Below are 113,734 nucleotides of genomic sequence, written 5' to 3'. Positions count from 1 at the left end.
GGGGAGGACCCGCCGCGCGGCCCGCACGCCGACTACGAGGTCATGTACCTGCTGCCGGACGCCACCGAGGCCGCGGCGACCCGGTTGCGCGGCGAACTGCAGACCTTCGGCGACTCCGTCGTGGTCGTCGCCGCCGCCGATCCCGACCCCGTCGCGGTGTGGTCGGTGCACACCCACACCACCGAACCCGGCCGGGCGATCCAGGCCGGGCTCGCGCACGGCAAGCTGCGCAGCATCGCCGTGAACGTGCTGCAGGAGACCGGCCACACCGAGACCCCGTTGCAGGCCCTGCTGGACGCGCCGCGCGCGATCGTCGCGCTGGTCTCCGGCGACGGTGCCGCCGAGCTGTTCGCGAGCGCCGGCGCCGAGGTGATCCGCTGCGATCGCGGGATGACCCACGCCGAGCTGCTGGCCGCCCTGCACCGGTTCGAGGGCCGCGAGGTGCTGCTCATGCCGAACGGCGCGCTCCCGACGCCGGAACTGCTCGCGGTCGCCGCGCGCTCGCGCGAGTCGGGAGTGCTCGTGACCCTACTGCCGACTTCGTCGATGGTGCAGGCCATCGCCGCCCTCTCCGTGCACGAGCCGAACGGGCACGCCGCCGACGACACCTACTCCATGGCCGAGGCCGCGGCGGGCGCGCGCTGCGGGTCCGTCGTCGCGGTCACCGAGGACGCGCTGACGATCCTCGGGCCCTGCGGTCCCGGCGACTACCTCGGGATGGTCGGTGGCGAGGTGGTGGTCCTCGAGGAGGACCAGTACTCCGCCGGCGAGGCGCTGGCGGAGCTGCTGCTCGCGACCGGCGGCGATCTGGTGACAGTGCTGATGGGGGAGGCCGCCGACGGCGACTTCCCCGACCGGGTCAGCGCCGCACTGCGCCCGGACCGGCCCGAGGTCGAGGTCGTCGGCTACACCGGCGGGCAGAGCGCCAGCGTGATGGAGATCGGCGTCGAATGAGTTCCGCGCGCACGCTGACGCTGCAGACGCCGCTGGCCGAGGCGCTCGACCCCGAGATCGCCGAGGCGGCGACCGCCGAGCTGGGCCTGTTCACCGTCGGTGATCTGCTGCGGCACTTCCCCTTCCGCTACGAGGGCGGAGCCGTCGAGGACGACGGTACGCGGCGCTCCGAACCCCGGATCGGCGACGACGTGGTGGTCATCGGCACCGTCACCGCGATCACCCCGCCCCGGGCGCACCACCGCGGCAAGAAGATGTTCAAGGTGCAGGTGGTCAACAAGGTCCGGGCCTACGACGTGACCTTCTTCAACTACCTGCCCAAGCCGATCCAGCAGGACCGGCAGCTGCTGTTGATCGGGCGGCTGGGGGAGTTCAACGGCAAGCTGCAGCTCACCCACCCCGAGTGGCTCGTCCTGCCGGACACTTCGATCACGTCGGCGGAGGCGCTCGCCGCCAACGAGGCCGGCTCGACCAAGGCGGGTTCCAAGCGGCTCAAGTTCGCCGACCTGAGCCTGCTGATGCAGCCCACCGTCCCGATCTACCACGGCACCAAGAACATGCCGACGTGGCTGATCCTCTCGCTCGTGGACAGCGTGCTGCAGCGCCTCGCTCCGGTGCCGGAGTCCCTGCCCGCCGACTTCGTCGCGGCGCACGCACTGATGAGCCTCGACGACGCCGTGCGCGCCGCGCACAAGCCCGACGGTCGCGCCCAGGCCGACGGGGCCCGCCGGCGCCTCGCCTTCGACGAGGCCGTGGCGATCGAGAGCGCCCTCGCGCGCCGTGCGCATGACGTCGGCATCGTCGGGGCGCCGCCGCTGCACGCCCCCGACGGTCCGCTGCAGGCCGGGCTCCGGGAGCGGCTTCCGTTCGCGCTCACCGCGGGCCAGGAGGAGGTGCTCGCGGAGATCGTGGGCGACATGGCCCGCGACCACCCGATGACCCGTCTGCTGCAGGGCGAGGTCGGCTCGGGTAAGACCCTCGTCGCGCTGCTGGCGATGCTGGCCGCGGTCGACGCGGGGCACCAGGCCGTGCTGCTCGCCCCGACGGAGGTGCTGGCGACCCAGCACCTGCTGTCGATCACCTCGATGCTCGGCGACCTGGCGCAGGCGGGACAGCTGGGCGCGGCCGAGGCGGCGACGACGGTGACCCTGCTGACGGGTTCGATGACGGTCAAGCAGCGGCGGGCGGCGCTGTTGCGCATCGTGACCGGTGAGGCCGGCATCGTGATCGGCACCCACGCGCTGCTGGAGGACACGGTCGAGTTCTTCCGGCTGGGCCTGGTCGTGGTCGACGAGCAGCACCGGTTCGGCGTCGAGCAGCGCGACCGATTGCGGCGCAAGGGGACCGGTGAGAGCACCGACGACGAATCCATGCCGCACCTGTTGGTGATGACGGCGACGCCGATCCCGCGGACCGTCGCCCTCGCGCAGTTCGGCGACATGACGACCTCCGTGCTGCGGGAGCTCCCGCGCGGCCGCCAGCCGATCCAGACCTCCGTGGTCCCCGAGGATCGTGAGGCCTGGGTGGCGCGGGCGTGGGCGCGCGTCGACGAGGAGGTGCGCGCCGGCCGGCAGGTCTACGTGGTGTGCCCCCGGATCGGCGACGACGCCACGGGTGAGCAGGCCAAGGCCGGCTTCACCGACGAGGACTACGACTTCGACAAGCCCGCTGCGGCCCCGAAGGCCGCGACGCGCACCGCCTCCCGGGATGAGCCCGAGGAGGAGAACGCGAAGCCGAAGACCGTCTCCGCCATCGAGATGTACGACGAGCTGGCCGCCGGCCCGCTCGGCGAGCACCGGATCGCGCTCCTGCACGGGCGCCTGCCCGCCGAGGAGAAGTCCGAGATCATGGCGACCTTCGCCGCCGGCGAGATCGACATCCTGGTGGCCACCACCGTGATCGAGGTCGGCGTGGACGTGGCGAACGCGACCACGATGGTGGTGCGCGACGCCGACCGCTTCGGCATCAGCCAGCTGCATCAGCTGCGCGGCCGCGTCGGTCGTGGCGGCCTCCCCGGCCTCTGCCTGCTCATCACCGCGAGCGGATCGGAGCGCACTCTCGGACGGTTGAACGCGGTGGCCGACACGGTCGACGGCTTCGCGCTCGCCCAGCTCGATCTCGAGTACCGCGGTTTCGGCGACATCCTGGGCGTCGACCAGTCGGGCCTGGCCCGGCGCCTGAGCTTCCTGGACCTCGCGCACGACGGTGACGTGCTGGCCGCCGCCCGCGACCTCGCCTACGGGATCGTCGGCGAGGACCCGGAGCTGGAGCGCCATCCCGCGCTGCGCGCGATGAACGAGGTCGTCCTCGGCGGCGACCGCGGCGACTACCTCGACAAGGCGTAAGCGCCTCAGCGCGAGGCGACCACAGCGGCGAGCTGCCGTCCCCAGAACTCGACGACCTGCTCGCGGCGGGCGGCGTCGTCGGAGAGCAGGTCCGCGAGGCCGAGGCCGCGGGCGAGATCGAGCGTCGCCTGCACGGCGCGACGGGCCTCGTCGTCGTCCCGGTCCACCCCCAGCAGGCGCATCGCGAGCGCGAACACCTCACGGGAGTGCTTGTTCTCGAAAGGCAGCATCCGCTCGCGCAGCGCGTCGTCGCTCGCGGCGGCGGTCCACACGTGCAGCGCCGCCTTGAACAGGTCGTCCGTGTAGTACTCGACGATCAGGCGAGCCACCGCGTACGGGCGGTCGGGGCCCTCGGGCACCGCCGCACCGGCCTGGGCCACCTGGGCGAGACGCTGCTCGCCCATGTACTCCAGTGCGGCACTGATCAAGTCCTCCCGGGTGGGGAAGTGGTGCTGCGCGGCGCCGCGCGAGACCCCCGCCTGCCGCGCCACACTGCCCACCGTGGTGGCGGTCCAGCCGCGCGCCGCGAGCGAGGCGATGGTGGTCTCCAGCAGGCGCTGCCGGGTCTCCCGGCTACGGGACTGCTGGGGTGCGCGGATGGGCGGGCGGAGGGGAGTCATCGGATGCAGCCTATTCCGCCGATACCGGTTCGGCCCAGCTCGGCGCGCGCTTCTGCAGGAACGCCGTGATCCCCTCGACGGACTCGGCGGAGCCGAACAGGCGCGCGGACTGCTCGCCGAGCGCGTCGGCCCGCTCGTCGAAGGAACGCAGGATGTCGTGCCAGAGGATCTGTTTCGTTTCCCGGAGCCCCTGCGGGCTGCACAGCTGCAGCTCGGCGAGCTGCTCCGCGACGGCCGCCGCGGGATCCGCCACGGCCGCGGTGATGAGGCCGTACCCGGCCGCCTCCGCGGCGTCGAACTTCCGCCCCGTCAGGAGCAGGGTGGAGGCGACGCGGGAGGGCAGGTGCGGCAGCAGCACCAGCGAGACCATCGCCGGCGCCACCCCGATCCGCGTCTCCGTGACAGCGAACGACGCGGCGGGACCGGCGAAGACGAAGTCGCAGGAGCCGATCAGGCCGAAGCCGCCGGCCCGGACGTGGCCGTCGACCTGGGCGATCACCGGCTTGGGGCACTCGATGATCCCGCGCATCGCGCCGATCATCGCGAGCGTGCGCGACTTCGGGTCCGAGCCGGCACCGTTCGCCGCGGCCTCCTTGAGATCCGCACCGGCGCAGAACGTCGTGCCGGTGTGCGTGAGCACCACCGCGCGCGCCGCGTCGTCGGCCGCGGCCCGCTCCAGGCCGGCGCTGAGGTCGGCGAGGAGCCGCTGCGAGATGGCGTTGCGGTTGTGCGGGCTGTCGATGGTGAGGAAGGTAGCACCGCTCCGCGTCTCGTACCGGACCAGGGGATCGTCGGTCATCGCGTCCCTCCTAGTAGCTCTTGGGCAGGCCGAGCGTGTGCTCGGAGATGAAGTTGAGCACCATCTCGCGGCTGACCGGCGCGATGCGGAACAGGCGCGAGGCGACGAGCATCTGCGCCAGGCCGTACTCGGTGGTCAGGCCGTTGCCGCCGAGCGAATGGATCGCGCGGTCGACGGCCTTCGCCCCGGCCTCGCCGCCGGCGAACTTCGCCATGTTCGCGGCCTCGGCGGCGGCGAACTCCTGACCGGCGTCGTAGAGCGTGGCGGCCTTCTGCAGCATCAGCTTCGCCAGCTCCGTCTCCACCTTGAGCTCGGCCAGCGGGTGGGCGATCGCCTGGTGCGCACCGATCGGGACCTTGAAGACGGTGCGCTGCTTGGCGTAGTCCACCGCGCGGTCGATCGCGTACCGGGCCGAGCCCACGGAACCCGCTGCGGCCATGATGCGTTCGGGGTTGAGCCCGGCGAAGAGCTGCGCGATGGCCGCGTCCGGCTCGCCGACGAGCGCCTCGGCGGGCAGCCGCACGTCGTCGAAGAACAGCGTCCACTGCGACTCCGGGAGGCCGACCTCCATGGGGATCTTCGTCTTCTGCAGGCCGGGGGAATCGGTGGGCATGAGGAACAGCGCGGGACGCAGCTTGCCGGTCTTGGCGTCCTCGCTGCGCGAGACCACGAGGATCACGTCGGCGAGCTCGATGCCGGAGATGAAGGTCTTCTGGCCCGAGATGATCCAGTCGTCACCGTCCCGGCGAGCGGTGGTGGTGATCCGGTGGCTGTTGCTGCCGGCGTCGGGCTCGGTGATCGCGAAGGCGGCGATGGTCTCGCCCGAGGCGATACCGGGCAGCCAGCGCTGCTTCTGCTCCTCGGTGCCGAACTTGGAGATGATGGTGCCGTTGATCGCCGGGGAGACCACCAGCATGAGCAGCGACGAGCCGACCGCGGCGAGCTCCTCGCCGACGATGCCCAGCTCGTACATGCCGGCACCGCCGCCGCCGTACTCCTCGGCGATGTTCACGCCGACCAGGCCGAGATCGCCCGCCGCCTTCCACAGCTCGGTGGGTCCCTCGCCCGATGCGATCTTCTCGCGCATGTACTCGGGGCCGAACTTGCGACCCAGTTCCGAGACCGTGGCGCGGAGCGCCTGGCGCTCCTCGGACTCGATGACGTCCAGCGAGATGGGTCCTGTGCTCATGTCCTGCTACTCCGTATCTTCCAGCACGGCGACGACGGCGCCGGCATCGATGTTCTGACCGACCGCGACGGGGATCGAGGCGATGACCCCGTCCGCCGGGGCCGAAATGGCGTGCTCCATCTTCATGGCCTCCATCCACAGCACCGGCTGGCCGGCGGTGACGGAATCGCCCTCGGCGGCGCCGATCCGGGTGATCACGCCGGGCATGGGGGCGAGCAGGGAACCCGCCGCCGCGGCGGCATCGGCGGACGGCAGCCGGTTCACCAGCGTCAGCGTCGCCGCGCCCCGCGCGGTCTCCACCTCCACCACCGTCTGGTCGCCGGGGTAGGCGGTCACGGCGAAGGTGCGCCGGACCCCGTCCCGCTCGACGGCCACGCTCGCTCGCTCGCCGTCGTCGAGGACGGAGGCGACGCCGGCACCGTCGGCGGTGAACTCCCGCTCGTCGGCGGTGCGGAACTCGGGCGCGAGCGTGCGTGCGCCGATGTTGCGCCAGCCCGGGGCGACGTGCGGCAGCGGGCTCGCCGCGGCGCCCCGTCGATCCAGCACGGCGCCGGCGGCCGACGCGGCCTCCGCCAGCTCGTCCTCGCCCAGCAGGGGCGCGGCGAGACGCTCGAGCCGCTCGCCGGTCAGGAAGTCGGTCGCGAAATCGCCGGCCTTGAAATCGGCATCGGCGAGGACGCGCACCAGCAGGTCGCGGTTGGTGGTCAGGCCGTGGATCACGGCCTTGCGCAGCGCGGCCTCCGTGATCGCGAGCGCCTGCGCACGGGTCGGGGCGAAGCCGATCACCTTGGCCAGCATCGGATCGTAGAAGACCTCGACCACGCTGTCGCGGCGCGCCAGCGCGCTGTCGAGGCGGATGCCGGGGCGGTCCGGACCCGAGAACTCGCTGACCACACCGGGCACCTCGAAGCGGTGCACGGTGCCGGCGGCGGGCCGCCAGTCGTTGGCGGGGTCCTCGGCGTAGAGGCGGGCCTCGATCGCCCACCCGCGGGTCGCGGGCGGCTCGGCGGAGGGGAGGGGCAGGCCGGCGGCCACGTCGAACTGCAGCCCGACCAGATCGAGGCCCGTGGTGGCCTCGGTGACGGGGTGCTCCACCTGCAGGCGGGTGTTGACCTCGAGGAAGAAGAACTCGCCCTCGTCGGTCGCGAGGAACTCGACGGTGCCGGCCCCGGTGTAGCCGATCGCCTTCGCGGCGTTGGCAGCCGCCTCGTACAGCGCCATCCGCATGGCGGGATGCCGCTCCACGAGCGGCGACGGAGCCTCCTCGAGCACCTTCTGGTGGCGCCGCTGGATCGAGCACTCGCGCTCGCCCACGGCCCAGACCGTGCCGTGCGCGTCCGCCATCACCTGGACCTCGATGTGGCGGCCGCGCTCGAGGTAGCGCTCGCAGAAGACGGTGCCGTCGCCGAAAGCCGACTTCGCCTCGCGCTCGGCGGCGTCGAGGTTGTCCTGGAGCTCGGCGCGGGTGCGCACCACGCGCATGCCGCGGCCGCCGCCGCCCGCCGACGCCTTCACCAGTACGGGGAAGTCCTTGTCGGAGACCTGGTCGGGCGTGAGGTTGGTGAGCATCGGGACGCCGGCGTCCGCGAGGCGTGCCTTCGCCGCCACCTTCGAGCCCATCGCGGTGATGGCCTCGGGGGAGGGTCCGATCCAGATCAGGCCGGCGGCCTGCACCGCGGCCGCGAAGTCTGCGTTCTCGGAGAGGAAGCCGTAGCCGGGGTGGATCGCCTGCGCACCGGTGGCCTTCGCCGCGGCGATGATCTTCTCGGCCTGCAGGTAGGTGTCCGCGGGGGACTCGCCGGGCAGCCGGACGGCCTCGTCGGCCTCGGCGACGTGCGGCGCGTTCGCGTCCGGATCGGAGTAGACGGCCACGGCGCGCAGGCCGCGGGCGTGGGCCGCCGCGATGACGCGGCGGGCGATCTCGCCGCGGTTGGCGACGAGGACGGAATCGAATGTCGTCATGCTTTCCTCACATCCGGAAGACGCCGAAGGCGTCGGTGCCGTGGACGGGGCCGTTGTGGATGGCGGAGAGCGCCATGCCGAGGACCGTGCGGGTGTCGCGGGGATCGATGATGCCGTCGTCGTAGAGCATCCCGGACATGAAGGCGGGCAACGACTCCTTGTCGATCTGGGTCTCGATGGCGGTGCGCATGCCGTCGACGAACGCCGGGTCCATGGCCTGCCCCCGCGAGGCGGCGGAGGCCGCGGCGACCTCGGTGACCACGTCGGCGAGCTGCTTGGCCCCCATGACGGCCGAGCGGGCGCTGGGCCAGGAGAACAGGAAGCGCGGGTTGAAGGCGCGACCCGCCATGCCGTAGTGCCCGGCGCCGTACGAAGCACCGGCGATGAGCGAGAGGTGCGGCACCTCCGAGTTGGAGACCGCGTTGATCATCATCGAGCCGTGCTTGATCATGCCGCCGCGCTCGTACTCGGCGCCCACCATGTAGCCGGTGGTGTTGTGGATGAACAGCAGAGGCGTGTCGTAGCGGTTCGCGAGCTGGATGAACTGCGTGGCCTTCTGCGCCTCCTCGGAGAACAGGACGCCGCGGGCGTTGGCGAGGATGCCGATGGGGTAGCCGTGCAGGTTCGCCCAGCCGGTGGTCAGCGAACCGCCGTAGAGGGGCTTGAACTCGTCGTAATCGGAGTCGTCCACGATGTGGGCGATGATCTCGCGCGGGTCGAACGGGATCTTCAGATCGTCGGGCACGATGTCGAGCAGGCCCTCCGCGTCGTAGCGCGGGGGCTTGACCAGGCTCGACGGCGCCGCGCCCTGCTTGTGCCAGTTGAGCCGCTTGACGATCGAGCGCGCGATGCGCGCCGCATCGAGCTCGTCGTTGGCCATGTAGTCGCCCAGACCCGAGGTGCGCGAGTGCATCTCGGCGCCGCCGAGCGTCTCGTCGTCGGAGATCTCGCCCGTCGCGGCCTTCACCAGGGGCGGTCCCGCGAGGAAGACCTTGGAGCGCTCCTTGATCATCACCACGTGATCGCTCATGCCGGGGATGTACGCGCCGCCGGCGGTGGAGTTGCCGTAGACGACGGAGATGGTGGGGATGCCGGCCTTGGACAGCTGCGTGAGGTTGCGGAACATCGCGCCGCCGGGGACGAAGACCTCCTTCTGCGTGGGGAGGTCGGCGCCGCCGGACTCGACCAGGGACAGCACCGGGAGCCGGTTCTCCTTGGCGATGTCGTTCAGGCGCAGCGACTTGCGCAGCGTCCACGGGTTGGAGGTTCCGCCCTTGACGGTGGGATCGTTGGCGACCACCATCACCTCGACGCCCTCGACCACGCCGATGCCGCCGACGAGGGACGCGCCGACCTGGAAGTCGCTGCCCCAGGCGGCGAGCGGCATCAGCTCCAAGAACGGGGAGGCGGGATCGAGCACACTGTCGATCCGCTCGCGGGCGGTCAGCTTGCCCCGCCCGCGGTGCCGCTCGACGTACTTCTCGCCGCCGCCCGCGAGGGCCTTGTCGAACTCGGTGGTGAGGTCGGCGAGCTTGCCGAGCATGGCCTCGCGATACGCGCCGGAGTCGGGCGCTGGTGTGCTGCGGAGCACCGTCATGAAGGGAGTCCTTTGCCTTGGTGGGGGAACTGCCGGGGAGCTGGAGCGGGAATCACTTGTAGCCGAGTCGGTTCGCCGCGAGGGTGGTGAGGATCTGGGACGTGCCGCCGCCGATGCCGAGGATGCGGACGTCGCGGTAGTGCCGCGAGACCTCGTACTCGGACATGTAGCCGTGGCCGCCGAAGAGCTGCACCGCCTCGTTGGCGACCCACTCGCCGCACTCGACGGCGGTGTTCTTGGCGAAGCATGCCTGCGGTACCAGCTCCGCGGCCGCACCGGGGCCGCCGGACGCGAGCGCCTCCGAGTACTGATCGGCGACGTGCCGGCTGTAGACGCGGGCCACCTCGATGCGCCGCCGCATCTCGGTCACCGTGTTCTGCACCGCCTGCCGCTTGATCAGCGGCTTGCCGAAGGTCTCGCGCTGGCGGACCCAGTCGAGCGTGAGGTCGAGGCAGCGCTGCGCGTGCGAGTAGGCCTGCACCGCGAGAGCCAGCCGCTCGGTGACGAAGGCGGCGCCGATCAGCAGGAAGCCACTGCCCTCGGGGCCGATGAGGTTCTCCGCGGGGACGCGGACGTCGGTGAAGGAGAGCTCCGCGGTGTCGGAGGCGTGCCAGCCCATCTTCTTGAGCGGAGCGCTGACCTCGAAACCGTCGAGGCCCTTCTCGATCACCAGCAGGCTGATGCCGCTCGCGCCCTCGCCGCCGGTACGCACGGCGGTGACCACCCAGTCGGCGCGCACGCCCGAGGTGATGAAGGTCTTGGCGCCGTTGACGATGTAGTGGTCTCCGTCCTTGCGGGCGGTCGTCGTCAGATGGCCCACGTCGGAGCCGCCGTTCGGCTCGGTGATGGCCAGGGAGCTGATCTTCTCGCCGGCGAGGACGGGCGCGACCCACCGGGACTTCTGCTCGTCGGTGCCCGCGAGGATGATGTGCGGCACCGAGATCCCGCAGGTGAACAGGGAGGCGAACAGGCCGCCGGAGCCGCCGGCCTCGTGCATCGCCTCGCACACGATGAGGGCGTCGCGGGGGTCGCCGTCGCCGCCGCCCACCGACTCGGGGAAGGAGACGCCGAGCAGGCCGAGTTCGCCGGCCTTCTTGTGGAGCTCGCGCGGCAGGAGGCCCTCGGCCTCCCAGTCGTCGAGGTGCGGCAGGATCTCGCGCTCGGTGAACGCGGTCACGGTCTTGCGCAGGGCGAGCCGCTCCTCGGACTCCCACAGGTCGGTCATGCGATCTCCTTGGTCGTGTGGCCGGCGGGCAGCAGGCCGACGGGCAGGTCGACGTAGCGGCCGCGGAGCCATTCGCCGACCCCCTTGGCCTGCGGGTCGAACCGGTAGCCGTGCGCGACGCCCTTGCCGAGCAGGTCCTCGATGACGAAGTTGAGGGCCTTGAGGTTGGGCAGCTCGTACCGGCGGACGGGGAGTTCCGCAGCCTCCGGAAGGAGTTCGCGCAGAGCCTGTTCGGTCAGATTACTGCGGAGCCACTCGTAGGCCTCGTCGGACTCCGCCCACACGCCCACGTTCGCGCTGCCGCCCTTGTCGCCGCTGCGGGCGCCGAAGACGGTGCCGAGCGGCACCCGGGCGGTCGCGGTGGTGGCCGGCGACGGCGCGGTGCCCGGCTGCGACGGGTCGGCCGGGAGCTCCTGGACCACCAGCGGCGGCGCGATCTCCACGACGGTCCCGTCGGGACGGTGCGCCCGGTGCGGCACGTCCTCGTTGGGCACGTACACCGCCTGGTAGACGCCGTAGGGCCCGCCGCTCGACGGGGGCGCCATCGGCGAGGCGCCGGGGTAGGTCGCGAGCGCGAGTTCGACCGCCGCGGAACTGAAGGCGCGGCCGACCCGGTTCGGATCGGTGTCCCACGCCACGGCTGTCAGGGTGGCCGACGCGGCCGCCTCGGTGGGGGCGTCGGGGTGATCCGTGCGGGCGAGGCGGAACTGCAGGCCCGACGGTGCCGGATCGAGCGCCGCGCGCAGCTGCGCCTCGAGCAGCGCCGCCTTGCGCTCGACGTCGATTCCGGTGAGCAGGAAGGCGATCTCGTTGCGGAAGCCGCCGAGCGTGGTGGTGGCGACCTTGGTCGTGGCGGACGGCGCCTCGCCGCGCACGCCCGTGACGGTGACGCGATCGTCGCCGTCCTGGGCCAGCGTCATGGAGTCCAGGCGCAGGGTGACATCGGGATTGGCGTACCGCTGACCGGTGACCTCGTAGAGCAACTGCGCGGTGACGGTGCCCACCTCGACCACGCCGCCGCTGCCCGGCTGCTTGGTGATGGCGAAGGAACCGTCGTCGGCGATCTCGGCGATGGGGAAGCCGGGGTGCAGCAGTCGCTCGATCGGGTGGCGGTCGAAGAAGGCGTAGTTGCCGCCGGTGGCCTGGGTGCCGCACTCGATGATGTGGCCCGCCGCGACGGCGCCGGCGAGCGCGTCGAAGTCGGTGCGCTGCCACCCGAACTCGGCGATGGCGGGGCCGAGGATCACGGAGGCGTCGGTGACGCGGCCCGTGATGACGATGTCGGCGCCCGCGGTCAGGCACTCGGCGATGCCGAAGGCGCCCAGGTAGGCGTTGGCGGTCACGGCGTTCGGCACGCCGAGCTCCGCGGACCGGGCGATGAGATCGTCACCGTCGACCCAGCCGACCGTGAGATGACGGGCGGACTCGTCTGCGTTCTCGATGGCCTTCTCGACGGCGGCGGCGAGGCCGCCCGGGTTGAGGCCGCCGGCGTTGACGACGACCTTGGTGCCGCGCTCGGCGAGGAGGCCCAGGTGCGGCGTGAGGTGCCGCAGGAAGGTCTTGGCGTAGCCGAGGTCGGCGTCCTTGAGCCGGTCGCGCCCGAGGATGAGCATGGTGAGCTCGGCGAGGTAGTCGCCGGTGATGTAGTCGACGCGGGGGCCGGCGAGCATCTCGCCCAGGGCGGCCGCGCGGTCGCCGTAGAAGCCCGAGACGTTGGCGATGCTGATGGTGCGGGTCATGCTGTTCCCTCCTGCGGGGCGCGGCCGGTGCCGGGGGCGCCGGCGAAGCACTGCGCGATGGTCAGCCAGTGAGCGGCGTCGGCGCCGGTGGCGACGAGATCGGTGTCGGCCACGTTGACGCGCTGGGTCGCGAGGCGGCAGAAGTCCTCGAGCGAGCCCGTCACGCGCTGTGCGGCGTCGCCGGGGCCGAAGCTGACCTCGGAGCCGTCGGCGGCGACCAGGAAGACGTCGAAGGGCTCGGCGGGCGGCGTCTGGCCGTTGATCGTGTAGGCGAAGTCGCGGGTCTTGTAGGCGATCTTGGCGACGTGGGGCAGCGCCTCGGGGGCGTCCAGCTCGACGCCCGCCGCGTCGGCGATGTCGAGGCCGTGCGCCCAGGTCTCCATGAGCCGGGCGTTCGCCATGGTGGCCGGCCGCATGGGCGGGCCGAACCAGGGCAGCTGGGTGCCGGGGTCGGCCTCGCGCAGGGCGATCGCGAGCGCGGCGCGAGCGCGGTCCCAGCGCGCGCGGAGGTCGGGGTCGGCTGCGAGCTCGGCCGCCCCGGCGTCGACGAAGCCCATCGGGTCGGCCATCGCGTCCTGCAGGATCGCGGTGAAGCCGTCGGGGTCGGTGGCGGCGACGAGGGAGACCTCGTCGGTCCAGGCGAGGTGGGCTACCTGGTGGGCGACGGTCCAGCCCTCGGCGGGGGTGGGGACCGACCAGTCGGTGAGGGAGTCGGCGATCGCGGCGACCGCGGCCGAGGTGGACTCGAGCGCATCGAACACGGGGGCTGAAGTGGGCACGCGCACACTCTGTCAGCCCGGACCGAAAAAAACAAGCAGCAATGCTTGTTTACTGGGTGCGGCGCGGTACAGAGCAGCGACGGCGGGCGGAGCGAAGCTCAGGGGCAGCTCTGCGCGGCCCGGTCGATCACCGCCGCGGAGGCCCGGTCGACGGACAGGCCGTACTCGCGGGCGACGAAGGAGAACTGCCGGGCGTACTGGCAGTGGAAGCGCTCGTTCGAGGGCATCCACCGGCCCGGGGGAGAGTCGCGCTTGTTCTCGTTCGCCGGACCGTCGACAGCGACCAGGTTGCGCGGATCGTTGGCGAAGGTGGCGCGCTTGGCGTCGTCCCACGACCACGCGCCCATGTCCCAGGCGTAGGCCAGCGCGATGACGTGGTCGATCTGCACCTTCGCGGAGGTCTTCGCGCCGCGCTGGAAGCGGATGGTGGCGCCGCCGTACGGGTCGACCAGCACGCCTGTCGCGACCGCGGTGGGGCAGCCGGACGTGCGCACGTAGGTCTTGTCCTCGAGGTCCCGGTCGAGCACGTCGTTGCGGGTTATCTATACCCACACTCTGCAGGTGAGGGACGTGTGTTACGAGGGTTAGCTGCTATTGTGGCTCACATCTATCTTTTAGTAGCGAGTGACGGCGGGCGGTAGGCGGAGGGAGGGGGGTGATGCGGTGGAAGGTTGAGCAGGCACGGCACCGGGCGGGATGGTCGACGTGGTTGGTGGTGGACGACGAGCAGTTCGATCCGCATCCGGAGGCGATGCGATTTGCTGTCTCGATGGAGGGGGCTGAGAAGTCGCCGAACACGATCCGTACCTACATGTTGGCGGTCGCAGCGTTCCTGACGTGGGCGGCGGCCGATGGGGTGCGATGGCAGAGTGTCAACGTGCTTGATCTGGTTCGGTTTAAGCGGCACCTTCAGGTCGTTCCGAGCGCGAGGACAGGGAGGCCGCGGGCTCCCCGAACAGTGAGTGTGATGTTGACGGCGGTCACAGAGTTCCTCCGCTTTTGCGCAGCAAACGGTCACATCGACGCCGCTATCGCTGACCGACTCGTCGAGAAACGCTGGATCCAGCAGAGTCGCGCCCTGGGGCGCGGAGAGGGAGGGCAGTTCCACCGGACGCGGATTAACGCGCTGCGGGTCAAGGTCGCTGAGCGACCGCCGGAAGTTTTCAGCGACGAGCAGGTGCTGGCGATGCGTGAGTACGCGAAGACTGCCCGGGATCGGTTCTTGCTGCGTGTTCTGCACGAAGGTGGCCCTCGCATCGGTGAAACCCTAGGACTCCTCAGTGAGGACATTCACCTCTTGCCCAACTCTCGTGCGCTCGGATGTGCCGTGTCTGGACCGCACTTCCACGTCAGACGGCGAACCGATAATCGGAACTACGCGATCGCGAAGTCGAAGACCCCTCGCCACGTGCCGGTCGCGGACAGCTTCGTCAGCGACTACCGCGACTACCAGCATGAACGGTTTACCTTGTTGGGAGATCGACAGGGCAGGTTTCTGTTCGTCAACTATCGAGGAGCTGAGGCAGGCGGGCCGATGACGTACTCGAACGCCTACCAGATAGTCAGTGGGCTTGGACGCAAATGTGGGTTCAGGGCGACGCCACACATGTTTCGGCACTCGGCGGCAACGGAGTGGATCGCTGCTGGCAGTGAGATCGACGTTGTTCAGAACCTTCTCGGACATGCGACCTCGGAGTCGACCAGTATCTATATTCACGCCAGCGATGCACGGACCCGTGCGGCGGTCGCGGCCGTCCATGCGGCGCGCCAGCAGGGGGCGCGATGACCGTCATTGCGTTCGACCCGCCCGAGAAGGCGGTTCCCGCTGCCACACATCAGAGTTGGGACGAGTTCGTCGCAGCAGCTCTCGACCAGCAGCCATGGCGTCCCGACGAATGGGACCCTGACAGTTTCTCGTTCGTCGGATCGCTCGAATCCGCGCAAACAGGGATCTCCATCTGCCTGCGCGATGGATGTGAGGTAGTCGTCGACGGCGACACCCAATTATGTACTGGCTGCCGAAAAGCAAAAGGCAAGCTCCCCCCTGGAGCGACGCTACCTCCGCGAAGGCTGCACGGTCGGCGCAGCACCGATCCGGGAGCTGCGGGCCGGTTCACGCTGGCCGCGCTAACACCAGCCCTTCGAAACGAGATCCTGTACGGCCTGCAGGACCGTGACCGGCAACAAATCGCGATCAGGCCAATGCATGTGCGGTGCTTGGTCAGTCGCCTTCCTGCGGCCGCGACAACTCTCCTTGATCAAGATGACACGCACTACACCGGGATGCCGCGAGCGGTACTGAGGTCGTTGCAACAGGCGTTGCGCCGCCTTGAACTTCGCCACAGGGGCGAGGATGGCACCGAAGGCGATATCTGGGACTGTGCCCTTGTTGGATTGGTCTCGCACCGCGACCGAAGCTATGTCGCCGTCACCGGCAGTCTTGACTTCACCGTAGTCCGGCAACAGTGGCTTAGGGATCTCACCCGCGACGTGCTCAGGTCCCTGCGGCCGAACGTCGCCGAGTGTCAGCGGTACATTCAAGCTGCAGAGCTCGCGAGCGTTGCGCTGACGGGGCGACGCAACGGCAACGCCCCAGAAAGCCTCAATGCCGGAGACATGGCGGAGATATGCCGCACCATCGCGGCGGCGGTCAATCCGAAGACCGACCGCCCATACTCCGCCACCCACAGCCAGGCGATCATCGGTTGGTGGCGCCGATTGACTGAGCACGCTCGCAGTAGCGGGCTTATGGACCATATTCCAGGAACGTTCGCGGTCCGCCCGGAGCACACGCCCCGCCGCCCGAGCGCCGCTGAGGACGATCTTGGACGGGCCATCCCAGAGGAGTGGACCGCCTACCTCGACGGGCAACTGCATCTACTCGGCACAACCTCCTCTTTCACGCCCAAGGGGTGGGATCTCGACGATGTCCGACAGATGTACAAGGTGTTCTACCAAGTGCTGCGCGATACCGGCCGACGACCAAGCGAGATCGCCAGGCTCAGTGACAACCCAATTGAGTACATCCGCGACCAGCCCTCTCTGATCTACGACAACACCAAAGCTGGCCGGCACAAGCGCCGTCTGCCCATCGACACCTCGACGGCCGACGTAATCGAGGCATGGCGCCAACGTCTGTGGACGCTCTATTTGCCGACAGCATGCGTCGGCTACCTATTTCCCGCCCTGGGAGGCCGGAACAAGGAACGGCGCGAACACATGAACTCCAGCCAGTTCCGCAAGATCTTCAACGCCTGGGCTGAGATCATCCCCCCTCCTCAGGGGTTCTCGGAACCCGCAGCGTCATTCCGGGCAGAGGACCTTGAACTATATGGCTTCCGGCACGCATACGCGCAACGGCACGCAGACAACGGCACTCCAGTCGACGTTCTCCGGGATCTGATGGATCATCGGGAAGTCAGCACCACGATGGGCTACTACCAGGTCACGCTTACCCGGAAGCAGAAAGCGGTGGCGCTGGTCTCGAAAATGGCCGTCGACCGAACAGGTACGGCCGCGCCGTTTGCTGGCGAGCTATCCTATGAGCGGGCAAGCGTGGCAACGGCGTACGGCAACTGCACCGAGCCGAGCAACGTCAAAGCGGGAGGTCAGAGCTGCCCCATCCGGTTCCAGTGTAGTGGCTGCAGCTTCTACCGATCAGACCCCTCCTACCTTGCAGCGATCGAACAACAAGTAGCGCAGCTACGCGCGGACCGAGCTATCGCCCTAACTGTCGACGCGGCCGGCTGGGTGACCGACAACCTCGACGCTCAGATCAAGTCCTACGAGCAAATCGCCGACACGATGCGTAAGCAACTCGCAGCGCTCCCCGAGTCGGAGAAGACAGCCATCGAATCAGCCTGCACAGATCTCCGAAAGGCCCGCCAAGCAGCAATCATCCCCATAGGAAGCCTGCGACGGAGGCTCGATGAAGACATCGTCTGACGCACGAACGCAACACTTAGTCGCAGCACGCCGTGCCGCCGCGGCGGGAAAACAGACCGCCACGTTGGACAAAATCGACGAAATGGTGACCCACGGCGAACAAGTAAGCTTCACGAGCGTCCACCGCGCCGCGCGTGTATCAACCTGGTTTGTCTACAATAACCCCACTGTACGGCTGGCAATCGAAACAGCCATTCAATCGCAATCCAACCAAAATCTTGACAAGGACGGCGGCTCGAACGACACGGTCGATGATCGCACCGCTCAAGGTCTACGCACTGAACTGGCGAATGCGAGAGGTGAAATCCGTGATCTGCGTGGCGAACGTGATCGCCTTCGCCGTCGTGTGCAGCGAAACCTCGGGGACCAGCTCGATGCAACAAGCGCACAAGACCTTGCCAAGGAACTTTGCCGCATTGAAGACGAGAACACCCGTCTTCGGAAAGAACTGCACGCCGCCACCGCAGAAATCGCCATCGTCAAGCGCGAACGTGACGTTGCGATCGCCGACCGAGACGGTGCGCAACTTGCTCTGCGTCAAATGATAAGAAAGGTCCCAAATTAAGCATCGAGATCCAGAGCTTCCACTAAACGATGCTTGGTTGCGATCTCAGTGATCGGTTCCGCTATTAGGTGGGTGCAGTTAGCCGCGCGCAACGGATTGACACAAACGCATGAAGCGTATGTGTGCCGCCATTCCTATGGTCCAACAATCCTGAGCGCTATATGGCGCCTTCTGTGGGAAGCCGCGGCAAGTCGTCACGTTGAACAACACGCCGTTCTATCGACCAGCGGCCCGCTTCGAATACCAGGTAGTCCGTGCACGTGCACAAGAATTCTACAGCCGACGGTCCACCTTGGGGTGTACGGACTACTACAGCATAGCTATCAGCCCGTAGTCTGGTGGTGTCGCCATCTACGTAGCACAGTTCCAGGTTCGTCAAGCAATGTCGTCGACGGTCGCCAGAGTCCCGTAGTTTATTCGCGGCGTCGCGAGCCTCGGTGGCGATGTTGCACCGCCCTTCCTGAGTATCCGGACGTGCGTTCGTCGTGAAGGTCGCGGAATCAGTAAAGTCGGCGGTCCAATCAGTGACGCGACCTTCATCCATAGCCCGCATATGACGGCTGTACAGCTGGGCGACATCTGTGTGAACCTGCGCAGAGATTGAGGTCATCGCGGGCCTCGCGCGCTGAATATTGTCACGCTGCCGCGTACCTCAAGCACGTGGCTAGTGAAATGTTCGTCAAGTGCCGAATGTAACGAATCGACGGTGTCGAGTTCGTTATGGAATGCGCCCATCTTCTGGTACAAGGCGTTGAATGCGCGCGATAGCGGTGTTGCTGATGCGCCGCCAGTTACGACTGTGCTACCAAAAAGCACTCCCTGGGGCTTCAGCAAAGGCTTGATATTGGCAAATACATCTGCCCGGCCTCCCGGTGTCTGTGGAAGGCAGTGCAGTACGTAGTTGAGGCCGATCGAGTCGAACGGTGCGTTTGGAACGTCTTCCAAACTATCGAGTAGATCCGCTCGTGCGACTGACGGGGAGTAGCGGGCAAGACGCTGTTGAACGAATGTTAAAGGATCCGGATTAAGGTCAACGAGTGTGAGTTCTGGATTCATCGACGGAAAGGTGCAGTGGTCGAGATAGTAGCCCGAACCTGGACCGATATCAAGGTGGCGGTCGGTGACGTGCGAATTGTATAAATCGATCAGCCGGCTCGGGGCACACCTCCACAGGAGGTGATTCGCCGCTTGCACCGTCACAAGATCGTAGCCATTTAAGCGTTTGGTTCGATAGAAGGCTTGACCGTGATCGTTGGCTTCCATGGCGCTCATATTGCTCGCTTTCGAGTTTGTCGCTTTAGTAGATTCCGAGTCCGCCGCATACGTTTAACGCTTGTGCGGTCACCGAGGCCGCAGACGGACTTGCGAGATAAGTGACCATTGACGCGACTTCTTCTGGAGAACTATATCGTCCGAGGGGAATCTTCGACTCGAACTCTTGCATGATTTTCTCCTCCGAGACGCCACGCATCTGGGCATACGACTCGCGAATCTCTACCGCCATTGGAGTTTCGACGTATCCGGGACACACGGCATTGACGGTGAGGCCGGTGGGGGCAACTTCTTTGGCAAGCGCCTTCGTGAAGCCAATGACTCCGGCCTTCGCGGCCGAATAAGGGGTTCCAAAAGGGACGCCTTGTTTACCGCCTGTCGAGGCAATATTGATAATACGTCCTGTGGACCTACGGATGCTTGGTGATGCAATTAGAACCGCGCGAGTTACCCAGAATACGCTGTTCAGGTCAGTCTCGATTACATCGAGCCACAAGTCGTCGGTAATCGTGGCGATGGGGCCGCCGCCGCCGCGTCCAGCGTTGTTGACCAGAATGTCGATGGGTCCGTGCTCAGCGACGACCGCGGAGACCAGGGTCTGTACCGCTGCTCGGTCACGAACGTCGTTGACGTACCCGCCGATACCAGGCATCCCGTCAACGACCCGATCGAGCTTGTCCTGCCTACGCCCAGTGACGACGACCCGGAATCCAGCATCGCGAAGCTGCTGGGCGCAAGAATACCCGATGCCACTTGTTCCACCTGTAACCAGAGCTAGCGCCCCCACAGTTCCTCCCGACCTACGATGATTGCTTGCGCGTTCACGTTGGTCACCTCCCGTCCAGGCTGAATCGAGGTCCAATAGTGAATGATCTCGATCGGTCTTCGAGTTGATCTTGAACTGTGGGCTTCAAGATCGTAAGGGTGAATCGACGAGTGGTTGTAACAGGGCTCTCGGTTTTGGGGCTCATCCCAATCGGGGGTGTAGGAGTTGGGGTCTGAAGCCGCCGGTCTCGAGCAGGCTTCGGGCGATGTAGTTGGTCAGGTTGCGGAACCCGAGTGCGGAGCCGCGCAGGTGTTCGAGCCGTCCGTTGAGCGCCTCGGTCGGCCCGTTGCTGGTGCCGGGTCGTTCGAAGTAGGCGAGCACGTCAGCGGCTCGCTTCTTCAGGGTCCGGCTCAGGGTGGTGAGCTCGGTGAGCACCTTGGGGACGCCGGCGCTGAGGTCGGTGATCAGCTTCTCCATGAGCTCGCGGCCACGTTGCCGGTCCTCGTGGCGATAGGCGGCGATCATGCGCTGGTAGACACCCCAGGTCGCCTCGACCTCGACGTGAGCGTCATCAACGAACAGCGCGCGTAGCCTGTCGCTCTGCTTGTCGGTGAGCAGGTCCGCGCCGGTGTGCAGCGTGCGCCGCGACTTGTAGAGCGGGTCGTCCCTGAACCCACGGTGCCCGTGGATCGCGAGTTGGACCCGGCGCCGGCACCTGTCGAGGGCGTCACCGGCCAGGCGCACGACGTGGAAGGGATCCATCACCGTGACCGCGTCCGGGATCTCCTCCGCAGCGGCGGTCTTGAACCCGGTGAAGCCGTCCATCGCGACCACCTCGACCGCGTCACGGAAGGCGTCGTCGCGGTCGGCGAGCCAGGTCTTGAACGCCGCCTTCGACCGGCCCTCGACCATGTCCAGCAGCCTTGCTGGGCCGGCGCCATCGCGGACCGGGGTGAGGTCGATGATCACGGTGACATACTTGTCGCCACGCCTGGTGTGGCGCCAGACGTGCTCATCGACGCCAATGACCTTCACGCCCTCGAACCGCGTGGGGTCGTTGATCAGCAGCCGCTTGCCTTCAGCCAGGACCGCGTTGTTGGCGGTGTCCCACGCGACCCCGAGTCCCTCGGCGACACGGGCGACGGTGAGGTGTGCGACCACGATCCCTTCCAGCGCCCACCGCAGCCCGGTGCGCGAGAGCTTCGCGCGTGGCTCCGCAGCGGCGCTGGTGTCTTGGCGCCACACGTGTCCGCAGTCGGCACAGCGGTAGCGGCGCACTACAACTTCCAGCACGGTCGGTCGCCAGCCCAGCGGCTCGTGGGCCAACCGCCGGATCACGGTGTCACGAGCAGCGCCTTCGCTGCCGCACCGTCGGCACCACTGATCTGGTTCCACCACGCGGCACGCTAGGACCGCACGATCCGGTTCAAGTCGTTGTCCGGTCACGCTCAGACCGAGGCCGTCGAGTCGAGCGAAGGCGGTGAGGTCAGGGCGGCCGAAGCCGGCCGGCGGGGTTGTGTCGGTCACGTCGAGGTCTTTCGGATGGATGGCGTAGGAACCTCCGTCGTCGGGAGACCTCGACGTCTATCTGCGGACCGACGCGCCCGGCCGACCTACACCGGCATCTGAGAAGACCCCTGAAACGTCTTCGACGAAGACGGGACCGGCGAGGAGGAGGGCGCGGTGAGCTAAAAGAATGGAGCTTGCTCGGCTTCGACGCCGCCGCAAGCTCCGGTGAAACGGTCGGTACTAGTCGGTCGTCGTCGGTCACCACCGGATGGCGGCGTCCCCCACGCTCGGCGTTCGCGCAGGTCAGCGGCTCGTTCGCCCAGTGGGCGCATCAGGCGATAGACGCAAAGCCGACGTGATTAGGTCGTCGGTTCGATTCCGACAGGCGGCTCCGGCGAACAGCCCCTGACCTGCGGAAACGTAGGGCAGGGGCGGTTCGGTTCTGATGGTCGCGCGATGCGCTGGCCTCACGGCTCTGCCCGACACCCGACGTCGCTCTCCTCTGCGACGGACCCCTCGCCGGATGAACGCTCGGACATCCTGTCCGTGTGCCGATAGGCCTCGCACCGCTCGGCAACGCAGCGTGGCGCTGCGTCGCGACCTGGCGACGGCTCGGCGGGGCGCGATCGTCTCGTGCGTTGGCGGACTACGGAAGCTTGGACGCGAGGACGTCGGCCGCCAGGATCTCGGGTGCTGCGCCGAGGAGGTGCTGGTTGGCCATCAGGGCTGCGACGATGGCGCCGTTGGCGTGGGCGTCGCGAGCGGCCTCGTCGGGGAATGCATCGAAGATCCAGAAGGTGTCGGCGTGGGTCCTGACCGCGAACCAGACAATCGTTCCTACTTCTTCGTTGGCGAGCGCGACAGCGCCGGCGAGCAGATCGGCGAGCGCGTCGTGCTGTCCATCGGCCGCGACGATCTTGGCGACGAAGGCATACGGAAGTGATGCGGGTGTGGACATGAGGGGTTCTCCTAGGTGTCGAGGTTTCTTGGTGAAGCGAGTTCAGCGTATGACGAGCAAGGGCATGTGAGAAGTGGCGTATACGGCAGTATTGCTATTGTTGGCGCCATGCGTATCGGACTGATCGCGATCGACGGCTGCTTCGGTTCGGCTGTCGCGTCGATCATCGACATCGTGCGGGTGGCCGACGGAGCCCGCAGCGATGTCGACCCGCGGATCGACGCGATCGAACTCGCCATCCTCGGACCGAAACGGCGAGTGACCACGACGGCATCGATGACCCTGTCGGTGGACCACCCGCTGTCGGAGTCCGGAGAGTTCGACGTGGTCGTCGTCCCTGCGCTTGGAACCCTCACGGCCGCCGCGACCCACGACGCCCTCCAGAGCCGAGATGCTCGTTCGGTCATCGCCTCGCTCGGGCGCCTCGACGAGGCGACCACCCGGATCGCCGCGGCGTGCACCGGCGTGTTCGCTGTCGCCGAGACTGGACGGATGCATCATCGGCGGGCGACGACCAGTTGGTTCCTGGGGCCGGAGTTCCTGAAGCGCTATCCGACCGTCGCCCTCGATCTCGACACCATGGTCGTGGTCGACGGGAACCTCGTCACCGCCGGCGCCGCGTTCGCCCACATCGACCTCGCGCTCTCACTCGTGCGATCGATCAGCCCCGACCTGGCCCAACATGTCGCCAAGCTCCTCATCATAGACGAGCGTCCGTCGCAGGCGGCCTTCGTCGCCTACGAACATCTCCGGCACGAGGACCCGATCGTCGTCGAGTTCGAACGCTTCGTGCGCGCCCGCCTGGACGAACCGTTCAACGTCGCCTTCGTCGCGCAGTCGCTCGGCACCAGCCGGCGCACCCTCGAACGACGAGTCCGTGCGGCGCTCAACCTCACTCCGCTCGGCTTCGTCCAACGGCTTCGCATCGAACGAGCTCGGCACCTCTCAGCAACCACGGACCTCACCTCCGCCGAGATCGCGCTACGGGTCGGCTACGCGAACGCCGAGACTCTGCGCTCCCTCCTGCGCAGGGAGCGACGCCGTTCCTGACCTATCGCCATGCCTGTAGCCAGTGTCCTAGCGCTCGGTTGGAACCACCTCTCAGCACGTCGCGTCGACGCTCCTGCGTCGCCCCTGGACGACCCACTCGACACGCCCGCAGCACAGGCCGTGTGACGTGCCCCAGCTTCCCGGACGGTCGGGGTTGGGTGGCTGTGATGTCGCTGCGTTCTCGTCGAGGGGGTCAGCAGACCCGATCAGGGTCGATTGGGATGAGCCGCGAAGGCGGTGAGGTCAGGGCGGCCGAAGCCGGCCGGCGGGGTTGTGTCGGTCACGTCGAGGTCTTTCGGATGGATGGCGTAGGAACCTCCATCGTCGGGAGACCTCGACGTCTATCTGCGGACCGACGCGCCCGACCGACCTACACCCTCATCTGGGAAGAGCCGGTTTTGGCACCCGGGTCAGCCGATACCGAACCATTTTGGTCAATGATTACGGCTGGACGCACCGCGATCCGCCGGATAACCGCGTTCGACCCGACCCAGTTCCGTTCTCAGGTGGGCGGCGAGATCGACTTCGACCCGCTAAGCATGGGGCTGACGCACCGCGAGGCGCGCCGGATGGACCGAGCGTCAATGCTTGCCGTGGTATGTGCTCGTCGCGCACTGGCACAGTCGGGTATCGAAGATAGCGTAGACCGGGCGCGCGTCGGCGTCACTGTCGGCAACGCGGTGGGGTCCGCGACCAGCGTTGAGAATGAGTACGTGGTCCTGTCCGATGACGGCACGGATTGGCTCGTTGACGAGCGTTACGCTTCTGCGCATCTGTTTGACTACTTCACACCAGGGTCGATCGCGCGCGAAGTCGCGCAGGTCGTCTCGGCGGAAGGGCCCGTCCGGGTGGTGTCGGCGGGGTGTACTTCGGGCATCGACTCGATCGGACAAGCAGCCCGCCTCATAGGAGACGGCTCCGCGGATGTGATGGTAGCGGGTGCAACGGATGCGCCTATAACCCCGATCGCAGTTGCGTGCTTCGACGCGATCCGCGCTACAACTCCCAACAACGATGATCCCGCCGGAGCCGCCAGACCGTTCGATGCCCGCCGAAATGGATTTGCGATCGCCGAGGGTGCAGCCATGCTCATCCTCGAAGAATACGAGCACGCCCGCCGGCGAGGAGCTGTGGTTCTCGGTGAAGTTGGTGGTTACGCCTCCACGTGTAACGCCCACCATATGACTGGACTGACGGCGGATGGCTTCGAGATGACTCTGGCGATCAACAAAGCGCTCTCAGCAGCCCACGCGGCGAGCACCGAAATTGACTACGTCAATGCACACGGTTCGGGGACCAAACAGAACGACATCCACGAGACCGCTGCGATCAAACGGAGCTTAGGCTCTCACGCGATGCGGGTGCCGGTCAGCTCGATCAAGTCGATGGTGGGCCATTCGCTGGGCGCGATCGGATCGATCGAGATCGCAACCTGCCTACTGGCCATGCGCGACTCACTGGTACCGCCAACCGCTAACCTCCACGAACCTGACCCCCTGTGCGATCTTGACTACGTTCCGTTGGTCGCTCGTGAAGCGTCCTTGAACACTGTTCTGTCCGTCGGTAGCGGTTTCGGCGGATTCCAAAGCGCCATGGTCTTGAAGAAGGTCCCGTCATGACCGATCGACGTTGTGTCGTGACGGGCCTGGACGTCGCAGCTGCCACCGGGCTCGGTTTGAGTCAGTACTGGCAACGAACAGTCTCAGGCGCGTCGGGGATCGAAGTAATTCCCGAGTACGACTCGCGCTATTCGGCCGCTTTGGCAGGACGGATCTCTGTGTTTAACCCCGCTGACTTCCTCTCTGGCCGCCTTATCAAACAGACCGACAGAGTTACCCAGTTGGCGCTGGTCAGCGCAGAACGTGCTCTCGCCGATGCGCAAGTCGACCTCGCTAGCCACGACCCGTTCGAATGCTCTGTTATTACGTCGAACGCGACTGGAGGGTTCGAATTCTCCCACAGAGAAATGCAGCGGCTGTGGACCGAAGGCCGAGAGAGCGTAAGCGTGTATCAATGCTTCGCATGGTTCTATGCGGTAAATACCGGGCAGATATCTATCCGCCACGGCATGAAGGGACCGAGCGCCGTACTGGTGGCTGAGCAAGCAGGAGGCCTGGACGCAGTCGGACACGCCTTACGCACCATCGAGGCGGGGGAGTGTTCCCTGGCTGTCACAGGTGGCATGGAGTCGTCATTTGACCCGTGGGGTTGGGTATCGCATCTTGCCAGCGGATCTATTGCGGCCACGCGCGCAGCTGATCAGGGCTATTGTCCGTTCGCGCCAGGAAACGACACATATGTACCCGGTGAGGGTGGCGCCATGCTTGTCGTCGAGAGTAACCCCGATACAGGTCGAAAGAAGTACGGCACCATCAGCGGGTACGCATCGGGTTTCAACCCCCGTGATGATCACAGCTATACCCGGCCGCTGGCGCGGACCATCATGGCAGCACTCGAAGATGCACGCGTCACTCCTGATGATGTAGATGTCGTCTTCGCCGACGCAGGAGGCGTGCGATCTGCCGATGAGGCTGAAGCTGAAGTGCTCGGCGAACTATTTGGCCCCAGGAGCATTCCCGTGACGGCACCGAAATCGGGCACCGGAAGAATCATGGCAGGTGCTGGACCTCTCGATATTGCCACGGCTCTGCTGGCGCTGGGCCACAACATCATCCCCCCGACTCCGAACGTGACTGTGACCGATCTTCCGATTGATCTCGTTGTTGGACAGCCGAGGACTGGGCCGCTGGAGACCGCCTTAGTGATTGCCCGAGGCCACGGGGGATTCATCTCGGCGGTAGTCGTCCAAAAATGATGTACAAATTTCCACCCCCACGAAAGGTGCAAAATGTTGAATTCCGATGATCTACGCAAGGCCATGATCGCCAGCGCGGGCGAGGATGAGTCGGTCGTTCTCGATGGCGAATTTGAGAAGACCGAATTCGCCGACCTAGGATTCGACTCCCTAGCGTTGATGGAAACCTCCTCGCAGCTCAAACGCGAGCACGGTATCGTGATTCCGGACGAAACGTTGTGGGACTTCACGACGCCGGAGGAGCTACTGCGCTGGGTCAACGACAACACAGCACCGTGACAGCCAACCCTGACTCGACCAGCGCGAGCAGCAACCGCCGGCGAACAGTATTTCTCTTCCCGGGCCAAGGGGCGCAGCAGCCACGAATGGCCGCAGACCTGTACGGAATCAACGAAACGTTCACCACCGTGATGGATCAGGCGTTCGACATCCTCGACGACCCCGCTCTCCGGAAAGTGTGGCTCCAGCACAATCCCGGGCCGCTCTTCCACGACATCACCCGTGCCCAGCCACTGCTGCTGTCGGTAAACTGCGCGTTGGCTTCTACCCTGATTGAGGCTGGTGTTCACCCCGATGGGCTGCTGGGACACAGTGTCGGAGAGATATCTGCCGCCGTCGTTGCTGGCGTACTTGACTTCGGAGACGCGTTAGCATTAATCGCGAGCTTCGTTCGTCAATACCAGCACGCACCAGCCGGTGGAATGCTTGCCGTGGCGGGAAGCGAGGAGGAGATAGAAGAGCGGATCGCGGGAATCGATCACGTCTCCGTGGGGGTGGTCAACGGACCGCGTCAGGTACTGGTTTGTGGCAGCACAAGCGGGCTGCGCGAAGTACGACGCCGACTAATGCGTGATGGCGTGACATGCGCAGATGTAAACGCGCTCCAACCGTTTCACAGCGATTTGATGAATGATATTCTGGAAACAGTGGAGCGACCGCAGTGGGACACGGAAATGCACAACTTTGTACGCCGGCCAGGGTGCCAACTGTATTCGGGCTACCTTGGATCCCGCGTTCCCGACGACCATACGTTCGATCCCAACTACTGGCTGGAGCAACCCGCACGCCAAGTGCGGTTCGGTCCCGCCCTGCGCGCCGCGCTTGCCGACGGTCCTTGCACCTTGATTGAGTGCGGGCCCGGTCGGTCTCTGACTGCGCTCGCTCGCCGCCTACCACCTGTGGCATCTGGTGAAAGTACCTGCATTGCAGTGATTCCCGGTAGGCGGTCCGATGACGACAACGACACACTGGACGCCGCGCTTGCTCGATTGTGCGGTCACGAAGGGGTAATCCAGACTGAGAGGACAGGACGATGACCAGAGCGACCGATTTGCGTTCACTCAAGCGCCGGATCAGGGGCCCTGTGGTCACGCCGGCGGACCGCACTTACGACAGGGCACGCAGGGTGTGGAACGGCATGATCGACCGCCACCCGGTGGCGATCGCGCAGGTGACTGGTCCCGAAGACATCAGAGCAGCCATCGCATGGGCTCAGATAGAGGAGTTGCCCGTCGCTGTTCGGTGCGGTGGTCACTCGATGGCCGGGCACTCGACAGTTGAAGGTGGACTTGTTCTTGATCTCCACAGGATGGCAGCGGTAACCGTCGATCCGGATTCTCGTACAGCCATAGCCGAGGGTGGCTGCCTTCTTGGAGCGTTCGACACAGCAACGCAAGCTCATATGCTGGCAGCGCCGGCGGGGGTTGTGTCCCACACCGGCCTGGGCGGGCTGGTGCTCGGCGGTGGCTTCGGCTGGTTGAGTAGAATGTACGGTTTGTCAATCGACAATCTGAACTCAGCGCAGGTGGTGTTGGCGTCAGGAGACGTCGTTCGAGCCAGCGCCGACGAGAACAGTGAACTTTTCTGGGGGTTGCGCGGTGGTGGCGGAAACTTCGGTGTGGTAACAGAATTCGACTTCTCTTTGCACCGCGTCGGACCAATACGCTTCTTCTCTGGGTACTTCTCGCTGGACGACGCCAAGCATGTCCTGACGACATGGCGGGACTATATGCCGACAGCACCCGACGAGTTGACCTGGGTATTCTACCTGCGTCTGGCTCCGCCGCTGCCTGAACTGCCCCAACATATGTGGGGCACCCCCGTGCTATGTGCGATGGCTTGCTGGGTCGGAAATCCGGCCGACGGCGAGAACGCAATCAGAGATATCACCGCAGTGGCAACCTGCTATGGTGTCACGAAAGCAACCATGCCCTACCGTGCTGTGCAAGCTTACGCATTCCCTGGAGCGGTCGTGCCGGAGCGAATTTGCACAAAGAGCGGATACGCGGCGGCGCTTCCTGATGCTCTGATCGATCGGGCCCTGCTATATGGAAGTCGGATAACTTCGCCGTTTTCTCAGCTCGAGCTACTGTACCTCGGCGGAGCCGTCGAACGAGTCCCTTCGGAAGCCACGGCATATCACAACCGGAATTTACCATTCGTCGTGAGCTTTGCCGCAGCATGGAACGATCCGACGCTCGACGAAGCGAACGTTATCTGGGCGCGCTCTGGATACGAAGACTTGAAGCCATTCCTTGCTGGGGGATACGTCAATTTCATGAATCCAGATGAAGATGGACGGACCGCGGACTCGTATGGGCGCACCAAGTACGGTCGACTTCAGGCTCTTAAGAGGCAATATGATCCAGGAAACTTCTTTCGGCTGAATCCGAATATCTTGCCCGCTGACGACGCTGGCGAATTCATGCCACGATGAACCTCAGTCGGCGTCCCACCTGGCGAACGGATTCACCTTTCTGACTACTACCGATCAGTGGCGTTCCGCTTGCGGCTAGTCGCGGAACGCATAACCAGCTGAGATCGACGAACATACATGCCAGGGTTAACCGGCCGCCAGATCGAGCGAAACATATGGATACCCGCGGATTTACGAGAGGAACCCAATGGGATTGACTATCGATCCATCCAATCGAGTCACGATCGGACAAGTCGCCGACGCTGCCCGCAACGGCGATCACGTTGCTATTGATGAGCGAGCATGGGCGCGAATCGACGCATCCCGAGCCTTGCTCGACGGATTCGTCGATGACGGCCGCATCATATATGGGGTGACAACCAGTGTCGGAGGTTTCGCAGACCGATTCGTTCCCGCTTCGGACGCTCAACAACTCCAGGAAAACCTCATTCAGGCTGTTGCGACCAATGTCGGTAGCTATCTTGACGAGAAGACCACGCGAGCGATCATGATTAGTCGCCTCGTATCCCTATCGCTAGGCAATTCTGCAATTAGGCCTGAGAATCTGCGAATCTATCTCGCCATTCTCAACGCGGGAATCGTGCCGTGCATCCCTGAAAAGGGTTCCCTGGGAACTAGCGGTGACCTCGGGCCGTTGGCTTACGTCGCAATGGTGAGTACTGGCAAATGGAAGGCGTACCACAATGGTGAAATAGTCAGCGGCGCCGAAGCTCTCCAGCGAGCTGGAATTGAATCAGCGAACCTAAGCTACAAGGAGGGTTTGGCCATGATCAATGGCACCTCCGGGATGGTTGGCATCGCCGTGTTGACCTACAGTAGTGCTCGCGCACTGGTAGACATCTATCACGCTATCACTGCGCTCTCGGTCGAAGGCCTAGCAGGAATCGTCGACCCATTTCGTCCAGAGGTACACAGGGTCAAACCTCATCGCGGGCAATTGGCTTCGGCGAATACCATCTTTAAGGGGCTCCATGACTCCAAGATGGCACGCTCGGAAAGCGATATCGAAGCAGAGCTCGCTGTGCGCCGCGCCGGTCGCTCCCATACTGTGCCAGCCGGCACCGAAAAGTTGGCAATCGAAGATGCCTATTCTATCCGCTGCACACCGCAGATTCTTGGCCCCGTACTGGACAGCCTCGACTGGATCGAAACAACGATCGAAAACGAACTGAATTCGACCAGCGATAATCCGATTGTTCTTCCTGACATCGGACGAGCCTTCCACAACGGACACTTCCACGGGCAGTACATCTCGATGGCCATGGACCATCTTGCCATCGCACTGACGACTGTCACCAATCTCGCGAACCGACGAGTCGACAGGTTCCTTGATCAGTCCAACAGTAACGGCCTGCCGGCGTTCCTGTGCCAGGAGAACCCGGGTCTTCGTCTCGGGCTGATGGGCGGACAATTCATGACCGCATCAGTGACCGCAGAAAACCGTGCACTAACCGTGCCAATGTCCATACAATCACTGTCCACCACCGCAGACTTTCAAGATATCGTCTCCTTCGGTTTCGTGGCCGCTCGTCGTGCGCGTGAGATTCTCCGAAATACTGTGTACGTCGTCGCGTTCGAGTTGATGTGCGCTTGTCAAGCCGTGGACATTCGAGGCGGTGCAGCCGGTTTGAGTTCGTGGACTAGAGTGCTCTATGAGAAGGTACGTGAAATCGTTCCGTATCTCGACCAAGATGTGACGATTACCGACTATCTCGAAGCGCTTGCAGAATTCTTGCTAGGAGACGAGGTGTCGACGCTACTTACAGTGCCTTCGGGTGGCGATGTGGATGCCTGAATCCACAGAGATTCTTGGTCTCGTCGAGCGGTGGCGACAAGCCGAACTGTCTGGTGACGACGCCGACTTGGCTGCGGTGTTGGCTTCTGACTTCGTCGGTGTTGGTCCGATGGGATGGCTCCGGACCAAGGACGAGTGGGTCGAGAAATACCGGTCAGGTGTGGTATCGAACGACCGTTTCGATCTCGTGGGCCTCATTGTGGTTTCGTTGAGTTCGACTTCGGCCATTGTGGTGGCAGATCAGGCGCAAGCTGGGAGGAACGGAGCCGTCTCAACGGACGGCAGATTTCGATTCTCATTGACTGTGGGGACGGACAATCTCATACATTCGATTCACGTGACTCGGATTGTGGAGCCGAAGTGAGTTTCTCGCGCAGTATGTGCCGCTGCACTTTACCTCCGGTGGATTTCGGCAAGGCGTCGATCAGCTCAAAATGATGGGGCACGTGATCGGCGGGCAGCCCCTGCGCGCACCACTTTCGCAGACTCGCGAGAAGTGACGGCTTCTCGTTGGGCGTGATCAGATCGCCGTTAACGACGACGAATGCCTTTATCCGATTCGATCCACGTGCCTCGACGCTGATTGCGGCACTTTCGTTGACCAGCGGGTGGGCGGCCAGACGGGCTTCGATGTGATTCGCAGAGATCCATAGACCGCTGATCTTGAGCATGTCGTCGACTCTGCCGAGGTACCAGTACAGTCCGTCGCTGTCGAGGCGAAAGCAGTCACCGGTGCGGAACCACTGCCCACAGAATGCACTGCGGGTGGCCTGCTGATTGTGCCAGTACCGGTCGAAGGTGCTTGGGCCGCGTACCCACAGTTCCTGTGGTTCGTCTTCACCATCATCGTCGTCCATCCTGCCGGGCCGTAGTTTGAGCTCGTATCCCGGGACTGGAACGCCCGCTGAGCCCGCCACAACGCCGCCGGGCCTGTTGCTGCAGTAGATATGGAGCATCTCGGTCGATCCCACCCCGTCGAGGATCTCGATGCCAGTCTTCCGCTGCCAGTGCTCCCAGACTGCGGGCGCCAGGGGCTCGGCGGCTGATACGCACCGGCGTAGTGAGGGCATCGAAAGCTCGTGGTCGCGGCGGACTACGGCGTTGTAAAGGGCAGGCACGGAGAACAAGACCGTCACGCCAAACTGGCCGATCGCCGCGCATAGTGCGGACGGCCCAGGCTTACCCCGAAGGTAGGTGACTGATGCTCCATGCCAGAGCGGGAACAACAGCCCACCACCTAACCCGTACGCGTGGAATAGTTTGGCTGTGGATAGGCAGCGATCGGTCGCCTTCATCCCGAGGACCTCGCCAGCGTAGTTCTCGCACGCTCCGGAGACGTCACGGTGAAGGTGCACGACAGCCTTCGGGTGACCTGTTGAACCCGAGCTGTACAGCCAGAAGGCTTGGTCCTCACTATGTGCCGGTTCGGGAGGGGCCTGCAGATGAATGTCCTGGCAGGTGGCGGCCGTGAGCTCTGTGCCTGTGAGCGCTTCACATGGGATGTCCAGTTCGGCGTTTTCGCTGATGAGCAATTTGGCATGACTATGTGCAATTGCTTGTGTGCTGAAATTCGCCCACGGATTGATCGGCACAGGGACCGCTCCCATCCGAACGGCACCGAGGAACGCGGCAACCAACTCGACGGAGTCGTCGAGTTCGATCACTACGCGGTCCTGTGCGCGGAGCCCCAAGGCGCGAAGGCGCCACGCAACGATCTTCACAAGCCTGAGCAATTGGCTGTAGGTCACAGGACCGTCATCGGTCCACACGGCGGGGCGATCGCCGTCGCCGCGTTGAACTACACGATCGACGATTGTGGATAGAGGTGCTGCATTGGAATCTCGTGAGGGCATGGCTCTAGTACCGGTGACGGCCTTCGAGATGCGGTCGAAGTTTCATCGAAGCACCCGAGCGCGTGTTGCCGGCATCAGCCGTGACGGCCGAGTTCGGCCGGCGGCGGGAGACGTGTAGGAACCTGATCGAAGAGTCGATCGAGGTGATACGCGACTACCTGAGCAGCATCTTCGTCTGTGTATTGGCCGACAAGAATGCCAGTCCCGAGCCCATTGACCAGTGCCGCCAGTCTGACGGCCTCGGTGTGAGCATCGCGACCAGCTGCGATCTCGTTCGTATCGACTGCGCGCTCGAACAAGCTGCTGAGCTCGCTCTCGATGCGGCTCACGCCACTGATGAACGGTTGTTCCGCGATCTGAGGGTTCGTCATTGCAAGGACTGCGTAGGACATACTCAGTTGGTGAAATGCCCGGCTCGATTCGTCCGTGGGAAGAGCCTCGGAAACGAACGCTTCAATCACCGCACGTGCTGGCAGCGGTTGCGGGATGTCGGCCAGCCGCTGAGCCCAACGTTCGTGACTGCAGCGCTCAAGATGCAGGAGGGCACCGGCCAGCAGCTGTTCCTTGTTGACGAAGTAGTACTGCACGAGCCTTAGCGAGACGCCGGCCTCAGCTGCTACCGACCGCATCGTGACTGCGTGCAGGCCGTTTCGAGTCGCGGTTCGGACCAGTGCGTCCGCGATCTGCGTGCGGCGCACAGTGTGGTCAGGCGTGCGCGGCACTGTTTGCTCCTGCATCGTTCAGGTTTGTGTGGTACACACGTATAGGGTACAAGCGTACAACCGCTACCGGCAGACGTGGCGGCTGCTTTCCGGGGGGTAACGCTGCGCAATCGAGTCGTTTCCGGGCATGCAGTTGCGTCCTGCATGGCGCAAACCGCATTTCCCTAACCTGGAGGTGGTGAGGTGCGCGACGCACGTACCTGTCATGTTGACCAGCCTCCATCGCCAAAGTGTTCGTCCTAAAGTGGAAGCGTACCGGGAGGTACATGCACGTGAAGGTCATTGAAGGTGGATTAACTGCGACGGAGCCTACCGGGTTGGCTGTACGACTGCTTGGGCCAGTGAAGTTGGGTTGGAGTGGCACCGAAGCATCGTTGTCTCCGAAGGTTCAGCAGGTGCTCGCAGTATTGGCGCTGCGCCCAGGTGCGTTGGTGATGCAGGAAACACTCATCGCAGAACTGTGGCCCGAAAGCCCGCCCCGCAGTGCAACAACAACCATGCAAACGTACGTATACCAGCTGCGTCAAGCGCTGGAGGCGTTGGATTACCGATGTGATGCGGCTGCCATTGTGAGGACAGAACCGCCGGGCTACTCGCTCGACCAGCACGCTCTCGACATCGACGTATTGCGTTTCCGTGAGCTCGTCGCTAAAGCCAGGTCGTTGCTGCACTGTTCCGCAGAAGATGCGTTGTCGACTGGGCGCCATGCGTTGCGGATGATCCGCGGTGCGCCCCTTGCAGGGGTAAAACACGGACAAATTCTCCGCGGCAGTGTTGCCAGACTGGAGGAAGAGATCGTGTCGACGTGCGAGCTCCTCACCGAGGCGCAGATGGAATTGGAGCGCTACAGCGAAGTAGTTATCGAGTTGTATGAGTTGTGTGCCAAATATCCTCTGCGCGAGTCGTTCTACTACCAGTTGATGACCGCGTGGCTATGACAGCTTGAAGAGGCCCCGGCTCGACGGCTAGACCTGGCCCCGTTTGCGACTCGCCGGTGGTGTTGCGACGGTTTGATCTGGCCCCACCTGATGGTTGCTCGTGAACATCGTTTCCGAGCCGAAGCAGGTGGTGGCCAATGATGGGATCGAAGGTGGAGCTGTTCGCGCAGATCCGGCGGGACGCCCGGGTCGAGGGCATGAGTATCCGGGCGTTGGCTCGCAAGCATGGCGTGCACCGGAGGACGGTGCGGCAGGCGTTGTCATCGGCGGAGCCGCCGCCGCGGAAGACGCCGGAGCGGTCGTCGCCGCGGTTGGACCGGTTCAAGGCGGCGATTGATGAGATGTTGCGGTCGGATCTGGATGCTCCGCGTAAGCAGCGGCACACCGCGACGCGGATCCGGGAACGCCTGGCGATCGAGCACGATGCGGTCGAGTTGTCGTATTCGACGGTGCGGGACTACGTGCGGGTCCGGCGGGCGCAGATCGAGGTGGAGGCCGGCCGCCGGACGGAGGTGTTCATCGCCCAGGACCACGCCCCGGGCGCGGAGGCGGAGGTCGACTTCGGCGAGGTCTGGGTGATCCTGGGCGGGGTGAAGACCAAGTGCCACATGTTCGTCTACCGGCTCTCGCACTCGGGCAAGGCCATTCACCGGGTCTATCCGACCGGCGGGCAGGAAGCGTTCCTCGAAGGGCACGTCGAGGCGTTCCGCGAGCTCGGCGGGGTCCCGACCCGGCATATCCGCTACGACAATCTCACCTCGGCGGTGGTCGCGGTCCTGCAGGGCGGAGACCGGCGGCGACAGGAGAACCCGCGGTGGACGTTGTTTCACTCGCACTACGGATTCGATCCGTTCTACTGCCAGCCCGGCATCGCCGGGGCGCACGAGAAGGGCGGCGTTGAAGGCGAGGTCGGATGGTTCCGCCGCAACCGGCTGACCCCAATGCCGCAGGTCGAGTCCCTCGATGAGCTCAACGAGCAGATCAAAGCCTGGGAGGACCGCGACGAGGGCCGCCGGATCGACGGACGACTGCGCACCATCGGCCAGGACTACGAGCACGACCGAGCAGCGCTCGCGCCGCTGCCGGTGGAGGATTTCGACCCGGGCCTGATCCTCACACCACGGGTCGATCGGTCGGCGATGATCACCGTTCGGATGGTGAAGTATTCGGTGCCGGCGCACCTGATCGGCCGCCGAGTCCGCGTCTCACTACAAGCCTCCCAGCTGCTGGTCTACGACGGCCGGACCCTGGTCGCGCGGCATCCACGGGTCGCCGGCCGCGGCACCGCGAAGATCGACCTCGACCACTACCTCGAGGTGCTCAAGTTCAAACCCGGTGCCCTGCCGGGATCAACGGCGTTGGCGCAGGCCCGCGCTGCCGGGGTGTTCACCGCCAGCCATGATGCGTTCTGGGCCGCCGCCCGACGAGTCAACGGCGACACCGACGGCACCAGCGAGCTGATCGACGTCCTGCTGCTGCACCGCAGCCTGCCCGCCGCGGCGGTGATCGCCGGCATCGATGCTGCATTGCGGGTCGGGGCGGTGAGCGCCGAGGTCGTCGCCGTTGAGGCTCGCCGCGCCGAAGCCCGCCTGCTCGCGCACGCCTCGGTCGCTGCCGACCAGACAGGTGGGGCCAACGCTGGCCGTCATCTCGATCGCCATGCCGAACGACGCGAGCAACGAGTTGTCAGCCTCACCCAACGACGGCTCGCAGACCCCGCGGCGGTGATCGCCGGCCTGCCACCCGACCGGCGACCGCTGCCCAGCGTTACGGCCTACGACCGCCTGCTCCCGCAGCACCGGCGACGCACTGCCTCCGACGCGCTACCTGCGTCGCTGGACCCACCACCGATTGAGTCGCTGGACCCACCACCGATTGAAAGGCCCACCCGGCTATGACCGCAACCGCCAATAAGAACCAGACGAATGCGCTGGCCCCGTCGTTGCGCCGCCGGGGCGGCCTCACCGAAGAAGCCGCCCTCGCCGCCGTTGACCAGGCCTGCCGGCGCCTACGCCTGCCGACAGTGCGGTCGATGATCGACCAGCACCTCACCGCCGCCGCCAAGCAGCAATTGTCCTACCAGGGGTTCCTCGCCGAACTCCTGCTCGCCGAAGTCGACGACCGGGACCGCCGCTCCACTGTTCGCCGCGTCAAAGCCGCGGGGTTCCCGCGGGAGAAGTGGCTGGCGGACTTCGACTTCGACGCCAACCCCGACATCGAACCCGCCACCATCCACCAGCTCGCCACCGGCGACTGGATCCGCCACGGACTGCCGCTCTGCCTCATCGGCGACTCCGGAACCGGCAAATCCCATCTGCTGATCGGATTGGGAACCGCTGCCGCCGAGCAAGGCTTTAGAGTCCGCTACACCCTCGCCACCAAACTAGTGAACGAGCTGGTCGAGGCCGCTGACGAGAAGCAGCTCGCGAAGACCATCAACCGCTACGGCCGCGTTGACCTGCTCATCATCGACGAGCTCGGCTACATGGAACTCGATCGCCGCGGCGCCGAACTGCTCTTCCAAGTCCTCACCGAACGCGAAGAGAAGAACAGCGTCGCGATCGCTTCCAACCAGTCCTTCTCCGGCTGGACAGACACCTTCACCGACCCACGACTCTGCGCCGCGATCGTCGACCGGCTCACCTACCGCGGCACCATCATCGAAACCGGCACTCACAGCTACCGCCTGGCTCACACCGAAGCAGCAGCTACCGCGGGCTAAGCGCGGCGTTCGTCCTTGACTACCGACAGATGCCGGCGCAAGGCCCGGTTCTGGTGAGTGACATAAACCACGGTCCACCGGGTCGTCAGGTTCGGCAGTGGCTCCCCGTCTTTAATCTTCACCCGGACCGATACCTGATCACCGAGCTGATCATCACGCGCGATCACGAACTCGGCATACGCACGCACCGACTCGCGATCCCAACCAGTCGGCGCAACCACACTGCGCACCCGCGGCCGCCCATCCACACCCCGGACTCTAGCGGCTCAGGGCCCCACTCAGGTGGGGCCGAATGAAACCGCCCTACCGGGGCCAGATCAACTTGACATAGCCAACCGCGCTGACCAGACTGGGCCGCCGTAGCGAGGCGCTTGAGGTGTACGGACGTTTGCTGATCGTCCTACGGGAAGAACTAGGGATCGATCCTTCGCAAGGGTTTCGACGTCTGCATATGCAGATCCTCAATGGCAGCGAACACGACCTTGAGGTTCCTGGCTGGCGGTTGGCCGAGTGAGTCCATCCGATCCGGACTGGCCGACATCGCTGCATCTCTTGTCAACCGCGGATTCGGGATCTTAACCACTGATTGGCGCCCATCATCCCAGGTTGGAAGGACCGGCACGTCAGATCTCGGATCTCGTCAGGGGTGAGCGAGCGGTCGTCTGAACCAGTAGTATGATACAAACGTATCAATCCGCGGTCCTACGGGGGTGAGTCCATGCAGCACGGTGTGGCAGCAACCGGACCTGAGCGCTCTGGCCGTGCGCCGACTGGCATCACGCTGGCGGTGGTCTGTGCCGCACAGTTCATGGTGGTACTAGACGTCTCGGTCGTGAACGTCGCGCTCCCCTCGATCAAGGACTCTCTTGGCTTTGGCGATGGCGATCTGCAGTGGGTTGTAAATGCGTACGTACTCACATTTGCTGGATTTCTACTTCTAGGCGGCAGGCTCGCCGACCTCGCCGGTCGACGGCGTACCTTCTTGGTGGGTCTTGCTATCTTCTCGCTGTCCAGTCTTGTCGGAGGTCTGGTTAGCTCGGCCGGGATGCTGGTAGTTGCTCGGGCGATTCAAGGCCTGGGAGCGGCGATTTTGGCACCTAGCACCCTGACGATACTGACCGCGTCTTTCCCAGAAGGCCCTCGCAGGACGCGTGCATTCGCTACCTGGACCGCCGTAGGCATAGCAGGTGGCACAGCGGGAAACTTGGTGGGAGGCGTTCTCACCGAGTATCTCTCGTGGCGATCTATCCTGTTGATCAATGTGCCGATCGGACTCGCTGCCGCATTGCTGGCCGTTCGAGTCATTGAAGCCGACAGACTGACTCGTCAGCGGCCACGAGTGGATGCCGGTGGGGCTGTGCTGGCAACTGCCGGTTTGGGGACCCTGGCGTACGGGATAACGCTCGCGGCCGACCGCGGATGGGGAGCGCGATCGACAGTGCTCACGGTCTCGGCCGGTGCGTTGTTAGTGATAGCTTTCATTGTTGTTGAGGCGCGATTCACGAACTCTCCATTGATTCCCCTGAAGATCTTCAAGAGTCGTTCGGTTTCGGTAGGTAATATAGCGATATTTCTAGCCGGCGCGTCCCTTAATCCTATGTGGTACTTCTTGACGCTTGCCATGCAGAACGCATTGGGCTACAGTCCTGTGCAAACTGGTCTGGCATTCTTGCCGCACACGGTTGTGGCAATTATTATTGGAGTTGGAGTAACTCCGTGGCTAATGGCACGAGTTGATGGACGAATTCTGATTGCCGGAGGTGCAGTGATTGCCGCTGGGGGCTTCTGGTGGCAGTCTCAGCTGTCGATCGAGAGCACCTATGTTTCGGGAATCCTGCTGCCTGCGATTCTCTTCAGTGTTGGAAGCGGTCTGCTTAATACTCCGATTACTGCGGCGGTCAACTCGGGTATTGCGCCTGACGAAGCCGGTGCAGCTTCGGGTGTGATGAATACGATGAAGCAAGTCGGAGGCGCCCTGGGGCTAGCGGTTCTAGTCACGTTTGCGGTTGCTGACGATAGTGATAAATCTGTGCTCCTTGCCGCATACAATCGTGCGTTTCTCGCTATAGCTGCGATCTTGATAATCACCGCGGCAGTGGCTTTAGCGCTCCCAGCGCGCAGAGACGCTAAGAGGTAGCTTCTACGAGTTCGATTGGAGAGAGAATGACAGAGCGTAAGCCGGCGAGCGTTTCCTTCGAGTCATGGGTTGAATCCCAGATTCAAGCAGCCCAGGATCGTGGCGAGTTCGATAACTTGACTGGTGCAGGGAAGCCTATTCCGCCGGACTCGGTCCTAGATGGAGAGAACTGGTGGGTGCGCAAGAAGATGGAGCGCGAAGGTCTGCGCTACCCGAACCTAGCCGACGATATTCGTCGACGAATCATTGAAGCTCGGAGCGAGGCGATCGCGGCTCCTAGCGCCGCTGCCGCCCGCGCGATTGTCAAACGTATGAACAGTGAAATCCACACTCATAGGATCTCGCCACCCCCAGGGCAGCCTCTGATCCTCCCGCTGATCGACATTGATGAGGTGCTTGGCGAACGCGCTCGTCGCAACGCCCGTACCACTGATTGAACGCAAGATCGGTGAAAGATCGCCGTCGCACCGAAGCGAGAACGCGAGCAGGCTCGGCGCTGCAGGGTCTCGCCACCGCCGGTGAACCGATGACCTTCGTGGTCGTGACGCGTGCGAGCGAAACGTCTCGACCCACCTCAACTACAACCACCTATCGGAGGGGCGTCGCGGTATCGCGGCGTGATGACGCTCCCATCTGAGATTCGATGCGGCTCAGTCGGCCCCCGCCAGGTGCGAGAGGTCTACTCGGCGGGTTCGAGGACGCGAGGATGGATCAGTTCGATCCGCGGTACGTGAATGTCGGCGCCGCCGAGAACCCGCACCCGCGGCCACTCTCCGTCAACCATCTTCAGGCCGGCCTGAGCAGGGGTGAGGTGGCCCTCAGTCGGAATTGAGCACGTCTCGCCCGCTCTGGCTTTGCATCCAGGGCAACTGGTCTTGAACTCAATGCTGATTCGAGACTCCTCGAGGTCACGCTTCTCCTTGTCGGTGGCGTGACGCCAGCATCCGAACCCGTCCTGGTGGCCGACTCCTGCCTGGTACAGCGGCCGCATCTGGCAAGGTTTCCCGTTGATATTCGGCCGAAGGCACCTCTTCTTGAGGCTGCGGTCGAGGTCGTCCTGCTTGGCCTTGATCACCTCGATGTTGAGAGCCATTTGCGTCAGGTAGTCGATGGTGTTGTCGCCGGCCGCTTCGTGCAGGGCAAGGACCTGGCGTGGGGACTGAGCGCCGGTCCAGCGCCGGCTATCCGAGCCGTACACGGCGACGGGACGCTTGCCTGCGACTATGCCGATCGCGACCTCGATGTATTGCTCCAGGCCGGAGTTCTCAGGGGTGTTGAAGACCCGCTCCGGGGAGATGGCGATGCCGTACTCGGCGTGAATCCGGGCGGCCTCGCGATTGAAGTCGTCGACGGCGATCTCCACCTGTCGCAATGCCGTGATCAGCGAGGTGTGATCACGGGCTGCAGGCTGGAGCTCCTGGGGGGATGTTCGGTTGCGTTTTGCTCTGCGAGACATTGGCACGAGCGTGCCAGTAACCGAACCGGTGATTGAGAGGGGGGCGCAGTTGGCACGCCGAGTCAGCGTGCGATCCGCGCGTGCGAATACCACTCTGCCTCTCCCCGATTCAAACCGCAGGCCAGGCGTCTTCGAGGGGGTGTTGAGCTGGTGCTCGGCGAGGTTGAGCGCTTCGATGAGCACGAGCCGAAGTGTCCGCCGCGAACCAGTTGAGGTGGACCGTAACTCGCACGTGCGAGTCTCATGGTGGCGGCGATGTACCCTGGAAGCCCCATTCGTCCAGCGAGGTCTTGGATGAAGACCTGCCGACCGGCGGTGCTGACGCTGCTAAGGAGTGCGCCAGCGGGCGCGGCTACGAGCTCATCACGAGCAGGCGCGGCTGCCCGCGAGCGTTCCGTTCTCAAGACCTTCGCGTACAGGTCGGCCACCCCGAGCTATTCGACTCTGAAGGCCTCCTCCGCCTCGGTCGGCAGCATCTGACGCGAGCAACTCGACAGCACCCGGGTGATGGCTTCCTTCTCGGCTCGCGTCACCCAGAGTCGATACCGAACCTTTACAGCGACCTGTCGCGCCACGTAGTTGCATCGGAACGCCTTGTTGGGCGGCAGCCACGAAGCTGCGTCCGAATCCTTCTTCGCGGAGTTTGGCTCACGCGTCGTCGCAACGAGATTCAGCGGGTCGTTAGCAAGATTGATGCGCTCGGCCAGTGAAAGTTGTTGTGCTCCCTTCTGGAATGCGTCCCCCAAACTCACCGCGTGATCGATGGGAACCAACGGCGAAGTCTTGTCCCCGCGAACGAAGTTCAGCGTCTTGGCGGTATACGGATCCTGCAGTACACCCGACTGCACCACGCACGGCGGAGAGGTCTTCCCAGACCGGGGCTTACAAGTGATATCGGTCAAGTCCCGCGACAGGATGTTCTCGCGAGTGCTCAACGAATCCCCGCCCCACAGAACTGTGTTCGCGTCGGTCCACGCGATCCCGAACTGGCTGCGCGCATATCCGGTCTTCGGTGCGCGCCCCTTGACTGGAAGCTGCTCCAGCGCCGCCAACGCACCTCGACGCCCGTCACCGGCCTCAGTGCCCGCTGCTGCCGTTCCAGACGCAGGAGCGGCCAGAACTGATTCTCCACTACCCGGCGCGATCGAACACCCCGTGGTGCCCGCGATCATCATCACTGCCGCCGCGGCCCCGATCGCTTCGCGACGGGTCACAGCTCCACCGCGTGAGTGGTCGGCATGACCTCGACATGTTGAACGGTCGCGATTGCGGTCGTAACCAAGGGCAGCAGCCACCGAGGCCAACAGGGGGAGCCGCTGCACCTGCCCGCAGCCAAATTCATTAGAGTCACCTCCGTGATGTGCCACACGTCGCTCGTTCAGTCGAAGCGCAGGCGTGCATCGACTTATTGCACGTCAGAGCACTACGGCGGGCTAGCTCCGGAAATTCGCTATAGATAATACGAGTGTCGCAGCCGTTGTGCCCGAGCGGGGCCGACTGATCGTCCGTCCACGCCTTCCCGAAGGCGGCGCGCCGGTAGGGCTGCGGCGCGCGCTCGCGGGCGGCGACGATCCGGACCCCGGCGAGGGGTGCACCCGCGGACGGTCCCGCCGAGGGGGCCGCGGGACCGGAGGAGGGTTCCGCGGAGGAGCGGTCGCGCAGCGCGCCGACGGCCACGAAGACCGCGGTCGCGACCACGAGGAGCAGCGAGATCCACGCCTGCCGCGACAGGCTGCGAGCGGTTCTTCGGCGGGACACGAGCGCAACGTAGCACCGCGCACTGACGATTCCGGCGGCCCCGTATTCTCGGACCATGAGCACGCCCACCGCCTCCGACGCCACCGCCGACGCCGAACTGCGGGCCGCGACCGCCGCGGTCGAGGAGGCGGCCCGCGCCGCCCGCGCCGCCTCGAAGCAGCTGATCACGCTGACCACCGAGCAGAAGAACGCCGCGCTGCACGCCGCCGCCGACGCGCTGCTGGCGCACAAGGACCGCATCCTCGCCGCGAACGCGGAGGACGTCGAGCGCGCCCGCGCCGCCGGCACCGAGGAGTCGCTCATCGACCGGCTCGCCCTCACCGAGGCCCGGGTCGACGGCATCGCCTCCGGCCTGCGTCAGGTCGCCGGGCTGCCGGACCCCATCGGGACGGTGCTGCGCGGATCGACCCTGCCCAACGGCCTCGAGCTGCGGCAGGTCGCCGTGCCGCTCGGCGTGGTGGGCATCGTCTACGAGGCCCGGCCCAACGTCACAGTCGACGCGTTCGGGCTCACGCTCAAGTCCGGCAACGCCGTGCTGCTGCGCGGCTCCAGCTCGGCCGCCTCGTCGAATGCCGCCCTCGTGGCCGTGCTCCGGGAGTCGCTGCAGGCGAGCGGGATCACGCCCGACGCGGTCGCGCTGCTCTCCGCCGATTCCCGGGCCAGCGTCACCGCCCTGATCCGCGCCCGCGGCCTCGTCGACGTGGTGATCCCGCGCGGCGGCGCCGGATTGATCGCGGCCGTCGTGCGCGACGCGACCGTGCCCACCATCGAGACCGGCACCGGCAACTGCCACATCTACGTGCACCCCGCGGCCGACCTCGACATGGCCGAGCGGATCGTGGTCAACGCCAAGACCCGCCGGCCCAGCGTGTGCAACACCGTCGAGACCGTGCTCGTGGACGCGGCGCTCAAGGACGTCTTCCTGCCCCGCCTGCTCGGCACGTTCCAGGCCGAGGGCGTGATCGTGCACGGCGACGAGACCGGCATGGTGCCCGCCACCGACACCGACTGGGCCGACGAGTACCTCAGCCTCGACATCGCGGTGAAGCTCGTCGACGGGCTGGACGAGGCGATCGAGCACATCGACCGCTACGGCACCGGGCACACCGAGGCGATCGTCACCGGTGACCTCGCCGCCGCCCGCGCCTTCACCACCCGGGTGGACGCCGCCGCCGTCATGGTCAACGCGTCCACCGCCTTCACCGACGGCGAGCAGTTCGGCTTCGGCGCCGAGATCGGGATCTCGACGCAGAAGCTGCACGCCCGCGGCCCGATGGGTCTGCCGGAACTCACCTCCACCAAGTGGATCGCGTGGGGCGACGGGCACGTTCGGCCCCGGTAATCGCGACCCGGCCGGACGGGCGCACCGTCGGGGGTAGGTTGTCGCCATGGCAATCAACGAGTCCCTCGAATTCGACATCGACGCGCCGGTCTCCCTGGTCCTCGACACGCTCGCGGACGTCGAGGCGCTGCCGGACTGGTCCTCGGCCCACAGCAACGTCAAGGTGGTCGAGCGCGACGCCAACGGCCGCCCCAGCGTGGTCGACGCGTCCGTCGGCCTGATGATGTTCAGCGACAACCTGACCTTCGACTACGTCTTCACCGACGTCAGCTGCAAGTGGGACACCCGCAACGAGGGCACCGCCGTGCGCAGCCAGGGCGGTATCTACGAGCTCGCGCCCAAGGGCGACGATCAGACCCACGTCAAGGTCACGATGTACCTCGACCCCAAGGTCAAGGCGCCCGGCTTCGTGGTGAAGAAGGGCATCAAGCTGGCCATGGACATCATCAAGAACGGGCTGACCAAGGAGGTCATGAAGCGCAAGAGCGCCTCCTGACCCTCCACCGCCGGGCTCGGTTCGGTGGGGCCGGCGGCACAGCTAGATTGTTGCAATGGCAATCAACGAGAAGGTCGAGTTCGAGATCGACGCCCCCGCCGCGCTCGCGTACGCGACGCTGCTGGACGTCGAGTCGCTGCCCGAGTGGTCGGCCTCGCACAAGAGCGTGACCGTCGTCGAGCGCGACGCGGCGGGCGACCCACGTGTCGTCGAGGTCGAGGCGGGCATGGTCGGGATCAGCGACACGATGCGCTTCCGCTACGACTTCACGCCGGAGACGAAGGTCGCCTGGCAGTCCGAGGGCGAGGGGATGGCCGTGCGTTCGCAGGGCGGGTACTACCAGCTCACGCCCCTCGGCGAGGACCGCGTCCGCGTGCTGTGCGACATGAACATCGACCTCAAGATCAAGCTGCCCGGCTTCGTCGTTCGCAAGGGTGTGAAGATGAGTGCAGAGATCGCGTCGAAGGGCTTCGAGAAGGAGGTCCTCAAACGGAAGGCAGCACGCTGAGTACTCTCGCCGCCACCCCGGCTCCCACCGCCCTGTTCACCAGCGTCGACGACGTCGCCGCCGCGCTCCGCGAGACGGGGTACATCCCGTCCGTGGCGACGGCCACCGCCGTCTTCCTCGCCGACAAGCTCGGCAAGCCGCTCCTCGTCGAGGGGCCCGCCGGCGTCGGCAAGACCGAGCTGGCCCGCGCCTGCTCGCAGGCCCGCGCCGCGCGTTTCGTCCGCCTGCAGTGCTACGAGGGCATCGACGAGGCCCGCGCCCTCTACGAGTGGAACCACGCCAAGCAGATCCTGCGTATCCAGTCCTCCGGCGGCGACGGGGACTGGGACGACACCAAGCAGGACGTCTTCTCGGAGGAGTTCCTCCTCCCGCGGCCCCTCCTGCAGGCCGTGCGCGAGGACGGACCGTCGGTGCTGCTCATCGACGAGGCCGACAAGGCCGACCTCGAGTTCGAGGGCCTGCTGCTGGAGGTGCTCTCGGACTACGCGGTGACGGTGCCCGAGCTGGGGACCATCACCGCCGTGCGCAAGCCGCTGGTCTTCCTCACCTCCAATGCCACCCGCGAGCTGTCGGAGGCGCTCAAGCGGCGCTGCCTCTACCTGCACATCGACTTCCCGGACGCCGAGCTGGAACTGTCGATCATCCGCAGCCGCGTCCCCGACCTGCCGACCGAGGTGGCGCAGCAGCTGCTCCGCGTCATCTCGACGCTGCGCGGGCTGGACCTGAAGAAGAAGCCGTCGGTCTCGGAGACGCTGGACTGGTGCCGCACCCTGCTCGCGCTGGGCGTCACCGGCAGCGCGAACGGCTCCATCGACAAGGCGGCCCTGCGCCCGACGCTGGGGGTGGTGCTCAAGCATCAGGTCGACATCGAGACCGCGGCCACGGCGCTGGGACTGTAATGACGACCGCCGGCACCCCGCTCGATCAGCACCTGCACGCCTTCGTGCGGACGCTGCGCGAGCGGGGCATGGCCATCGGCCCCGGCGAGGCGATCACCGCCGCCGAGGTGCTGACGGTGCTCGACCTCACCGACCGGAGCCAGCTCCGCGAGGGCCTCGCCGCGGTACTGCTGCGCGAGCAGATGCACCGTAAGACCTTCGACGTGATCTTCGACCTGTACTTCCCCGTCCGGGGCGGTTTCGGGGCCGACGGCGCCACCGGCGGCTCCGGCCAGGGCGGGCCGGGCGGATGCCAGGGCGTGCCGGGGGAGGCGCCCGACCAGGTCGACCCGCTGAAGATGCCGGCCGCCGACACCCCGCCCGATCCCGACGCGACGCGCGAGGCGCTGCGGCAGGAGGCCGTCGCCGCGCTGGTGGCGGGCGGCGACCACGACGGCATCGCCAGCCAGATCGTCGAGCAGCTCGGGGAGTACCAGTCGGCCACGGGCACCGCCTTCTCCTCGTACCAGGCGCTCAAAGCGCTGAACCCGCAGACGCTGATCGCCGCCATCGCCAACGGACTGCTCGCCGCCGCCGGCGAGGACGGCGCCGCACCGGGCAGCTTCGAGTACGAGTCGGCGCGCCGGGTCGCGCGCTCGCGCGTCGCGGGCCTCACCGAGCGGGTGCAGGAGCTCACGTCCGTCGCCATGGCGGCCCGACGGGGGCCCGAGGCCGTCGCGCAGTACGCCGCGCCGCAGCTGCCGGAGAACGTCGCGTTCTTCGCCGCCACGCGCACCGAGCTGCACCGCATGGAGCAGACCGTCCGGCCGCTGGCCCGGCAGCTGTCCACGCGCCTGCTCGTGCGCCGGCGCCGCGCCCGTCGCGGCCCCATCGACCTGCGGCGCACGTTGCGCAAGTCGATGTCCACCGGCGGCGTGCCGATCGATCTCGCGCACCGTCGGCCCCGGCCCACCAAGCCCGAGCTCGTGCTGCTGTGCGACCTCTCCGGCTCCGTCGCGGGCTTCTCCAACTTCACGCTGCTGCTCACGCACGCGCTCAGCGCGGAGTTCTCCAAGATCCGGGTGTTCGGGTTCGTCGACTCGGTCGATGAGATCACCGACTACATCGACCCGTCGCGCACGCTCACCGTGGACACCGTGGTGGACATGTTCGACCGGGTGATCCGGGAGACCAACGTCGCGCGGTTCGGCGGCTCGGACTACGGCAACGTCCTGCGGACCTTCGTCCGCGACTTCCCGGACGCGGTCACGCACCGGGGGACGCTGCTGATCCTCGGGGACGCGCGCTCCAACCACACCGACCCCGCGCTCGCCGAACTCGACGAGCTCGTCGAGAAGTCGCGGCACGCCTTCTGGCTCAATCCCGAGCGGAGGGCGTCGTGGGGGACCGGCGATTCCGTCGCCGACAAGTACGGGCGGCTGATCGACATGTACGAATGTCGCACCGCGGGGCAGCTGGCCGAGGTCATCGGCCGCCTGCTGCCCGTGTGACGTCGCAGGGCGACGCATAGGATGGACCGTTATGCGTGAGTCCAGCGCCGCCGGGAACCCCCGCGCCGGTGAGAAGAGCCGCCGTCGCGTCGGCGTGATGGGCGGGACCTTCGACCCCATCCACCACGGGCACCTCGTGGCCGCGAGCGAGGTGGCGGACCGCTTCGACCTCGACGAGGTGATCTTCGTCCCCACCGGCAGGCCCTGGCAGAAGAGCGAGGTCACGCCCGCCGAGGACCGCTACCTGATGACGGTCATCGCGACCGCCTCGAACCCGCGCTTCGGCGTGAGCCGCGTCGACATCGATCGCGGTGGCGACACCTACACCGTCGACACGCTGCGCGATCTGCACCGGCAGAGCCCCGACACCGACCTGTTCTTCATCACCGGCGCCGACGCTCTCGCGTCGATCCTGAGCTGGCAGGACTGGGAGGAGCTGTTCGGGCTCGCGACCTTCGTCGGGGTCTCCCGGCCGGGCTACCAGCTGGCCGCGGATCACCTCTCGGACGTGCCGAAGGATAGATTGTTCCTCGTGGAGGTGCCCGCGCTGGCCATCTCGTCGACCGAATGTCGCGCGCGTGCCGACGCCGGGCGACCCGTCTGGTACCTGGTGCCCGACGGCGTGGTGCAGTACATCGCCAAGCGCTCTCTCTATCAGAGCCGCCCGGCACCGGACCAGACCGTGGACCCAGGAGGATCATGACCGCATCCGATCAGGCCCGTACCCTCGCCGCCATCGCGGCGCGTGCGGCCGACGACAAGCTCGCCCGGGACGTAGTCGTGCTCGACGTCTCCGAGCAGCTCGTGCTGACCGAGGCCTTCGTCATCGCGTCGGCGAGCAACGAGCGGCAGGTGAACGCCATCGTCGAGGAGGTCGAGGACCAGCTCCGCGAGGCCGGCGTCAAGCCCACCCGCCGCGAGGGCGCCCGCGAGGGCCGCTGGGCGCTGCTCGACTTCCTCGACATCGTGGTGCACGTCTTCCACGAGGAGGAGCGCGAGTACTACGCCCTCGAGAAACTGTGGAAGGACTGCCCGCACATCGAGGTCGAGGGCCTGGGCGAGCACGCCCGCACCGAGGGCGCCGACGGAGACCGCGAGGACGCCTGATGCACGTGGAGGACGGTCTCGACTCCTCGGTCGAGCGCCTGACCCCGACGGTGCGCCGGCTCGTCCTGCTCCGGCACGGCCAGACCGCGTCGAACGCCGAGGGCCGCATGCAGGGCCAACTCGACACCGACCTCACCGATCTCGGGCGGCGGCAGGCCGCCGCGGCGGCCCAGGCGCTCGGCGATCGCGATCCGCTCGCGATCGTCAGCTCCGACCTGCGTCGCGCCCGCGACACCGCGGACGCACTGGCGGCCGTGACCGGCGGCACCGTCGAGACCGACGTGCGGCTGCGCGAGACCCTGCTGGGGGACTGGCAGGGGCTCACCCACGCCGAGGTCGATGCCTACATGCCCGGCGCGCGGCTGCGCTGGCGGGACGCGCCCGAGTGGGCCCCGCCCGGCGGGGAGGCCCGGGTGGACGTCGCGGCACGCTCGTTCCCGCTGGTCGAGGAGCTCATCGAGCGGCTGCCGGAGTGGGGCGATTCGGAGCGCCCCGTCGTGCTGGTCGCACACGGCGGCCTCGTCGCCGCGCTGACCGCCCGCCTGCTGGACCTGCCGGTGACCTCCTGGCCGATCCTCGGTGGCCTCGGCAACTGCAGCTGGGTGCAGCTCTCCGGCCACGGCGACGTGCCGCGGTGGCGGCTCGACGTGTGGAACGCCTCGTCGGACGTGGCCCCCGAGGTCCAGTGAGCGCGACGCCGTCCGGCACCCTCCTGGTGCTCAGCGACTCCCTGGGCTTCTACGGGCCCGAGGGCGCGCTGCCGACATCGGATCCGCGGATCTGGCCCAACCTGGTGGCCGCCGAGCTGGGACTGCGCTGCGAGCTCTTCGCCCGCGTCGGATGGACCACCCGCGACGGCTGGTGGTGCGTGACGCAGGACCCGCGGGTCTGGTCGGCCGTGCCCACGGTGCAGGCGGCGGTGCTCGCCCTGGGCGGCATGGATTCGCTGCCCTCGCCGTTGCCGACCGCGATCCGCGAGCAGATCCGCTACCTGCGGCCCGCATCGCTGCGAGCCCGGGCCCGCGACGGCTACGCCGTCCTGCAGAAGACCTTCGCCCCCGTCGGCTGGCCGATGGCGCTGCCGCCGCACGTCACCGTCGATTACCTGGGCAAGACCTACGACTCGATCCACTCCCTGCGCCCCGAGGCGCCGGTGGCGGTGCTCGCGCCGCCCACGCACCGCGCGTTGGCGTACTCCTTCGCGCATCCCGGGTGGGCGCGGACCGAGAGCGCGATGCGGGCCTGGTCCGACGACACAGGCGTGCCCATGGTCCCCCTGCGTGACCTGTGCGAGTGGTCGTTCGACCTGGGGATCAATAACCTGGACGGGATCCACTGGTCGTTCGAGATGCACGAGCAGGTGGCGCAGCGGGTGCTGCGCGCACTGCGCGGCACGGAAGGGGGAGCGCGATGAGTGTCGTCGTGGTGACCGACGCGTCGGCCGCGATCGCCCCGGAGCGGCTCGCCGAGCTGGGCATCCGCATCCTGCCGCTGCACGTGCTGGCCGGCGAGAACGAGTACATCGACCGCGGCACGGGGTACCAGGCGGAGCGCTTCGTCAAGGAGGGCGTGACCACGTCGGGCCCGTCGGTGGGCGAGGTCCGGGAGGTGCTGGCGGCCGCGGTCGAGGAGGCCGGCGTCGACGGCGTCGTCGTGATCACCATGAGCTCGCACCTGAGTTCCACCTACTCCACGTCGGTCGCGCAGGCGGCGCTGATGGACGCCGACATCACGGTGATCGACTCGCGCAGCATCGACATGGCCATGGGCTTCGGTGTCCTCGAGGCCGCGCGACTGGCCCGCGCCGGCGCGTCCGCCCAGGAGGTCTCCGACGCAGCGCAGCAGGTGCTCGACGGTGCCGAGGGTTTCTTCTGCGTCGCGACGCTCGACCACCTGCGTGCCGGTGGCCGGGTGAGCGCCCTGGCGAAGCTCCTCGGCGGCGCGCTGCAGATCGTGCCCGTGCTGCGGTTGCAGGACGGCCGGATCGTCTCCGAGCGCAAGACCCGCACCGTCTCGCGGGCGCGGGATCAGTTGGCGGCGCTGGCGTCGCAGCACCTCGGGAACCGGCCGTCGCGCGTGGCCGTGCACCACGTCGAGGCGCCCGAGGCCGCGGAGCGCGTCGCCGCGCTGGTCAAGGAGGAGTTCCCGCAGCTGCAGGAGCTGGTGATCGGCCCCTTCGGCGGCACCATCGCTGCGCATCTCGGGCCGGGCGCGGTGGGCGTCGCGGTCGCGCCGGCGCTCGTCGCCGACGAGGCCGAGGCCTAGCACACCCCACCGTCGGTGCGGCCCGTGCCGGGCCGTTCCTCCACAGGTTCGGGGTTATCCACAGGCGCCCCGTCGCCAGGCCTTCTGCGGCGCTGTCCGACGGTGTCGTCGTTCTACGTTCGTCGCATGAACGGCGAACGAGAGGCGACGGCCGGCACCGGCCTCGCGGATGAGCAGATCTTCGCGCGGCCCGCGTGGCTGGAGGACTTCGGGGCCGATGCTGCGGCGGGCCGGGCGGCACTCGGACGGGTGCGTGACGACGAGGACGACGACCGCGCGCCCGGGCGGCGCACGCGCAGGGACGACGACGACTTCTGGGACGATCCGGAGCCGTCGGGGTGGCGCTCGACCGTCGACCGGGTGCGCACCACGCCCAGGGCCGCCGTCGCCCTCGTGGTGGTGGGGGTGATCGCCGCCGTCGTCGCGGCGGTGGTGGTGTTCGGACCGGCGCGCGAGGGCGGAACCGGGGAGTACCCGGTGGTCGACTTCGCCGGTGCGTCCGCATCGGTGGAACCGTCCGCGCCCACGCCGCCGTCCGCCGCGCCGCCGTCCGCCGCGGCCCCCAGCGCGGCGCCGGCGGAGCTGGTGGTGGCGGTGGTCGGCCTGGTGCGCGCGCCCGGCCTGCACCGGCTGCGGCCGGGGGCCCGCGTCGCCGATGCGCTGACCGCCGCGCGCGGGGCCCTCGGCGGCGCCGACACCACGAACCTCAACCTCGCTCAGCCCCTGCGCGACGGGGACCAGGTGGTCGTCGGCGCGGTGGACCCGAAAGCCGGGGTGACACCGCGCAGTTCGGTCACCTCGGGATCGGCGCCGGGCGCCGCGTCATCGTCGGGTGCGCCGGGCACGGGAGCCGCCGCAGCGGCCGGCACCGGATCGGTGAACATCAACACCGCGAGCGCTGCGGAACTCGACCGGCTGCCGGGCGTGGGCGCGGCGACGGCGGCCGCGATCATCGCCTACCGCGAGCAGAACGGTCCCTTCCGCTCGGTGGACGATCTGGGAAAGGTCAGCGGGATCGGGGACGCGAAGCTGGCGAAGATCAAGCCGATGGCCACGGTGTGACGTGCAGGAGCGGCTCGACCTGCGGCTGCTGCCCGCGGCGCTGATCTGCTGGGCGGCCGCGGCGATCGCCCTGATCTCGGCGGCCGCGGCGTCGTGGGCGGCGGTCCTGCTGGCGGCGATCGCGGCGGCCGCCGCCGTCGCGCGGCGGCGGGACGCGCGGCCCGCGGCGCAGGCGATCTGCCTCGTGGTGGCCGCCGCGGCCGGGCTCGGCGCGGGAGTCGCCGCGTCGGTCGCGGTGCGCGTGCACGACCGCGAGCGCGCCTCGATCGCCGAGTACGACGGACGCGGTTCGGTCGAGGTCCTGCTGGAGATCGACGAGTGGCCGCGGCAACGATCGGGCGATCCGGGCGGCCACCTCGACGCCTCGCGGGTGCTGGTGGCAGCCACGGCCGTGGCGGTGCGGTCGGACCCGCCGACGGGCGTGCACGGCGCAGTCCTGCTCCTCGGCGCGACACACGATCTGGGCGCCCTCGTGCCGGGGCAGCACGTCGCGATCCGCTCGACGGTGCTGCGCAGTACCCGGCCGGGGCTCGTGGCGGCCGTGCTCATCGGTGCGGGGGAGCCGAGAGTGCTCGAGCGCGCGCCGCCGTACTTCCGGGCCGCTGCCGCGGTGCGCCGCTCGCTCGCAGCGGTCGCGGGGCAGTCCCTGCCCGTCGACGCCGCCGGGCTGCTCCCCGCGCTCGTGCTCGGCGACGAGTCCGCCACGCTCCCGACGGTGCGCGGTGACTTCCAGGACTCCGGCCTGACCCACCTGACGGCCGTGAGCGGCGCCAACTTCGCGATCATCGCGCTCTGCGTGCTAGGCCTGTGTGCGGCGCTCGGACTGCCGCTGCGGGCACGCGCCGTGGTGACGACGGTGGCGATCGTCGCGTTCGTCGGGTTGGTGGGGCCCACCGGGTCGGTGGTGCGGGCGGCGGTGATGGGCCTGGTCGGCGTGGCGGCGCTGGCGCTGCGTCGCGGGCGGCAGCCGCTGGTCGCGCTGTTCGCGGCGATCATCGTGCTGATGCTGGTCCGGCCGGCGTTGGCCCGCGACATCGGCTTCGCGCTGTCGGTGGTGGCCACCGCCGGCCTGGTGCTGTGGTCGCCGGTACTGCGCGATCGGCTGGTGACCGCCCGCGTGCCGGACACACTGGCGGGCCTGCTGGCGGTGACAGTGGTGGCGCAGGTGGTGACGCTGCCACTCGTCGTCGCGTTCTCGGGTCGGGTGCCGCTCGGCGGCGTCGCGGCGAATCTGCTGGCGGGGCCGGTGATCCCGGTGATCACCGTGGTCGGCACCCTCGCGGCTCTGGCCGCGCCCGTCCTCGGCCCCGTCGCCGCGCTCGCGGTGCGCGCCACGGGACCGGAGCTGTGGTGGGTCATCGGCGTGGCACGGTGGTGCGCCCGGATCGGCGTGATCGACGTGCCGGGCGGCGCGGCCACCGGGATCACGCTCGTCGTGGCGTGCGCCGTCGGCTTCCAACTCCGATCGTCGTCGCGATGCCGTGCCTCTACTCTCCGCGGACGAACGCGTCGATGATCTGCTCTAGAGTCCTGCCTTCGGCGAATCGGAAGCAGGCGACGGCGTCATCCCCTTCTAGTTGCGCTACGGCGTAGTCCTTGCGGGCTTCCCATCGTGCGGGTCGGCCGAGTGTCGGTGACATTGCGCGCCATTCGAATGTGCTCTCGGCAGGTGCAAGCGAAAAGAGGTCCCAGCACGGCGTAGATCGGGTGGCCACCGCCGTGAGAAGCCAACGCTCTGCGAGCGGTAGCGGGCGGATCGAAGCGGGAGAATCGTCGCCGACGTAGATGTCGAACATCGAGTCATTCCGTTTGAACGTCCACCGAAGACCGAGCAGGTCGAATCGGAGCAGCCGGTCGTTGTGAAGCTCGATGTCAGCACCGAGGTTCTCGATGGCCCTCATGCAATTGGCGCTGACGCAACGCTCGTCGATGTCACGTTCTCGTTGGCGTTCCTCACGCTCCTGCTTTTCCAATCCGATGGGCTTGTACTCGTCGTGGAGGCGTTTGAAATTCACTGGCGCTCCGCCGGAGAGTTTATGGTGCAACCAGGCCGGATCGATCTGCTGCCAATACACCCAGTACAGGTTCCTAGGTGCAGTGCCGCGGGTGATCGGGTAGTCGTCGACTAGCAACTGCACTCCGTGGTCGATCGACCACACTGCGGCGTACACGTCATCGACGCGTGCCAACCACGACCACCCGATCGACCCGACGTGAGGCTCCGCCGCACCGAGGAAGGCGCTGAGCGTCGTTCCCGGTCTGACCGTCTCGGTCGATGCGTGGCTGTCGATGTCGTCGCCCATACACACGCTGCTTCGATCGACCGCCACCCGAATGCGTCGTCTCACAACCCCCACTCTAGAGAGTGCGTACTCGGCCGTCGGGAGTCGTGCTGGTCGTGGCGTGCGTGATGGTCGGTGGGGTCTGGAAGTATGGGGGCCGTGGTGGACAGCGCGCGCGTACACGTGGTGATCGGGACCGAGGGGCTCCTCGTGGAGCGGGCGGTCTCGGCGATCGTAGAGGCGGCGCGGGCCTCCGCGGGCGACGGCGGCATGGGGCTGCCGGGCGGAGCGGGTGACGCCGTCCCCGTGACGCGGATCCGCGCCGGCGACGTGGATCAATCCGAGCTGGTGGAGCTGCTGAGCCCGTCGCTGTTCGCGGAGGAGCGCATCGTCGTCCTCGAGTCCGCGGGAGAGGCCGGTAAGGCCCCCGTCGACCTCATCGTCGAGGCGGCGAAGAACCCGCCGGACGGCATCACCCTGGTGATCGAGCACAGCGGCGGCGGCCGGGCGAAGTCGATGGTGGCGGCGCTGAAGAAGGCCGGGGCGGAGATGGTCGAGGTGCCCACCATCACCTCCGCGCGCGATCGGGCGGACTTCGCCAAGTCGGAGTTCCGCGCGCAGAAGGTGCGCGTCTCCGACGAACTGATCGACCTGCTCGTGGACTCCGTGGGTAAGGATCTGCGTGAGCTCGCGGCGGCGATCGCGCAGCTCGTCGCCGACACCGGTGGCCGCGTGGATCTCGCTGCCGTGCACCGTTACTACGCGGGGCGCGCGGAGGTCACCGGCTTCGAGATCGCCGATAAGGCCGTCGCCGGGCAGGTGGCCGCCGCGCTCGAGTCCCTGCGCTGGGCCCAGCACCGCGGCACCCCGCACGTGCTCATCGCGGACGCGCTCGCGGACGCGGTGCACTCCGTCGCCCGGATCCGCGGCCTGGGCCGCACCCCCGATCAGTACCGGGACGCGGGGGAGCTGGGCATGGCGCCGTGGAAGGTGAAGAAGATGACGCAGGTCGCGCGCCGCTGGCGCGCCGAGAACGTCGCCGGCGCGCTGCAGGCCGTGGCCGCGGCGAACGCGGACGTCAAGGGCCAGGCGGCCGATCCGGACTACGCGCTGGAGATCGCGGTCCGCAGGGTCGCCACGCTCGCGAACTGATCCGGGTGGGCCCGCCTGGGCCGGGTGCGGATACGCGAAAACCGCGCCGCTCCAGTCCCGGCCCGCGTGGTGCCGGTGGGTGGTGCGGCGCGGTGATACGCGCGTCTAGCGGAAGATCAGAGCTTGTTCAGAGCGAGCGCGAGCGCCGACTTCTTGTTGGCGGCCTGGTTGGCGTGGATGACGCCGGCGCTGGCGGCCTTGTCGAGCTGGCGGCTGGTGCTCACGAGCAGGTCGCCGGCCTTGGCCTTGTCCCCGGCCTCGACGGCCTCGCGGAAGTGGCGGATGGCGGTACGCAGCGACGACTTCGCCGACTGGTTGCGCAGACGGTTGCGCTCGTTGGTCTTGATCCGCTTGATCTGGGACTTGATGTTGGCCACGCGTTCAAACTCTCTTGTCTCGAAAGGGACAGCCGGTACTGACTGCCGACGTACCAGGTTACCAGTGGCCCGGATACAACCCAAATCGTGACGCCGCCCGCGGGAACACCGCCTGGCCGACACCTTGCCACGCCGTGAACGAGACCGCTGCCGAAACCGCGCGGGTGCGGCACGATGGCCGGGTGACCCCGCAGAAACAGGCCAAGGCCGGCAGCTCGGGACGCGCCGCGTCCGCAACCCGGAAGCAGGCCGCCGCCCCTCGACTCTCCGACGATGCGCCGCTGTTCGGCGGCTACGACGAGGCACCGTCGTTCGGGCGGGCCTTCGATGAGATGTTCGCCGACGACGGCACCGTCCGCGCGCCCTACAAGCGGATCTTCGGCGCCCTGTCCTCGGCCGACGAATCGGACCTGGCGGCCCGCGTCGACGCTCTCGGCGCCGCGTTCATCGACCAGGGCATCACCTTCTCGCTGGAGGGGCGTGAGCGCCCGTTCCCGCTTGACCTGGTGCCGCGCGTCATCGCAGCCGCGGAGTGGAACCGCCTCGAGAAGGGCATCAAGCAGCGGGTTCAGGCGCTGGAGATGTTCCTCGACGACATCTACTCCGAGCAGGAGATCCTGCGCGACGGCGTCGTCCCGAAGCGGTTGGTCACCTCCTGCGCGCACTTCCACCGGCAGGCCGCCGGGATCCGCCCGCCCAACGGGGTGCGCATCCACGTCGCGGGCATCGATCTCATCCGCGACGCGGAGGGCACCTTCCGCGTGCTCGAGGACAACCTGCGCTCGCCGTCGGGCGTGAGCTACGTGATGGAGAACCGCCGGACCATGGCCCAGGTCTTCCCGGACCTGTTCCAGCGGCACCGCGTGCGCGCCGTCGCGGACTACAGCTCGCACCTTCTCCGCGCCCTGCGCCGCTCCGCCGCCTCCAACGAGGCCGACCCGACGGTGGTGGTTCTCACACCCGGCATGGCGAACTCCGCCTACTTCGAGCACTCCCTGCTCGCTCGGCAGATGGGCGTCGAGCTCGTCGAGGGACGCGACCTCTTCTGCCGCGACAACGTGGTCTACATGCGCACCACGAGCGGCGAGCAGCAGGTCGACGTGATCTACCGGCGCATCGACGACGAGTTCCTCGATCCGATGCAGTTCCTCCCGAACTCGGTGCTCGGGGTCGCGGGGCTGCTCAACGCGGCCCGCGCCGGCAACGTGGTGATCAGCTCCGCAGTGGGCAACGGCGTCGCCGATGACAAGCTGACCTACACCTACGTGCCCGACATCATCGACTACTACCTCGGTGAGAAGCCGCTGCTGCAGAACGTCGACACGCTGCGCTGCTGGCTCGACGACGAGCGCGAGGAGGTGCTCGACCGGATCGACGAACTCGTGATCAAGCCCGTCGAGGGCTCGGGCGGGTACGGCATCGTCTTCGGCCCCGACGCGAGCGAGAAGGAGCTCGCGACGATGCGGCGCAAGGTCGCCGCCGACCCGCGCGGCTGGATCGCGCAGCCGGTCATGCAGCTCTCGACGGTGCCCACGAAGATCGGGGAGCAGGCCCGTCCGCGGCACGTGGACCTACGGCCGTTCGCGGTCAACGACGGTGACGACGTGTGGGTGCTGCCCGGCGGGCTGACCCGCGTGGCGCTGCCGGAGGGGTCCCTCGTCGTGAACTCGAGCCAGGGCGGCGGCTCCAAGGACACCTGGGTGCTCGCGGCCCGCTCGTCGGCTGCGGAGGCGGAACTCGAAGGCGTGGAGGTGGTTCCGAGCCGCGACCTGGCGGAACAGCAGCAGGTCGAGCTCGGGCCCGAACTCAGCTCGCAGGACCAACAGCAACAGCAGGCACGAGAGGATGGCACCCATGCTCGCGCGTAACGCCGAGGCGCTGTACTGGATCGGTCGGTACGCCGAACGCGCCGATGACACCGCCCGCATGCTCGATGTGACCGTGCACCAGTTCCTCGAGGACGCCACCATCGACGAGGACCGCGCCTCCCGGCAACTCGTCCGCGTCCTGGGCATCCCGGAGCCGCCCGCCGACCAGCCGCTCGATCTGCGGTCGGTGACCGAGGTCGTCGCCTACAACCGGGATCCGGGCAGCGGCTCGATCGCGGCCAGCGTCGCCTCCGCCCGCGAGAACGCCCGCGGCGCAAGAGAGGTCACCAGCTCCGAGATGTGGGAGTGCCTCAACGCCACCTACAACGGCCTCGCCGAGCGGGAGCGCGCCGCGCGCCGCCTCGGCCCGCACGAGTTCCTCAACTACATCAAGAACCGCGCCGCGATGTTCGCCGGACTGACCGACTCGACGCTCTCGCGCGACGAGGGCTACCGGTTCATGCTGCTGGGCCGCTCGATCGAGCGGATGGACATGGCCGTGCGGCTGCTGCTCTCCCGGGCCGGCGACCGCGCGAATGCGCCGACCTGGGTCACGGTGCTGCGGGCCACCGGCGCCCACGACACGTACCTGCGCACCCACCGCGGCGTGCTCGATGCGACCCGCGTGGTCGAGTTCATCCTGGTCGACCGGCTCTTCCCGCGGTCGGTGATCCACGCGCTGACCACCGCTGAGGACTGCCTGAACGCGATCGAGGGCGGCCGCGAGGGCCGCCTGGGCACCCGCACCGAGGCGCAGCGCCTCCTCGGCCGCGCCCGCGGCGAGCTCGAATTCCTCGCTCCCGGTGAGCTGGTCGAGGACCTGCAACGTCGCCTCGTCGCGCTGCAGGAGCTCGGCCAGGCCGCGGGCGAGGCCATCACCGCCCGCTACTTCCACGTGACGCCGTACGTCGCGTGGACCGATGCCCGCGCCCGCGGCGACATCGACACCATCCTGGAGGGGGAGCTGTGAGCTGGCGTCTTCGAGTCGTGCACTCCACCGGATTCGGCTACAACGCGCCGGTCACCTCGTCGTACAACGAGGCCCGGCTGACGCCGCGCAGCGATCAGCGGCAGAACGTGATCCTCAACCGCGTCGAGACGGTGCCCGCCACGCGCGCGTACCGCTACACCGACTACTGGGGCACCGCGGTGACCGCGTTCGACCTGCACGCCCCGCACACCGCGCTCGAGGTCACCGGCGCGTCGGTCGTCGAGACCGAGGCGGCCGACGAGTCCGGCGACGTGGTCGGCTGGGACGAGCTGGAGACCGATCGCGTCCGCGACCGCTTCGACGAACTGCTCAGCTTCACCGATTACGTTCCGCGCCAGCGGAAATTGGCCGGACAGGCGAAGAAGCTGATCAAGGACCTCGAGCCCGATGAGGCCGTGCTCGCGGTGTGCCGCTGGGTGCACGAGGAACTGGACTACGTTCCCGGCACCACGGGCGTGCACTCGTCGGCGATCGACGCCTGGGACGAGCGCAAGGGCGTGTGCCAGGACTACGCCCATCTCACCCTGCTCCTGCTGCGCAGCGTCGGCATCCCGGCCCGGTACGTCTCGGGGTACCTGCATCCGCAGCGCGACGCCGAGGTCGGTTCGACAGTGGCGGGGGAGTCGCACGCCTGGATCGAGGCCTGGACCGGCCAGTGGCGTGGCTACGACCCCACCAACGACGTCCCGATCGGCGAGCGCCACGTCTCCGTCGGCGTGGGGCGCGACTACGCCGACGTGCCCCCGCTGCGTGGTGTGATCGCCGGCGGCGGGGCGTCGGACCTCGACGTGATCGTGGAGATCACCCGGCTCGCCTGAGCGGGCACGGCGTGCCGCTCCGATGTGTGCATTGCTTACATGGGGCGGGCGAGCTAATGTAAGCAGTGTCAACTGCTGCACTCCGAGGAGCCCGTCATGCCGAAGCGAATCCTGAACGTGGTCACCAATGTCGGTCACTACGACGATCCGTCGCACGAGACGGGGCTGTGGCTCTCCGAGCTCACGCACGCCTGGCGCGTCTTCGAGCAGGCCGGCTTCGAGCAGGTCCTGGTCAGCCCGCAGGGCGGCGCGGTGCCGCTCGAGCCCCGGTCGCTGAAGTTCCCCAACTACGACAGGACCGCCAAGGCCTGGCGTGCCGATCCGGCGAAGATGGCCCTGCTCGAGAGCACGCGCAGCCCCGAGGAGATCGATTCGTCCGAGTTCGACGCGATCTACTTCACCGGCGGCCACGCCGTGATGTACGACTTCCCGGGCAGCGAGGGTCTGCAGCGGATCACGCGGGAGATCTTCGAGCGCGGCGGCATCGTCTCCTCGGTGTGCCACGGCTACTGCGGCCTGCTCGACACGAAGCTGTCGAACGGTGAGTACCTGATCGCCGGACGCAAGATGACCGGCTTCGCGTGGCGGGAGGAGATCCTGGCCCGCGTCGACAAGCTGGTGCCGTACAACGCCGAGGCGCGGGCGAAGGAGCGCGGCGCGCTCTACGAGAGGGCACGCTCCCGTTCGTCTCGTACACCGTGGTCGACGGCACCCTCGTCACCGGCCAGAACCCCGGCTCCGCGAAGGCCACCGCGAAAGCGGTCGCCGCGCTGCTCTGAGACGCGCCTGACTCAGGTCCAGCCGTAGTCCTCGCGCAGCCGCTGCGCGACGGACTCGAAGCGCCGCCGGTCCAGCACGGCGCCCTCGCGACGGATGCCGTCCTCGGGCACGTCGAGGACCCGGTCGAGCCGCACCCACGAGGGGCGGTGCTCCGCGTCCCACGGCCCTGAACCGATGCCGATCCACGCCGGATCGCCCTGGTGCCGTTCCTGGCTCGAGAGCATCAGCCCGAGGAGGCTGGTCACCGACCGGCCGACCACGAGCACCGGCCGATCCTTGCCCTGGCCCGCGTTCGGCCCTGTCGTCTCCTCGAACTCGACCCAGGTCCACACGACCTCGCCCGGATCGGCCTGCCCGTCGAGCTGGGGCGCGTAGAAGACGCCGCGCGCCATCAGCTCGGTCGGCGTGGAGGTCCGGGTGACCGGCCGGCCGGGTGTGAACTCCTTGGGCTCGGCGGGTGACTCCAGGCCGAGCGCCTGGTTCACCGTCTGCGTGACGGCCTGCGTGATCGCCTCGCGGCCCGCGCGGACCGGAGGGCTGTTCACGACCTGGGCCGCGAGCCGGGGGCCGTGCTCGCGCGCGAGCTTGGCCGCCACGGCCGCGAACCGGGTGAAGTCGTTCGCCATGCCCCCAGGATAAGCCGCGAAGGGCTCAGCCCGCCCGCACGAGTTCCGCGCAGCGCTCGCCGACCATCATCACCGTGATGTTCGGATTCACGGTGGTGTGCTCAGGGAAGACCGACGCGTCCGCCACCCGGAGGCCGGCGACGCCCTTGACCCGCAGTTCCGGGTCCAGCGGCGAGAGCGGATCGTCGACCGCGCCCATTCGCACCGTGCCCACGGGGTGGTAGACGGTGTTGTGCGTGCGCCGGATGTACTCGGCGAGCTCGGCGTCGGTCTGGGCGCCCGGGCCCGGGTAGAGCTCGCGCTCGATCCAGTCCTTGAGCGGCCCGGCCTCGGCGATCTCACGCGCCTTGCGGATGCCCGCGATCATCACCTTCATGTCGTGGCCCTCGGCGTCCGTGAAGTACCGCGGGTCGACCTTCGGCTTGTCCCGGAAGTCCATGGTCCGCAGCCGGACGGTGCCGCGCGAGCGCGCGTGCGTCACGTTCGGAGTCAGGCAGAAGGTGTTCTCCGCGGTGGGGTAGCCGTGCCGCAGCGTGTGCATGTCGAAGGGCACGCTGCCGTAGTGCATCATCAGGTCTGGCCGGTCGAGCCCGTACTCGGTGGGGGTGAAGATCCCGATCTCCCACCACTGCGTGGACTCGCGCACCATCGGCCGGCTCGTCTCGAAGCCGATCACGCCCTCCGGGTGGTCCTGCAGGTGCTCGCCCACGCCGGGGGAGTCGACGAGCACGTCCACGCCGGTCTCGCGCAGGTGGTCCGCCGGGCCGATTCCGGAGAGCATCAGCAGCTTCGGCGAATCGATCGCGCCGGCGCTGACGATCACCTCGCGGCGCGCGCCCACCCGCGTGGTCCGGCCGAAGGCGTTGTCGGTGATGTCCACGCCGATGGCGCGCGGCACGTCGCCGGCGGTGTCGAAGACGATCTTCTTCGCCCAGGCGCCGGTCTTGATCGTCAGGTTCTCCCTATCCATCGCCGGGTGCAGGTAGCTCACCGACGAGGACGAGCGCGTGCCGTCGGCGCGGCGATTGATCTGGAAGAAGTTGGCGCCGTTGGTCACCGTGGTCCCGGAGTTGAACTCCGCACGGGGGATGCCCACCTCCTCGCACGCGTCGAGCAGGGCGACGCCGCACGGGTCGTTCGGCGGCACCGTCATGATGTGCACGGGCCCGGAACGGCCGTGGTGCTCACCGGGGGCGTCGTTGGTCTCGATCCGCGGGTAGAGCCGGTACACCGAGTCGGCTCCCCACCCCGCGGCGCCGTGATCGCGCTCCCAGGCGTCGAGGTCCTCGCGCGGCGCCCAGAAAGCGATGCAGCTGTTGTGGGAACTGCAGCCGCCCAGCACCTTCGCGCGGGCGTGCCGCATGAAGGAGTTGCCGTTCTCCTGCGGCTCGATGGGGTAGTCCCAGTCGTACCCGGACTCCAGCAGTTCCATCCACCGGTCCAGCTGCAGGATCGCCTCGTCGCCCACGTCCGACGGCCCCGCCTCCAGCAGGCAGACCGTCACCGTCGGGTCCTCGGACAGTCGCGATGCGACGGCGGCCCCGGCGGATCCGGCGCCCACCACCACGTAGTCGAAGGTCTCCTCGCTCACGGTCACTTACGCGTCCTTCCGCTCGGCGAACCATCCGGTCACGGACGGCCGCAGGTTCTCGTACACGTGCTTGGCCTCGAGGTACTCGCCGAGGCCGGTGGGCCCGAGCTCGCGCCCGATGCCCGAGGCGCCGAAGCCTCCCCACTCGGCTTGGGGGAGGTAGGGGCCGAAGTCGTTGATCCACACTGTGCCGTGCCGCAGCCGGCGCGCGACGCGCTTGGCCCGGCCGCCGTCGGCCGACCACACCGCGCCCGCGAGTCCGTACTCGGTGTCGTTGGCGATCGCCACGGCCTCGTCCTCCGTCTCGAAGGTCTCGACGGTGACGGTGGGCCCGAAGGCCTCGTCGTGCACGCAGGCCATCGACGGGTCGCAGTGGTCGAGCACCGTCGGGAGGTAGAAGAAGCCGTCGTCGAGCGAGCCCGAGCCCTGATCGCCCGTGGCGAACGCGCCGCCCGTGCGCACCACGGCCCCGTCCTCGCGGGCCTTCTCGACGTAGGCGTGCACCTTGTCGCGGTGGGCGGCGGAGATGAGCGGTCCGGTCTCGGTGCCCTCGGCGAAGGGCAGCCCCTGCCGGATCCCCTCGGCGCGGCGGACCAGCTCGTCGACGAAGACATCGTGCACGGACGCCTCGATCACCAGCCGCGCGCCGGCGGAGCACACCTGGCCCGAGTGCAGGAAGGCGGCGTTGAGCGCGTTGTCGACGGTCGCGGCCAGGCGCTCGGGTGTGGCGCAGGCGTCGGCGAAGATCACGTTCGGGTTCTTGCCGCCCAGCTCCAGCGCCACCTTCTTGACGGTGCCGGCAGCGTTGGCGGCGATGAGCCGGCCGGTGACGAGGCCGCCGGTGAAGGAGACCAGGTCGATGTCGGGGTGGGTGGACAGGGGTGCGCCGGCCTGCGCACCGGCGCCGAGCACGAGGTTGGCGACGCCGTCGGGCAGGCCCACCTCCTGGAGCACCTTCATCAGCAGGATCGAGGTGTGCGGCGTCAGCTCGGAGGGCTTGAGGACGAACGTGTCACCGGCGGCCAGCGCGGGCGCGACCTTCCACGCCGCCTGCAGCAGCGGGTAGTTCCACGGCGTGATCATCGCGCAGACGCCCACCGGCTCGTAGACGATCTGCGAGGCGACGTCGGCGGATCCGGCGTCGACGATGCGCCCCGCATCCTGCCCGGCGAGCTTGCCGAAGTACCGGAAACACGCGGCGATGTCGGCCATGTCGAGCTCGGACTCGTACAGGCGCTTGCCGGTGTCGAGCGTCTCCGCACGGGCGAACTCGTCGCGGCGGCGATCGATCGCGTCGGCGACGGCGATCACGAGGTCGCCGCGTTCGGCCGCGGGGGTCCGGGGCCAGGGGCCGGTGTCGAAGGCGCGACGGGCCGCCGCGATCGCGGCTTCGGTGTCGGCGGCGGTCGCCTCGTCGACGACGGCGACCTCGGTACCGTCGGCGGGACAGACGATAGTGCGGGTTCCGCCGCTCTCGCTGTGCCGCCAGGTTCCGTCGATGAACAGGGTGGGTTCGGTCATGCGGGTGTCCCTTCGGGTTCGGTGGACGCTTCAGGGTCGGGATCGGTTCGGGTTCCGGCCGATTCGTCGTGTTCGGTGTGGTGGTCGGTGGCGGCCCGGCGCAGGTGCAGGTAGCCCAGGTGCCGCTCGTACTGGTCGAGGATGTCGCCGATGATCTGCTCGCGGGTGTAGCCGTTGAGCGTGTAGCCCTGCGAGCCCTCGGCGAGGTACACCTCGCACCGGTAGTAGCGATCGCCGGAGCGCTGCGCCAGGACCGCGTAGCTCGGGGCGGGCGCGGACACCGGCCACACGCAGTACTCGAAGTCCGGTTCGCTCGCGAGGTCGACCCTCAGGGTGGGCGAGGGCAGCGACTCGCTGCGGCCGGACTCGTCGATCGTCGCCGTCATGCCCTCGGCGGCGAACTCCGCTGCCACGTCGCGCATCGCGGAGGCGACGGCGTTCTCGAGGAAGCGTTTCGTCGCCGCCTTGCCGGGGTAGTGGATGGTCGCGAGCAGCCGACGGCGCCAGCTGCCCGGATCGCCGGTGCCACGGCCCGCGGCGAGCGACTTCGGCAGTGTGGTGCGGAAGCTGTCGAGCTTGTACGACTCGGTGTGCAGGGCGCGCAGGAGGGCGAGGCCCACCAGGGCCAGGACGAACGAGAAGGGCAGCCCCATGATGATGGTGGCCTTCTGCAGCGTCACGATCGAACCCTCGGATCCGGCGAAGAGCATGGCGAGGGTGAGCAATCCGATCGCGAAGGACCAGAAGATGCGGGTGCTGCGCGCGCAGTCCGCCATCGGGTCCTCGAGCTTGGAGGTGAAGTTGCCCATCACCAGCGAACCGGAATCGGCGCTGGTGACGTAGAACAGCAGCCCCGTGATGGTGGCGATGGCCAGGAGCAGCGGTGCGCCGGGGTACTTCTCGAGCAGCGAGTAGAAGCCGACCTCGGGCGTCGAGGCGGTGGCCTCCGCGAAGCCCTTGTCGCCCCGGGCGACCTCGAGTGCGCTGTTGCCGAACACCGAGATCCACACCAGGATGAAGCTGAACGGCACGAGCAGCACGCCGAAGATGAACTGGCGCAACGTGCGACCGCGCGAGATCCGCGCGAGGAACAGGCCCACGAACGGCGCCCAGGCGACCCACCAGGCCCAGAAGAACAGGGTCCACGAGTCGAGCCAGCCGCGGGGGTCGTTGCCGGCGGTCTCGGGATTGATCTGGCCCCACGCGAAGGTGTCCATCGTGCGGTCGAGGAACGTCGAGAAGTAGTCACCGGCGTTCTGCACCAGGCCGTTGAGCAGGAAGTCGGACCGGCCCGCGACCAGGATGTAGACGAGCAGCGCGATCGCCAGGACGACGTTGAGCTCGCTGAGCCGCCGGATTCCCTTGTCGACGCCGGACGTCGCCGAGATGGTCGCGACGATCACGGACAGCACGATGAGGCCGATCTGCGCGGCCTTGCCCTGCGGGACGCCGAAGAGCTCGTGCAGGCCGTAGTTGAGCTGGACGATGCCGATGCCCAGGGAGGTGGCGATGCCGAAGATGGTGCCCAGGACGGCGGCCACGTCCACGGCGTCACCGAGGCGGCCGTGCACGCGCTTGCCGAGGATCGGGTAGAGCGCTGCGCGGATCGTGAGCGGAAGGTTGTGCCGGAAGGCGAAGTAGGCGAGCGCCCCGCCCATCAGCGCGTACATCGCCCAGCCGGTGATGCCGTAGTGGAACACGGTCCAGGTGACGGCCTCCCGTGCTGCCTGGTTGTTCTCGCCCGCGCCGACCGGGGGATTGAGGTAGTGGCTCACGGGCTCGGCCACGGAGAAGAACATCAGATCGATGCCGATGCCCGCCGCGAACAGCATCGAGGTCCAGGTGAAGAGGCTGTACTCGGGCCGCGACTCCTCGGGGCCGAGGCGGTACGTGCCGTACCGGCTCAGGCCGATGAAGACGACCACGCCGACGATCGCGGTCGCGAGCAGGAAGTACCACCAGCCGAACCAGGTGGTGATGAAGCTGACCACACCGCTGATCACGCTCTCCGCGGTGTCGGGAGAGGCGAGCGCCCACAGGGCGAGGGCCAGGACCGAGCCGGCGGCGGCGAGGAAGACTCGGCGGTTCAAGGAGCTCGGCGGTGTCGGTGTCGTCTCTGCTGGTGTCGATGTTCGTGAGGATTCAGAATCACTCATGGCACTCGACGTTACCGTGGACCGCATGAAACCGGACGAGGACGGCCATACCGTGGGTGCGCAGCGGTGACTGCTATCCGCGCGTACCGCGACGCGGACGCGCAGGCGCTGCGCGCGCTGTTCGCGCGAGCGGGCGAGGGGTCACCGTCGGGCGAGCTGTGGCGCCACCCGGACTCCGAGCGCGCGGTCTACCTGGACCCGTACATCGAGCACTGCGCCGACTCCCTGTTCGTCGCCGAGGACGGCGGCGAGCCCGTCGGGTACCTGACGGGTTGCCCGGCCGGGGCGCCGCTGCCGTCCGAGGAGGATCGGTTGATCGCGGCACTGCGCCGCCCGTCGGTGCTGCTGCGCCCCGCCACCGCGCGTTTCCTCGGGCGCGCGGTGTTCGACCTCGCGACGGTGTGTCGCCGCGAGCCGTCGGCGTCAGGGGAGTTGCACGACGAGCGGTGGCCCGCCCACCTGCACATCGACGTCGCGCCGCAGGCGCGCGGGACCGGCGCGGCGTACGGGCTGATGGACGCCTGGTCCGCCGCGCTGGACGGTGCCGGCTGCCACCTGCAGACGCTGGTCGAGAACACGCGTGCGGTCCGGTTCTTCGAGCGCTGCGGCTTCGTCCCGTACGGTCCGAGTCCGACGGTGCCGGGCGTGCGCCACCGCGGCGCGAGGGTCCACCAGCTCACCATGGTGCGCCCGCACAGCACGGCATGAGAAACTGGACTTTGACGTGTGCCGGGGACCCGGCCAGCCGCCCGAGGAGTGAGACCGATTCCCAGCTTCGCCGACACCACCTTCACGGATCCCACCCGGATCCGTAACTTCTGCATCATCGCGCACATCGACCACGGCAAATCGACCCTGGCCGACCGGATGCTGCAGCTCACGGGTGTGGTCGAGGAGCGCGCGATGCGGGCGCAGTACCTCGACCGCATGGACATCGAGCGCGAGCGCGGCATCACCATCAAGGCGCAGAACGTGCGCCTGCCGTGGAAGGTGGGCGACGAGGACTACGTCCTGCACCTCATCGACACCCCCGGCCACGTGGACTTCACCTACGAGGTCTCCCGCGCGCTGGAGGCCTGTGAGGGCGCCGTGCTGCTGGTGGACGCGGCGCAGGGCATCGAGGCGCAGACCCTGGCCAACCTGTACCTGGCGATGGACAAGGACCTGGAGATCATCCCGGTCCTGAACAAGATCGATCTGCCCGCCGCCGATCCCGACCGGTACGCCGAGGAGATCGCCCACATCATCGGCTGCGAGCCCGACGACGTGCTGCGCGTGTCCGGCAAGACCGGTGAGGGCGTCGGCGCCCTCCTGGACCGCGTCATCGAGCGGATCCCGGCCCCCGTCGGCGATGCCGACGCCCCGGCCCGCGCGATGATCTTCGACTCGGTCTACGACACCTACCGCGGCGTCGTCACCTACATCCGCGTGGTCGACGGCAAGATCGTCCCGCGCGAGAAGATCAAGATGATGTCGACGGGCGCCACCCACGAGCTGCTCGAAGTCGGCATCGTCTCGCCCGAGCCGAAGGCCACGAAGGGGCTGGGCGTGGGCGAGGTGGGCTACCTCATCACCGGCGTGAAGGACGTGCGCCAGTCCAAGGTCGGTGACACCGTGACCACCGCGCGGCACGGTGCCGAAGAGGCACTGACGGGTTATCAGGAGCCGCGGCCGATGGTCTACTCCGGGCTCTACCCGGTGGACGGCTCGGACTACCCGGCGCTGCGCGAGGCGCTCGACAAGCTGCAGCTCAACGATGCCGCACTGACCTACGAGCCGGAGACCTCGGTCGCGCTGGGCTTCGGCTTCCGCTGCGGATTCCTCGGCCTGCTGCACATGGAGATCACCCGCGAGCGGTTGCAGCGCGAGTTCGGCCTCGATCTGATCTCCACCTCGCCGAACGTGGTGTACCGCGTGGTCGGCGAGGACGGCAAGGAGATGACCGTCACCAACCCGTCCGACTGGCCGGACGGCAAGCTCCGCGAGACCTACGAGCCGATCACCAAGACCACGATCATCGCGCCCAGCGAGTTCGTCGGCACGATCATGGAGCTGTGCCAGGCGCGCCGCGGCGAGCTCGGCGGTATGGACTACCTGTCCGAGAGCCGTGTCGAGCTGCGCTACACGCTGCCGATGGCGGAGATCATCTTCGACTTCTTCGACTCGCTCAAGTCGCGCACCCGTGGTTACGCCTCGCTCGACTACGAGGAGGCCGGCGAGCAGCAGTCCGATCTGGTCAAGGTCGACATCCTGTTGCAGGGCGAGGCCGTCGACGCGTTCAGCGCGATCGTGCACCGCGACGGCGCGCAGGCGTACGGCAACAAGATGACGGTCAAGCTCAAGGAGCTCATCCCACGCCAGCAGTTCGAGGTGCCGGTGCAGGCCGCGATCGGCTCGAAGATCATCGCTCGCGAGAACATCCGCGCGATCCGCAAGGACGTGCTCGCCAAGTGCTACGGCGGCGACATCAGTCGTAAGCGCAAGCTGCTCGAGAAGCAGAAGGAGGGCAAGAAGCGGATGAAGACGATCGGCCGGGTCGACGTGCCGCAGGAGGCCTTCGTCGCCGCGCTCTCGTCCGACGCCGCGTCGGACAAGCCCAAGGGGAAGTAGGCGCGGTCATGGGCGGAGGACACGAGCACGGTTCGCGGTCTCCACTCCGCCCGGACCTGTCGAAGTACGCGCTCGTGGCCATCGGGGCCGGCGTTCTCACCATCGGCCTCAAGGTCGCCGCGTGGCTGCTGACCGGTTCCGTCGGCCTGCTCTCCGACGCCGCCGAGTCGTCGGTGAACCTGGTCGCCGCGATCGGTGCGTACGTCGCGCTCAAGGTCGCCGCGCGGCCCGCGGACAGCGATCACAACTTCGGCCACACCAAGGCCGAGTACTTCTCGGCCGTCCTCGAGGGTGTGATGATCGTGGTCGCCGCCGGCGTGATCATCGTCTCCGCGGTGAACCGCTTGTTCGCTCCCCAGGAACTCGAGCAGGTCGGCGTGGGCCTCGCGATCTCGGTCCTGGCGACTGTCATCAACGGCGCTGTCGGGGTCTATCTGGTGCGCGTGGGCCGGACGAACCGCTCCCTCGCTCTGCAGGCGGACGGGAAGCACCTGCTCACCGATGTGTGGACCACCGTCGGTGTGATCCTCGGTGTGCTCCTGGTCGCCCTGACGGGGTGGCTGCCCCTCGACCCGATCATCGCGATCGCGGTCGCGCTGAACATCCTCGTCGTGGGTACGCGACTCGTCTGGCAATCCGGGGCAGGCCTGCTGGACGCCGCCCTGCCCGAGGAGGAACGAGCCCGGATCGACGAGGTGCTCGACAGGCACCGAGCGGATGGCGTCGAGTTCCACGACGTGCGCACCCGCGAGTCCGGGCACGAGCGGTTCGTGCAGATGCACATGCTCGTGCCCGGCGTGTGGACGGTCGATCGTGCGCACGACCTCGCGGAGCAGGTGGAGCAGGAGCTCGCGGCCCTGTTCGCCGACCTGCGGACCACGATCCACACCGAGCCGCTCGACGATCCCCGCGCCTACGAGAGCTGGCGCCTGAACTGACCCGTCATGAGGCGCCGCGGTGTCCTCAACCGTTGAACGCGGCGGGATGGGGGCCCGTGCGGCCGTCGGCCTCCAGCGCGTCGATCGCGGCGACCTCCGCGTCGTCGAGCGAGAAGCCGAACAGATCGAGGTTCGCGGCGATCCGGCTGGGCGTCACCGACTTCGGGATCACGATGGTGCCGTGCTGCAGGTGCCAGCGCAGGACGATCTGCGCCGGGGTGACGCCGTGCCGAGCGGCGGCGGCAGTGACGGCGGCGGAGTCCAGCGCCGCGCCCTGGGCGAGCGGGCTCCATGCCTCGGTGGCGATGTCCTGACGACGGTTCGCGGCGACCGTGTCCCGGTTCTGCAGCGCCGGGTGCAGCTCGATCTGGTTGACCGACGGCGGCGTGCTACCGACTCCCGCCAGCCGGTCGAGGTGCTCGGGCAGGAAGTTCGAGACGCCGATCGAGCGGGTGCCGTCGCCACGGAGGTCCTGCATCTCACCCCAGGTCTGCAGATAGGAGTCGGTCTCCGGTGCGGGCCAGTGGATCAGGTACAGGTCGACGTGGTCCAGGCCGAGTCGGTCGAGGCTCGCCTCGAGCGCCGCTCGGGCCCTTCCCGCACCGAGGTCCGCGACCCACAGCTTGGTGGTGACGAACAGGTCCTCGCGGGGGATGCCCGCGGCGGCGAGAGCGCGGCCGACGCCGACCTCGTTCCCGTAGATCATCGCGGTGTCGATGCTGCGGTAGCCCGCGGCCAGCGCGGTCTCGACGGCGCGCTGCGCCTCGTCGTCGGGCACCTGGAAGACGCCGAAGCCGACCTGGGGCATGCGGACGCCGTCGTTGAGAGTGAGCTGGGGGATGGTGGTCATGATCGATCTCCTGGGATCCGGGGGGGGAAGGGGTATCAGGCGGGGACGGGAACCGGGGCGGCCGTTCGGGTGCGAGCGAACTCGCCTCCACGGACGCGCGCGGCGATCACGTAGGCGACGAGCCCCGCGAGGGTGATCCCGGCGCCGACCCACAGCGGTGAGACGTAGCCCAGGCCGGCCGCGAGCGTGAGGCCACCGGCCCAGGCGCCGAAGGCGTTCCCGAGGTTGAACGCGGCGATGTTGGCACCCGAGGCGAGTGTCGGAGCGTCGCCGGCGTGGTTCATGATGCGCATCTGCAGGCCGGGCACAGTGGCGAATCCGAAGGCGCCCATGAGGACCAGGGCGACGATGGTGGCGACCTGCGAGGTCGCGGTCAGGGCGAAGGCGCCGAGGACGACGGTCAGCGTGGCCATCAGCACGATCAGAGTGAGTGGGAGGTTGCGGTCGGCGGCGCGACCGCCGAGGAGGTTCCCGGCGAACAGCCCTACGCCGAACAGGACCAGGAGCCACGGCACCGAGGAGGAGGCGAAGCCGCCGACCTCGGTGAGTGTGAAGGCGATGTAGGTGAAGGCGCCGAACATGCCGCCGTATCCGAGGACGGTGACGAGCATCGACAGCCACACCTGCCGGTTGCGGAAGATCCGGAACTCGGCGAGAGGGCTGTCCCCGGCCGTCGTCGCCGGGGTGTTCTGCACGAGAGCGGCGATGCCGATCAGCGCGACGACGCCGATGACGGTGATGGCCCAGAACGTCGATCGCCACCCCGCGGCCTGGCCGAGGAAAGTGCCGAGCGGCACGCCGAGGACGTTGGAGACCGTCAGGCCGGCGAACATGATGGAGATGGCTGCGGCTCTGCGGTTCTCGGGCACCAGGTCGGCCGCGACGACGGCACCGATCCCGAAGAAGGCGCCGTGGCACAGCGCGGCGACGATCCGGCCGGCGAGCATGACCTCGTAGGAGCCGGCGAGTGCCGACATCAGGTTTCCGACGATGAACAGGACGAGCAGCCCGAGGAGAGCGTGCTTGCGATTGACCCGGCCGAGGGAGGCGGTGAGGATGATGCCGCCGATCGCGACGGACAGTGCGTAGCCCGAGATGAGATAGCCGGCGACGGTCTCGCTGACGGCGAAGTCCGCAGCGACCTCGGGCAGCAGGCCCATGATGACGAACTCGGTCAGTCCGATGCCGAAGCCCCCGAGGGCGAGCGCGAGGAGCGCGATGGGCATGAGTTTTCCTTAGGAAGTCGGAGTTGGTGGCGGCGTCTGCAATCACCGGCGTCTGCAGTAATTGCGCACGCAACGAAATAGATAGTTGCACACGCCGGTAATCGTCGCAAGGTGCTATGCTGAGGCTCACAAGGAAGGGGTGCTCTCATGGGGATCGCCGATGATGCGGTGGAGATCCGCGCACAGGGTTGGCGCACGCTCGTCGCCCTGCATGCGCTGATCGAGAACGAGCTCGAGCGTTCCCTTCAGGCGGGCCACGGTCTTTCGGTCGTCGAGTTCACTGTGCTCGACGCGCTCAGCAGGCAGGACGGCTGGCACATGCGAATGCGTCAACTCGCGCGCGCTGCGGCGCTGTCGAGTAGTGCGACCACGCGACTGGTCACCCGGTTGGAGGAGCGCGGTCTCCTCACTCGGATCCTGTGCGCCGACGATCGTCGCGGCATCTACACCGAGCTCACCCCTGCGGGGTGGGAGCTCCTGGCGGAAGCGCGGCCGACGCACGAGCGGGTGCTCCGGGATGCCCTGGCGGACGCGGCTGAGCAACCGGAGTTGCGTGTATTGGTCGACGCGGTGCAGGTGAAGTCCACAGCCGACTGAGTCGTCTCACTCGAATCAGTGGGCCCGTCGGGCACTTCCGTCTCTCGCGTAACGGGAATCGTTGGCTTTTCGTCTTTTTCGGGCCATAATGTGATGGGCATCACAGTGATGCCGGGCCGTCTGGGCGGCCGCCCGACGGCCCTGATTCGCCGCTGTGCGGGTCGGGGCCGTCGCGTGTCGCCGGTCACGCGACGGTGACGAGAAGATCACGGAATCCGTTGACCGTGAACCCGAATCGTTATCCGACGCTCCGTAACGCGGCACGGGGTGTGGCCGACAACACAGACAGCGCCTCCTCGGCGCTCGCGGTTAAAAAATGCGCCGCGTCCGAAGAAGTTCGATCCGGGAGAAGGGGAGTCGAATCATGAGGAAGATTGCATTGGCCGCCGCATCGGTCGCGATCGCCGGAGCCGCCACGATGATCACCGCGCCCACTGCGAGCGCCTTCGTTCCCATCGTGGATCTCCAAGTCACAGGTGGTATCTCGTGTGGTGGACCGCTTCCTGGCCGGGCCGAGACCAACTCGCAGACCGATCACGGCTACGTCCGCAACCTCGGTAACGTGCCGGCCGTCAACGTGTGGCTGGGATTCGGTGGCGGCGGTGGTGAGGGGCGCGGGTCGCTGGCACCGGGGGAGGGGTTCGCCGTCACGCGCACCGTGCCGACGTGGGGCTGCCCGTTCCGCTCCACGTGGATTCACGCCGCGACCAGTAGTTTCGACATCAACTACAGCAACAACTACTTCGTCGCGCGCAACTGAGTGACGCGCGGAGTCACTCGACGTAGTAGAAGGTGCAGGCGGGCCTGGGGTCGACCTTGAAGCTGACCAGCATCGAGCCCATCATGATGGTGCAGGTGAGGATCTCCGCGCCGGCATCGGCGGAGACGCTACTCGAAACCTGATCGCGTGCTTCGAAAGTGCGCTCCCAGGGCAGAGTCGGCGCGACCTCGGTCTGCTCCGGCCCGCCGTTGATCCGATAGCGGATCGTGACCGGTGCCGCGGTGCCCGTCACGCGCATCACCGCGGATCCCACCACGCGCCCGCCGCCCGGCGGAGGAGCCTGCGGCGCACTGGTGGCCGCGGTGCTCGTGGCGGGCTCGGGGCCCGCCGTGGACGACTGCGGGAGGGCCGTCCCGCCCGTCGAGGTGGTGCACGCGCCGAGCAGGATCCACGCGGCTCCGAGCGCGGCCGACCTCGTTGCGATCGTCTTCACGGTCGAAGGATATCCCGCGCCCGGCGCACCGGAGCGGCGTTACGCGAGAGTGGCGTCCACTCCGAGGAAGTTCCCGTACGCGCGCACGGGAGCGGCGAGACGCCGCCGGGTCGCGGAGGTGATCGTGGTGAAGGGCTCCAGGGTGACGGTGACGGCCTTGGTGGTGGCCTTCCGGCTCCACACGCCGACGATCTCGCCGTCGACCACCACCATCGGCTTGAAGACGCCGTTGCGCCCCGGCACGATCCGGTGGAAGAAGGCCTCATCGAGCTGCGGTGCGCGCGAGCCGTATCCGATGATGTACTCGTCGAAGCCGGGGAGGAGGAGTGGGCGGGCGAGGGCCTCGTCGACCTGCGCCTGCGTCAGCTCGACGGTGCCGGGGGCCACCAGGTAGCGGGTGCCGGCGAGGGTGACCGGCGTGACCGCCTCGGCCGCGGCCTCGATGCCCTCGTCCACGGCGCCCATCGGCAGGTACGCCCACTTCCCGATGTCCTGGCGGGTGACGGGCCCGCGAGCGGCGACGAACCGGGCGACCATCTCGCCCAGGGCGTGCGCGGGCTCGTGGCGATCATCGATCCACTCGTCGGCGAGTGCGAAGGTGTCGCTCTTCGTCGCCGGGTCGGCGAAGACGATGGCCATGAGCTCGGTGAGGTCGCGCAGGATGTGGCCGGTCTGCGAGTTGTCCAGCGGCAGGCCTGCGTCCGCGCACGCAGCGACCAGCTCGGGGCGGCTGCGGACGGCGCCGCCGGCGAGTTCGCCGCGGATCACGCGCTCCGCGTCCTCCATCATCGTCTCGGTGATCCCCAGCTGGGGACGGCGTTTGGCCGCCTCGGCCCGGGACCGGGTGGTGAGCGCGGAGCTGAGCCAGTGCAGATCCTCGGCCGCCGTGATCTGCAGGGTGCCCCGCGCGGGCCGGTTGCGGGTGATGCGTCGCTCGGCGAGATCGACGAGCACCGCGGCGTCATCGGGATGGTCGGACGCTCGCAGGGAGAGCGCGAACCGCGCCGCGGCCGCGTCCTGCGCCTGGATCGCCAGCATGCCCCGCGCCACGTCCTCCGCGGTGCGCCAGTCCCGCACTCCCGGGACCAGGCCCTGCGCGCGGAGACGGAGTGCCCGCACGAGACGGATCTCGGGATCGACGGATGCGGTGGTGCCCATGGCGGAATCCTGCCACGGGCGTAGCCTCGTCGGTGTGTGGAACACCTGGCTGACGCGCACCCTGGACATCGATCTGCCGATCCTCGGCGCCCCGATGGGCGGCCGCGCGGGCGGTGAGCTCGCGGGGCAGGTCACCGCCGCGGGCGGGTTGGGCATGATCGGCGCGGCGCGCTACGCCACGCCGGAGTGGATCGACGAGCAGTTGCGGGTGATCCGCGCCGCGGCGGGTGAGGAGGCACCGCTGGCCTTCGGCTTGCAGACCTGGTCGTTGGCGGACAGTCCCGAGCTCCTCGACTCGGTTCTCGCCGCCGGGCCGAAGCTGGTGTCGCTCTCGTTCGGCGATCCCGCGCCGTTCGTGCAGCAGGTCAAGGACGCCGGGGCCGTGGTGATCTCGCAGATCAACTCCGTCGAGGACCTGCGCGAGGTCGAGGCCGCGGGCGTCGACGCCGTGGTGGCCCAGGGCGGCGAGGCGGGCGGGCACACCGGTCGCATCGCGACCCTGCCCCTGCTGCAGGAGGTGTTGCGGGCCACCGACCTCCCGGTGCTCGCGGCTGGCGGTATCGGTACCGGTGCGGGGCTCGCCGCCGTGCTTGCGGCCGGCGCCCAGGGCGCGCTCATCGGCACCGCCCTGCTCGCCTCGCCCGAGACCGTCGGGCCGGACTACGCCATCCCCGCGCTCCTCAAGGCGCGCAGCGCGGACACGGTCTACACGGACGTCTTCGACAAGGCGCGCCACCAGCCGTGGCCCACCCGGTGGTTCGGGCGCGCGCTCACCAACGACTTCACCGACCGCTGGCACGACGGCGACGGCGCCGAGGCGTCCTCCGGCACGGAGGAGGCGGTCAGCGCCGCCTACGACGGTGCGCTGCCCGAGGTCGGCGTCGTCTACGCGGGCCAGGCCGCGGGCCTGGTCGACGAGGTGCGGCCGGCCCGTGACGTGGTCACCTCGATCGCAGCGGACGCAGAGGCCCGGTTGCGCGCGGTCTCCGGACTGCTCGGCTGACCACCGGGCGCGGGCGTCGTCCGGTGCGCACGATGACCTGCGATGCGGTCCTCGTGTCAGTGCCGCGAGGTACCTTCGTCCCCGTGAACGCCGACGCCGCCTCCGCCGCCAGAACCGTCCCGCTCGTCCCGGAGGTGCTCGCCTGATGGCCGGCCTCGTCGCGCCGAAGGTCTCGGCCCTACGCCTCGGAGAGCTCGAGGAGGGCGATGCCGACGCGCTGGCGCCCGACGCCACCGAGGACCGCCGGCGGTTCGCCGAGCCGACGGTCAAGGGCCGGGACCTGAGCGGCATCACCTTCAGCGAGTGCGAGCTCGCCGGTTGGGAGGTCCGTGACGCCGTGTTCACCGAGTCGTCCTTCCTGGAGACGCGGATCACCGGCCTGTTCGCGACGGGCTTCCGCGCCTCGCGCTCCACCTTCCGCCAGGTCGAGGTCGAGGACGCCCGCATCGGCGCCGTCGAATTGATGGACTCGAAACTGCGGTCCGTGGTCTTCACCGACGTGCGGCTTGGCTTCGTGAATCTGCGCGGCGCCACGCTGACCGACGTGGTCTTCCGCGGCTGCATGCTCGACGGCATCGACGCCGCGGATGCGACGCTCACCCGGGTCGCGTTCGAGGACTGCACCGCCGGCGAGATGGATGTGACGCGGGCCAAGCTGCAGCACGTGGACCTACGGGGCCTGCAGGTCGAGCGGATCCGTGGGGTCGAGGGCATCGCGGGCGCCACCATGTCGCACCTGCAGGTGGTCGGCCTGGCGGAGGTCTTCGCCGCCCACCTGGGCATCCACGTCACGGACTGAGTCACGGGATCGGAGCGGCGATCCACGCCTCGATGATCCGGTCCGCGGGGAGCGAACAACCGCGAGGGGAATGCGGTGGCGCGGTAGGTTCGAGGGGTGACCGTCGATGCCGTTCTCGCCCCCAGCACCCTGCCCTTCGCTCTGCCGGACTTCGCCGTGTTCGCGGACGCGGACTACGTGGCGGCGTTCGCCGAGGGGTTCGCCCGGCACCGTCGGGAGATCGCTGCGATCGCCGCGAACCCCGAGCCGGCGACGTTCGCGAACACCGTCGAGGCGATGGAGCGGGCGGGGCAGGAGCTGGGGCGCGTCGCCGCCGTGTTCTTCTCGCTCACCTCCACTGATCGCACGGATGAACTGGAGGCGGCGCAGGCCGCGATCTCGCCGCAGTGGTCGGCGCACTTCGACGCGATCCTCATGGACGCAGCGCTGTTCGGGCGGATCGACGCCCTGTACGAGCGGCGTGCCGACCTCGGTCTCGATGCCGAGCAACTGCGTCTTCTCGAGCGCTACCACCTCCGCTTCACGCGCGCGGGTGCGGGGCTGGACGCGGCTGCGCAGGAACGCCTCCGGGCGATCAACACCGAGCTCGCGGAACTCACCACCGAGTTCTCCCGCCGCACTCTGGCCGAGACCAATGCCTCCGCAGTGCCTTTCGCGACGGAGGCCGAACTGGACGGGCTGGAGTCCGACGCCATCGCCGCGGCCCGGTCCGCCGCCGAGGCCGCCGGTCGTGACGGTTATCTGCTCGCGCTCGGCTACCCCCTCAATCAGCCGAACCTCGCGCGGCTGACCGACCGCGAGTCCCGCCGGAAGGTGTACGAGGCGTCGTCGCGGCGCAACACCCGCGGTGGGGAGAACGACACCCGCGCGCTGATCGCGCGCATCGCGGGGCTGCGCGCCGAGCGGGCCGCGCTGTTCGGCTACCCGCACCACGCCGCGTACCAGATCGCGGACCAGACGGCGGGAACCGCCGACGCGGCACTCGGGATGCTGCGTGATCTCGCGGTGCCCGCAGCGCGTAACGCCGCCGCCGAGCGCGCTGAACTCGAAGAGATCGCCGGGCATCCGATCGAGGCGTGGGACTGGCCGTACTACGCCCGCCTCGCCGAGCAGCGCGCGCAGGCCGGGGAGGGCAGTGCCGGCGGGCCGCAGCTCAGCGACTTCCTGGCGCTCGACACCGTCATCGACAAGGGCGTCTTCGAGGCCGCCTCCCGCATGTACGGTCTCGATTTCACCGAGCGTACCGACCTCGCCCTGCATCACCCGGATGCGCGGGCGTGGCAGGTGTCCGGGCCCGACGGTGCGCCGCTCGGCCTGTTCGTCGGGGACTACTTCGCGCGGCCCAGCAAGCGGGGCGGCGCGTGGATGACCAGCTTCGTCGATCAGTCCGGGCTGCTCGACGCGCAGCCGGTGATCATCAACGTCTGCAACTTCGTCAAGCCGCCCGCCGGGAGGCCCGCGCTGCTCAGTCGCGATGAAGTGACCACCGTCTTCCACGAGTTCGGGCACGCGCTGCACGGCCTGCTCTCGGACGTGACCTACCCCTACTTCTCGGGTACCAGCGTTCCGCGCGACTTCGTCGAATTCCCCTCGCAGTTCAACGAGATGTTCGCGGCGTGGCCCACGATCCTCGACGGCTACGCACGGCATCACGAGACGGGTGAGCCACTGCCGCAGCACCTTCGGGATTCGGTCCTCGAACCCGGTACGCGGGGTGAGGGTTTCGGGACCGTCGAGTACCTGGCGGCCGCCGTCATCGACCTGGCCTGGCACACCATCGCACCGGGCACCGTCGTCGGCGACGTGGAGGCTTTCGAGGCCGCGGCTCTCTCTGATGCGGGCCTGGACGTTCCCGGAGTGCCGCCGCGCTACCGCGGGCCGTTCTTCAACCACATCTTCTCGGGCGGATACAGCGCCGGGTACTACAGCTACATCTGGTCCGAGGTGCTCGACGCCGACGCGTCCGCCTGGTTCACCGCGCACGACGGACCGACCCGCGAGAACGGTGAGAAGCTGCGCGCCGCAGTGCTCTCCCGTGGCGGCAGCGTCGACGCCTCGCAGGCCTACCGTGACTTCCGCGGGGCCGACCCGGACATCGCGCCCCTCCTCGAGCGTCGCGGGCTGACCGCGTAGCGGGTCGTGCAGTCCCGGCGGCGATCGCTCACGACTGCGCCCTGGGACGTAACGCCACAGTTCGCACCTGCCGCGCACCTCGATGCGCGCGAGCAGGGGGGCTCGGAGGGGTCGTGAGCCACATCCGTCGAGCGAGGTGGAACGCGCCCTCGGCGCGGCAGCGGTCCGTGCCCCGCTGTTGGACGACCCGCCGCCGTTCTGGGACGGGTCGTGAGCGGGGGGCGATCAGGAGACGATCACGCCTCGCGGATCGACGCGGCTGTCCCGGTCCGCCGTGGCGCGGTGGATGTCGCGGGCACGGAAGTCCAGACCGTCGTGGTCGCTCGTCAGCCAGACGAGGAAGGCGACGAAAGTGATCAATGCCAGCACGCTGAGCATCTCGACCTCCTGGGTTCGAAGGATCTCCATTGATAGTGAGTAACCTTCAAACTATCACCGAGGAACGCGGCGATCGAGGTGATGCTGCACACGTCAGCGACGGAAGCGGAGCGTCACGATCTGGAAGGGGCGCAGCGACAACCGCACGTCGGCGGCGGGCTCGGGTTCGGCGACGGGACGCTCCAACAGGTCGGTGCGAACCGCCGCGGTGTGCCGGAAGTCCGCATGCACCGTCGCCGTCGCGCGGGTGCCGCGCGACTCGTAGAGGCGCACCACGACGTCCCCCGATCCGTCCTCCGCGAGCTTGACCGCCTCCACGATCACGCCCGGATGATCGACCGCGACGAGCGGCGCCACCACCTCTGCCGCACCGCTGACGCTGCGGAGCGCCAGGTTCCGGCGATACCCCTCCTCGACGGCGTCGCCGATCGTCGCGGCGGGTCGCACCGAGACGGCGAGGCGATGCCGGCCCTGGTCAGCCTCGGGATCGGGATACCGGGGCGCGCGCAGCAGCGAGAGCCGGACCGCCGTACCGGAGGACACGGTGGCGTTCGCCGTGCCGGAATCCGCGGTCAGAGCGGTGATGTCGTGCCCGTAGGTCGAGTCGTTGGCGACCGCGACGCCGTAATCGGGTTCGCCCACGTGCACCCAGCGGTGGGCGCACGTCTCGAACTTCGCCGCGTCCCATGACGTGTTGCTGTGCGTCGGCCGGAACACATGGCCGAACTGGATCTCCGAGGCGCTGCGGTCGGCCTGCACGTCGAACGGGAAGGCGAGCTTGAGCAGCTTCTGGCGCTCGTGCCAATCGATCTCGGTGACGATGTCGAGCGCGGGGGAGTCCGCGAGCAGGCTGATCCGCTGCGTGATCGTCGACTCGCCGACGCTGCGGCGCACCTCCACGGCGTCGCCGTCCACCGTCACCGAGTCCGCTTCGACGAGGTCGGTCACGTCGCGGCGGTAGAAGGAGTCGATGTCCCACGCCTCCCAGTGGTTCGGGATGTCGCGGTGCAGCTGCAGCAGGTTCCCCGGTTCCGCCATCGCCTCCCGGCCGGTCGCGGCGTCGACGAGTGAGACGAGGAGCCCGCGCGCGTCGACGAGGGCGGAGACCACACCGTTGTCGAGCCGGAACCCCGAATCCTCCACCACGGGTGGGACCGGCGCCGCCGCGGCGACGACCGCCGCGGCCAGAGCCGGCACGCCGTCGCGGGGGTGCGGCGCCGCGTTGAACACCAGACGCCGCGACGGACTCGCCGCCTCACCGGTCCCGGGCGCCGCGTCCGCAAGGGAAGCGAGCGCACCGTCGATGATCCGCTCGAGCCGCCGCGCCACGGCCGCGTAGTTGTGCTCGGCGTCCTTGTGCACCCAGGCGATCGAGCTGCCGGGCAGGATGTCGTGGAACTGCTGGAGCAGCACGAGGTGCCAGATCTCCTCGAGTTCCTGGGCGGGGTAGCCGAATCCGGTCCGTACGGCCGCGGTCGTCGCCCACAGCTCCGCCTCCCGCAGCAGATGCTCGCTGCGGCGGTTGCCCTGCTTCGTGTTCGCCTGCGAGGTGTACGTGCCGCGGTGGAACTCGAGGTACAACTCGCCAACCCAGCGCGCCGGATGCGTGAGCTCGGCGGCAGCCGCGTCGAAGAACTCGGCGGGCGAGGCGATCTCGACGGTCGGGGAGCCCTCCAGCGATGCGGCGCGGGCCGCCGCGGCGAGCATCTCCCGCGTGGGGCCACCGCCACCGTCGCCCCAACCGAACGGCACCAGGGAGCGCGTGCCGTGGCCCTGCTCGCGGTAGTTCTTCTGCGCCCGAGCCAGATCCGCGCCCGAGAGGTCCGAGTTGTACTTGTCGACGGGCGGGAAGTGCGTGAACAGCGCGGTGCCGTCGATGCCCTCCCACAGGAAGGACGAGTGCGGCATCCGGTTGGTCTGGTTCCACGAGAGCTTCTGCGTGAGGAAGTAGCGCGAGCCCGCGGCGGCCACGATCTGCGGCATGGCCGCCGAGTAGCCGAAGGAGTCGGGGAGCCACGCCTCCGGGGTGTCGATCCCGAACTCGTGCAGGAAGAAGCGCTTGCCCGCGACGAACTGCCGGGCCATCGCCTCACCGCCCGGCATGTTCGTGTCCGCCTCGACCCACATGCCGCCGACGGGCACGAACCGGCCCGCGGCGACGTGATCCTTGATCCGCGCGAACAACTCCGGGTTGCGGTCCTTCACCCATGCGAACTGCTGCGCCGACGAGCAGGCGAACGTCAGCGACGGGTCCCGGTCCATCAGGTCGACGACGTTGGCGAAGGTGCGGGCGCACTTGCGCGCCGTCTCGCGCACGGGCCACAGCCACGCGGAATCGATGTGCGCGTGGCCGACCGCGGTGATCCGGTGCGCCGACGCGGACGCGGGGGAGGCCAGCGCCGGCGCGAGGGCGGCGCGCCCCTGTGCGGCGGTCCCGGCGACGTCGTGCGGGTCCACCACGTCCAGCATCCGCTCCAGGGCGCGCAGCACCTCGTGCCGGCGCGGCAGGTCGAAGGGCAACTCGTGCATCAGGCCGTTGAGCGTCCAGACGTCCTGCTGCAGCTCCCACACCGTCAGGTCGCGCAGGGCCAGATCGATCGTCCCGAGCCGGTACAGCGGGGCGTCGCCCGCGGTCTCCCGGTCGCCCAGGTGCGTGGGGGAGACGAAGTCGCCGCCCAGGTCGGGGTTCGCCGCGCACTCGATGTAGAGATCCACCGGCTCGCCCGGGGTGAGGGGCACATAGGCGTTGAACGGCGAGATCCCCTTCGCGACGGTGCCGTCCGTCCGGTACACGAGCCCCTCGGCGTTGAAGCCGGGACCGCCGGTGAAGCCGAGTTCCACCCGGAGTTCGGGGGCGTGCACGGCGCGGTCGGGCTCGACGAGACGGGACCAGTCCGACGGTGCCGCCCCGGTGACGTGCAGCCACAGTGTGGACCACGGCGCGCCCCACGGCGTGCCGGGCGCGATCGGCTCGAAGTCCTGCGCCACGGCCTCCTCGAACGGCACGGGTTCGCCCGGGGCCGCCCACGCCGTCACGGTGACCGGCGCGGTGTGCGAATACACCGCCCGGTTCAGGAACTCCCTGGTGAACCTATCGAGCCGTTCTTCGGTCAGCCGCCGATCGTCGTGCATGACTGCACGCTACGGCCTCACGGCGTGTGATGTGCGGGGAGGAACGCGGAGGCGTCGTGCCCCGATTCCTCGGCCCGGATCACGTGCACCACGGCGTTGATCAGCGCGAGGTGGGTGAACGCCTGCGGGAAGTTGCCCAGGTGCTTGCCCGACTTCGGGTCGATCTCCTCCGCGTACAGCTTGAGCGGCGACGAGTACGCCAGCAGCCGCTCGCACAGCGCGCGGGCGCGGGCCGTCTCGCCGATCTCCACCAGCGCCGAGACCAGCCAGAACGAGCAGATGGTGAACGTGCCCTCCTCGCCGTGCAGACCGTCGTCGGTCTCCTCGACGCGGTAGCGCAGCACCAGGCCGTCCTCGGTGAGCTCGTCCGCGATGGCGAGCACGGTGGCCCGCACCCGCGGATCGTCCGAGGGGAGGAAGCGCAGCAGCGGAACCAGCAGGAGTGAGGCGTCCAGCGCCGGCGCGCCGTAGCGCTGGGTGAAGACGCCGCGATCGTCCACGCCGTGCTCGAGGATGTCGGCCTTGATCACCTCGGCCTTCTCGGCCCACTCGCGGGCGTAGTCGTCCTCGCCGTGCAGCACCGCGAGCTTGGCGCCCCGGTCGAGCGCGACCCAGCACATGACCTTCGAGCTGGTGAAGTGCTGCGGTTCGCCGCGCACCTCCCAGATCCCGCGGTCCGGCTCGCGCCAGTGCTTGAGCGCCTCCTCGACCTGCTCCTTGAGCACCGGCCACAGCGTCTCCGGGATCCGCTCGGAGGACTTGGTGTTCAGGTACACCGAGTCGAGCATCGTGCCCCAGATGTCGTGCTGGCGCTGGTCGAAGGCTCCGTTGCCGATGCGGACGGGCCGCGCACCGTCGTACCCCGAGAGGTGACCGAGCTCCTCCTCGATCAGCGTGCGCTCCCCGCCGACCCCGTACATCACCTGCAGGGGGTGGCGTTCGCCGTTGTTCGCGCCGGAGACGTCGGCGATGAAGGAGAAGAAGTCCTCGGCCTCCCGGTCCAGGCCCAGCGTGTAAAGGCCCCAGAGCGCGAACGTGGAATCGCGGACCCAGGCGTAGCGGTAGTCCCAGTTGCGGACGCCGCCCGGCGTCTCCGGGAGCGAGGTGGTCGACGCCGCGAGCAGCGCGCCCGTCGGCGAGTAGGTCAGGCCCTTGAGCGTGAGCGCCGAGCGCTGCAGGTACGTGCGCCAGGGGTGGTCGGGGAACTGGCCGCGGTTGATCCACTGCCGCCACGACTCCGCCGTGGCCCACATCTTCTGCGTCGCCTCGGGGTAGGTCTGCGGCACAGGGTGCTTGCTCCACGACAGGGCGACGAAGACCTCGTCGCCCTCCTTGAGGCGGGTGTGCGCGCGGGCCTCGCGCCCCTCGAGCCCGAGCCGCATGTTGGTGGTGAGCTTGAGCTCGGGGTTGGCGCCGAAGTCGGTCCGGGCCGTCGCGACGGCCTCGCCGTAGCCGTCGGCCGAGTACGTCCACTCCGCCCCGGCCCGGTTGTAGTCGAAGGCCGGCTCGCAGTTGAGCTGCAGCTCGACGGTGCCGGACACGCACCGCGCGGTGCGGAGCAGGATGTGCTCGGCGTCCCAGTCCGTCGGGGTGCGACGGTGCGTGCGCGAGCGGGTGTGCGTGTCGTGCCAGGGCCCCATGACGAGGGCGTCCCGCACGATCAACCAGCCGGTGGAGGTCTGCCAGGTGGTCTCGAGCATCAGGCTGCCCGGCAGGTACCGCCGGTCGACGGGCACCCGCACGCCGTAGGGCCCCAGTCGGAACGAGCCCGCGCCGCGATCGAGGATGGCGCCGAACACGCTGGGGGAGTCCGGGCGCGGGAGGCACATCCACTCGACGCTGCCGTCGCGCGCGATGAGGCACGTGTTCTCGCAGTCGGAGAGGAAGGCGTAGTCGTGGATCGGCGGGAACACGCCGTCGCCCGCGGACGGGGTGTCCGTGATCAACGCGTCGGAGCCGGGGGCATCGGAGGCGGTGGCGTCGTTCTTCGATGGCATGCCGTCCATGATGGGGCACGACGACGGGTTCGCGCACGGCGGTCGCTAGGCTGGGCGGGTGCACGCGATCGCGCAGTGGTGGGACTCGGTGGAGCTGTGGCTCACGGGTCTGCCCTACGTTCTGCAGGTCAGCCTGGTCATGGTTGTACTCGCAGTGATCGCAATTCTGGTGGTGCGCGTACTCAGTGCCCTCATCGACCGCGTCGCCGACGCGCTGGACTCCCGCCTCGAGCGGGGAGCACGCGCCGACGACGCAGGTCAGCGGGCCGCGGAAGGGAATGGCGAAGGTGTCTGAGACAGGCGGCGGATGGCGGGCGCTCGTGCCCAAGTCGAAGGTGACGCTCGCGCTGATCGCGTTGCTGGTGCTGCTCGTGGTCGCGTGGGCACTGCTGCGCTGACCGCGCTTCGTAGGATTCACGCCTGACCCGATCCCGAGCAGAACGGCGAGACGTGATCCGACCCAGTCCGCGCGGTCGTGCTGTGAGCATCGTCGCAGCCGCCCTGACCGTGCTGCTCACGGCGTGCGGGGGCGGTTCCACCGACGATCCGCACGGCGTGGACATCTCCAGCGGTGAGCACCGCGTGAACCTGGTGGCGTTCGCGGCGTCCAAACCGGCCTTCGACGTCGCCATCCCGCTGTTCCGTGAGACCAACCCGGACGTGGGCTTCTCGCAGTCCTACGGCGCGTCGGGCGATCAGTCCCGCAAAGTGGCCCGGCACGTCCCGGCGGACGTGGTGAACATGTCCGTCGCGCCCGACATCACCCGCATCGTCAAGGCGGGCCTCGTCGACAAGAACTGGGAGCAGGCGTTCCCGCGACGGTCCGTGCCCTTCACCTCCGCGGTCGCCGTGGTCGTGCGGCCGGGCAACCCGAAGGGCATCCACGACTGGTCCGACCTGCTCAAGCCGGGTGTCGAGGTGGTCACCCCAAACCCCGCCAGCTCCGGTTCGGCGAAGTGGAACCTGCTCGCGCCCTACGCGGCGCTGTCGAACGGCGGCCAGGAGCCCGAGAAGGGCCTGGACTTCGTCAAGGAGCTCATCCGCGAGCACACCACCGTCAGCCCCGGCTCCGGCCGCGACGCGACCTCCGCCTTCGAATCCGGCCAGGGCGACGTGCTGCTCAGCTACGAGAGCGAAGCCGTGCTGCTGCAGCGGCAGAGCAAGCGGGACGGCAAGCCCACGCCCGAGTACTTCATCCCACCCCAGTCCTTCCGCATCGATCTGCCGGTGGCCGTGGTGAACACCGCGCAGGCGCCGGAGGCCGCGCGGCGCTTCGTCGGGTTCCTGTTCTCGCCCGAGGCGCAGCGCGCGATCCCCGCGTCCGGGTTCCGGGCCGGTGACCCCGCGATCGCCGCGGAGACCGCGCACGTGTTCCCGGCGCAGCCGCAGCGGCTGTGGACGATCGACGAGCTCGGCGCGGTGCTCGGCAGGGGAACGGCCGCCAAGAACGGCGGCAAGGACCTCACCGGCTGGGCCGCCGTGGATGCCGCGCTGTTCGGCGAGAAGGGCACCATCGCCGCCGCCTACAAGAGCGGGGGCAAGTGATGCGGAGCCTGATCATCCCGCTGCGCATCGGCGTCGCCTGGCTGTGGATCTCGCTGATCGTGCTGCTGCCGATCGCCGCGATCACCACGCGCGCCTTCGACGACGGCTGGTCGGGGTTCTGGGAGGCGCTCACCGCGAAGAACGCCGTCTCGACGCTGGTGATCACCGTCTGGGTCTCGCTGCTGGTGACGGTCATCAACGTCGTGATGGGCACGATCATCGCGTGGGTGCTGGTACGCGACGACTTCCCCGGCAAGGGCGTGGTCAACGCGCTCATCGACCTGCCCTTCGCGCTGCCGACGATCGTCGCGTCGATCGTGCTGCTCTCGCTCTACGGGCCCGACAGCCCCATCGGGCTGACGCTCAACGCGACCCAGCCGGCGATCGTCATCGCGCTGGCCTTCGTCACGCTGCCCTTCGTCGTGCGCCAGGTGCAGCCGGTGCTCATCGAGCTCGACCGCGAGGTCGAAGAGGCTGCCGCGTCGCTCGGCGCGCCCAACCGGGTGATCGTCGCGAAGATCATCATCCCCACGCTGCTGCCGGCGATCCTCTCCGGTGCCGGCCTCGCCTTCACCCGCGCGATCGGCGAGTTCGGGTCCGTCGTGCTGGTGGGCGGCAACATCCCCGGCGAGACGCAGGTGGCCTCGCAGTACATCCAGCAGCAGCTCGAGGTCGACAACCAGGTCGCGGCGTCCGCGGTATCGGTCGCGCTGCTCGCGATCGCCTTCGTGCTGCTCGCCGTCATGCGGCTGGTCGGCTCACGGGCCGCGAAGAGGGAGGAGCAGGAGTGAACCTCTCCAAGAAGACGGTGCTGAGCCTGCGGTCGGTCGCGCTGCTGTACCTGCTGGTGCTGCTGATCCTGCCGATCGGCGTGATCCTGTACCGCTCGTTCGAGCGCGGTTTCGGCGAGTTCTGGGCCTGGATCACCACGCCGGCGGCGATCTCCGCACTGCAGCTCTCGCTGCTCATCGTGGCGATCGTGGTGCCCCTCAATGTGATCTTCGGCGTGCTCGTGGCGCTCGCCCTGGCGCGCGGGAAGTTCCGCGGGAAGGCCGCGCTGCAGGCCGCGGTGGACCTGCCCTTCGCGGTCTCGCCCGTGGTCGTGGGAGTGGCGCTGATCATGCTGTGGGGCGTCGGCGGCTGGTTCGGCGGCATCGAATCGCTGGGCTTCCGGATCATCTTCGGGTTGCCCGGCATGGTGCTGGCGACCACCTTCGTGACGCTGCCCTTCGTGGTCCGCGAGGTGGAGCCGGTGCTGCACGAGATCGGCCAGGACCAGGAGCAGGCCGCCGCGACGCTCGGCGCGAGCGGCTGGCAGACCTTCTGGCGGATCACGCTGCCCGCCATCCGCTGGGGCCTGACCTACGGCGTGGTCCTCACCATCGCCCGCGCGCTCGGCGAGTACGGCGCGGTGCTCATGGTCTCGTCGAACTTCCCGGGCATCTCGCAGACGCTCACGCTGCTGGTGAGCTCGCGCAACCACGACGACTACAACACCTTCGGGGCGTACGCCGCCGCGACGCTGCTCATGCTGCTGGCGCTCGTCGCGCTGGTGGTGATGTCCCTGCTCGAAGCGACCCGCAGGAGGAACCGCGATGACGATTAACGTGGTGGGAGCCAACAAGCGCTACGGCGACTTCGCGGCCCTGGACGACGTCTCCCTTCAGATCCCCGACGGCTCGCTCACGGCGCTGCTCGGCCCGTCGGGCTCGGGCAAGTCGACGCTGTTGCGCTCCATCGCGGGCCTCGATCGGCTCGACTCCGGTCTCGTCGAGATCAACGGCACCGACGTCACGCACGCCTCGCCGCAGCAGCGCGACATCGGCTTCGTCTTCCAGCACTACGCGGCGTTCAAGCACATGACGGTGCGGGAGAACGTCGCCTTCGGGCTGAAGATCCGCAAGCGGCCTGCCGCGGAGGTCAAGGCCAAGGTCGACGACCTGCTCGAGGTGGTGGGGCTCACCGGCTTCCAGACCCGCTACCCGGCGCAGCTCTCCGGCGGCCAGCGCCAGCGCATGGCGCTCGCCCGCGCGCTCGCGGTGGACCCGCAGGTACTACTGCTCGACGAGCCCTTCGGCGCCCTGGATGCGAAAGTGCGCGACGAGCTGCGCTCCTGGCTGCGTCGCCTGCACGACGAGGTGCACGTGACCACCGTGATCGTCACCCACGATCAGCAGGAGGCCCTCGACATCGCCGACCGGATCGCGGTGCTCAACAAGGGCCGGATCGAGCAGGTCGGCTCCCCGGCGGACGTCTACGACCGCCCCGAGACCGAGTTCGTGATGTCCTTCCTCGGCTCCGTCGCCAAGCTCAACGGCGTCCTGGTGCGCCCGCACGACATCCGCGTCGGCCGCACCCCCGAACTCGCCCGCGCGGGCGGGCAGACCTCCGAGGAGGCGGGCGTCCTGCGCGCCGAGGTCGAGCGCGTGGTCTACCTCGGTTTCGAGGTGCGGGTGGAGCTCAAGAACGCCGCGACGGGCGAGCGCTTCCACGCGCAGATCACCCGCGGCGACGCCGCTGCGCTGCAGCTCGGCGAGGGCGATGTCGTGTACGTCCGCGCCACGCACGTCCCGGAGATCGCCGCGCCGAAATAGGGTTGTGTGCGTCGGTAATGTTGCCGGTATGACCGATTCGAGCGGTATCGACTTCCAGCGTGTGACGACGAACGAGCAACTGCTCGGATTCCAGGAGTGCGCCTCCATCGGTTTCCAGAGCCGGATGCCCGACGCGGAACAGTGGCGGGAAGCGGTGGCGGCGCAGCTGGATTCGCTCGACCACCGTATCGCCGTCGACGGGGAGCGGACCGTCGGGACGTTCCTGTCCTTCGATCAGGAGCTCACGGCCGTCGGCGGGGCACGGGTGCCGGTCCGCGCCGTCTCCGCCGTGACGGTGCTGCCCACCCATCGCCGCCGCGGCATCCTCGGTACCCACATGCGGGGCTGCCTCGACGACGCGCGCGCAGCCGGCCACGCCGCCGCCACACTCATCGCCGCCGAGCACGCGATCTACGGCCGCTACGGCTTCGGGCAGAGCACCGAGTCCGTCGACCTCCGGATCGCGGTGGACCGCGGCCGACTGCCGCAGCCGCCGGCGGGCGAGGTGCGCTACGCCGGGGGCGAGGACTACCTCGCCGCGTCGGTCCGCATCCGCGAGTTGCTCGACTTCCCGGGCCGGGTCTCCAAGCTCGACATCAACCTGCGCCGGACCGCAGGCGTCCTGCCCGGCGGAGGCCCCGACGAGACGCTGCGCGTAGTGCTGCGCCGCGACGGCGACGTGGCGGGGATTCTTGCGTACACGATCGCGCCGAAGTGGACCGACAGTAGGCCGGACTCCACCCTCAAGGTCACCGAGCTGCTCGGCGTCGACGCGGCCGCCGAACGGGACCTGTGGGCGTTCGCCATGAGCATCGACTGGGTGCTGTGGGTCGAGGCCTCGCAGCGGCCGCTCGACGACATCGCGGCCACTGTCCCGGCGGACCCGCGCACGGTGCAGATCTCCAACCGCACCGACTTCCTCTGGATCCGCCCCTTCGACGTCCCGGCCCTGTTCTCGGCACGCACCTACGCGGTGCCGGGACGCCTCGTGCTGGAGGTGAGCGATCCGGGGTACGACGGCGCCGGGCCCGGCCCGGCGCACGGGCGGTTCCTCATCGCCACCGAGGGGGGAGCGGGCACCTGCGTGCCCACCGACGAGCCCGCGGATCTGTCCCTCGATGTCACCGACCTCGGCCGGTTGTGGCTCTCCGACGAACCCGTCGCCCGCCGCGTCGCCCTCGGATCGATCCGGGAGCTGACCGACGGTGCCGCCGCCCGCGCGGACCTCATGCTGCTGAGCCCGCGTCGCGCGTGGGCCGTCGAGATGTTCTGATCGCCGATACCGAAAGTCGGGTCCACCGGCCGTCCGCGGCACGATCTCACCGCGGAAGGCCGGAGAACCCGACGTTCGGGACGCGTCTTGTCAGACGAGGTGGGCGAGGGCGTTGCCGACCAGGCCTGCGGCGAGGGTGTTGCCGCCCGCGGGATCGATGAGCAGGAAGCTGCCCATCTCCCGGTTGACGTCGTAGTCGTCGGCGACGATCGGCTCCGCGGTCTGGATTGTGATCCGGCCGATCTGGTTCAGCTCGAGCGTGGTGCCCTCGCCGACGGTGAGGTTCTGCTCGTCGAACACCGCATCCAGCCCGCCGATGATCGCCTGCGTGGTCTTGGTGCCGTGCTTGAGCAGCAGCCGCGCGCCGATGCGCAGCGGCTTCTCGGCCAGCCAGCACACCGTCGCCTCGAACTGCTGGCGCGGCTCCGGGGCGTCGGCGGCGGAGACGATCACGTCGCCGCGCGAGACGTCCAAGTCGTCGGCGAGGATCACCGTCACCGAGCGGCCGGTGTGCGCCGAGGCGAGCTCGCCGTCGGCCGTATCGATCCGCTCGACGCGGCTGCGCGTGCCCGCGGGGAGCACGAGCACCTCGTCGCCCACATCGACGGTGCCGGCGGCCACCTGCCCGGCGTACCCCCGGTAATCGGGGTACTCGGGCGTGCGGGGCCGGATCACGTACTGCACCGGGAAGCGGAAGCCGATCGGCTTCGTGTCCGGATCCGTCGGGATCGACTCCAGATGCTCGATGAGCGACGGGCCGTCGTAGTACGGCGTCTGATCCGAGCGCGAGGCGACGTTGTCGCCGTGCAGCGCCGAGACGGGGATCGCGTGGACGGCCTCGTCGGCCCAGCCCAGCGAGCCGGTGAGGGCGCGGAACTCGGCGGAGATCTCCTGGAACACCGTCGCCGGGTCCTCGACCAGGTCGATCTTGTTCACCGCGAGCACCAGGCGCGGCACGCCCAGCAGCGAGAGCACCGCGGCGTGCCGGCGGGTCTGCTCGATGACGCCCTTGCGCGCGTCGGTCAGCAGGATCACGACCTGCGCGGTGGACGCGCCGGAGACCGTGTTGCGGGTGTACTGCACGTGCCCGGGGGTGTCGGCCAGGATGAAGGACCGGTTGGGCGTCGCGAAGTAGCGGTAGGCGACGTCGATGGTGATGCCCTGCTCGCGCTCGGCGCGCAGGCCGTCGACCAGCAGCGACAGGTCGGGGGTGTCGAGCCCCTTGTCGACCGACGCGCGGGTGACGGCGTCGATCTGGTCGGCGAGCACCGACTTCGTGTCGTAGAGCAGCCGCCCGACGAGGGTGGACTTGCCGTCGTCGACGGAGCCGGCCGTGGCCAGGCGCAGCAGCGCGGGTGCGGTGCTCATCAGAAGTAGCCTTCCTTCTTCCGGTCCTCCATCGCCGCCTCCGAGACGCGGTCGTCGCCACGGGTGGCGCCGCGCTCGGTGAGCCGCGACGCCGCGACCTCGGCCATGATCTGCTCGTTGTTCGACGCGGTGGATTCGATGGCGCCCGTGGTGGAGCCGTCGCCGACGGTTCGGTAGCGCACCGACAGGGTCTGCACCTGCTCGCCCTCGCGCGGCCCGCCCCACACGCCGGACGTCATCAGCATCCCGTCGCGGGAGTAGACCTCGCGCTCGTGCGCGTAGTAGATCGAGGCCAGCTCGATGTCCTCGCGGGCGATGTAGCGCCAGATGTCGAGCTCGGTGAAGTTGCTGATCGGGAACACCCGCACGTGCTCGCCCGGTGCGTGCCGGCCGTTGTAGAGGTTCCACAGCTCGGGGCGCTGCCGCTTCGGGTCCCACTGGCCGAAGGCGTTGCGCAGCGAGAAGATCCGCTCCTTGGCGCGGGCCCGCTCCTCGTCGCGGCGGCCGCCGCCGAAGACCGCGTCGAAGCGGTTCTCGGAGATGGCGTCCAGCAGCGGCACCGTCTGCAGGGGATTGCGGATGCCGTCGGCACGCTCCTCGAGGCGGCCGTCCGCGAGGTAGTCCTCGACCTTGGCCACGTGCAGGCGCAGGTTGTACTTCTCGACCATCCGGTCGCGGAAGTCGAGCACCTCGGGCAGGTTGTGGCCGGTGTCCACGTGCAGCAGCGCGAAGGGGAGCGGCGCCGGCCAGAACGCCTTCACCGCGAGGTGCAGCAGCACCGTCGAATCCTTGCCGCCCGAGAACAGGATCACGGGGCGCTCGAACTCGCCCGCGACCTCACGGAAGATGTGGATCGCCTCGGACTCCAGCGCGTCGAGCGTGCTGAAACCGGGCACCGTCGGCGACGTGGGGGGCTCTGTGATGGTCATGAGGCGTGCAGTCCGCATTCTGTCTTGGTCGAACCGGCCCAGCGGCCGCTTCGAGGATCGGAACCCGGGGCGGGCTTGTTGGTGCAGGGCTGGCAGCCGATCGACGGGTAGCCCTCGTCGACCAGCGGGTTCACCAGGATGCCGTTCTCCTCGATGAACCGCTGCATCTGCTCGTCGGTCCAGTCGACGATCGGGTTGACCTTGAGCAGTCCGAAGCCCTCGTCGAACGAGATGAACGGGGCGTTGGCGCGGGTGGGCGACTCGACGCGACGGATGCCGGTGACCCACGCCCGGTAGCCCGACAGGGTCTCCCGCAGCGGCACCACCTTGCGCAGGTTGCAGCACTGCGCGGGATCGGTGGCGAACAGGTCCTTGCCGACGGTCGCGTCCTGCTCGCCGACGCTCTGCGCGGGCGTCACGTTGAGCAGCTCCACCTCGTAGATCGACTCGACCGCATCGCGCATGCCGATCGTCTCGGGGAAGTGGTAGCCGGTGTCGAGGAAGAGCACCTTCGGCCGGTCCTGCACCTGCTTGGCGAGGTGCACCAGCACGCCGTCCTGCATGTTGGAGGCGACGACGAAGTCCTCGCCGAAGGTGTCCAGCGTCCACTGCAGCAGCGTGAGCGGGTCGGCGCCCTCCAGCTCCTTCGACGCGCGCTCGGCGAGGGCGCGGAGCTCGTCCGCGTCCCGTCCGGTCAGGGGGTTCGACGGTGTCGTGCGGGCTCGCTCGCTCGCCGGGGTGCTGGTCATCGCAGGTCCTCCTCCGCGGCGCGGAGCGTCCACTGCGCGAAACGTTCGCCGTCCTCGCGCTGCGTCACGAAGTTCCGCACCACTCGCTCGATGTAATCCCCGAGCTCCGTCGACAGCACCTTGTGCTGGCGCAGCTTGCGGCCGAAACCGCTGTCGAGTCCGAGGCTTCCACCCAGGTGAACCTGGAAGCCCTCGACTTGATTCCCCTCGTGATCGTCCACGAGCTGGCCCTTGAAGCCGATGTCGGCGATCTGGGAGCGGCCGCACGAGTTGGGGCAGCCGTTGATGTTCACCGTGATCGGCACGTCCAGCTGCGCGTTGATGTCGGCGAGCCGCTGGTCCAGATCGGGGACCAGCACCTGCGAGCGCTTGCGGGTCTCCACGAAGGAGAGCTTGCAGAACTCGATACCACTGCACGCGATGAGGTTCCGGCGCCAGATCGACGGGCGGCCCTGCAGGCCCAGCGGCGCCAGTTCGTCGATGAGGGAATCGACCTGGTCGTCGGGCACGTCGAGGACGATGAGCTTCTGGTACGGCGTGAACGAGGCGCGATCGGAGCCGACCCGATCCATCGCGTCGGCCACCTTGCTCAGGACGGTGCCCGAGACGCGGCCGGCGATGGGGGAGAAGCCGACGGCGTTGAGGCCGTTGCGCAGCTTCTGCACCCCGATGTGATCGATGGGACGCTCCGGCAGCGCGGGCGCGGGACCGTCGATCAGCTTGCGGCCGAGGTACTCGTCCTCGAGGACCTGGCGGAACTTCTCGATGCCCCAGTCCTTGACCAGGAACTTCAGCCGCGCCTTCGAGCGCAGTCGGCGGTAGCCGTAGTCGCGGAAGATCGAGACCACGCCCTCCCAGACATCGGGCACCTCGTCGAGCGGGATCCAGGCGCCCACGCGCTGGGCGAGCATCGGGTTCGTCGACAGGCCGCCGCCGACCCAGAGGTCGAGGCCGGGGCCGTGTTCGGGGTGCTCGACGCCGATGAAGGCAACGTCGTTGATCTCGTGGACCACGTCCTGCTGGCCCGAGATGGCGGTCTTGAACTTGCGCGGCAGGTTCGAGTACTTCGGGTCGCCGATGTAGCGGCGCACGATCTCGTCGATCGCGGGCGACGGGTCGAGGACCTCGCTGAAGGACTCGCCGGCCAGCGGGGAGCCGAGCACCACGCGGGGGCAGTCGCCGCACGCCTCGGTGGTCTTGAGGCCGACCGCCTCGAGACGCTTCCAGATCTCGGGCACGTTCTCGATCTCGATCCAGTGGAACTGCACGTTCTCACGGTCCGAGATGTCGGCGGTGTCGCGGCCGAACTCGGTGGAGAGCTCGCCGAGGGTGCGCAGCTGCGCAGCGTCGAGTTTTCCGCCGTCGCAGCGCACGCGCATCATGAAGTACGGCGCCTCGAGCAGGTCGATGTTCTCGTCACCGGTGTAGGTGCCGTCGTACCCCTGCTCGCGCTGGGTGTAGAGGCCCCACCAGCGCATCCGGCCGCGCAGGTCGGCCTTGTCGATGGACTCGAAGCCCTGCTTCGAGTAGATGTTCTCGATCCGGGCACGCACGTTGAGCGGGTTGTCGTCGCGCTTGGTCTGCTCGTTGGCGTTGAGCGGCGTGCGGTACCCCAGCTTCCACTGGCCCTCCGACTTGCGCTTGACGGGGCGCGTCCGCGCCGGCCGCGTGGGGGCGGCGTCAGCGGCGGAGGGGACAGGGGCGTCGGCGATCGACGTCATGGAGGCTCCTGGGATTCATGGGATGGTGCGCCAGGGCTGGTGGCGCTCAGGGGCTCGACGCGGACGGAGGCGTCGTGAATCAGGCCTGACAGCCGCTGCTGCAGACCCGCAGGTAATCGATGTGCCGGCGCGATGCCAGCAGCTCACCCTGTTCATCCATCGAGATCATTGTGCCACTGGTTGAGCGGAAAAGCGGAATCGGGTTCCGCTCACCGGTGCGTGAAATTCCGTGGTCGGGCCACCTGCCAGACTGGACGCGTGCCCACGCCCTCGACACCAGAGCTCCGTCGGCTCGACGGGGCCTCGGCGCCGTTCGGGTTGTACCTGCACGTCCCCTTCTGCGCGACGCGCTGCGGCTACTGCGACTTCAACACCTACACGGCCGGTGAGCTGGGGGCGTCGACCTCGCCGCAGGCATGGGCGGAGGCGATCGACGGGGAGCTCGCGCTGGCCCGCCGGGCGCTCGGCGACGTCCCGGTCTCGACGGTCTTCGTCGGCGGGGGGACCCCGTCGCTGCTGGGCGGCGACGGACTGGCGGCCCTGCTGGACACGGCCCGCCGGCACTTCACCTTCGCCGACGACGCCGAGGTGACCACCGAGTCCAACCCCGAGTCCACCTCGCCGGAGTTCTTCGCGCGGCTGCGGGAGGCGGGCTTCACCCGGATCTCGCTGGGCATGCAGTCCGCCGCCGAGCACGTGCTCAAGGTGCTCGACCGCACCCACACCCCGGGGCGGGCGGTGGCCGCGGCGAAGGAGGCCCGCGAGGCCGGCTTCGAGCACGTCAACCTCGACCTCATCTACGGCACGCCGGGGGAGTCCGACGACGACCTGCGGGCGTCGCTGGACGCCGTGCTCGACGCCGGGGTGGACCACGTCTCCGCCTACGCGCTCATCGTCGAGGACGGCACCGCGCTGGCCCGCCGGATCCGCCGCGGCGAGCTGCCCGACACCGACGACGACGTCCTCGCCCATCGCTACGAGATGCTCGACGGTGCGCTGCGGGGTGCCGGTTTCGACTGGTACGAGGTGTCGAACTGGGCCCGCTCGGAGGCGGGACGGTGCCGGCACAACGAGCTGTACTGGGAGGGCGCGAACTGGTGGGGCGCCGGTCCCGGCGCGCACGGCCACATCGCGGGCACGCGGGTCTGGAACGTCAAGCACCCCGCGCGGTACGCGGAGGCGGTCGCGGGCGGCGCGCTGCCGATCGCGGGCCACGAGGTGCTCACCGACGAGGATCGCCACGTCGAGGACGTGATGCTGCGCGTGCGCATGCGCTCCGGCATCCCCGCCGCGGTGCTGCGGCCCGACGAGGCCGCGCGGGCCGAGGCGGAGGTCACCGTCGGGAACCTGAACCGTGCGGGTGAGGGCTACGTCCTCACCGACGCCGGCCGGCTGCTGGCCGACGGCGTGGTGCGGCGGATCCTGGACTGAGCTACGACAGCGCCCACACGACGGTCACGGTGACGGTGAGCGACTGTTCGCCCGCCTGGACCGGCACGGGAGCGGCGGCGGCGCCCGGCCCGGAATCGGGGGTGGCGTAGCCCCGGGTCGTGACGGGCCGGACGGGGGCACCCTCGGTGACCGTCCGCACCTCGCCGAGTTCGCCGCCCGAGAGCTTCGCGTACTGCTCGGCGCGGGACTTGGCCTCCGCGAAGGCCTTGTCGCGGGCCGTGGCCTTGAGGTCGGAGTCGTTCTCGATGTCGAAGCCGACGGAGTTGATCCGGGTGGCGTCGCCGCCCGCGGTCGCCAGGTCGCCGAGCAGCTTGGACGCGCTCTCGAGCTTGCGGACCTTGACGGTGAGCGACTGCGTCGCCTCGTACGAGGTGATCTGCTGATCCGGTCCGTAGCGCGGATCGATCTTGACGTTCGCGGTGGCGATGTCCTTGGTGTCCACGCCGTTCGCGCCCGCCGCGTCGATCACCTTCTGCGCGCTCGCCGAGGCGTTGTTGAGCGCGGTCGTCACGTCGCCCGCCTGGTGCTGCACGGCGAGCTGCACGGTGAGCACGTCGGGCTTGCCGGACGATTCGCCGGTACCGACGGCTGTGATCTCGCGCGGGGAGTCGTTGCTCGTGCTCGACGATCCGCACGCCGCCACCGATCCGCCCAGTGCGAGCGTCGCGAGGAGCGCGACGCCGGTCGTGCGCCAGTTCCGTGCCGTCCTGGATGTCGGGTTCGCCATGGTCCCAGCGTGGCAGCGGAGGGTGCGCCGCCGCAGCGGAACGGTCGTTACGGCAACGGAGAAGTCGGTTAGACCAACTCCCATTCGACGGTGACGTGCGCCGTGATCTCGCGTTCGCCGGCTTCCATCGCCGGCCCGGCGGGAGCAGCGGCGGTGAGGGCCTTCGCGGCGAAGTGCACATCGGCGCGCGGGCCCGGAGCGGACTCGTCGGTGATGGACAGCACCGCGCCGAGAGCGTCGCCGGACAGGGCCGCGTACTGCTCGGCCTTCGCCTTGGCGTGGGCGAACGCGGCCTCGCGCGCCGCGGCGGCGGGCCCGGCACCGTCGGACAGGGCGAACGAGACGGACTGGATACGGGCCGCGTCGCCCGCGGCGGTCGCGGCGGCCTGCAGGACTGCGGCGGCGTCGGCGACGGAACGGATGGTGAGCGTCAGCGACTCGGTCGCGGCGTAACCCTCGAGCCGGCGGTCCTCCCACGGGCCCGTCTCGACGGCCTGCAGGCCGACTCCGGTCGTGGCGACATCGCCTTCGGCCACCCCGGCCGCGCGGACGGCGGCGACGACGGCGCGGGCCGCCGTGCCCGCTCCCGAGAAGGCGCTCGCCACGTCCGGCGCGCGGAACTCGACGCCGACGTGGGCGATGACGACGTCCGGGGTCGCCGTGGCGGCGCCGGAGCCGGTCTGGCGAATGGTGCGCGACATGGGGAGTCCTCTCAATCCTGGCGGGCGTGCTTGCCGTGCCTCCTCGAGGATGCCGGACGGGGCGGGGTGCCGGGCGGCAGCGAGTGCACCCGGCAGTGCAGCACCTCGCGGCCGCGCAGCGCCGACCGGACGGCCCGGTGCAGGCCGTCCTCGAGGTAGAGGTCACCGTTCCATTCGACGGCGTGCGGGAACAGGTCGCCGTAGAAGGTGGAGTCCTCGGAGAGCAGCCGGTCGAGCGCCAGCACCGTGGTGGTGGTGACGATCGAGCTCAGGCGGACCTGCTGCGGCGGGATCCGGGACCAGTCGCGGGCGGTGAGTCCGTGATCCGGGTACGGCTTGCCGTCGAGTACGCCCTTGAAGATCACGGCTCGACTCTAGCCCGCGTAAACTGGGCGATCGAAGATCCCGAGGGAAAGGCGGCACGATGTCGAGCACGGAGGACCGGCGGTTCGAGGTGCTCCGGGCGATCGTCGCCGACTACGTCGAGACGCACGAGCCCGTTGGATCGAAAGCGCTGGTGGACCGGCATCACCTGGGCGTCTCCAGCGCGACGGTCCGCAACGACATGGCGGTCCTTGAGGCCGAGGGTTACATCACGCAGCAGCACACGAGTTCGGGGCGCATCCCCACGGAGAAGGGGTACCGGCAGTTCGTCGACCGGATCGCGCAGATCAAGCCGCTCTCGTCGGCCGAGCGCCGCGCGATCCTGCAGTTCCTCGAGACCGGCGTCGACCTCGACGACGTGCTGCAGCGCTCCGTGCGTCTCCTCGCCCAGCTCACGCGGCAGGTCGCGATCATCCAGTACCCCGTGATCAGTTCCGCGCGGGTCCGCCACCTCGAGGTCGTCGCGCTGGCACCGACGCGGCTGTTGCTCGTGGTGATCCTCGACTCGGGCCGCGTGGAGCAGCGCCTCGTCGAGCTGGGGGAGCCCGCCTCCGACGAGGACCTCTCGCGCCTGCGGGAGCTGTTCGGCGCCGCCGTGCAGGGCAAGCTCATCCCCGATGCGTCGATGGGGGTCGCCGATCTCGCTCCGCTCGCCCCCCGCGACCTGCGCGACGCGGTGATCCGGATCTCGACGGTGCTGGTCGAGACGCTCGTCGAACGCGCCGACGACCGGCTGGTGCTGGGCGGCACCGCGAACCTCACCCGCAACGCGGCCGATTTCGACGCGGTCTCGGGCTCGCTGCGCAGCGTGCTGGAGACGCTCGAGGAGCAGGTCGTGGTGCTCAAGCTGCTGACGGCGCGGCAACAGCCCGGCACGGTGTCGGTGGCGATCGGTTCGGAGACCCAGGACGAGAACCTGCGCGGTGCGTCCGTGGTCTCCACCGGGTACGGCGCGCCCGGCGCGATCTTCGGTGGGGTGGGCGTGCTCGGCCCCACCCGGATGGACTACCCGGGCACCATCGCGTCCGTCGCCGCGGTCGCCCGCTACGTCGGCGAGGTGCTCGGCGAGCGCTGATGCTCGTCCGCGCATGATTCTCGACGGGGTGACCTGCGCGAATGGTCCGATCGGGCGGTGTGGTGGAATCATGGGTTGAGCGCGGTCCGATCAGGTCCGCTGACTGTCGCCGATTTCGTAAGAGGGTTTCGCAGAAGTGGCTCGTGATTACTACCGCATCCTCGGGGTCGATTCGAAGGCCTCCGACCAGGAGATCAAGCGCGCGTACCGCAAGCTCGCCCGCGAGCTGCACCCCGATGTGAACCCCGACGAGGCGGCGCAGGAGAAGTTCCGCGACGTCTCCGACGCGTACGAGGTGCTCAGCGATCCGGAGAAGCGGCGCGTCGTGGACATGGGCGGCGATCCGCTCGACAGCTCGCCGGGCGGCGGCGGCTTCGGTGGCGGAGGGTTCAGCGGCTTCGGCGGTGGCGGCCTGGGCGACGTCTTCGAGGCGTTCTTCGGCGGCGGCATGGGCGGCGGCGGGCGCGGCCCGCGCGGCCGGGTCCGCGAGGGCAACGACGCGCTGATCCGCATGGAGCTCGATCTCGACGAGTGCGCCAACGGCGTGAGCCGCGAGCTGACCGTCGACACCGCGATCCTGTGCGACAAGTGCCAGGGCGCCGGCACCGAGGGCGACAGCAAGCCGTCGACGTGCCCCACCTGCCACGGCGCGGGCGAAGTGCAGTCGGTGCAGCGCTCGTTCCTCGGCCAGGTCATGACGTCGCGACCGTGCCCCACCTGCTCGGGTGCCGGCGAGGTCATCGAGAACCCCTGCAGCAAGTGCAGCGGCGACGGCCGCGTGCGCAGCCGCCGCAACCTCACCGTGAAGATCCCCGCCGGCGTCGGCGACGGGATGCGCGTGCGCCTGGCCGGCCAGGGCGAGGTCGGCCCCGGTGGCGGCCCCGCCGGTGACCTGTACGTGGAGGTCACCGAGCGCGAGCACGAGTTCCTCACGCGCGACGGCAGCACGCTGCACGTGACCGCGCGGGTGCCGATGTTCGACGCCGCCCTGGGATCCGAGGTCACCGTCCCCACCGTGATCGACGACGAGCTCACCGTCGAGGTGCCCCCGGGCACGCAGACGGGCGACACCAAGGTGCTGCGCGGGCACGGCATGCCGCAGGTCAACTCGCCGAACCGCGGGAACCTGGTCGTGCACTTCGACGTCGCGGTCCCGTCGCGCCTGGACAAGAAGCAGGCCGACAAGCTGCGCGAGCTCAAGGCGCTGTTCCCGGGCGAGGGCCCGCACGCGGCGCGTCGCGGCGGCCCGGACCAGGGCGGCGGCATCTTCTCCCGCCTGCGCGACACGTTCGCCGGGCGGTAACCGCAGGTGGCGGCCACCGTCTTCCTCGCGGAGTCGCTGCCCGCGCCGGGGGAGGAGTACCTCCTCGCCGGCGACGAGGGGCGCCACGCCGCCGCAGTGCGGCGCGTCCGGGTCGGCGAGGAGCTGGTCCTGTCCGACGGTGCCGGAGGCTTCGCCCGGTGCACCGCCGTCGCCTTCGGCAAGGCCGACGTGACGGTGCGGTGCGCGCAGGCCTGGACGGTGCCGCCCGCGTCGCCGCGCGTGGTCCTCGTGCAGGCGCTGCCCAAGTCGGATCGGTCCGAGCTCGCGGTGGAGCTCGCCACCGAGGCGGGGATCGACGCGATCGTGCCGTGGCAGGCTTCGCGCTGCGTCTCCCGCTGGGACGGGGGCGGGTCCGGCGGGAAGGGTTCCGCCAAGGCCGAGAAGGGCGTCGCTCGGTGGCGCGCCGTGGCCCGCTCCGCCGCGAAACAGGCACGGCGAGCGTATGTTCCGGAGGTCCACGACCTGGTGACCACGCGGGAACTGGTTCCACTACTCACCAGTATGGATGCGAATGTAGTTGTCTTGCACGAGGGTTCGGCGGTGCCTCTCGGCGAGGTTGACTTCTCAGTAACCGGAACCGTCGTTATCGTGGTGGGGCCGGAGGGCGGAATCAGCCCCGAGGAACTGGATGCCCTGGTCGGGATCGGTGCGCAGCCCGCGCTCCTCGGCCCGACGGTGCTGCGGACTTCCACCGCGGCCGCCGTCGCCCTGGGGGCGCTGGGTGTAATGACCGACAGATGGTCCGGCACGCCGCCGGACTGATGGCCGGATCGGCGGAACGCCGGCCGGCGGGGTGGCTCAGGAGGGCTCGGACACGATGGCGCGTCGCATCTTCTACGGCAGCGAGGACTCGCAGCACGGCCACTTCTATCCGGGCGACGCGGACAAGCCGCTGATCACGCTGGTGCACGGCGGCTACTGGCGCAATCTCTACACGATGTCGATGGAGTCCAAGGTCGCCAAGGACCTCAACGACCGCGGCTACCCCGTGTGGAACGTCGAGTACCGGCGGGTGGGCGAGCCCGGCGTGGTGTGGCCGATCCTCGGCAACGACGTGCTCGAGGCCATCGACTACGGCGCCGCCAAGCTGGCGAAGGGCGCCGGTCAGATCGTCGCCGCGCACAGCGCGGGCGCCACGCTCGCGGTCTGGGCCGCTGCGCAGCGGCCCGACCTGCTGGGCGTCATCTCCCGCGGCGGCGTCCTCGACCTCATCGAGCGCGGCGACGGCGATCAGTCGATGCGGCTGCTCTTCGATCTCGCGCCCAACGCCAATCAGCGGCTGATCAAGCGGACCTTCGCGCAGGCCAGCCCCGTGGCGGCGATGCCCTTCACCACCCGCGTCCGCGCCCTGCACGGCCGACTGGACGAGCAGGTGCCCTACCAGCTCTCCGAGTGGTTCCTCTCCCAGGCGCAGGAGAACGGCATGGACGCGACCCTGACGATGATCGAGGGCGAGGGCCACGACGACTTCCTCGAGCCCGGCTCGAAGGGGCATGCGGCCACCGTCGCCGCGATCGAGGAGCTCGCCGCGCGCTGACCGGGCCGGGCGGGATACGCCCGGGGAGAAACCCACGGGCCTTCCGGGGGTGAGCGGTACTAAACTGGAGATATCCGCACCGTCAGGCGCGGGGACCGCCGAGTTAAGGAATGACGCACCGCGTGCCAGACCCCACCAGTTCCGACAGCCCCGCTCAGGCCGTGACGCCGGCGCGGTCCACCGTCGAGATCCCCATCGAGCTGACCTTCGGTCTCCTCGGCCCCGCGGATGCGAACCTCCGTGCACTGGAGGGGGCGCTGTCCGCGGACATCCACGCCCGCGGCAACGTCATCACGCTCTCCGGCCGCCCGGCCGACGTGGCACTGGCCGAGCGCGTGCTCGCCGAGCTGCTCGCCGCCGTGCGCAGCGGCGTCGCGGTGAGCCCGGAGGAGGTGCGCCGGTCCGTCGGCATGATGACCGACGGTTCCGGCGAGTCGCCCGCCGAGGTGCTCACGCTGGACATCATCTCCCGCCGCGGTAAGACCGTCCGGCCCAAGACGGTGAACCAGAAGAAGTACGTCGACGCGATCGACGCGCACACCATCGTCTTCGGCATCGGCCCCGCCGGCACCGGTAAGACTTATCTGGCAATGGCCAAGGCCGTGCAGGCCCTGCAGTCCAAGCAGGTCAGCCGCATCATCCTGACCCGCCCCGCCGTCGAGGCGGGGGAGCGCCTGGGCTTCCTGCCGGGCACCCTCAACGAGAAGATCGACCCGTATCTGCGCCCGCTCTACGACGCGCTGCACGACATGATGGACCCCGAGGCCATTCCGAAGCTGATGGAAGCGGGCGTGATCGAGGTCGCGCCGCTCGCGTTCATGCGCGGCCGCACGCTCAACGACGCGTTCGTCATCCTCGACGAGGCGCAGAACACCACCGCCGAGCAGATGAAGATGTTCCTCACCCGCCTCGGCTTCGGCTCCAAGATCGTGGTCACCGGTGACACGTCCCAGGTGGACCTGCCCGGCGGCGCGACCAGCGGCCTGCGCGCCGCGGTCGGGATTCTGCGCGGCATCGACGACATCCACATCGCCGAGCTCAGCAGCTCCGACGTGGTGCGGCACCGTCTGGTCGCCGAGATCGTCGACGCCTACTCCACCTTCGAGGAGCAGCTCGAAGCCACCAAGCGCCCGCAGCTGGGCGCGCGACGCATTCCGGGACGCCGATGAGCATCGAATTCGCCAACGAGTCGGGCTTCGACGTCGACGAGGCCGAGGTCGTGGCCGTGGCCGCGTTCGCCATCGCGGCGATGGACGTGCACCCCGGTGCGGAGCTGAACATGCTCGCCGTCGACCTCGACACCATGGCCGACCTGCACGTGAAGTGGATGGACCTGCCCGGACCGACCGACGTGATGAGCTTCCCGATGGACGAGCTCACGCCGGGCGGCCGCCCGGACATGGTCGACGCCGGCCCCGCGACGCTCGGCGACATCGTGCTGTGCCCGCAGTTCGCGGCGGAGCAGGCCACCGCGGCGGGACATTCCACCGGCCACGAGCTCAACGTGCTCACCGTCCACGGCGTGCTGCACCTGCTCGGCTACGACCACGCCGAGCCCGACGAGGAGCGCGAGATGTTCGCGCTGCAGGACAGCATCCTGGCCGAGTACTACGCGCAGCAGCGCGAGCGGGACCGCCGCGCCCGCCAGTCCGCGCGCGACGACACGCTGCTCGGCCGCGCCGGCTTCCTGGGGCGGCGGGACTGAGCCGTGACCTCGTCGATCCTGCTGATCGTCGGCGTCGTCGCCCTGGTGTTGCTGGGCGGGCTGTTCGCGGCGATCGACTCGGCCCTGTTGACCGTGTCCCCGGCGCGCGTCGAGGACCTCGTCGAGGACGGGCGCCCCGGCGCGAAGCGATTGCAGCGCGTGCTGGTCAACCGGCCGCTGTACGTCAATCTCGTGGTGCTGTTGCGCACCGCCTGCGAGATCCTCGCCACCGTCCTGGTGTTCGTGGTGCTCGACCGCTACCTGCCCACCGTGTGGACCGCGGTCGTGACCGCCGCCGTGATGACGGTGGTCAGCTACGTGCTCATCGGCGTCGGCCCGCGCACCCTCGGCCGCCAGCACGCCTACACGCTGGGCTGTGTGACCGCGGTCGTGCTGCAGGTGATCGCCATCCTCATGGGGCCGATCACCCGCCTGCTCATCCTTCTCGGTAACGCCATCACGCCGGGCCGCGGTTACCGCAACGGCCCGTTCGCGACGGAGGTCGAGCTGCGCGAGCTCGTCGACCTCGCGCAGCAGCGCGGCGTGGTCGACGAGGACGAGGGCAAGATGATCCAGTCCGTCTTCGAGCTCGGGGACACCGCGGCCCGCGAGGTCATGGTGCCCCGGCCCGAGATCGTGTGGATCGAGGCCGACAAGTCGGTCTCGCAGGCCACCCGCCTCGCGGTCCGCTCCGGCCACTCCCGCATCCCGGTCATCGGGGAGAACGTCGACGACGTGCGCGGCGTCGTCTACCTCAAGGACCTCGTCGCCCTGCCCGACGGTGCCGATCGCCACGCCATCGCGGTGGGCCGGATGGCCCGCCCGGCGGTCTTCGTGCCCGACTCGAAGCCGGTCGACGCGCTGCTGCGCGAGATGCAGCACACCAACAACCACATGGCGGTGCTCGTCAACGAGTACGGTTCCATCGCCGGACTGGTCACCATCGAGGACGTGCTGGAGGAGATCGTCGGCGAGATCACTGACGAGTACGACTCCGGCGAGGTCGCCCCGGTCGAGGAACTCGGCGACGGGCACTTCCGGGTCTCGGCCCGGCTCGACCTCGAGACCCTTGGTGAGCTGTTCGACAAGGACATCGAGGAGGACGAGGTCGACACCGTCGGTGGCCTTCTCGGCCTGGCCCTGGGGCGCGTGCCGCTGCCCGGCTCCGAGGTGCTGGCACACGGCCTGCTGCTCGAGGCCGAGGGCGCCACGGACCGTCGCGGCCGGGTCCGGATCTCGACGGTCCTGGTGCGGTCCGCGGAGGACGAGGCGGGCGCACCGTCGGACGACGATGCCGGCAGAGCGAACGACGAGAAGGAGACCGTGTGACCGAGACGTCCGAGGAGGACCTCAAGCTCGTGACCCTCGCGCGCGGTGCGATGGCGCGAGCGGGCGCCGGGCACGGCGCCGCGGTACGGGATCTCGACGGCCGCACCTACGCCGGCGCGCCGGTCGCTCTGGCGTCGCTGGCGCTGACGGGGCTGCAGGTGGCCGTCGCCACCGCACTGAGCTCCGGTGCCGAGGGGTTCGAGGTGGCGGTCCTGGTGGGCGGTGCGGGCGTCGAGGACGCCGGTGTCGCCGCCCTGCACGAGGTGTCGCCGACGGCACCGGTCCTGTTGTTCGACGCACGAGGAGAGGCCCTGACGTGACCGAGGAGATCCAGGCGCACGACGACGGGGGCGAGGACTTCCGGTCCGGATTCGTGTGCTTCGTGGGGCGGCCCAACACGGGCAAGTCCACCCTGACCAATGCGTTGGTCGGCGCGAAGGTGGCGATCACCAGCTCGCGCCCGCAGACCACCCGCTCGACGATCCGCGGCATCGTCAACCGGCCCGACTGCCAGCTGGTGCTGGTGGACACCCCCGGTCTGCACCGTCCGCGGACGCTGCTCGGGCAGCGGCTCAACGACCTGGTGCGCGACACCTACTCCGAGGTCGACGCGATATGCCTGACGATCCCGGCGGACGAGAAGATCGGCCCCGGCGACAAGTACATCCTCGACCAGGTGCGGCACATGGCGCCGAAGACCACGCTCATCGGCGTGGTCACGAAGATCGACAAGGTCGGTCGGGAGAAGGTCGCCGAGCAGTTGCTGGCCGTCGCCGCCTTCCTCGGCGGCGAGAGCGACGTGATCCCCGTGTCCGCTGCCTCCGGCGAGCAGGTCGAGGACCTGGTGAAGCTGCTGGCGTCGAAGATGGCGCCCGGCCCGGCGTTCTACCCCGACGGCGAGATCACCGATACCGACGACGACACCATGATGGCCGAACTGATCCGGGAGGCCGCTCTCGAGGGCGTGCGCGATGAGCTTCCGCACTCGCTCGCGGTGGTCATCGAGGAGGTTCTCGAGCGGGACAAGACCGAGGCGCAGGAGAAGTCCGGTAAGCCCGCGATGCTCGAGGTGCACGCCCTGCTCTACGTGGAGCGGCCCTCGCAGAAGGCGATCATCATCGGCAAGGGCGGTTCGCGCCTGAAGTCGGTGGGCACCGCCGCGCGCGGCGAGATCGAGAAGCTCCTGGGCCGCAAGGTCTTCCTCTCCCTGCACGTCAAGGTCGCCAAGGACTGGCAGCGCGATCCGAAGCAGCTGGGGCGTTTGGGCTTCTAGCGTTCTCCAGCGAGAACCGCGGCGACGGGTCGCCGAGCATCCAACTGTCGATGCTGACCCGCAGGGGGAGGACCGCGCTGCGGGGCGGCTCGTGCGGGGTGCTCACGCCTGCTCCGGCGTGGTGACCTTTCCGGGCGAATCCGTCATTGCTGATCTCCTCGTGACGTCCGGACGTCAGTCTGCCAGACGGCGCGGCACGGGCGCATCTGTCGGCGCGAGGTGGGATGATGTTCCTCATGAGGTCGTACCGGGACAGCGCTGTGGTGCTGCGGCAGCACAAGCTGGGGGAGGCCGACTACATCCTCACGCTGCTGACCCGGGACAACGGCCTGGTCCGCGCCGTCGCGAAGGGGGTGCGGCGGCCGCGGTCGCGGTTCGGCGCCCGGCTGGAGCTGTTCGCGCACGTCGACCTGCAACTGCACCCCGGCCGCAACCTGGACATGGTGACGCAGGTGCACTCGATCGCCGCCTACTCGGGTGATCTGGCGGGCGACTACGGCCGCTACACCACGGCGTGCGCGGTGATCGAGACCGCGGAGCGGTTGGCGGGCGAGGAACGCGCCCCGGCGCTGGAACTGCACCGGCTCACCGTCGGCGCGCTGCGGGCCATCGCGGCCGGCGTCCGCGACCGGGACCTGGTGCTGATCTCGTTCCTGCTGCGCGCCATGGAGTCGGCGGGCTGGGCGCCCGCCCTCACGATCTGCGCGCGCTGCGGCGACGAGGGGCCGCACCGCGCCTTCCACGTGGCGGCGGGCGGCGCGGTCTGTGTGCACTGCCGGCCGCCGGGTTCCGCGGTGCCGGGGCAGGGCGTGCTGGACCTGATGGCGGCGCTGGCCCGGGCCGACTTCGACTTCGCCGAGACCACGGGCGAGCGGATGCGCAGGCAGGCGAACGGGCTCGCCGCGGCGCACCTACAGTGGCACGTGGGACGGCAGCTGCGATCGCTGCCGATGATCGAGCGGCACGCGCCGCACAGCCCGGCTCTCGCGGCCGGTGAGAGGGAGGTCGACGGTGCCGGGACTGCGGCGGGGTAGGTCGAAGACGCCACCGGCTCCGACGACGGTCCGGCCGCCGGACCCGCACCCGTCGGGCGCGACGCCTCCGGAGATCCCCGCGGAGCTGGTGCCGAACCACGTCGCCCTCGTGATGGACGGCAACGGTCGCTGGGCCAAGGAGCGCGGCATGCCCCGCACCGAGGGCCACAAGCGCGGCGAGGCCGTGCTGATGGACACCGTTTGCGGGTGTATCGAGATCGGCGTCAAGCAGCTCTCCGCGTACGCCTTCTCCACCGAGAACTGGTCGCGCAGCCCGGAGGAGGTGCGCTTCCTCATGGGCTTCAACCGCGACGTGATCCGCCGCCGCCGCGACGAGATGCACGAGATGGGGGTGCGCGTGAAGTGGGCCGGCCGGCGGCCCCGCCTGTGGCGCAGCGTGATCAAGGAGCTCGAGATCGCGGAGGAACTGACCAAGGACAACACGGTCATGACGCTCACGATGTGCGTCAACTACGGCGGTCGCGCTGAGATCGTCGACGCCGCACGGGAGATCGCGCGCCGCGCCGCGGCGGGGGACATCAGCCCGGACCACATCACCGAGCAGTCCTTCCAGCACTACCTGTATCAGACCGACATGCCGGACGTGGATCTGTTCCTGCGGCCGTCGGGGGAGAAGCGCTCGTCGAACTTCCTGCTCTGGGAGAGCGCCTACGCCGAGTACGTCTTCCAGGACACCCTGTTCCCCGATTTCGACCGGCGGAACCTGTGGGCGGCCTGCCTCGAGTACGCCCAGCGCGACCGGCGCTTCGGCGGTGCGCAGTGACGGCGCAGGACCCGCGGTTGGACGCACTGCGCTCGCGCCTCGAATCCGCGCTCGCCGACGGCGTGACCCTGCGCCGCGACGAGAACCAGGCCGTACTGGTCGATTTCGGGGAGACGCCGGCGTCGGTCCAGGTCTTCGAGCTCGCGCGCGACGTGGACGTCTACTCCCTGACCCAGGTGGTGGCGTGGGACCTCGCGCTCACCGAGGACCTGCGTGCCGACGTGCGCTCGGTGGCGGAGGGGGTGCAGTTCGGCTCGCTCCGCCTCATGGAGCGGGAGGTCTCCGCCGATCTGGTGCTGCACTACTCGTTCCCGGCGGGCACGCTCGCGGGCGATGCGCTGCGGGAGTTCGTGCTGTTCGTGCTCGCCCAAGGGGTCGACGCGCGCCGTCGCCTGGTCGGCTGACGGCGCGCGCGCCGCACTCCTCCGGTGCTGAGCGCTCAGGGGCGCAGGAGCACCTTGCCCACGCGGCCCGGACGGCCGCTCGCCGTTGCGGCGGCGGAGATCTCGTCGAACGGGTACACCCCGTCGACGGGGAGCGCCAGGGTGCCGGAAGCGACGCCCCGGACCACCTCGCCCATCAGCTCCGCCCGCTTGGCGGGATCCATCTCCTGGCTCACGGTGCGGCCCCAGAAGCCCTTGACCACGATCTCCTTGAAGATCGCGACGTTGACGGGGATCTCCAGCATCGCGCCCTCGCCGGGGTTGGTGGCGCTCATCGCCCCGAACGAGACCAGGGTGCCGCGCTGACCGAGCAGGAGGGCGAGCTGGGTGCTCGCCGCGCCGCCGATCGAGTCCACCGCGGCCGCGTAACCGGCCTCTCCGGCGAGTTCCTTGGCCCGATCGCGCCAGCCCTCGGTGTCCGTCGCGATCACGTTCGTCACGCCGAAGGTGGCGAGCTCGTCGATGGCCGCGGACCGTCGGACCAGGCCCGTCACGTTGATGCCCCGAGCGGTCGCGAGCTGCGCCAGCATCCGCCCGACCATGCCGTTGGCCGTGTTCTGCACGATCCACTGGCCGGGCTGGACGTTCAGGTAGTCGAGCAGGCTGATCGCGCTGAACGGCATCGAGAACAGTTGCGCTGCTGCCTCGTCGGAGATCTCCTCCGGAACGGGTAGGAGGCCGGCAGCGCCGGCGACGAAGTACTCGGCCCAGGTGCCGAATGCGGATCCGGTGGCCACGCGCTGGCCGACGGTGAAGCCCTCGACGCCCTCGCCGAGCGCGTCGATGACACCGACGGCCTCGGAGCCGGAAGCCGCGGGCAGGGCGGGCTTGTAGCCGTAATCGCCCTTCACGGTCCACAGGTCGTGGTTGTGGATCGGCGCGAGCAGGGTGCGGATCCGCACCTGGCCGGGCCGCGGTTCGGGCAGTGGTACGTCACGGACGGACAGGACGCTCGCGGGATCGCCGAACTCGTCCTGGATCAGTGCGCGCATGAATTGACTCCTCTGTTGATGGGGTGATCGGGTCAGTCGTCGGTGACCGTGACGGTCACATCGATGTTGCCGCGCACGGCGTTCGAGTACGGGCAGACGAGGTGCGCCGCGTCTGCGAGGGCCTGGGCGGCGTCGTGCTCGACCTCGGGGATGACGACCTCGAGGTCGACGTTCAGGACGAACCCACCCGCGTCGTTGGGGCTGATGCCGACCTTGGCGCCGACGCTCGAATCGCCGAGCGCGACCTTCTGCTGCCGGGCGACCAGTTGCAGCGCGGAGTGGAAGCACGCGGCGTAGCCGGCGGCGAAGAGCTGCTCGGGATTCGATCCGTCGCCCGAGCCGCCGAGCTCGGTGGGGATGGCCAGCTGCAGATCGACGCGGCCGTCGTCGGTGCGGGTACGGCCTTCGCGGCCTGCTCCGGTGGCGATCGCCTCGGCGGTGTATGCGGGGCTCATGAGGTTCCTCCTGATGGGGTGCGGGTGGTACGGGTATGCGCTGCGGAGAACCGGTTCGCCAGGTCACGCAGGAGGATCGCGTCCTCCACGGGCAGGTTGAAGCCCTCGTACACCCGGCGGCGGGCTTCGTCGACGACGGGGCGCAGCGCACGCCCCTCGTCGGTGACGTGGACCGTGACCAGTCGTTCGTCGGACTGGTCGCGGCGGCGTTCGAGGAGGCCCGCTCCCTCGAGTCGACGGATCAACGGCGAGAGGGTGCCACTGTCGAGTCGCAGGCGTTCGCCCAGAGCCGACACGGTGACGCCGTCGCGCTCCCACAACGCCAGCAGCGTGACGTACTGGGTGTACGTCAGGCCCAGCGCCGACAGCTCATCGCGGTAGGCGCTCGCCGCCACCCGCGCGGCCGAGTACAGCGCGAAGCACAGCTGCTCGTCCAGGTTCTGATCCGCATCCACCCGACAAGAATGACACGCAACTCAGTTGTGCGCAATCGAATTCCGCACGACTGTACGAACGAGAGTCGCATGTCTACCTGGACCTTTACAGCGTGCGTGAAAATGTCCACTGACTGCTTGACAAGGCGAGCCAGAGTGTCAAATACTGATCGCAGAGCGTATGACCTCAGTCACAGCCCCGATGGGGCGAACGGATCAAGGAGGGCACCGTGAAGGGCCTGGCTTACATCGACGCGGACGGCAAGGAAGCCGTCTGGACCGATCACAAGAAGCGGATGTGGCTGTGGGGGCTGTTCGTCCCCACCGCCCTGTTCTTCGCCGTGGGGCTGATGAAGCTGCTCGGCCTCGGCAACACTCCGCTGATGTACTTGGCGCCCGTGCTGTGGTGGATCGGCCCGCTGCTGCTGTACGTGATCCTCCCGATCGTCGACATCAAGGCCGGTGACGACGGCGAGAACCCGCCGGAGGAGGTCATGGAGGCGCTGGAGAACTCGCGCTACTACAAGTGGCTCACCTACATCTTCCTCCCGTGCCACCTCGCCTCGCTGGTGGCGATGTGTTACTTCCTCACCGCGGACGACCTCAGCTGGCTCGGCGGCGTCTACGCCGGTGGCGGCGGTCTCAGCCTGATCAGCCAGATCGGTGTCACGCTCAGCCTCGGCGTCGTCACCGGCATCGGCATCAACACCGGCCACGAGCTCGGCCACAAGAAGCCCGAGAACGAGCGCTGGATCGCCAAGCTCACCCTCGCGCCCGCCATGTACGGCCACTTCTTCATCGAGCACAACCGCGGCCACCACGTGCGTGTCGCCACGCCGGAGGATCCCGCGAGCGGCCGCTTCGGCGAGACCTTCTGGGAGTTCCTGCCGCGCAGCGTCTGGGGCAGCCTCAAGTCCTCGTGGAACCTCGAGAAGACCCGCCTGGAGCGCCTCGGCAAGAGCCCGTGGACGCTGAAGAACGACGTGCTCAACGCCTGGATCATGACCGTCGTGCTGTACGGCGCGCTGACCGCGATCTTCGGCTGGTACGTCCTGCCGTTCCTGATCCTGCAGGGTGTGTACGGATTCAGCCTCCTGGAGTCGGTGAACTACCTCGAGCACTACGGCCTGCTGCGCCAGAAGACCGCCTCGGGCCGCTACGAGCGCTGCGCGCCGAAGCACTCCTGGAACTCGGACCGCATCGTCACCAACGTCTTCCTCTACCACCTGCAGCGGCACAGCGATCACCACGCGAACCCCACCCGTCGCTACCAGACGCTCCGCTCGTTCGAGGAGGCCCCGTCGCTGCCCCAGGGCTACGCCACGCTGATCGGCGTGACCTACTTCCCGCCGCTGTGGCGCAAGATCATGGATCACCGCGTCCTCGACCACTACGACGGCGACATCACCAAGGTGAACATCCACCCCCGCGTCCGCGACAAGGTGCTCGCCAAGTACGGCGCCACGACGACCGGAGAGCAGGCCGCAGCATGAGCTCCTTCAAGTGCCCCGTCTGTGACTACGTCTACGACGAAGCCGCCGGAGCGCCCCGGGAGGGATGGCCCGCCGGCACCGCCTGGGACGCGATCCCGGACGACTGGAACTGCCCCGACTGCGGGGTTCGCGACAAGGTCGACTTCGAGCCGGTCTGACGCCGCGCCGAATCGTATCTCCGAGAAAGGAACCCACCATGAGTGACGCACCCTTCAAGCTCTTCCGCTGCCTGCAGTGCGGCTTCGAGTACGACGAGGCCGAGGGTTGGCCCGAGGACGGCATCGAGCCCGGCACCCGCTGGGACGACATCCCCGACGACTGGTCGTGCCCCGACTGCGGCGCCGCCAAGGCCGATTTCGAGATGGTCGAGGTGGCGCGGGGATGAGCACCGACGGCGTGGTGATCGTCGGCACGGGCGTCGCGGGCGCCACCGCGGCCCTGGCGCTGCGGACCGGCGGATTCGACGGGGACGTGACGCTCGTCGGTCGCGATCCGCACCTGCCCTACCGGCGGCCCACGCTGTCGAAGGACGTCCTCCTGACCGGCATGCCCGTCGAGAAGGCGCTCCTCAAGCCCGCGACGCACTGGGAGGACGTCGGGGTCGCGGTCCGCACGGGCGCCACCGTCACGGGTGGGGACACCGCCGCCCGCACGCTGGAGCTCTCCGACGGTGCCGTCCTCACGTACGGCTCGCTGGTGCTCGCCACCGGCGCCGCGGCGCGCGAGCTGCCCGGTCTGCCGCCCGCCCCGCGCGTGCGGTACCTGCGGGACTTCGGCGACGCGATCGCCCTGCGCGATGATCTGCGCCGTTCCGGCCGGGTGATCGTGCTGGGCGCCGGACTCATCGGCTCGGAGGTGGCCTCCGCGGCGGCGAAACTGGGCGCAGCGGTCACCGTCGTCGAGCCGGCGCCCCTGCCGCTGGTGCGCGTCGTGCCCCCGTCGATCGGTCGCCGGCTCGCTGGCCTGCAGCGCGACGCCGGCGTCGAGTTGCTGCTCGGAGTCCGGCCGGGGGAGATCACCGTCGAGCCCGACCAGGTCTCCGTGGCCGTGCCGGGAGGCGGGGCCCTCGTCGCCGACCTGCTGGTGGTGGCGATCGGCTCGTCGCCCGACACCGGCCTCGCGGAGCGTCTCGCTCTGCGCGTGGACGACGGTATCCTGGTCGACGAGCAGTACCGCACGTCCGCCGAGGGCGTCTACGCCGTCGGCGACTGCGCGCGGGTGCCCCATCCGCTGGACGGCGGCACCTACCGCGCCGAGAACTGGTCGGCGGCGCAGGACCAGGGCACCGCGGTGGCGCAGGTACTCCTCGGCGGCTCGCCCGCTCCCACGGTCCCGTGGGGCTGGTCGAACCAGTTCGGGGCGGTGCTGCAGTTCGCGGGATGGCCCGCGGCGGAGGACGAGTTGGAGGTGGACGGCCCCATGGACGCAGCGAGTGGCGATCCCTTCTTCGCGCGGTGCCACCGTGACGGCGCCCTGGCGGGCGCGGTGGCGATGGGCCGGCCCAAGGAGTTGCGCGCGGTGCGCGGGGAGCTGTCCGAGCAGATCGCGGCGGCGGTCGCACGATGACCGTCCTCGTCGGACGCGATGCCGATGCCGCGCCGAAGCAATCGGTGCGGGATCAGGCGCTCGACGCGGTCAGCGGATTTCTGCGGGGGCGTGAGTGGTCGGCCGTCACGATGGCCGCCGTCGCGCGGGAGGCGGGCGTGAGCCGGCAGACTCTCTACAACGAGTTCGGTTCCCGCAAGGGCATGGCGGTCGCCTACGTGACCCGCTTCGTCGATGGTCTGTTGGCCTACGTGCAGGAGCGGATCGATGCCAACCCCGGCCAGATCGACGCCGCCGTCGAGGACGCGATGCGCGGCGTCTTCCAGATCGGCATGGGCGACCCGGTGGTCATCAACATCGTGGGGCCGAACCCGCACCGCGACCTGATGGGGATCGTGACGATCGACGGCACGCCGATCATGCAGCGGGCCTCGGAGGGCCTGGCGGAGATCCTGGCGATGAGCTGGGCGCAGGTGCGGCGGGCCGAGGCGCAGGTGGCCTCGGGCGTCCTGGTGCGGCTCGCGTTCAGCCACCTCACCATGCCGATCGAGGGCCCGGAGGAGGCGGCCCGCGAGGTCGCCTCGGTGCTCTCGCCGTTCCTCACGCAGGCCGTGCGGGCCTGATCCGTTTCACGAGCCGGGGCAGTCGGCGCAGCGGCCGAAGATCTCCAGGGTGTGCGTCACCTCGGTGAATCCGTGTGCCGCAGCGGTCCGGGCGGACCAGGACTCGACGGCGCGGTCGGTCACCTCGACGGTGCGCCCGCACTCCCGGCAGACCAGGTGGTGATGGTGCTCGTCGGAGCACAGCCGGAACAGGGCCTCGCCGCTGTCGGTGCGCAGGGTGTCCACCGCGCCCGCGTCGGCCATGGCCTGCAGGTTCCGGTAGACCGTGGTCAGGCCGATCGACTCGCCGTCGGCGCGGAGCTGCTCGTGCAGTTCCTGGGCGGACTTGAACTCCGACACGGAGCGCAGGGCCTGGGTGATGGCGCCGCGCTGCTTGGTCGCGCGCACGCCGGTGCCCTTGGCCGCGCTGGTGCTCACGCTCACGCCCCCGGCCGTTCGGTCGCGTGGGCGACCGCGTCGACCACGATGTGGGCGAGGTGATCGTCGACGAGGCGGTAGACGATCTCCCTGCCGTTGCGCTCGCCGCGCACCACGCCGGCGGACTTGAGCACCCGCAGATGCTGGCTGACCAGCGGCTGGGTCACCCCGAGCAGGTCCACCAGCTGGTGGACGCACAGCTCGGAGTGCATGAGCTCGAGCACGATGGAGATCCGGACCGGGGCCGCGAGGGCCCGCAACAGGTCGCCCGTCGCG

Annotated in this window: 110 protein-coding genes and 2 pseudogenes (2 of these 112 running past the window's edge); 68 read left to right on the top strand and 44 right to left on the bottom strand. The window is 68.5% G+C overall.

Features of this window, described 5'->3' with window-relative positions; all coding sequences use genetic code 11:
- Window positions 1-954 carry the 3' portion of a DAK2 domain-containing protein gene (locus BLQ62_RS16045; RefSeq protein WP_083350812.1) on the top strand. Its footprint begins 711 nt before the window's first position, so the window shows 954 of its 1,665 coding nt (coding positions 712-1,665); the start codon falls outside the window, past its left edge; its stop codon occupies window positions 952-954.
- Window positions 951-3,299: an ATP-dependent DNA helicase RecG gene (locus BLQ62_RS16040; RefSeq protein ID WP_068567733.1), complete on the top strand. Its 2,349-nt coding sequence runs from the start codon at window positions 951-953 to the stop codon at window positions 3,297-3,299. The genes BLQ62_RS16045 and BLQ62_RS16040 overlap by 4 nt, the downstream gene beginning before the upstream one ends.
- Before the next feature lie 5 nt (window positions 3,300-3,304).
- On the opposite strand, the gene BLQ62_RS16035 is transcribed toward BLQ62_RS16040, so the two are convergent.
- The 9 genes and pseudogenes from BLQ62_RS16035 to BLQ62_RS15995 all read right to left on the bottom strand — a co-directional run.
- Window positions 3,305-3,919, bottom strand: coding sequence for a TetR/AcrR family transcriptional regulator (locus tag BLQ62_RS16035; protein WP_170842921.1), 615 nt, complete (start codon window positions 3,917-3,919; stop codon window positions 3,305-3,307).
- Window positions 3,920-3,929: 10 nt separating this feature from the next.
- Entirely contained in the window at window positions 3,930-4,718 is a 789-nt protein-coding gene (locus BLQ62_RS16030) for an enoyl-CoA hydratase family protein (RefSeq protein WP_068567731.1), read from the bottom strand.
- Window positions 4,719-4,728: 10 nt separating this feature from the next.
- Window positions 4,729-5,907, bottom strand: a complete 1,179-nt coding sequence (locus tag BLQ62_RS16025) for an acyl-CoA dehydrogenase family protein (protein ID WP_068529790.1) — start codon at window positions 5,905-5,907, stop codon at window positions 4,729-4,731.
- Window positions 5,908-5,913: 6 nt separating this feature from the next.
- Complete coding sequence (locus BLQ62_RS16020) at window positions 5,914-7,869, bottom strand: ATP-binding protein (protein ID WP_068567729.1); 1,956 nt, start codon at window positions 7,867-7,869, stop codon at window positions 5,914-5,916.
- Window positions 7,870-7,876: 7 nt separating this feature from the next.
- A complete protein-coding gene (locus tag BLQ62_RS16015; protein ID WP_068529795.1) occupies window positions 7,877-9,466 on the bottom strand; it encodes an acyl-CoA carboxylase subunit beta in 1,590 nt (529 codons plus the stop codon).
- A 52-nt stretch (window positions 9,467-9,518) separates the two neighbouring features.
- Window positions 9,519-10,691 carry an acyl-CoA dehydrogenase family protein gene (locus BLQ62_RS16010; protein WP_068567727.1) on the bottom strand — a complete coding sequence of 391 codons (1,173 nt, stop codon included), beginning with the start codon at window positions 10,689-10,691 and terminating at the stop codon, window positions 9,519-9,521.
- Window positions 10,688-12,430 (bottom strand): acyclic terpene utilization AtuA family protein, encoded by a 1,743-nt coding sequence (locus BLQ62_RS16005; protein WP_068567725.1) that lies wholly within the window; start codon window positions 12,428-12,430, stop codon window positions 10,688-10,690. Before BLQ62_RS16005 ends, BLQ62_RS16010 begins: the two co-directional genes overlap by 4 nt.
- Entirely contained in the window at window positions 12,427-13,209 is a 783-nt protein-coding gene (locus tag BLQ62_RS16000; RefSeq protein WP_068567931.1) for a TIGR03084 family metal-binding protein, read from the bottom strand. Before BLQ62_RS16000 ends, BLQ62_RS16005 begins: the two co-directional genes overlap by 4 nt.
- A 98-nt stretch (window positions 13,210-13,307) precedes the next feature.
- Window positions 13,308-13,748, bottom strand: a pseudogene (locus tag BLQ62_RS15995) (HNH endonuclease family protein); the annotation flags it as partial.
- Window positions 13,749-13,924: 176 nt separating this feature from the next.
- Here BLQ62_RS15995 and BLQ62_RS15990 point away from each other — a divergent pair.
- Genes BLQ62_RS15990 through BLQ62_RS23430 form a run of 3 tightly spaced genes read left to right on the top strand, consistent with a single transcriptional unit; the run spans window position 13,925 to window position 17,719 of the window.
- Window positions 13,925-14,995: a tyrosine-type recombinase/integrase gene (locus BLQ62_RS15990; protein ID WP_160126305.1), complete on the top strand. Its 1,071-nt coding sequence runs from the start codon at window positions 13,925-13,927 to the stop codon at window positions 14,993-14,995.
- Complete coding sequence (locus BLQ62_RS15985) at window positions 14,992-17,154, top strand: tyrosine-type recombinase/integrase (RefSeq protein ID WP_082756758.1); 2,163 nt, start codon at window positions 14,992-14,994, stop codon at window positions 17,152-17,154. The genes BLQ62_RS15990 and BLQ62_RS15985 overlap by 4 nt, the downstream gene beginning before the upstream one ends.
- Window positions 17,138-17,719, top strand: coding sequence for a DUF6262 family protein (locus BLQ62_RS23430; protein ID WP_139184225.1), 582 nt, complete (start codon window positions 17,138-17,140; stop codon window positions 17,717-17,719). Before BLQ62_RS15985 ends, BLQ62_RS23430 begins: the two co-directional genes overlap by 17 nt.
- A gap of 157 nt (window positions 17,720-17,876) precedes the next feature.
- On the opposite strand, the gene BLQ62_RS24495 is transcribed toward BLQ62_RS23430, so the two are convergent.
- From BLQ62_RS24495 to BLQ62_RS15955, 5 genes are all read right to left on the bottom strand, one after another.
- A complete protein-coding gene (locus tag BLQ62_RS24495; protein ID WP_082756756.1) occupies window positions 17,877-18,329 on the bottom strand; it encodes a nuclear transport factor 2 family protein in 453 nt (150 codons plus the stop codon).
- Entirely contained in the window at window positions 18,326-18,982 is a 657-nt protein-coding gene (locus BLQ62_RS15970; protein ID WP_197467320.1) for a class I SAM-dependent methyltransferase, read from the bottom strand. Before BLQ62_RS15970 ends, BLQ62_RS24495 begins: the two co-directional genes overlap by 4 nt.
- Before the next feature lie 34 nt (window positions 18,983-19,016).
- Window positions 19,017-19,778, bottom strand: a complete 762-nt coding sequence (locus tag BLQ62_RS15965; protein WP_082756754.1) for an SDR family NAD(P)-dependent oxidoreductase — start codon at window positions 19,776-19,778, stop codon at window positions 19,017-19,019.
- A gap of 180 nt (window positions 19,779-19,958) precedes the next feature.
- The gene (locus BLQ62_RS15960) at window positions 19,959-21,284 is read right to left on the bottom strand and encodes an ISL3-like element ISPfr2 family transposase (RefSeq protein WP_068568956.1); all 1,326 of its coding nucleotides are present in this window, start codon (window positions 21,282-21,284) and stop codon (window positions 19,959-19,961) included.
- Window positions 21,285-21,912: 628 nt separating this feature from the next.
- Window positions 21,913-22,224: a putative quinol monooxygenase gene (locus BLQ62_RS15955; RefSeq protein ID WP_003941073.1), complete on the bottom strand. Its 312-nt coding sequence runs from the start codon at window positions 22,222-22,224 to the stop codon at window positions 21,913-21,915.
- A 108-nt stretch (window positions 22,225-22,332) separates the two neighbouring features.
- Here BLQ62_RS15955 and BLQ62_RS15950 point away from each other — a divergent pair, with 108 nt between their 5' ends.
- The 8 genes from BLQ62_RS15950 (at window position 22,333) to BLQ62_RS15915 (ending at window position 30,964) form a co-directional block, all read left to right on the top strand.
- Window positions 22,333-23,274 carry a GlxA family transcriptional regulator gene (locus BLQ62_RS15950; RefSeq protein WP_068568955.1) on the top strand — a complete coding sequence of 314 codons (942 nt, stop codon included), beginning with the start codon at window positions 22,333-22,335 and terminating at the stop codon, window positions 23,272-23,274.
- Window positions 23,275-23,672: 398 nt separating this feature from the next.
- Window positions 23,673-24,893 (top strand): beta-ketoacyl-[acyl-carrier-protein] synthase family protein, encoded by a 1,221-nt coding sequence (locus BLQ62_RS15945; protein WP_269451335.1) that lies wholly within the window; start codon window positions 23,673-23,675, stop codon window positions 24,891-24,893.
- On the top strand, window positions 24,890-26,089 hold the full coding sequence (locus BLQ62_RS15940; protein WP_082756879.1) for a beta-ketoacyl synthase N-terminal-like domain-containing protein: 1,200 nt from the start codon (window positions 24,890-24,892) through the stop codon (window positions 26,087-26,089). Before BLQ62_RS15945 ends, BLQ62_RS15940 begins: the two co-directional genes overlap by 4 nt.
- A gap of 33 nt (window positions 26,090-26,122) precedes the next feature.
- Window positions 26,123-26,368, top strand: a complete 246-nt coding sequence (locus BLQ62_RS15935) for an acyl carrier protein (protein ID WP_068568411.1) — start codon at window positions 26,123-26,125, stop codon at window positions 26,366-26,368.
- Window positions 26,308-27,405 carry an acyltransferase domain-containing protein gene (locus BLQ62_RS15930; RefSeq protein ID WP_342006943.1) on the top strand — a complete coding sequence of 366 codons (1,098 nt, stop codon included), beginning with the start codon at window positions 26,308-26,310 and terminating at the stop codon, window positions 27,403-27,405. Before BLQ62_RS15935 ends, BLQ62_RS15930 begins: the two co-directional genes overlap by 61 nt.
- On the top strand, window positions 27,402-28,805 hold the full coding sequence (locus BLQ62_RS15925; protein WP_068568415.1) for an FAD-binding oxidoreductase: 1,404 nt from the start codon (window positions 27,402-27,404) through the stop codon (window positions 28,803-28,805). Before BLQ62_RS15930 ends, BLQ62_RS15925 begins: the two co-directional genes overlap by 4 nt.
- A gap of 187 nt (window positions 28,806-28,992) precedes the next feature.
- Window positions 28,993-30,600: a phenylalanine aminomutase (D-beta-phenylalanine forming) gene (locus tag BLQ62_RS15920; RefSeq protein WP_068568417.1), complete on the top strand. Its 1,608-nt coding sequence runs from the start codon at window positions 28,993-28,995 to the stop codon at window positions 30,598-30,600.
- Window positions 30,587-30,964 carry a nuclear transport factor 2 family protein gene (locus BLQ62_RS15915; RefSeq protein WP_231857731.1) on the top strand — a complete coding sequence of 126 codons (378 nt, stop codon included), beginning with the start codon at window positions 30,587-30,589 and terminating at the stop codon, window positions 30,962-30,964. Before BLQ62_RS15920 ends, BLQ62_RS15915 begins: the two co-directional genes overlap by 14 nt.
- Here BLQ62_RS15915 and BLQ62_RS15910 read toward each other — a convergent pair.
- The gene (locus BLQ62_RS15910; protein ID WP_068568419.1) at window positions 30,921-32,453 is read right to left on the bottom strand and encodes an AMP-binding protein; all 1,533 of its coding nucleotides are present in this window, start codon (window positions 32,451-32,453) and stop codon (window positions 30,921-30,923) included. The two genes, BLQ62_RS15915 and BLQ62_RS15910, sit on opposite strands and share 44 nt — an antisense overlap.
- A 74-nt stretch (window positions 32,454-32,527) precedes the next feature.
- Entirely contained in the window at window positions 32,528-33,190 is a 663-nt protein-coding gene (locus BLQ62_RS15905; protein ID WP_197467331.1) for a TetR/AcrR family transcriptional regulator, read from the bottom strand.
- 257 nt (window positions 33,191-33,447) lie between these two features.
- On the opposite strand from BLQ62_RS15905, the gene BLQ62_RS15900 reads away from it, so the two are divergent.
- From BLQ62_RS15900 to istB, 3 genes are all read left to right on the top strand, one after another.
- Window positions 33,448-34,113, top strand: coding sequence for an AfsR/SARP family transcriptional regulator (locus BLQ62_RS15900; RefSeq protein ID WP_160126306.1), 666 nt, complete (start codon window positions 33,448-33,450; stop codon window positions 34,111-34,113).
- Window positions 34,114-34,253: 140 nt separating this feature from the next.
- Window positions 34,254-36,011 carry an IS21 family transposase gene (gene istA, locus BLQ62_RS15895; RefSeq protein ID WP_231703188.1) on the top strand — a complete coding sequence of 586 codons (1,758 nt, stop codon included), beginning with the start codon at window positions 34,254-34,256 and terminating at the stop codon, window positions 36,009-36,011.
- Window positions 36,008-36,835 (top strand): IS21-like element helper ATPase IstB, encoded by an 828-nt coding sequence (gene istB, locus BLQ62_RS15890; protein ID WP_068526535.1) that lies wholly within the window; start codon window positions 36,008-36,010, stop codon window positions 36,833-36,835. Before istA ends, istB begins: the two co-directional genes overlap by 4 nt.
- Here the strand turns inward: istB and BLQ62_RS23425 are convergent.
- On the bottom strand, window positions 36,832-37,083 hold the full coding sequence (locus tag BLQ62_RS23425) for a hypothetical protein (RefSeq protein WP_133298647.1): 252 nt from the start codon (window positions 37,081-37,083) through the stop codon (window positions 36,832-36,834). The two genes, istB and BLQ62_RS23425, sit on opposite strands and share 4 nt — an antisense overlap.
- A gap of 92 nt (window positions 37,084-37,175) precedes the next feature.
- Between BLQ62_RS23425 and BLQ62_RS24490 the strand changes: the two genes are divergently transcribed.
- The 3 genes from BLQ62_RS24490 to BLQ62_RS15875 all read left to right on the top strand — a co-directional run bounded on the left by BLQ62_RS24490 (window position 37,176) and on the right by BLQ62_RS15875 (window position 39,409).
- The gene (locus BLQ62_RS24490) at window positions 37,176-37,349 is read left to right on the top strand and encodes a BTAD domain-containing putative transcriptional regulator (protein ID WP_082756964.1); all 174 of its coding nucleotides are present in this window, start codon (window positions 37,176-37,178) and stop codon (window positions 37,347-37,349) included.
- Between the two features lie 204 nt (window positions 37,350-37,553).
- Entirely contained in the window at window positions 37,554-38,972 is a 1,419-nt protein-coding gene (locus BLQ62_RS15880) for an MFS transporter (RefSeq protein WP_082756963.1), read from the top strand.
- A 26-nt stretch (window positions 38,973-38,998) separates the two neighbouring features.
- Window positions 38,999-39,409, top strand: coding sequence for a DnaJ family domain-containing protein (locus BLQ62_RS15875; protein WP_082756961.1), 411 nt, complete (start codon window positions 38,999-39,001; stop codon window positions 39,407-39,409).
- A gap of 242 nt (window positions 39,410-39,651) precedes the next feature.
- Here BLQ62_RS15875 and BLQ62_RS15870 read toward each other — a convergent pair whose 3' ends face one another.
- The gene (locus tag BLQ62_RS15870) at window positions 39,652-40,611 is read right to left on the bottom strand and encodes a hypothetical protein (RefSeq protein ID WP_139184223.1); all 960 of its coding nucleotides are present in this window, start codon (window positions 40,609-40,611) and stop codon (window positions 39,652-39,654) included.
- Window positions 40,612-40,862: 251 nt separating this feature from the next.
- On the bottom strand, window positions 40,863-41,642 hold the full coding sequence (locus tag BLQ62_RS15865; RefSeq protein ID WP_231857759.1) for an HNH endonuclease family protein: 780 nt from the start codon (window positions 41,640-41,642) through the stop codon (window positions 40,863-40,865).
- Between the two features lie 599 nt (window positions 41,643-42,241).
- On the opposite strand from BLQ62_RS15865, the gene BLQ62_RS15855 reads away from it, so the two are divergent.
- The 12 genes from BLQ62_RS15855 to BLQ62_RS15800 all read left to right on the top strand — a co-directional run bounded on the left by BLQ62_RS15855 (window position 42,242) and on the right by BLQ62_RS15800 (window position 52,871).
- Window positions 42,242-43,528 carry a glutamate-5-semialdehyde dehydrogenase gene (locus tag BLQ62_RS15855; protein WP_068568883.1) on the top strand — a complete coding sequence of 429 codons (1,287 nt, stop codon included), beginning with the start codon at window positions 42,242-42,244 and terminating at the stop codon, window positions 43,526-43,528.
- Between the two features lie 46 nt (window positions 43,529-43,574).
- Window positions 43,575-44,024 (top strand): SRPBCC family protein, encoded by a 450-nt coding sequence (locus BLQ62_RS15850; RefSeq protein ID WP_068568882.1) that lies wholly within the window; start codon window positions 43,575-43,577, stop codon window positions 44,022-44,024.
- 55 nt (window positions 44,025-44,079) lie between these two features.
- Window positions 44,080-44,532, top strand: coding sequence for an SRPBCC family protein (locus BLQ62_RS15845; RefSeq protein WP_068530532.1), 453 nt, complete (start codon window positions 44,080-44,082; stop codon window positions 44,530-44,532).
- On the top strand, window positions 44,529-45,431 hold the full coding sequence (locus tag BLQ62_RS15840; RefSeq protein WP_068568954.1) for an AAA family ATPase: 903 nt from the start codon (window positions 44,529-44,531) through the stop codon (window positions 45,429-45,431). Before BLQ62_RS15845 ends, BLQ62_RS15840 begins: the two co-directional genes overlap by 4 nt.
- Window positions 45,431-46,921: a vWA domain-containing protein gene (locus tag BLQ62_RS15835; RefSeq protein WP_068529814.1), complete on the top strand. Its 1,491-nt coding sequence runs from the start codon at window positions 45,431-45,433 to the stop codon at window positions 46,919-46,921. Before BLQ62_RS15840 ends, BLQ62_RS15835 begins: the two co-directional genes overlap by 1 nt.
- 31 nt (window positions 46,922-46,952) lie before the next feature.
- On the top strand, window positions 46,953-47,624 hold the full coding sequence (gene nadD, locus BLQ62_RS15830; RefSeq protein WP_068529817.1) for a nicotinate-nucleotide adenylyltransferase: 672 nt from the start codon (window positions 46,953-46,955) through the stop codon (window positions 47,622-47,624).
- Window positions 47,621-48,028: a ribosome silencing factor gene (gene rsfS / locus BLQ62_RS15825; RefSeq protein WP_068529821.1), complete on the top strand. Its 408-nt coding sequence runs from the start codon at window positions 47,621-47,623 to the stop codon at window positions 48,026-48,028. Before nadD ends, rsfS begins: the two co-directional genes overlap by 4 nt.
- Window positions 48,028-48,717, top strand: coding sequence for a histidine phosphatase family protein (locus tag BLQ62_RS15820; RefSeq protein ID WP_068529824.1), 690 nt, complete (start codon window positions 48,028-48,030; stop codon window positions 48,715-48,717). The genes rsfS and BLQ62_RS15820 overlap by 1 nt, the downstream gene beginning before the upstream one ends.
- The gene (gene octT / locus BLQ62_RS15815) at window positions 48,714-49,442 is read left to right on the top strand and encodes a diglucosylglycerate octanoyltransferase (RefSeq protein WP_068529834.1); all 729 of its coding nucleotides are present in this window, start codon (window positions 48,714-48,716) and stop codon (window positions 49,440-49,442) included. The genes BLQ62_RS15820 and octT overlap by 4 nt, the downstream gene beginning before the upstream one ends.
- Complete coding sequence (locus tag BLQ62_RS15810) at window positions 49,439-50,293, top strand: DegV family protein (RefSeq protein ID WP_068568881.1); 855 nt, start codon at window positions 49,439-49,441, stop codon at window positions 50,291-50,293. The genes octT and BLQ62_RS15810 overlap by 4 nt, the downstream gene beginning before the upstream one ends.
- A gap of 126 nt (window positions 50,294-50,419) precedes the next feature.
- Window positions 50,420-51,355, top strand: coding sequence for a ComEA family DNA-binding protein (locus tag BLQ62_RS15805; protein ID WP_082756960.1), 936 nt, complete (start codon window positions 50,420-50,422; stop codon window positions 51,353-51,355).
- Between the two features lies 1 nt (window position 51,356).
- Window positions 51,357-52,871, top strand: a complete 1,515-nt coding sequence (locus BLQ62_RS15800) for a ComEC/Rec2 family competence protein (RefSeq protein ID WP_068568879.1) — start codon at window positions 51,357-51,359, stop codon at window positions 52,869-52,871.
- Here BLQ62_RS15800 and BLQ62_RS15795 read toward each other — a convergent pair.
- The gene (locus BLQ62_RS15795; protein WP_068568877.1) at window positions 52,843-53,658 is read right to left on the bottom strand and encodes a hypothetical protein; all 816 of its coding nucleotides are present in this window, start codon (window positions 53,656-53,658) and stop codon (window positions 52,843-52,845) included. The genes BLQ62_RS15800 and BLQ62_RS15795 overlap by 29 nt on opposite strands.
- A gap of 141 nt (window positions 53,659-53,799) precedes the next feature.
- Between BLQ62_RS15795 and holA the strand changes: the two genes are divergently transcribed.
- On the top strand, window positions 53,800-54,789 hold the full coding sequence (gene holA, locus BLQ62_RS15790) for a DNA polymerase III subunit delta (RefSeq protein ID WP_414929942.1): 990 nt from the start codon (window positions 53,800-53,802) through the stop codon (window positions 54,787-54,789).
- Between the two features lie 116 nt (window positions 54,790-54,905).
- Here holA and rpsT read toward each other — a convergent pair whose 3' ends face one another.
- Entirely contained in the window at window positions 54,906-55,166 is a 261-nt protein-coding gene (gene rpsT / locus BLQ62_RS15785; protein WP_068529845.1) for a 30S ribosomal protein S20, read from the bottom strand.
- A gap of 182 nt (window positions 55,167-55,348) precedes the next feature.
- On the opposite strand from rpsT, the gene BLQ62_RS15780 reads away from it, so the two are divergent.
- From BLQ62_RS15780 to BLQ62_RS15765, 4 genes and pseudogenes are all read left to right on the top strand, one after another.
- Entirely contained in the window at window positions 55,349-57,034 is a 1,686-nt protein-coding gene (locus BLQ62_RS15780; RefSeq protein ID WP_068529852.1) for a circularly permuted type 2 ATP-grasp protein, read from the top strand.
- A complete protein-coding gene (locus BLQ62_RS15775; protein ID WP_068529854.1) occupies window positions 57,021-58,004 on the top strand; it encodes an alpha-E domain-containing protein in 984 nt (327 codons plus the stop codon). The genes BLQ62_RS15780 and BLQ62_RS15775 overlap by 14 nt, the downstream gene beginning before the upstream one ends.
- Window positions 58,001-58,843 carry a transglutaminase family protein gene (locus BLQ62_RS15770; protein ID WP_068529856.1) on the top strand — a complete coding sequence of 281 codons (843 nt, stop codon included), beginning with the start codon at window positions 58,001-58,003 and terminating at the stop codon, window positions 58,841-58,843. The genes BLQ62_RS15775 and BLQ62_RS15770 overlap by 4 nt, the downstream gene beginning before the upstream one ends.
- A 96-nt stretch (window positions 58,844-58,939) precedes the next feature.
- Window positions 58,940-59,622, top strand: a pseudogene (locus tag BLQ62_RS15765) (type 1 glutamine amidotransferase domain-containing protein).
- Between the two features lie 12 nt (window positions 59,623-59,634).
- Here BLQ62_RS15765 and BLQ62_RS15760 read toward each other — a convergent pair.
- From BLQ62_RS15760 to betT, 4 genes are read right to left on the bottom strand one after another with little or no spacing between them, the layout of a single operon-like run.
- On the bottom strand, window positions 59,635-60,249 hold the full coding sequence (locus BLQ62_RS15760) for a type II toxin-antitoxin system PemK/MazF family toxin (RefSeq protein WP_068529864.1): 615 nt from the start codon (window positions 60,247-60,249) through the stop codon (window positions 59,635-59,637).
- A 25-nt stretch (window positions 60,250-60,274) separates the two neighbouring features.
- A complete protein-coding gene (locus tag BLQ62_RS15755) occupies window positions 60,275-61,840 on the bottom strand; it encodes a GMC family oxidoreductase (protein ID WP_068568951.1) in 1,566 nt (521 codons plus the stop codon).
- A 6-nt stretch (window positions 61,841-61,846) separates the two neighbouring features.
- Window positions 61,847-63,361 carry an aldehyde dehydrogenase family protein gene (locus BLQ62_RS15750; protein WP_068529867.1) on the bottom strand — a complete coding sequence of 505 codons (1,515 nt, stop codon included), beginning with the start codon at window positions 63,359-63,361 and terminating at the stop codon, window positions 61,847-61,849.
- The gene (gene betT / locus BLQ62_RS15745; protein WP_068529870.1) at window positions 63,358-65,517 is read right to left on the bottom strand and encodes a choline BCCT transporter BetT; all 2,160 of its coding nucleotides are present in this window, start codon (window positions 65,515-65,517) and stop codon (window positions 63,358-63,360) included. Before betT ends, BLQ62_RS15750 begins: the two co-directional genes overlap by 4 nt.
- Window positions 65,518-65,583: 66 nt before the next feature.
- Here betT and BLQ62_RS15740 point away from each other — a divergent pair, with 66 nt between their 5' ends.
- From BLQ62_RS15740 to BLQ62_RS15730, 3 genes are read left to right on the top strand one after another with little or no spacing between them, the layout of a single operon-like run.
- Complete coding sequence (locus BLQ62_RS15740; RefSeq protein WP_068568875.1) at window positions 65,584-66,225, top strand: GNAT family N-acetyltransferase; 642 nt, start codon at window positions 65,584-65,586, stop codon at window positions 66,223-66,225.
- Window positions 66,226-66,273: 48 nt separating this feature from the next.
- On the top strand, window positions 66,274-68,127 hold the full coding sequence (gene lepA / locus BLQ62_RS15735) for a translation elongation factor 4 (RefSeq protein WP_170842919.1): 1,854 nt from the start codon (window positions 66,274-66,276) through the stop codon (window positions 68,125-68,127).
- An 8-nt stretch (window positions 68,128-68,135) separates the two neighbouring features.
- Window positions 68,136-69,065 carry a cation diffusion facilitator family transporter gene (locus BLQ62_RS15730; protein ID WP_068529878.1) on the top strand — a complete coding sequence of 310 codons (930 nt, stop codon included), beginning with the start codon at window positions 68,136-68,138 and terminating at the stop codon, window positions 69,063-69,065.
- A gap of 25 nt (window positions 69,066-69,090) precedes the next feature.
- Here the strand turns inward: BLQ62_RS15730 and BLQ62_RS15725 are convergent, their stop codons facing one another.
- Entirely contained in the window at window positions 69,091-69,915 is an 825-nt protein-coding gene (locus tag BLQ62_RS15725) for an aldo/keto reductase (protein WP_068568871.1), read from the bottom strand.
- Between the two features lie 35 nt (window positions 69,916-69,950).
- Complete coding sequence (locus tag BLQ62_RS15720; RefSeq protein WP_068568869.1) at window positions 69,951-71,141, bottom strand: MFS transporter; 1,191 nt, start codon at window positions 71,139-71,141, stop codon at window positions 69,951-69,953.
- 147 nt (window positions 71,142-71,288) lie between these two features.
- Here BLQ62_RS15720 and BLQ62_RS15715 point away from each other — a divergent pair, with 147 nt between their 5' ends.
- Window positions 71,289-71,738 (top strand): MarR family winged helix-turn-helix transcriptional regulator, encoded by a 450-nt coding sequence (locus tag BLQ62_RS15715; protein ID WP_068568867.1) that lies wholly within the window; start codon window positions 71,289-71,291, stop codon window positions 71,736-71,738.
- A 364-nt stretch (window positions 71,739-72,102) separates the two neighbouring features.
- Window positions 72,103-72,498: a hypothetical protein gene (locus BLQ62_RS15710; RefSeq protein ID WP_133298558.1), complete on the top strand. Its 396-nt coding sequence runs from the start codon at window positions 72,103-72,105 to the stop codon at window positions 72,496-72,498.
- 13 nt (window positions 72,499-72,511) lie between these two features.
- Here the strand turns inward: BLQ62_RS15710 and BLQ62_RS24185 are convergent, their stop codons facing one another.
- Both BLQ62_RS24185 and BLQ62_RS15700 read right to left on the bottom strand, forming a co-directional pair.
- Window positions 72,512-72,952 (bottom strand): hypothetical protein, encoded by a 441-nt coding sequence (locus BLQ62_RS24185; protein WP_068529891.1) that lies wholly within the window; start codon window positions 72,950-72,952, stop codon window positions 72,512-72,514.
- A 39-nt stretch (window positions 72,953-72,991) separates the two neighbouring features.
- Entirely contained in the window at window positions 72,992-74,110 is a 1,119-nt protein-coding gene (locus BLQ62_RS15700; protein WP_068568866.1) for a winged helix DNA-binding domain-containing protein, read from the bottom strand.
- Between BLQ62_RS15700 and BLQ62_RS15695 the strand changes: the two genes are divergently transcribed.
- The 3 genes from BLQ62_RS15695 (at window position 74,109) to BLQ62_RS15685 (ending at window position 78,045) form a co-directional block, all read left to right on the top strand.
- The gene (locus BLQ62_RS15695) at window positions 74,109-75,113 is read left to right on the top strand and encodes an NAD(P)H-dependent flavin oxidoreductase (protein WP_068568864.1); all 1,005 of its coding nucleotides are present in this window, start codon (window positions 74,109-74,111) and stop codon (window positions 75,111-75,113) included. The genes BLQ62_RS15700 and BLQ62_RS15695 overlap by 2 nt on opposite strands.
- Window positions 75,114-75,258: 145 nt before the next feature.
- Window positions 75,259-75,912: a pentapeptide repeat-containing protein gene (locus tag BLQ62_RS15690; protein ID WP_068529909.1), complete on the top strand. Its 654-nt coding sequence runs from the start codon at window positions 75,259-75,261 to the stop codon at window positions 75,910-75,912.
- Between the two features lie 96 nt (window positions 75,913-76,008).
- A complete protein-coding gene (locus BLQ62_RS15685; RefSeq protein WP_068568862.1) occupies window positions 76,009-78,045 on the top strand; it encodes a M3 family metallopeptidase in 2,037 nt (678 codons plus the stop codon).
- Between the two features lie 225 nt (window positions 78,046-78,270).
- Here the strand turns inward: BLQ62_RS15685 and BLQ62_RS15680 are convergent, their stop codons facing one another.
- The 3 genes from BLQ62_RS15680 to BLQ62_RS15670 form a co-directional block, all read right to left on the bottom strand.
- Window positions 78,271-78,453: a hypothetical protein gene (locus BLQ62_RS15680; RefSeq protein WP_068529913.1), complete on the bottom strand. Its 183-nt coding sequence runs from the start codon at window positions 78,451-78,453 to the stop codon at window positions 78,271-78,273.
- A gap of 63 nt (window positions 78,454-78,516) precedes the next feature.
- Complete coding sequence (locus BLQ62_RS15675; RefSeq protein ID WP_068568860.1) at window positions 78,517-81,555, bottom strand: alpha-mannosidase; 3,039 nt, start codon at window positions 81,553-81,555, stop codon at window positions 78,517-78,519.
- 17 nt (window positions 81,556-81,572) lie between these two features.
- Complete coding sequence (locus BLQ62_RS15670; RefSeq protein WP_414929939.1) at window positions 81,573-83,561, bottom strand: glycoside hydrolase family 15 protein; 1,989 nt, start codon at window positions 83,559-83,561, stop codon at window positions 81,573-81,575.
- Between the two features lie 49 nt (window positions 83,562-83,610).
- Between BLQ62_RS15670 and BLQ62_RS15665 the strand changes: the two genes are divergently transcribed.
- The 6 genes from BLQ62_RS15665 (at window position 83,611) to BLQ62_RS15640 (ending at window position 88,964) form a co-directional block, all read left to right on the top strand.
- Window positions 83,611-83,847 (top strand): hypothetical protein, encoded by a 237-nt coding sequence (locus BLQ62_RS15665; RefSeq protein ID WP_068568858.1) that lies wholly within the window; start codon window positions 83,611-83,613, stop codon window positions 83,845-83,847.
- A gap of 185 nt (window positions 83,848-84,032) precedes the next feature.
- Window positions 84,033-85,097, top strand: coding sequence for a sulfate ABC transporter substrate-binding protein (locus tag BLQ62_RS15660; protein WP_231857758.1), 1,065 nt, complete (start codon window positions 84,033-84,035; stop codon window positions 85,095-85,097).
- Entirely contained in the window at window positions 85,097-85,888 is a 792-nt protein-coding gene (gene cysT, locus BLQ62_RS15655; RefSeq protein ID WP_068568856.1) for a sulfate ABC transporter permease subunit CysT, read from the top strand. The genes BLQ62_RS15660 and cysT overlap by 1 nt, the downstream gene beginning before the upstream one ends.
- Window positions 85,885-86,703 (top strand): sulfate ABC transporter permease subunit CysW, encoded by an 819-nt coding sequence (gene cysW / locus BLQ62_RS15650; protein ID WP_068529919.1) that lies wholly within the window; start codon window positions 85,885-85,887, stop codon window positions 86,701-86,703. Before cysT ends, cysW begins: the two co-directional genes overlap by 4 nt.
- Window positions 86,693-87,691, top strand: a complete 999-nt coding sequence (locus BLQ62_RS15645; RefSeq protein ID WP_068529921.1) for a sulfate/molybdate ABC transporter ATP-binding protein — start codon at window positions 86,693-86,695, stop codon at window positions 87,689-87,691. The genes cysW and BLQ62_RS15645 overlap by 11 nt, the downstream gene beginning before the upstream one ends.
- 28 nt (window positions 87,692-87,719) lie before the next feature.
- Window positions 87,720-88,964 carry a GNAT family N-acetyltransferase gene (locus BLQ62_RS15640; RefSeq protein WP_068568854.1) on the top strand — a complete coding sequence of 415 codons (1,245 nt, stop codon included), beginning with the start codon at window positions 87,720-87,722 and terminating at the stop codon, window positions 88,962-88,964.
- Between the two features lie 90 nt (window positions 88,965-89,054).
- Here the strand turns inward: BLQ62_RS15640 and BLQ62_RS15635 are convergent, their stop codons facing one another.
- From BLQ62_RS15635 to BLQ62_RS15620, 4 genes are read right to left on the bottom strand one after another with little or no spacing between them, the layout of a single operon-like run.
- Window positions 89,055-90,332, bottom strand: coding sequence for a sulfate adenylyltransferase subunit 1 (locus tag BLQ62_RS15635; RefSeq protein ID WP_068568852.1), 1,278 nt, complete (start codon window positions 90,330-90,332; stop codon window positions 89,055-89,057).
- On the bottom strand, window positions 90,332-91,261 hold the full coding sequence (gene cysD, locus BLQ62_RS15630) for a sulfate adenylyltransferase subunit CysD (RefSeq protein ID WP_068529925.1): 930 nt from the start codon (window positions 91,259-91,261) through the stop codon (window positions 90,332-90,334). Before cysD ends, BLQ62_RS15635 begins: the two co-directional genes overlap by 1 nt.
- Window positions 91,258-92,010: a phosphoadenylyl-sulfate reductase gene (locus tag BLQ62_RS15625; RefSeq protein WP_231857757.1), complete on the bottom strand. Its 753-nt coding sequence runs from the start codon at window positions 92,008-92,010 to the stop codon at window positions 91,258-91,260. The genes cysD and BLQ62_RS15625 overlap by 4 nt, the downstream gene beginning before the upstream one ends.
- Entirely contained in the window at window positions 92,007-93,731 is a 1,725-nt protein-coding gene (locus tag BLQ62_RS15620; RefSeq protein ID WP_068568850.1) for a nitrite/sulfite reductase, read from the bottom strand. The genes BLQ62_RS15625 and BLQ62_RS15620 overlap by 4 nt, the downstream gene beginning before the upstream one ends.
- A gap of 258 nt (window positions 93,732-93,989) precedes the next feature.
- On the opposite strand from BLQ62_RS15620, the gene hemW reads away from it, so the two are divergent.
- On the top strand, window positions 93,990-95,162 hold the full coding sequence (gene hemW / locus BLQ62_RS15615; protein ID WP_068568848.1) for a radical SAM family heme chaperone HemW: 1,173 nt from the start codon (window positions 93,990-93,992) through the stop codon (window positions 95,160-95,162).
- Window position 95,163: 1 nt separating this feature from the next.
- Here hemW and BLQ62_RS15610 read toward each other — a convergent pair whose 3' ends face one another.
- From BLQ62_RS15610 to BLQ62_RS15600, 3 genes are all read right to left on the bottom strand, one after another.
- Complete coding sequence (locus BLQ62_RS15610; RefSeq protein WP_068568846.1) at window positions 95,164-95,910, bottom strand: SIMPL domain-containing protein; 747 nt, start codon at window positions 95,908-95,910, stop codon at window positions 95,164-95,166.
- Between the two features lie 68 nt (window positions 95,911-95,978).
- A complete protein-coding gene (locus tag BLQ62_RS15605; RefSeq protein WP_068568844.1) occupies window positions 95,979-96,611 on the bottom strand; it encodes an SIMPL domain-containing protein in 633 nt (210 codons plus the stop codon).
- 11 nt (window positions 96,612-96,622) lie between these two features.
- The gene (locus BLQ62_RS15600; protein WP_068529934.1) at window positions 96,623-96,976 is read right to left on the bottom strand and encodes a type II toxin-antitoxin system VapB family antitoxin; all 354 of its coding nucleotides are present in this window, start codon (window positions 96,974-96,976) and stop codon (window positions 96,623-96,625) included.
- A gap of 59 nt (window positions 96,977-97,035) precedes the next feature.
- Here BLQ62_RS15600 and hrcA point away from each other — a divergent pair, with 59 nt between their 5' ends.
- The 12 genes from hrcA to BLQ62_RS15540 all read left to right on the top strand — a co-directional run bounded on the left by hrcA (window position 97,036) and on the right by BLQ62_RS15540 (window position 107,460).
- A complete protein-coding gene (hrcA, locus tag BLQ62_RS15595) occupies window positions 97,036-98,070 on the top strand; it encodes a heat-inducible transcriptional repressor HrcA (RefSeq protein ID WP_068529936.1) in 1,035 nt (344 codons plus the stop codon).
- Between the two features lie 136 nt (window positions 98,071-98,206).
- A complete protein-coding gene (gene dnaJ, locus BLQ62_RS15590; protein ID WP_068568843.1) occupies window positions 98,207-99,373 on the top strand; it encodes a molecular chaperone DnaJ in 1,167 nt (388 codons plus the stop codon).
- 6 nt (window positions 99,374-99,379) lie between these two features.
- A complete protein-coding gene (locus BLQ62_RS15585; protein ID WP_068568840.1) occupies window positions 99,380-100,156 on the top strand; it encodes a 16S rRNA (uracil(1498)-N(3))-methyltransferase in 777 nt (258 codons plus the stop codon).
- A gap of 55 nt (window positions 100,157-100,211) precedes the next feature.
- Entirely contained in the window at window positions 100,212-100,931 is a 720-nt protein-coding gene (locus BLQ62_RS15580; protein ID WP_133298559.1) for an alpha/beta hydrolase family protein, read from the top strand.
- A gap of 110 nt (window positions 100,932-101,041) precedes the next feature.
- Window positions 101,042-102,100, top strand: coding sequence for a PhoH family protein (locus tag BLQ62_RS15575; RefSeq protein ID WP_068529944.1), 1,059 nt, complete (start codon window positions 101,042-101,044; stop codon window positions 102,098-102,100).
- Entirely contained in the window at window positions 102,097-102,636 is a 540-nt protein-coding gene (ybeY, locus tag BLQ62_RS15570) for an rRNA maturation RNase YbeY (protein WP_068529946.1), read from the top strand. Before BLQ62_RS15575 ends, ybeY begins: the two co-directional genes overlap by 4 nt.
- 3 nt (window positions 102,637-102,639) lie before the next feature.
- Window positions 102,640-103,965, top strand: coding sequence for a hemolysin family protein (locus BLQ62_RS15565; RefSeq protein WP_068568839.1), 1,326 nt, complete (start codon window positions 102,640-102,642; stop codon window positions 103,963-103,965).
- A complete protein-coding gene (locus BLQ62_RS15560; protein WP_068568837.1) occupies window positions 103,962-104,285 on the top strand; it encodes a cytidine deaminase in 324 nt (107 codons plus the stop codon). Before BLQ62_RS15565 ends, BLQ62_RS15560 begins: the two co-directional genes overlap by 4 nt.
- Complete coding sequence (gene era / locus BLQ62_RS15555; protein WP_231857756.1) at window positions 104,282-105,238, top strand: GTPase Era; 957 nt, start codon at window positions 104,282-104,284, stop codon at window positions 105,236-105,238. Before BLQ62_RS15560 ends, era begins: the two co-directional genes overlap by 4 nt.
- A 236-nt stretch (window positions 105,239-105,474) precedes the next feature.
- Complete coding sequence (gene recO / locus BLQ62_RS15550) at window positions 105,475-106,272, top strand: DNA repair protein RecO (protein ID WP_068568947.1); 798 nt, start codon at window positions 105,475-105,477, stop codon at window positions 106,270-106,272.
- A complete protein-coding gene (locus tag BLQ62_RS15545) occupies window positions 106,250-107,056 on the top strand; it encodes an isoprenyl transferase (RefSeq protein WP_068568835.1) in 807 nt (268 codons plus the stop codon). Before recO ends, BLQ62_RS15545 begins: the two co-directional genes overlap by 23 nt.
- On the top strand, window positions 107,053-107,460 hold the full coding sequence (locus BLQ62_RS15540; protein WP_068568833.1) for a hypothetical protein: 408 nt from the start codon (window positions 107,053-107,055) through the stop codon (window positions 107,458-107,460). The genes BLQ62_RS15545 and BLQ62_RS15540 overlap by 4 nt, the downstream gene beginning before the upstream one ends.
- Before the next feature lie 35 nt (window positions 107,461-107,495).
- Here the strand turns inward: BLQ62_RS15540 and BLQ62_RS15535 are convergent, their stop codons facing one another.
- Genes BLQ62_RS15535 through BLQ62_RS15525 form a run of 3 tightly spaced genes read right to left on the bottom strand, consistent with a single transcriptional unit; the run spans window position 107,496 to window position 109,401 of the window.
- Window positions 107,496-108,491, bottom strand: coding sequence for a zinc-binding dehydrogenase (locus tag BLQ62_RS15535; protein WP_068529962.1), 996 nt, complete (start codon window positions 108,489-108,491; stop codon window positions 107,496-107,498).
- 32 nt (window positions 108,492-108,523) lie between these two features.
- Window positions 108,524-108,946 (bottom strand): organic hydroperoxide resistance protein, encoded by a 423-nt coding sequence (locus tag BLQ62_RS15530; RefSeq protein WP_068568830.1) that lies wholly within the window; start codon window positions 108,944-108,946, stop codon window positions 108,524-108,526.
- Entirely contained in the window at window positions 108,943-109,401 is a 459-nt protein-coding gene (locus tag BLQ62_RS15525) for a MarR family winged helix-turn-helix transcriptional regulator (RefSeq protein ID WP_068529970.1), read from the bottom strand. Before BLQ62_RS15525 ends, BLQ62_RS15530 begins: the two co-directional genes overlap by 4 nt.
- Before the next feature lie 275 nt (window positions 109,402-109,676).
- Here BLQ62_RS15525 and BLQ62_RS15520 point away from each other — a divergent pair, with 275 nt between their 5' ends.
- Genes BLQ62_RS15520 through BLQ62_RS15500 form a run of 5 tightly spaced genes read left to right on the top strand, consistent with a single transcriptional unit; the run spans window position 109,677 to window position 113,041 of the window.
- On the top strand, window positions 109,677-110,873 hold the full coding sequence (locus BLQ62_RS15520; RefSeq protein ID WP_231857765.1) for an alkane 1-monooxygenase: 1,197 nt from the start codon (window positions 109,677-109,679) through the stop codon (window positions 110,871-110,873).
- Window positions 110,870-111,031, top strand: a complete 162-nt coding sequence (locus tag BLQ62_RS15515) for a rubredoxin (protein ID WP_068529983.1) — start codon at window positions 110,870-110,872, stop codon at window positions 111,029-111,031. The genes BLQ62_RS15520 and BLQ62_RS15515 overlap by 4 nt, the downstream gene beginning before the upstream one ends.
- Window positions 111,032-111,069: 38 nt before the next feature.
- Entirely contained in the window at window positions 111,070-111,258 is a 189-nt protein-coding gene (locus tag BLQ62_RS15510) for a rubredoxin (protein ID WP_068529986.1), read from the top strand.
- Complete coding sequence (locus BLQ62_RS15505; protein ID WP_082756952.1) at window positions 111,255-112,439, top strand: NAD(P)/FAD-dependent oxidoreductase; 1,185 nt, start codon at window positions 111,255-111,257, stop codon at window positions 112,437-112,439. Before BLQ62_RS15510 ends, BLQ62_RS15505 begins: the two co-directional genes overlap by 4 nt.
- A complete protein-coding gene (locus BLQ62_RS15500; RefSeq protein WP_068568829.1) occupies window positions 112,436-113,041 on the top strand; it encodes a TetR/AcrR family transcriptional regulator in 606 nt (201 codons plus the stop codon). The genes BLQ62_RS15505 and BLQ62_RS15500 overlap by 4 nt, the downstream gene beginning before the upstream one ends.
- A 6-nt stretch (window positions 113,042-113,047) precedes the next feature.
- Here the strand turns inward: BLQ62_RS15500 and BLQ62_RS15495 are convergent, their stop codons facing one another.
- Window positions 113,048-113,458, bottom strand: a complete 411-nt coding sequence (locus tag BLQ62_RS15495; protein ID WP_414929938.1) for a Fur family transcriptional regulator — start codon at window positions 113,456-113,458, stop codon at window positions 113,048-113,050.
- Window positions 113,459-113,460: 2 nt separating this feature from the next.
- A protein-coding gene (locus BLQ62_RS15490; protein ID WP_082756951.1) for an ArsR/SmtB family transcription factor crosses the window boundary here: on the bottom strand, window positions 113,461-113,734 show its 3' portion. It continues 128 nt past the right edge of the window; the window shows 274 of its 402 coding nt (coding positions 129-402); its start codon lies off the right edge, out of view — the gene reads right to left on this strand; the stop codon is at window positions 113,461-113,463.

Source organism: Tsukamurella pulmonis (assembly GCF_900103175.1).
Classification (GTDB): Bacteria; Actinomycetota; Actinomycetes; order Mycobacteriales; family Mycobacteriaceae; genus Tsukamurella; species Tsukamurella pulmonis.
The sequence above is the reverse complement of the archived record's forward strand: the minus strand, read 5'-3'. Positions and strand labels throughout refer to the sequence as shown.

Coding starts and splice junctions, on each gene's coding strand:
- BLQ62_RS15635 (WP_068568852.1), bottom strand. CDS start 90,332: ATGAGCACCGCACCCGCGCTGCTGCGCCTGGCCACGGCCGGCTCCGTC.
- BLQ62_RS16025 (WP_068529790.1), bottom strand. CDS start 5,907: ATGAGCACAGGACCCATCTCGCTGGACGTCATCGAGTCCGAGGAGCGC.
- BLQ62_RS16040 (WP_068567733.1), top strand. CDS start 951: ATGAGTTCCGCGCGCACGCTGACGCTGCAGACGCCGCTGGCCGAGGCG.
- BLQ62_RS15605 (WP_068568844.1), bottom strand. CDS start 96,611: ATGTCGCGCACCATTCGCCAGACCGGCTCCGGCGCCGCCACGGCGACC.
- BLQ62_RS15935 (WP_068568411.1), top strand. CDS start 26,123: ATGTTGAATTCCGATGATCTACGCAAGGCCATGATCGCCAGCGCGGGC.
- BLQ62_RS15775 (WP_068529854.1), top strand. CDS start 57,021: ATGCTCGCGCGTAACGCCGAGGCGCTGTACTGGATCGGTCGGTACGCC.
- BLQ62_RS15575 (WP_068529944.1), top strand. CDS start 101,042: ATGACGCACCGCGTGCCAGACCCCACCAGTTCCGACAGCCCCGCTCAG.
- BLQ62_RS15625 (WP_231857757.1), bottom strand. CDS start 92,010: ATGACCAGCACCCCGGCGAGCGAGCGAGCCCGCACGACACCGTCGAAC.
- BLQ62_RS15915 (WP_231857731.1), top strand. CDS start 30,587: ATGTGGATGCCTGAATCCACAGAGATTCTTGGTCTCGTCGAGCGGTGG.
- BLQ62_RS16010 (WP_068567727.1), bottom strand. CDS start 10,691: ATGACCGACCTGTGGGAGTCCGAGGAGCGGCTCGCCCTGCGCAAGACC.
- BLQ62_RS15610 (WP_068568846.1), bottom strand. CDS start 95,910: ATGGCGAACCCGACATCCAGGACGGCACGGAACTGGCGCACGACCGGC.
- BLQ62_RS15505 (WP_082756952.1), top strand. CDS start 111,255: ATGAGCACCGACGGCGTGGTGATCGTCGGCACGGGCGTCGCGGGCGCC.
- BLQ62_RS16020 (WP_068567729.1), bottom strand. CDS start 7,869: ATGACGACATTCGATTCCGTCCTCGTCGCCAACCGCGGCGAGATCGCC.
- BLQ62_RS15955 (WP_003941073.1), bottom strand. CDS start 22,224: ATGTCCACACCCGCATCACTTCCGTATGCCTTCGTCGCCAAGATCGTC.
- hrcA (WP_068529936.1), top strand. CDS start 97,036: ATGTCGAGCACGGAGGACCGGCGGTTCGAGGTGCTCCGGGCGATCGTC.
- BLQ62_RS15645 (WP_068529921.1), top strand. CDS start 86,693: ATGACGATTAACGTGGTGGGAGCCAACAAGCGCTACGGCGACTTCGCG.
- BLQ62_RS15720 (WP_068568869.1), bottom strand. CDS start 71,141: ATGCCCATCGCGCTCCTCGCGCTCGCCCTCGGGGGCTTCGGCATCGGA.
- BLQ62_RS15725 (WP_068568871.1), bottom strand. CDS start 69,915: ATGACCACCATCCCCCAGCTCACTCTCAACGACGGCGTCCGCATGCCC.
- cysT (WP_068568856.1), top strand. CDS start 85,097: ATGCGGAGCCTGATCATCCCGCTGCGCATCGGCGTCGCCTGGCTGTGG.
- BLQ62_RS15875 (WP_082756961.1), top strand. CDS start 38,999: ATGACAGAGCGTAAGCCGGCGAGCGTTTCCTTCGAGTCATGGGTTGAA.
- betT (WP_068529870.1), bottom strand. CDS start 65,517: ATGAGTGATTCTGAATCCTCACGAACATCGACACCAGCAGAGACGACA.
- BLQ62_RS15715 (WP_068568867.1), top strand. CDS start 71,289: ATGGGGATCGCCGATGATGCGGTGGAGATCCGCGCACAGGGTTGGCGC.
- BLQ62_RS15520 (WP_231857765.1), top strand. CDS start 109,677: ATGTGGCTGTGGGGGCTGTTCGTCCCCACCGCCCTGTTCTTCGCCGTG.
- BLQ62_RS15670 (WP_414929939.1), bottom strand. CDS start 83,561: ATGGACGGCATGCCATCGAAGAACGACGCCACCGCCTCCGATGCCCCC.
- BLQ62_RS15760 (WP_068529864.1), bottom strand. CDS start 60,249: ATGGCGAACGACTTCACCCGGTTCGCGGCCGTGGCGGCCAAGCTCGCG.
- BLQ62_RS16005 (WP_068567725.1), bottom strand. CDS start 12,430: ATGACCCGCACCATCAGCATCGCCAACGTCTCGGGCTTCTACGGCGAC.
- cysD (WP_068529925.1), bottom strand. CDS start 91,261: ATGACCATCACAGAGCCCCCCACGTCGCCGACGGTGCCCGGTTTCAGC.
- BLQ62_RS15500 (WP_068568829.1), top strand. CDS start 112,436: ATGACCGTCCTCGTCGGACGCGATGCCGATGCCGCGCCGAAGCAATCG.
- BLQ62_RS15510 (WP_068529986.1), top strand. CDS start 111,070: ATGAGTGACGCACCCTTCAAGCTCTTCCGCTGCCTGCAGTGCGGCTTC.
- BLQ62_RS15730 (WP_068529878.1), top strand. CDS start 68,136: ATGGGCGGAGGACACGAGCACGGTTCGCGGTCTCCACTCCGCCCGGAC.
- istB (WP_068526535.1), top strand. CDS start 36,008: ATGACCGCAACCGCCAATAAGAACCAGACGAATGCGCTGGCCCCGTCG.
- BLQ62_RS15920 (WP_068568417.1), top strand. CDS start 28,993: ATGGGATTGACTATCGATCCATCCAATCGAGTCACGATCGGACAAGTC.
- BLQ62_RS15835 (WP_068529814.1), top strand. CDS start 45,431: ATGACGACCGCCGGCACCCCGCTCGATCAGCACCTGCACGCCTTCGTG.
- BLQ62_RS15795 (WP_068568877.1), bottom strand. CDS start 53,658: ATGGGCGACGACATCGACAGCCACGCATCGACCGAGACGGTCAGACCG.
- recO (WP_068568947.1), top strand. CDS start 105,475: ATGAGGTCGTACCGGGACAGCGCTGTGGTGCTGCGGCAGCACAAGCTG.
- istA (WP_231703188.1), top strand. CDS start 34,254: ATGGGATCGAAGGTGGAGCTGTTCGCGCAGATCCGGCGGGACGCCCGG.
- BLQ62_RS16015 (WP_068529795.1), bottom strand. CDS start 9,466: ATGACGGTGCTCCGCAGCACACCAGCGCCCGACTCCGGCGCGTATCGC.
- BLQ62_RS15985 (WP_082756758.1), top strand. CDS start 14,992: ATGACCGTCATTGCGTTCGACCCGCCCGAGAAGGCGGTTCCCGCTGCC.
- ybeY (WP_068529946.1), top strand. CDS start 102,097: ATGAGCATCGAATTCGCCAACGAGTCGGGCTTCGACGTCGACGAGGCC.
- BLQ62_RS15620 (WP_068568850.1), bottom strand. CDS start 93,731: ATGACGTCGATCGCCGACGCCCCTGTCCCCTCCGCCGCTGACGCCGCC.
- BLQ62_RS15880 (WP_082756963.1), top strand. CDS start 37,554: ATGCAGCACGGTGTGGCAGCAACCGGACCTGAGCGCTCTGGCCGTGCG.
- BLQ62_RS24495 (WP_082756756.1), bottom strand. CDS start 18,329: ATGACCTCAATCTCTGCGCAGGTTCACACAGATGTCGCCCAGCTGTAC.
- BLQ62_RS15710 (WP_133298558.1), top strand. CDS start 72,103: ATGAGGAAGATTGCATTGGCCGCCGCATCGGTCGCGATCGCCGGAGCC.
- BLQ62_RS15675 (WP_068568860.1), bottom strand. CDS start 81,555: ATGCACGACGATCGGCGGCTGACCGAAGAACGGCTCGATAGGTTCACC.
- BLQ62_RS15970 (WP_197467320.1), bottom strand. CDS start 18,982: ATGGAAGCCAACGATCACGGTCAAGCCTTCTATCGAACCAAACGCTTA.
- BLQ62_RS15640 (WP_068568854.1), top strand. CDS start 87,720: ATGACCGATTCGAGCGGTATCGACTTCCAGCGTGTGACGACGAACGAG.
- BLQ62_RS15850 (WP_068568882.1), top strand. CDS start 43,575: ATGGCAATCAACGAGTCCCTCGAATTCGACATCGACGCGCCGGTCTCC.
- BLQ62_RS15820 (WP_068529824.1), top strand. CDS start 48,028: ATGCACGTGGAGGACGGTCTCGACTCCTCGGTCGAGCGCCTGACCCCG.
- BLQ62_RS15940 (WP_082756879.1), top strand. CDS start 24,890: ATGACCGATCGACGTTGTGTCGTGACGGGCCTGGACGTCGCAGCTGCC.
- BLQ62_RS15855 (WP_068568883.1), top strand. CDS start 42,242: ATGAGCACGCCCACCGCCTCCGACGCCACCGCCGACGCCGAACTGCGG.
- BLQ62_RS15515 (WP_068529983.1), top strand. CDS start 110,870: ATGAGCTCCTTCAAGTGCCCCGTCTGTGACTACGTCTACGACGAAGCC.
- BLQ62_RS15910 (WP_068568419.1), bottom strand. CDS start 32,453: ATGCCCTCACGAGATTCCAATGCAGCACCTCTATCCACAATCGTCGAT.
- BLQ62_RS15805 (WP_082756960.1), top strand. CDS start 50,420: ATGAACGGCGAACGAGAGGCGACGGCCGGCACCGGCCTCGCGGATGAG.
- BLQ62_RS15680 (WP_068529913.1), bottom strand. CDS start 78,453: ATGGAGATCCTTCGAACCCAGGAGGTCGAGATGCTCAGCGTGCTGGCA.
- rsfS (WP_068529821.1), top strand. CDS start 47,621: ATGACCGCATCCGATCAGGCCCGTACCCTCGCCGCCATCGCGGCGCGT.
- BLQ62_RS15810 (WP_068568881.1), top strand. CDS start 49,439: ATGAGTGTCGTCGTGGTGACCGACGCGTCGGCCGCGATCGCCCCGGAG.
- BLQ62_RS15905 (WP_197467331.1), bottom strand. CDS start 33,190: ATGCAGGAGCAAACAGTGCCGCGCACGCCTGACCACACTGTGCGCCGC.
- nadD (WP_068529817.1), top strand. CDS start 46,953: ATGCGTGAGTCCAGCGCCGCCGGGAACCCCCGCGCCGGTGAGAAGAGC.
- BLQ62_RS15950 (WP_068568955.1), top strand. CDS start 22,333: ATGCGTATCGGACTGATCGCGATCGACGGCTGCTTCGGTTCGGCTGTC.
- BLQ62_RS15530 (WP_068568830.1), bottom strand. CDS start 108,946: ATGAGCCCCGCATACACCGCCGAGGCGATCGCCACCGGAGCAGGCCGC.
- BLQ62_RS15535 (WP_068529962.1), bottom strand. CDS start 108,491: ATGCGCGCACTGATCCAGGACGAGTTCGGCGATCCCGCGAGCGTCCTG.
- BLQ62_RS15695 (WP_068568864.1), top strand. CDS start 74,109: ATGGCGGAATCCTGCCACGGGCGTAGCCTCGTCGGTGTGTGGAACACC.
- BLQ62_RS16035 (WP_170842921.1), bottom strand. CDS start 3,919: ATGACTCCCCTCCGCCCGCCCATCCGCGCACCCCAGCAGTCCCGTAGC.
- BLQ62_RS23430 (WP_139184225.1), top strand. CDS start 17,138: ATGAAGACATCGTCTGACGCACGAACGCAACACTTAGTCGCAGCACGC.
- BLQ62_RS15700 (WP_068568866.1), bottom strand. CDS start 74,110: ATGGGCACCACCGCATCCGTCGATCCCGAGATCCGTCTCGTGCGGGCA.
- BLQ62_RS15845 (WP_068530532.1), top strand. CDS start 44,080: ATGGCAATCAACGAGAAGGTCGAGTTCGAGATCGACGCCCCCGCCGCG.
- BLQ62_RS16030 (WP_068567731.1), bottom strand. CDS start 4,718: ATGACCGACGATCCCCTGGTCCGGTACGAGACGCGGAGCGGTGCTACC.
- BLQ62_RS15580 (WP_133298559.1), top strand. CDS start 100,212: ATGGCGCGTCGCATCTTCTACGGCAGCGAGGACTCGCAGCACGGCCAC.
- BLQ62_RS15750 (WP_068529867.1), bottom strand. CDS start 63,361: ATGACCGAACCCACCCTGTTCATCGACGGAACCTGGCGGCACAGCGAG.
- BLQ62_RS15690 (WP_068529909.1), top strand. CDS start 75,259: ATGGCCGGCCTCGTCGCGCCGAAGGTCTCGGCCCTACGCCTCGGAGAG.
- BLQ62_RS15925 (WP_068568415.1), top strand. CDS start 27,402: ATGACCAGAGCGACCGATTTGCGTTCACTCAAGCGCCGGATCAGGGGC.